The 115343-nt window shown below is 67.5% G+C and carries 99 protein-coding genes and 1 tRNA gene (2 of these 100 running past the window's edge); 37 read left to right on the forward strand and 63 right to left on the reverse strand.

All coding sequences use genetic code 11. The features are described 5' to 3' along the window. From AC5I49_RS17400 to mdlC, 6 genes are all read right to left on the reverse strand, one after another. Positions 1–837: the start of an efflux RND transporter permease subunit gene (locus AC5I49_RS17400; RefSeq protein WP_495789654.1), read on the reverse strand. Its footprint begins 2337 nt before the window's first position; the window shows 837 of its 3174 coding nt (coding positions 1–837); its start codon is at positions 835–837; the stop codon falls past the left edge of the window. Further along, the gene (locus AC5I49_RS17405) at positions 834–2045 is read right to left on the reverse strand and encodes an efflux RND transporter periplasmic adaptor subunit (protein ID WP_133072287.1); all 1212 of its coding nucleotides are present in this window, start codon (positions 2043–2045) and stop codon (positions 834–836) included. Before AC5I49_RS17405 ends, AC5I49_RS17400 begins: the two co-directional genes overlap by 4 nt. 453 nt (positions 2046–2498) lie before the next feature. Further along, the gene (locus AC5I49_RS17410; protein ID WP_141830153.1) at positions 2499–3497 is read right to left on the reverse strand and encodes a Bug family tripartite tricarboxylate transporter substrate binding protein; all 999 of its coding nucleotides are present in this window, start codon (positions 3495–3497) and stop codon (positions 2499–2501) included. Between the two features lie 70 nt (positions 3498–3567). Next, the gene (locus tag AC5I49_RS17415; protein WP_495789655.1) at positions 3568–4542 is read right to left on the reverse strand and encodes a Bug family tripartite tricarboxylate transporter substrate binding protein; all 975 of its coding nucleotides are present in this window, start codon (positions 4540–4542) and stop codon (positions 3568–3570) included. 42 nt (positions 4543–4584) lie between these two features. Beyond that, positions 4585–5523 carry a ketopantoate reductase family protein gene (locus AC5I49_RS17420; protein ID WP_495789656.1) on the reverse strand — a complete coding sequence of 313 codons (939 nt, stop codon included), beginning with the start codon at positions 5521–5523 and terminating at the stop codon, positions 4585–4587. Between the two features lie 28 nt (positions 5524–5551). Next, entirely contained in the window at positions 5552–7186 is a 1635-nt protein-coding gene (mdlC, locus tag AC5I49_RS17425) for a benzoylformate decarboxylase (protein ID WP_495789657.1), read from the reverse strand. Between the two features lie 130 nt (positions 7187–7316). Between mdlC and AC5I49_RS17430 the strand changes: the two genes are divergently transcribed. Together AC5I49_RS17430 and AC5I49_RS17435 are read left to right on the forward strand one after the other, a co-directional pair. Next, a complete protein-coding gene (locus AC5I49_RS17430) occupies positions 7317–8246 on the forward strand; it encodes a LysR family transcriptional regulator (RefSeq protein ID WP_209798861.1) in 930 nt (309 codons plus the stop codon). 175 nt (positions 8247–8421) lie between these two features. Beyond that, on the forward strand, positions 8422–9204 hold the full coding sequence (locus AC5I49_RS17435) for a 3-hydroxybutyrate dehydrogenase (protein WP_012203473.1): 783 nt from the start codon (positions 8422–8424) through the stop codon (positions 9202–9204). Between the two features lie 48 nt (positions 9205–9252). Here AC5I49_RS17435 and AC5I49_RS17440 read toward each other — a convergent pair whose 3' ends face one another. From AC5I49_RS17440 to AC5I49_RS17475, 8 genes are all read right to left on the reverse strand, one after another. Further along, the gene (locus tag AC5I49_RS17440; protein WP_495789658.1) at positions 9253–10257 is read right to left on the reverse strand and encodes a tripartite tricarboxylate transporter substrate binding protein; all 1005 of its coding nucleotides are present in this window, start codon (positions 10255–10257) and stop codon (positions 9253–9255) included. Between the two features lie 193 nt (positions 10258–10450). Then, positions 10451–11332 (reverse strand): carboxylating nicotinate-nucleotide diphosphorylase, encoded by an 882-nt coding sequence (gene nadC, locus AC5I49_RS17445; RefSeq protein WP_016447964.1) that lies wholly within the window; start codon positions 11330–11332, stop codon positions 10451–10453. A gap of 124 nt (positions 11333–11456) precedes the next feature. Further along, complete coding sequence (locus AC5I49_RS17450; RefSeq protein ID WP_013804059.1) at positions 11457–12407, reverse strand: NUDIX hydrolase; 951 nt, start codon at positions 12405–12407, stop codon at positions 11457–11459. A 198-nt stretch (positions 12408–12605) separates the two neighbouring features. Next, positions 12606–13754, reverse strand: coding sequence for a PDDEXK nuclease domain-containing protein (locus AC5I49_RS17455; protein WP_495789659.1), 1149 nt, complete (start codon positions 13752–13754; stop codon positions 12606–12608). 430 nt (positions 13755–14184) lie between these two features. Further along, a complete protein-coding gene (locus tag AC5I49_RS17460; RefSeq protein WP_495789660.1) occupies positions 14185–15072 on the reverse strand; it encodes an SMI1/KNR4 family protein in 888 nt (295 codons plus the stop codon). Positions 15073–15260: 188 nt separating this feature from the next. After that, positions 15261–15611: a CbrC family protein gene (locus tag AC5I49_RS17465; RefSeq protein WP_495789661.1), complete on the reverse strand. Its 351-nt coding sequence runs from the start codon at positions 15609–15611 to the stop codon at positions 15261–15263. Positions 15612–15768: 157 nt separating this feature from the next. Next, complete coding sequence (ychF, locus tag AC5I49_RS17470; protein WP_016447967.1) at positions 15769–16863, reverse strand: redox-regulated ATPase YchF; 1095 nt, start codon at positions 16861–16863, stop codon at positions 15769–15771. 69 nt (positions 16864–16932) lie between these two features. Beyond that, on the reverse strand, positions 16933–17799 hold the full coding sequence (locus tag AC5I49_RS17475; RefSeq protein WP_034347768.1) for an MOSC domain-containing protein: 867 nt from the start codon (positions 17797–17799) through the stop codon (positions 16933–16935). A gap of 175 nt (positions 17800–17974) precedes the next feature. Between AC5I49_RS17475 and AC5I49_RS17480 the strand changes: the two genes are divergently transcribed. From AC5I49_RS17480 to AC5I49_RS17500, 5 genes are all read left to right on the forward strand, one after another. Next, positions 17975–19120, forward strand: a complete 1146-nt coding sequence (locus tag AC5I49_RS17480; RefSeq protein ID WP_026062153.1) for an FAD-dependent monooxygenase — start codon at positions 17975–17977, stop codon at positions 19118–19120. Positions 19121–19264: 144 nt separating this feature from the next. Continuing rightward, positions 19265–19981 carry a DsbC family protein gene (locus tag AC5I49_RS17485; RefSeq protein WP_016447970.1) on the forward strand — a complete coding sequence of 239 codons (717 nt, stop codon included), beginning with the start codon at positions 19265–19267 and terminating at the stop codon, positions 19979–19981. A gap of 121 nt (positions 19982–20102) precedes the next feature. Next, complete coding sequence (locus AC5I49_RS17490; protein WP_495789662.1) at positions 20103–22025, forward strand: M61 family metallopeptidase; 1923 nt, start codon at positions 20103–20105, stop codon at positions 22023–22025. Positions 22026–22120: 95 nt separating this feature from the next. After that, complete coding sequence (locus AC5I49_RS17495; RefSeq protein ID WP_016447972.1) at positions 22121–22900, forward strand: enoyl-CoA hydratase; 780 nt, start codon at positions 22121–22123, stop codon at positions 22898–22900. Positions 22901–23029: 129 nt separating this feature from the next. Continuing rightward, positions 23030–23106: transfer RNA gene (locus tag AC5I49_RS17500), tRNA-Met, on the forward strand. Between the two features lie 106 nt (positions 23107–23212). On the opposite strand, the gene AC5I49_RS17505 is transcribed toward AC5I49_RS17500, so the two are convergent. From AC5I49_RS17505 to AC5I49_RS17525, 5 genes are all read right to left on the reverse strand, one after another. Then, entirely contained in the window at positions 23213–24415 is a 1203-nt protein-coding gene (locus AC5I49_RS17505) for a DUF1513 domain-containing protein (protein WP_495789663.1), read from the reverse strand. Further along, complete coding sequence (locus tag AC5I49_RS17510; RefSeq protein WP_126312457.1) at positions 24399–25493, reverse strand: imelysin family protein; 1095 nt, start codon at positions 25491–25493, stop codon at positions 24399–24401. The genes AC5I49_RS17505 and AC5I49_RS17510 overlap by 17 nt, the downstream gene beginning before the upstream one ends. Next, complete coding sequence (locus AC5I49_RS17515; RefSeq protein WP_133072296.1) at positions 25493–26989, reverse strand: di-heme oxidoreductase family protein; 1497 nt, start codon at positions 26987–26989, stop codon at positions 25493–25495. The genes AC5I49_RS17510 and AC5I49_RS17515 overlap by 1 nt, the downstream gene beginning before the upstream one ends. Positions 26990–27093: 104 nt before the next feature. Beyond that, positions 27094–28290, reverse strand: coding sequence for an imelysin family protein (locus AC5I49_RS17520; protein ID WP_495789664.1), 1197 nt, complete (start codon positions 28288–28290; stop codon positions 27094–27096). A gap of 249 nt (positions 28291–28539) precedes the next feature. Beyond that, entirely contained in the window at positions 28540–30708 is a 2169-nt protein-coding gene (locus AC5I49_RS17525) for a TonB-dependent siderophore receptor (RefSeq protein WP_495789665.1), read from the reverse strand. 737 nt (positions 30709–31445) lie between these two features. On the opposite strand from AC5I49_RS17525, the gene AC5I49_RS17530 reads away from it, so the two are divergent. Next, positions 31446–32603, forward strand: a complete 1158-nt coding sequence (locus AC5I49_RS17530; RefSeq protein WP_227468451.1) for an MFS transporter — start codon at positions 31446–31448, stop codon at positions 32601–32603. A gap of 81 nt (positions 32604–32684) precedes the next feature. Here the strand turns inward: AC5I49_RS17530 and AC5I49_RS17535 are convergent, their stop codons facing one another. From AC5I49_RS17535 to AC5I49_RS17545, 3 genes are all read right to left on the reverse strand, one after another. Continuing rightward, positions 32685–33095 carry a hypothetical protein gene (locus tag AC5I49_RS17535; RefSeq protein ID WP_016447979.1) on the reverse strand — a complete coding sequence of 137 codons (411 nt, stop codon included), beginning with the start codon at positions 33093–33095 and terminating at the stop codon, positions 32685–32687. Between the two features lie 93 nt (positions 33096–33188). Next, positions 33189–33467 (reverse strand): hypothetical protein, encoded by a 279-nt coding sequence (locus AC5I49_RS17540; RefSeq protein WP_495789666.1) that lies wholly within the window; start codon positions 33465–33467, stop codon positions 33189–33191. A 216-nt stretch (positions 33468–33683) separates the two neighbouring features. After that, on the reverse strand, positions 33684–34511 hold the full coding sequence (locus tag AC5I49_RS17545) for a TOBE domain-containing protein (protein WP_016447981.1): 828 nt from the start codon (positions 34509–34511) through the stop codon (positions 33684–33686). 103 nt (positions 34512–34614) lie between these two features. Here AC5I49_RS17545 and modA point away from each other — a divergent pair, with 103 nt between their 5' ends. The 9 genes from modA (at position 34615) to AC5I49_RS17590 (ending at position 44591) form a co-directional block, all read left to right on the forward strand. Further along, complete coding sequence (modA, locus tag AC5I49_RS17550; protein ID WP_338498170.1) at positions 34615–35376, forward strand: molybdate ABC transporter substrate-binding protein; 762 nt, start codon at positions 34615–34617, stop codon at positions 35374–35376. Positions 35377–35466: 90 nt separating this feature from the next. Then, a complete protein-coding gene (modB, locus tag AC5I49_RS17555; protein WP_016453156.1) occupies positions 35467–36147 on the forward strand; it encodes a molybdate ABC transporter permease subunit in 681 nt (226 codons plus the stop codon). Continuing rightward, positions 36144–37274 carry a molybdenum ABC transporter ATP-binding protein gene (gene modC, locus AC5I49_RS17560; RefSeq protein ID WP_043790419.1) on the forward strand — a complete coding sequence of 377 codons (1131 nt, stop codon included), beginning with the start codon at positions 36144–36146 and terminating at the stop codon, positions 37272–37274. Before modB ends, modC begins: the two co-directional genes overlap by 4 nt. 52 nt (positions 37275–37326) lie before the next feature. Next, positions 37327–38247 carry a formate dehydrogenase accessory sulfurtransferase FdhD gene (gene fdhD, locus AC5I49_RS17565; RefSeq protein WP_133072299.1) on the forward strand — a complete coding sequence of 307 codons (921 nt, stop codon included), beginning with the start codon at positions 37327–37329 and terminating at the stop codon, positions 38245–38247. 73 nt (positions 38248–38320) lie between these two features. Continuing rightward, positions 38321–38722: a hypothetical protein gene (locus AC5I49_RS17570; RefSeq protein WP_016447986.1), complete on the forward strand. Its 402-nt coding sequence runs from the start codon at positions 38321–38323 to the stop codon at positions 38720–38722. Positions 38723–38878: 156 nt separating this feature from the next. Beyond that, on the forward strand, positions 38879–40207 hold the full coding sequence (miaB, locus tag AC5I49_RS17575; protein WP_016447987.1) for a tRNA (N6-isopentenyl adenosine(37)-C2)-methylthiotransferase MiaB: 1329 nt from the start codon (positions 38879–38881) through the stop codon (positions 40205–40207). Between the two features lie 210 nt (positions 40208–40417). Then, positions 40418–42706, forward strand: a complete 2289-nt coding sequence (locus tag AC5I49_RS17580; protein ID WP_495789667.1) for a hypothetical protein — start codon at positions 40418–40420, stop codon at positions 42704–42706. Continuing rightward, on the forward strand, positions 42703–43920 hold the full coding sequence (locus AC5I49_RS17585; protein ID WP_495789668.1) for a hypothetical protein: 1218 nt from the start codon (positions 42703–42705) through the stop codon (positions 43918–43920). The genes AC5I49_RS17580 and AC5I49_RS17585 overlap by 4 nt, the downstream gene beginning before the upstream one ends. After that, positions 43917–44591, forward strand: a complete 675-nt coding sequence (locus AC5I49_RS17590; protein ID WP_016453151.1) for a DUF1266 domain-containing protein — start codon at positions 43917–43919, stop codon at positions 44589–44591. Before AC5I49_RS17585 ends, AC5I49_RS17590 begins: the two co-directional genes overlap by 4 nt. Before the next feature lie 22 nt (positions 44592–44613). Here AC5I49_RS17590 and AC5I49_RS17595 read toward each other — a convergent pair whose 3' ends face one another. The 3 genes from AC5I49_RS17595 to ffh form a co-directional block, all read right to left on the reverse strand. Continuing rightward, the gene (locus AC5I49_RS17595) at positions 44614–45009 is read right to left on the reverse strand and encodes a helix-turn-helix domain-containing protein (RefSeq protein ID WP_016447991.1); all 396 of its coding nucleotides are present in this window, start codon (positions 45007–45009) and stop codon (positions 44614–44616) included. Positions 45010–45095: 86 nt separating this feature from the next. After that, on the reverse strand, positions 45096–45650 hold the full coding sequence (locus tag AC5I49_RS17600; RefSeq protein ID WP_016447992.1) for a C40 family peptidase: 555 nt from the start codon (positions 45648–45650) through the stop codon (positions 45096–45098). A gap of 93 nt (positions 45651–45743) precedes the next feature. Continuing rightward, on the reverse strand, positions 45744–47138 hold the full coding sequence (gene ffh / locus AC5I49_RS17605) for a signal recognition particle protein (protein WP_016447993.1): 1395 nt from the start codon (positions 47136–47138) through the stop codon (positions 45744–45746). 267 nt (positions 47139–47405) lie between these two features. Here ffh and AC5I49_RS17610 point away from each other — a divergent pair, with 267 nt between their 5' ends. The 10 genes from AC5I49_RS17610 to AC5I49_RS17655 all read left to right on the forward strand — a co-directional run bounded on the left by AC5I49_RS17610 (position 47406) and on the right by AC5I49_RS17655 (position 63174). Then, entirely contained in the window at positions 47406–51305 is a 3900-nt protein-coding gene (locus AC5I49_RS17610) for a response regulator (protein ID WP_495789669.1), read from the forward strand. Next, positions 51298–52224, forward strand: coding sequence for a GGDEF domain-containing response regulator (locus tag AC5I49_RS17615; protein ID WP_016447995.1), 927 nt, complete (start codon positions 51298–51300; stop codon positions 52222–52224). Before AC5I49_RS17610 ends, AC5I49_RS17615 begins: the two co-directional genes overlap by 8 nt. Positions 52225–52310: 86 nt before the next feature. Further along, entirely contained in the window at positions 52311–53126 is an 816-nt protein-coding gene (locus tag AC5I49_RS17620; RefSeq protein ID WP_017407444.1) for a cytochrome C assembly family protein, read from the forward strand. Next, positions 53123–53383, forward strand: a complete 261-nt coding sequence (locus tag AC5I49_RS17625) for a PP0621 family protein (RefSeq protein ID WP_017407445.1) — start codon at positions 53123–53125, stop codon at positions 53381–53383. The genes AC5I49_RS17620 and AC5I49_RS17625 overlap by 4 nt, the downstream gene beginning before the upstream one ends. 2 nt (positions 53384–53385) lie before the next feature. After that, a complete protein-coding gene (locus AC5I49_RS17630; RefSeq protein WP_016447998.1) occupies positions 53386–55149 on the forward strand; it encodes a sensor histidine kinase in 1764 nt (587 codons plus the stop codon). Next, positions 55149–56663, forward strand: coding sequence for a sigma-54-dependent transcriptional regulator (locus tag AC5I49_RS17635; protein ID WP_016447999.1), 1515 nt, complete (start codon positions 55149–55151; stop codon positions 56661–56663). The genes AC5I49_RS17630 and AC5I49_RS17635 overlap by 1 nt, the downstream gene beginning before the upstream one ends. Next, entirely contained in the window at positions 56650–57291 is a 642-nt protein-coding gene (gene ampD, locus AC5I49_RS17640) for an N-acetylmuramoyl-L-alanine amidase (protein ID WP_495789670.1), read from the forward strand. The genes AC5I49_RS17635 and ampD overlap by 14 nt, the downstream gene beginning before the upstream one ends. 529 nt (positions 57292–57820) lie before the next feature. Next, positions 57821–60739 carry a ribonucleoside-diphosphate reductase subunit alpha gene (locus AC5I49_RS17645; protein ID WP_016448001.1) on the forward strand — a complete coding sequence of 973 codons (2919 nt, stop codon included), beginning with the start codon at positions 57821–57823 and terminating at the stop codon, positions 60737–60739. A gap of 206 nt (positions 60740–60945) precedes the next feature. Next, complete coding sequence (locus AC5I49_RS17650) at positions 60946–62040, forward strand: ribonucleotide-diphosphate reductase subunit beta (protein ID WP_016448002.1); 1095 nt, start codon at positions 60946–60948, stop codon at positions 62038–62040. A 177-nt stretch (positions 62041–62217) separates the two neighbouring features. Continuing rightward, positions 62218–63174, forward strand: coding sequence for a hypothetical protein (locus AC5I49_RS17655; RefSeq protein ID WP_070080660.1), 957 nt, complete (start codon positions 62218–62220; stop codon positions 63172–63174). 97 nt (positions 63175–63271) lie between these two features. On the opposite strand, the gene AC5I49_RS17660 is transcribed toward AC5I49_RS17655, so the two are convergent. The 7 genes from AC5I49_RS17660 to AC5I49_RS17690 form a co-directional block, all read right to left on the reverse strand. Further along, positions 63272–64174 (reverse strand): carbohydrate kinase family protein, encoded by a 903-nt coding sequence (locus tag AC5I49_RS17660; protein ID WP_061288099.1) that lies wholly within the window; start codon positions 64172–64174, stop codon positions 63272–63274. Positions 64175–64208: 34 nt separating this feature from the next. Continuing rightward, positions 64209–65561: a zinc-ribbon and DUF3426 domain-containing protein gene (locus AC5I49_RS17665; RefSeq protein WP_495789671.1), complete on the reverse strand. Its 1353-nt coding sequence runs from the start codon at positions 65559–65561 to the stop codon at positions 64209–64211. Positions 65562–65636: 75 nt separating this feature from the next. Beyond that, positions 65637–66527 carry a 50S ribosomal protein L11 methyltransferase gene (gene prmA, locus AC5I49_RS17670; protein ID WP_061288103.1) on the reverse strand — a complete coding sequence of 297 codons (891 nt, stop codon included), beginning with the start codon at positions 66525–66527 and terminating at the stop codon, positions 65637–65639. Positions 66528–66612: 85 nt separating this feature from the next. Continuing rightward, positions 66613–67977 carry an acetyl-CoA carboxylase biotin carboxylase subunit gene (gene accC, locus AC5I49_RS17675; protein ID WP_016448007.1) on the reverse strand — a complete coding sequence of 455 codons (1365 nt, stop codon included), beginning with the start codon at positions 67975–67977 and terminating at the stop codon, positions 66613–66615. 132 nt (positions 67978–68109) lie between these two features. Beyond that, a complete protein-coding gene (gene accB, locus AC5I49_RS17680) occupies positions 68110–68574 on the reverse strand; it encodes an acetyl-CoA carboxylase biotin carboxyl carrier protein (RefSeq protein ID WP_016448008.1) in 465 nt (154 codons plus the stop codon). A 145-nt stretch (positions 68575–68719) separates the two neighbouring features. Further along, entirely contained in the window at positions 68720–69220 is a 501-nt protein-coding gene (locus AC5I49_RS17685) for a TlpA family protein disulfide reductase (protein ID WP_016448009.1), read from the reverse strand. A gap of 46 nt (positions 69221–69266) precedes the next feature. Next, positions 69267–69875, reverse strand: coding sequence for a hypothetical protein (locus AC5I49_RS17690; protein ID WP_016448010.1), 609 nt, complete (start codon positions 69873–69875; stop codon positions 69267–69269). Positions 69876–70119: 244 nt separating this feature from the next. On the opposite strand from AC5I49_RS17690, the gene mpl reads away from it, so the two are divergent. Then, positions 70120–71559 (forward strand): UDP-N-acetylmuramate:L-alanyl-gamma-D-glutamyl-meso-diaminopimelate ligase, encoded by a 1440-nt coding sequence (gene mpl / locus AC5I49_RS17695; RefSeq protein WP_244387454.1) that lies wholly within the window; start codon positions 70120–70122, stop codon positions 71557–71559. Between the two features lie 83 nt (positions 71560–71642). Here the strand turns inward: mpl and AC5I49_RS17700 are convergent, their stop codons facing one another. After that, a complete protein-coding gene (locus AC5I49_RS17700; protein ID WP_016448012.1) occupies positions 71643–71960 on the reverse strand; it encodes a hypothetical protein in 318 nt (105 codons plus the stop codon). Between the two features lie 247 nt (positions 71961–72207). On the opposite strand from AC5I49_RS17700, the gene AC5I49_RS17705 reads away from it, so the two are divergent. Next, a complete protein-coding gene (locus AC5I49_RS17705; protein WP_016453140.1) occupies positions 72208–72576 on the forward strand; it encodes a YqcC family protein in 369 nt (122 codons plus the stop codon). A 57-nt stretch (positions 72577–72633) separates the two neighbouring features. Here the strand turns inward: AC5I49_RS17705 and AC5I49_RS17710 are convergent, their stop codons facing one another. The 4 genes from AC5I49_RS17710 to rodA form a co-directional block, all read right to left on the reverse strand. Further along, on the reverse strand, positions 72634–73791 hold the full coding sequence (locus tag AC5I49_RS17710) for a 3-deoxy-7-phosphoheptulonate synthase (RefSeq protein ID WP_016453139.1): 1158 nt from the start codon (positions 73789–73791) through the stop codon (positions 72634–72636). A 441-nt stretch (positions 73792–74232) separates the two neighbouring features. Continuing rightward, positions 74233–74853, reverse strand: coding sequence for a hypothetical protein (locus tag AC5I49_RS17715; RefSeq protein ID WP_495789672.1), 621 nt, complete (start codon positions 74851–74853; stop codon positions 74233–74235). A 97-nt stretch (positions 74854–74950) separates the two neighbouring features. Beyond that, positions 74951–76411: a metalloprotease TldD gene (gene tldD, locus AC5I49_RS17720; protein ID WP_392450433.1), complete on the reverse strand. Its 1461-nt coding sequence runs from the start codon at positions 76409–76411 to the stop codon at positions 74951–74953. A 352-nt stretch (positions 76412–76763) separates the two neighbouring features. Continuing rightward, complete coding sequence (gene rodA, locus AC5I49_RS17725; protein WP_016448017.1) at positions 76764–77933, reverse strand: rod shape-determining protein RodA; 1170 nt, start codon at positions 77931–77933, stop codon at positions 76764–76766. 212 nt (positions 77934–78145) lie between these two features. On the opposite strand from rodA, the gene AC5I49_RS17730 reads away from it, so the two are divergent. From AC5I49_RS17730 to ruvC, 6 genes are read left to right on the forward strand one after another with little or no spacing between them, the layout of a single operon-like run. Further along, positions 78146–78730 carry a YqiA/YcfP family alpha/beta fold hydrolase gene (locus AC5I49_RS17730; RefSeq protein ID WP_016448018.1) on the forward strand — a complete coding sequence of 195 codons (585 nt, stop codon included), beginning with the start codon at positions 78146–78148 and terminating at the stop codon, positions 78728–78730. A 55-nt stretch (positions 78731–78785) separates the two neighbouring features. Next, positions 78786–80852, forward strand: a complete 2067-nt coding sequence (locus tag AC5I49_RS17735) for a ribonuclease catalytic domain-containing protein (RefSeq protein WP_495789673.1) — start codon at positions 78786–78788, stop codon at positions 80850–80852. Between the two features lie 48 nt (positions 80853–80900). Further along, positions 80901–81764, forward strand: coding sequence for an energy transducer TonB (locus tag AC5I49_RS17740; protein WP_016448020.1), 864 nt, complete (start codon positions 80901–80903; stop codon positions 81762–81764). A gap of 41 nt (positions 81765–81805) precedes the next feature. Beyond that, a complete protein-coding gene (aroE, locus tag AC5I49_RS17745; RefSeq protein WP_495789674.1) occupies positions 81806–82666 on the forward strand; it encodes a shikimate dehydrogenase in 861 nt (286 codons plus the stop codon). A gap of 7 nt (positions 82667–82673) precedes the next feature. Then, on the forward strand, positions 82674–83390 hold the full coding sequence (gene mtgA, locus AC5I49_RS17750; protein WP_016448022.1) for a monofunctional biosynthetic peptidoglycan transglycosylase: 717 nt from the start codon (positions 82674–82676) through the stop codon (positions 83388–83390). Positions 83391–83407: 17 nt separating this feature from the next. Continuing rightward, positions 83408–83956: a crossover junction endodeoxyribonuclease RuvC gene (gene ruvC, locus AC5I49_RS17755; protein WP_016448023.1), complete on the forward strand. Its 549-nt coding sequence runs from the start codon at positions 83408–83410 to the stop codon at positions 83954–83956. On the opposite strand, the gene AC5I49_RS17760 is transcribed toward ruvC, so the two are convergent. The 26 genes from AC5I49_RS17760 to dapF form a co-directional block, all read right to left on the reverse strand. After that, on the reverse strand, positions 83953–84819 hold the full coding sequence (locus tag AC5I49_RS17760; RefSeq protein WP_495789675.1) for an alpha/beta fold hydrolase: 867 nt from the start codon (positions 84817–84819) through the stop codon (positions 83953–83955). The genes ruvC and AC5I49_RS17760 overlap by 4 nt on opposite strands. Positions 84820–84868: 49 nt before the next feature. Then, positions 84869–85045 (reverse strand): hypothetical protein, encoded by a 177-nt coding sequence (locus AC5I49_RS17765; protein WP_016448025.1) that lies wholly within the window; start codon positions 85043–85045, stop codon positions 84869–84871. Between the two features lie 13 nt (positions 85046–85058). After that, complete coding sequence (lpxC, locus tag AC5I49_RS17770) at positions 85059–85982, reverse strand: UDP-3-O-acyl-N-acetylglucosamine deacetylase (RefSeq protein ID WP_012203406.1); 924 nt, start codon at positions 85980–85982, stop codon at positions 85059–85061. Between the two features lie 93 nt (positions 85983–86075). Further along, positions 86076–87314, reverse strand: a complete 1239-nt coding sequence (gene ftsZ / locus AC5I49_RS17775) for a cell division protein FtsZ (RefSeq protein ID WP_016448027.1) — start codon at positions 87312–87314, stop codon at positions 86076–86078. 119 nt (positions 87315–87433) lie between these two features. Beyond that, entirely contained in the window at positions 87434–88663 is a 1230-nt protein-coding gene (gene ftsA / locus AC5I49_RS17780) for a cell division protein FtsA (RefSeq protein ID WP_012203404.1), read from the reverse strand. 84 nt (positions 88664–88747) lie between these two features. Continuing rightward, the gene (locus AC5I49_RS17785; RefSeq protein WP_016448028.1) at positions 88748–89548 is read right to left on the reverse strand and encodes a cell division protein FtsQ/DivIB; all 801 of its coding nucleotides are present in this window, start codon (positions 89546–89548) and stop codon (positions 88748–88750) included. After that, positions 89545–90522: a D-alanine--D-alanine ligase gene (locus tag AC5I49_RS17790; RefSeq protein WP_495789676.1), complete on the reverse strand. Its 978-nt coding sequence runs from the start codon at positions 90520–90522 to the stop codon at positions 89545–89547. The genes AC5I49_RS17785 and AC5I49_RS17790 overlap by 4 nt, the downstream gene beginning before the upstream one ends. After that, positions 90519–91952, reverse strand: coding sequence for a UDP-N-acetylmuramate--L-alanine ligase (gene murC / locus AC5I49_RS17795; protein WP_495789677.1), 1434 nt, complete (start codon positions 91950–91952; stop codon positions 90519–90521). The genes AC5I49_RS17790 and murC overlap by 4 nt, the downstream gene beginning before the upstream one ends. Next, positions 91949–93040: an undecaprenyldiphospho-muramoylpentapeptide beta-N-acetylglucosaminyltransferase gene (gene murG, locus AC5I49_RS17800; RefSeq protein WP_017404613.1), complete on the reverse strand. Its 1092-nt coding sequence runs from the start codon at positions 93038–93040 to the stop codon at positions 91949–91951. The genes murC and murG overlap by 4 nt, the downstream gene beginning before the upstream one ends. Continuing rightward, a complete protein-coding gene (gene ftsW, locus AC5I49_RS17805) occupies positions 93037–94302 on the reverse strand; it encodes a putative lipid II flippase FtsW (RefSeq protein WP_017404612.1) in 1266 nt (421 codons plus the stop codon). The genes murG and ftsW overlap by 4 nt, the downstream gene beginning before the upstream one ends. 5 nt (positions 94303–94307) lie before the next feature. After that, the gene (murD, locus tag AC5I49_RS17810) at positions 94308–96269 is read right to left on the reverse strand and encodes a UDP-N-acetylmuramoyl-L-alanine--D-glutamate ligase (protein ID WP_046983934.1); all 1962 of its coding nucleotides are present in this window, start codon (positions 96267–96269) and stop codon (positions 94308–94310) included. Positions 96270–96273: 4 nt separating this feature from the next. Further along, positions 96274–97452 (reverse strand): phospho-N-acetylmuramoyl-pentapeptide-transferase, encoded by a 1179-nt coding sequence (gene mraY / locus AC5I49_RS17815; RefSeq protein WP_016448034.1) that lies wholly within the window; start codon positions 97450–97452, stop codon positions 96274–96276. Next, positions 97443–98858: a UDP-N-acetylmuramoyl-tripeptide--D-alanyl-D-alanine ligase gene (locus AC5I49_RS17820; protein WP_047217442.1), complete on the reverse strand. Its 1416-nt coding sequence runs from the start codon at positions 98856–98858 to the stop codon at positions 97443–97445. Before AC5I49_RS17820 ends, mraY begins: the two co-directional genes overlap by 10 nt. Next, the gene (locus AC5I49_RS17825) at positions 98855–100384 is read right to left on the reverse strand and encodes a UDP-N-acetylmuramoyl-L-alanyl-D-glutamate--2,6-diaminopimelate ligase (RefSeq protein ID WP_016453129.1); all 1530 of its coding nucleotides are present in this window, start codon (positions 100382–100384) and stop codon (positions 98855–98857) included. Before AC5I49_RS17825 ends, AC5I49_RS17820 begins: the two co-directional genes overlap by 4 nt. Then, entirely contained in the window at positions 100381–102129 is a 1749-nt protein-coding gene (locus AC5I49_RS17830) for a peptidoglycan D,D-transpeptidase FtsI family protein (protein ID WP_013804112.1), read from the reverse strand. The genes AC5I49_RS17825 and AC5I49_RS17830 overlap by 4 nt, the downstream gene beginning before the upstream one ends. Further along, on the reverse strand, positions 102126–102410 hold the full coding sequence (ftsL, locus tag AC5I49_RS17835) for a cell division protein FtsL (RefSeq protein ID WP_012203393.1): 285 nt from the start codon (positions 102408–102410) through the stop codon (positions 102126–102128). The genes AC5I49_RS17830 and ftsL overlap by 4 nt, the downstream gene beginning before the upstream one ends. A 37-nt stretch (positions 102411–102447) precedes the next feature. Continuing rightward, positions 102448–103377 (reverse strand): 16S rRNA (cytosine(1402)-N(4))-methyltransferase RsmH, encoded by a 930-nt coding sequence (gene rsmH / locus AC5I49_RS17840; protein ID WP_016448037.1) that lies wholly within the window; start codon positions 103375–103377, stop codon positions 102448–102450. Between the two features lie 15 nt (positions 103378–103392). Beyond that, positions 103393–103821, reverse strand: a complete 429-nt coding sequence (mraZ, locus tag AC5I49_RS17845; protein ID WP_026062826.1) for a division/cell wall cluster transcriptional repressor MraZ — start codon at positions 103819–103821, stop codon at positions 103393–103395. Positions 103822–104191: 370 nt separating this feature from the next. Then, on the reverse strand, positions 104192–105511 hold the full coding sequence (gene hslU / locus AC5I49_RS17850; RefSeq protein ID WP_193616008.1) for an ATP-dependent protease ATPase subunit HslU: 1320 nt from the start codon (positions 105509–105511) through the stop codon (positions 104192–104194). Between the two features lie 105 nt (positions 105512–105616). Next, positions 105617–106162 (reverse strand): ATP-dependent protease subunit HslV, encoded by a 546-nt coding sequence (gene hslV / locus AC5I49_RS17855; RefSeq protein WP_016448040.1) that lies wholly within the window; start codon positions 106160–106162, stop codon positions 105617–105619. 69 nt (positions 106163–106231) lie between these two features. Continuing rightward, positions 106232–108016 carry an STAS domain-containing protein gene (locus tag AC5I49_RS17860; RefSeq protein ID WP_034366288.1) on the reverse strand — a complete coding sequence of 595 codons (1785 nt, stop codon included), beginning with the start codon at positions 108014–108016 and terminating at the stop codon, positions 106232–106234. Between the two features lie 45 nt (positions 108017–108061). Further along, positions 108062–108556, reverse strand: a complete 495-nt coding sequence (dksA, locus tag AC5I49_RS17865) for an RNA polymerase-binding protein DksA (RefSeq protein ID WP_016448042.1) — start codon at positions 108554–108556, stop codon at positions 108062–108064. Between the two features lie 530 nt (positions 108557–109086). After that, the gene (locus AC5I49_RS17870) at positions 109087–110202 is read right to left on the reverse strand and encodes a CobW family GTP-binding protein (RefSeq protein WP_464182859.1); all 1116 of its coding nucleotides are present in this window, start codon (positions 110200–110202) and stop codon (positions 109087–109089) included. Between the two features lie 134 nt (positions 110203–110336). Further along, a complete protein-coding gene (locus tag AC5I49_RS17875) occupies positions 110337–111425 on the reverse strand; it encodes a tyrosine recombinase XerC (RefSeq protein ID WP_279493346.1) in 1089 nt (362 codons plus the stop codon). Between the two features lie 14 nt (positions 111426–111439). Further along, positions 111440–112153 carry a DUF484 family protein gene (locus AC5I49_RS17880; protein ID WP_016448045.1) on the reverse strand — a complete coding sequence of 238 codons (714 nt, stop codon included), beginning with the start codon at positions 112151–112153 and terminating at the stop codon, positions 111440–111442. Then, complete coding sequence (gene dapF, locus AC5I49_RS17885) at positions 112150–113010, reverse strand: diaminopimelate epimerase (RefSeq protein WP_016448046.1); 861 nt, start codon at positions 113008–113010, stop codon at positions 112150–112152. Before dapF ends, AC5I49_RS17880 begins: the two co-directional genes overlap by 4 nt. A gap of 127 nt (positions 113011–113137) precedes the next feature. Here dapF and AC5I49_RS17890 point away from each other — a divergent pair, with 127 nt between their 5' ends. Then, on the forward strand, positions 113138–114808 hold the full coding sequence (locus AC5I49_RS17890; protein ID WP_070080665.1) for an MBL fold metallo-hydrolase: 1671 nt from the start codon (positions 113138–113140) through the stop codon (positions 114806–114808). A 53-nt stretch (positions 114809–114861) separates the two neighbouring features. Next, on the forward strand, positions 114862–115343 hold the 5' portion of the coding sequence (locus AC5I49_RS17895) for a pseudouridine synthase (protein ID WP_012203381.1). Its footprint extends 262 nt past the window's final position; the window shows 482 of its 744 coding nt (coding positions 1–482); the start codon lies at positions 114862–114864; its stop codon lies beyond the right edge, outside the window.

Here is a 115343-nt window from a genome sequence, read left to right on the forward strand (position 1 = left end):
GTCGGAGTTGCCGTCCTTGCCCAGGATGCCACGCCGCTCCACGTTGCCGTAGGTCAGCCGCCCCAGGTCCTTGACCAGCACGGGCGTGCCGCTGTCCGTGGTCTTGACGACCACGTTGCCCATGTCGTCCAGCGAGCCCAGCAGGCCCACGCCGCGCACCACATAGGAGACATCGCCCCGGTCGATGACGCTGCCGCCGCCGCTGGCGTTGTTGGCATTGATGGCCTCGATCACCTGGGACAGCGCCAGCCCGTACTGCAGCAGCCGCGCCGGGTCCAGCTCCAGCATGAACTGCGTGGTCAGGCCGCCGAAGTTGGTCACGTCCACCACGGACTGGGCCTTCTTCAGGCGCGGGATCACCACCCACTGCTGCAGCTCGGACAGCTCGCGCAGGCTGCGCACCGGGCTTTCCAGCGTGTAGCGGTAGACCTCGCCCGTGGGCGAGCTGTAGGGGTCCAGCCCGGCGCGGGCACCATAGGGCAGCGTGACCTCGTCGATGCGCTCCTTCAGGCGCTGGCGCGCCCAGTAGCCGTCCACGCCGTCCTCGAAGACCACGGTAATCAGGGACAGCGCGAACAGGCTGCGCGAGCGCAGCACGTGCATGCCGGGCGTGGCCAGCAGGGCGCGCTCCAGCGGGATGGTGATCTGCTGCTCGATCTCCTCGGCCGCAAGGCCTGGCACCTGGGTGACGATCTGCGAGGTCACGTCGGCAATGTCGGGATAGGCCTCCAGCGGCAGCTGCTTCCAGCTGAACACGCCATACAGGGCCGCGAAGCAAAAGACCAGCCAGACCACGCCGCGGCGCGAAAAGCCGATGTTGACGATGCGCTCGATCATTGCAGCAGCACTCCCCCGTTGACCACCACGCGCTCGCCGGCCGCCAGGCCCGAGAGGATCTCGGCCTGGCCGTCCTGCTGCGCGCCGACCTGCACGTCACGCGGCTCGAAGCGCCAGCCGCCCTTGTCCACGAAGACGCGCGTGCTGACCTGGCCCTGCAGCAGGGCCGCGGCCGGCACCATCACGGCCTGGCGCGCCGGGGCGTCGAAGCCCACGCGCGCAAACATGCCGGGGCGCAGCCGCCCTTCGGGGTTGTCCACGGCCACGCGCACCTTGACGCTGCGCGTGGCGGTGTCCACCAGCTCGCCCACGTACTGCACGCGGCCCTGCAGCTGCAGGTCGGGATAGGCGGCCAGCGCGATGTGGGCCTGCTGGCCCACGTCCACATGGGCCAGGTCGCGCTCGCTGACGCTGGCGCTGAGCCAGACCTTGCGCAGGTCGGCCACGGTCATGACGGAGGCATTCACATCGTTCCAGTAGCCGCCCTGCGAGCCCGCCATCTCGACCACGCGGCCGCTGATGGGCGACTTGACCACGTAGCTGCCGCGCGAGCCTTCCTGCACGGCCGCACCCAGCTGGGACAGATGATCGGAGGCGGCGCGCGCATCGGCACCTGCTGCGGCCAGCGACTGCTGCGCGGCCTCGTAGTCCTTGCGCGCGGCGATCTCGGCATCGAACAGCAGCTTCTGGCGGTCGAATTCCTGGCGCGCGTGCAGCAGCGCGGCCTGGGACTTGGCGTGCTCGGCACGCACGCTGGAGATCTCGGAGGAGTCCATGGTGATCAGCGCATCGCCGGCCTTCACCGCATCGCCCAGCTGGTGGTGCAGGCGCACCAGGCGGCCCGCCACGGGCGGCGTGATGCGGACCAGCTTTTCAGGCTCGGCCTCGATGGTGGCGGGGGCCGACAGGCGGGTCTGCAGCGGCTGCAGCGCGATCTCGGCCACCTGCAGGCGCTCGCGCAGCGGCGAGCCTTCGGGCACCACGATGAGGTTGCCTTCGCGGCGCACGGGAGCCGGCTGCGGGGCGGCGGTGGCGGGGGTTGCTGCTGCAGCCGGGGTTTCGGCCGGGCCGTTGCAGGCGGCCATGGCCACGCTGATCAGCAGCCCGCCCACAGGCCAGGCGGCCGCCAGCAAGGGATGGCGCGGGTGCAGGCCATGGGGTCGGCCATGGGGTCGGCCTGGTCGTTCAGAAGCGAGAAAGCGGGTCATCCTGAGGTCTCCGGGCGCCACGGACCCGCGCAGACCTCTCGCCCCTTCAGGCGATCACAGGCCTCCGCCCGGGTCCGGGCAGATCAAGAAATGGAAGAAGGGAAAGGCGGAAAGAGGCGGCGCGGCAGCGCCTGGCAGGATCGGGATCGGAATCAGGATCGGGGTCCATGGGGTACTCCTTTGCGTGTGGGTGGCGCAGTCCCCGTGCAGGCCGGGAGCCCTGTTTGCTGCAGTGCAATATGTGCCCGGAATTATCAAAGGCGAAAGTGCCTGCGGCCAGCCTTTGTTGGGAAGGTTGGCCTGTTCATTGGTGGATGCGGGATATACCTTCGTATAGAAGATGGCCGGCACAAGGGCCCCTCGGCCTGGCCTGGCCCGGCCCAGCCCGGCCCGGAAAGCAAAAAGCCGCCAGCGCGGAGCGGGCGGCTTGCGGGCGATGGCCTGCGGGAAAGCTCAGTCCACTTTCAGGCCGATGGCTTTCACCAGTTCGCCGAAGCGCTCGCGCTCGGTGGCGTGGTGGTCGATGAAGGCCTTGCGGCTCAGGGGCGCGGGCGTGGCTCCCAGGGTGAGGATGACGTCGTTGACGTTCTTTTGCTCCAGCGCCTTGGCCACGGCAGTGCGAACGGCCTCGATCACCGATTCGGGCGTGCCCGTGGGCGCGTAGAGGCCGAACAGCGTGTCCGCATCAAAGCCCGGCAGGCCGCTTTCGGCCAGCGTGGGCACGTTGGGGTACTGCGGCGAGCGGTGCGGGCTGCCGATGGCCAGCAGGCGCAGCTTGCCCGCCTCGACCTGCTTGAGGCCCGGGCCCGGGTCGAACCAGAACTGCAGCTGCCCGCTGAGCACGTCGCTGAGCGCCGGGCCCGCGCCCTTGTAGGGGGCGTGCACGGCATCGACGCCAGCCATGCGCTTGAACATCTCGCCAGCCAGGTGCGGCGAGCTGCCCTGGCCCGGCGAGCCGTAGGACAGCTTGCCGGGATTGGCCTTCAGGTGCTTGATGAACTCGGCCACGTTGGTGGCGGGCACGGCGGGATTGGTCTCCAGGAACACATGCACGCGCGCCACGGCAGCCACGGGCGTCAAATCCTTTTCGGGATTGAAGGCCAGCTTGCTGTAGATCATCGGATTGATGGTGATGGCCCCGCCCGAGCTGAGCAGCAGCGTGTAGCCATCCTTGGGCGCGCGCACGGTTTCGCTGATGCCGATGTTGCCGCCCGCGCCGGGCTTGTTGTCCACCACCACCGACTGGCCCAGCACCTGGGACATGGTGGGCGTGATGGCGCGCGCCAGCACATCGGCCGCACCGCCGGGCGCGAAGTTCACGACCAGGCGCACGGGACGCTCGGGCCATTTGTCGCCGGCCTTCTGCGCCAGCGCAGGGACCGAGGCCGTCGCGCCCAGCAGGGCCAGCAGGCCCAGGCGGCGCCAGCGGCTGAAGGGATTTGTCTTGTGCATGAGCTATGTCTCCTTGGGTTATGAGTTCTTGAAAACGGTGAGGGCGCCTGAAGCAGCAGCGGCGCTACGGTCAATCCAGCCGAATGCCCGCCGACTCGATGACCTGGCCCCAGCGCCGGCTTTCGCTGCGCCAGTAGTCGCGCATCTGCGCAGGCGTGCCGGGCAGCGGCTCCAGCGACAGCGCCTCGAAGCGCGCCAGCACGGCAGGCGAGCGCAGCGCCTGCTGCAGCGCCACGGACCAGGCCTGTACGGTGGCGTCGTCCGTGCCTGCGGGTGCGACCAGGCCCTGCCATGCATGGGCCTCGAAATCCTTCACGCCCTGCTCGGCCAGCGTGGGCACGCCCGGGTGGCTCTTGAGACGCTCGGCGCTGGCCACGCCGATGACGCGCAGCTTGCCGGCCGCAATGTGCTGGGCCGCCGCCGCGCTGTCGGCCAGCATGAAGGGGATCTGGCCGCCGATCACATCGATCAGGGCCGGCCCCGCGCCGCGATAGGGCACATGGGACATCTTCACGCCCAGGCGCTGGGCCAGCAGTTCGGTGGCCAGGTGGTGGGGCGTGCCCAGGCCCGGGCTGCCATAGCTGACGGGGCCTGGCTGGGCCTTCACCCACTGCGTGAACTCCTGCAGGTTGTGCACCGGCAGCTGGTTGCCGACCACGAGGAACAGCGGAAAGCGCGCCAGCAGGCCGATGGGCACGAAGTCCTTCTCGGCGTTGTAGGCCAGCTTGCGAAACAGGTGGGGGTTGGCCGCCAGCGTGGCGAAGTCGGCCGTGAAGACCAGGCTGCCCAGCTCGCGCGTGCGCGCCGCGTATTCGGCGGCGATGTTGGTGCCTGCACCGGGCTTGTTCATGACGACCACGGTGCGGCCCAGGGCCTTGCCAAAGGACTCGCCCACGCCGCGCGCCACGGCGTCCGAGCCGCCGCCTGCGGCAAAGCCCACCACCCATTCGATGGGCTTGCCGGTCTGGGCGTGTGCCGTGTCCATGCCCAGCAGGGGCGGGGCGCCTATGGCCAGTGCGGCCTTGAGTGCTTGTCTGCGCAGCATCTTGTCTCCTTCTTGTAGTGGCTCGTTTTGCCTTGAGCGCGTTCAGCGCGGTGCGACGGCGCCCGCGTTCTCCGACAGGCTGACCAGTGCATGCAGCGTGCGCGTCACGGGCACGGCAATGCCCAGGCGGTCGGCCACCTGCAGCACGGCGCCATGGATGGCGCCCGTCTCGGTGGCACGGCCGGCCAGCAGGTCCTGCAGCATCGAGGGCTGGTGGCCCCGGTGATGGTCCAGCGCATCGCGCACGGCCGCGCCCACGCGCTCGGCACTGGCAGCGACGCCATGGGCATGGGCGACGGACAGCACCTCGTCCAGCACGCGCTGCAGCAGGGCCTCGCCCTGCGGATTGGCCAGTCCGTCCACGGTCTGGCGCGTCACCGCGCACACGCCGTTGAAGGCGGCATTGAAGGCCAGCTTTTCCCAGATGGCTTCCTGCACCTGCGGGTCGATGCGGCAATGCATGCCTGCGCGGTTGAGTTCATCCGCCAGCAGGTCGAAGACCGCGCTGCGCTGGCCGTCGCAAGGCATGAAGCGGATACCGCCCTGCCCCATGGAGCTGACCTCGCCCGGCGATATCACGCGCGCAGGCCAGGTGGTCACGCCCACGGCGATGCGTTCGAGCGGCACCATTTCACGCAACACATCGGCATGGCCTATGCCGTTTTGCAGGCTCAGGAAATGCGTGTCCGGCCCGATGAGATGGGCAATGCCCTGCAGCGCGGCCCGCGTATGGGCCGACTTGGTGAAGACCAGCCACAGCGCCGGCCCCGCCGTGAGCTGCTCGGCCCGCGCTGCATGCACGCGGGCCTGCAGCAGCCCCTCATCGGTGTGGCAGCGCGCGCCATCGCGGTTCAGGGCCTGCAGCAGTTCGTCGTTCACATCGACCAGGGTCACGTCCAGGCCGACGTTGGCCAATCGTGCGGCGAACAAGGTGCCCATGGCGCCTGCGCCGAGGATGCCTATGCTTCTTGTGTTTTCCATTGCCGTGTCTCCTGCAGGGGGCTTCGCCTCAGGCGACTTCGACCTCGACCACGATGGGCTTGGGATGGGCCAGCGCGCGGGCCAGCACATCGGCCAGCTCGGCAGCGTTCTCCACATGCACGCCGTCGCAGCCCTGGCCCCGCGCCAGCGCCACGAAGTCGATGTCGGGCAGTTCCGTGCCCTCGACCTTCTCGCCCTCGCGGTAGCCGAAGACATGGGCGAAGTCCTGCAGCGCCGCATAGCGGCGGTTCTTGAGGATCACGAAGCTGATGGGCAGGCGCAGCTGGGCTGCACTCCAGAGGGCCTGGATGGCATACATGGCCGAGCCGTCGCCGATGACGGCGACCACCTTGGCCTCGGGCTTTGCCAGCGCCACGCCCACGGCGGCCGGCATGCTGTGGCCCAGGCCGCCGCTGCACATGGTGTAGAAGGTGCCCGAGTGGAAGATGGGCAGGTAGGTCTGGATGGTGGAGCGCGAGCTGGGCGCCTCTTCCACCACGATGCTGTGGCGGTCTCGCACCTGGGCCAGCGTGTGCATGGCAAAGGCCACCGACATGCGCTCGCCTGCGGCGGGCGCGGCCGGCACGGGCGCTGCGGGCCGGGGTGCGGGCGCCTGGCGCGGTGCGGGCGCGAGGCGCTGCAGCAGCTCCTCCACGCCCATGCGCACATTGCCCACGGCGGCCGTGCCCACGGGGGCCCAGGCGGCAATGGCCGGGTCCTCGATCAACTGGTAGAGCGCCGTGCCTTCGGGGATGTGCGGGCCCTCGCCTTCCACGTGGTAGGTGAAGGCGGCCGCGCCCACGGCGAAGACCACGTCATGGCCGGACAGCAGCTGCACGATGCGCTCGCGCATGGCGGGCAGGAAGCCGGCGAACAGGGGATGGTCCTCGGGGAAGCTGCAGCGCCCGCTCATGGGGGCCACGAAGACGCGGGCCTGGTGGCGCTCGGCCAGCGCGACCACGGCATCCCAGCCCTGGGCCCGGTCCACGGCCGCGCCCACGACCAGGGCCGGGGCGCGCGCGGCGTCCAGCGCCTGGCCGATGAGGTCCAGCGTGCGCGGATCGGGCCGCGTCTCGAAGCCCACATGGCGCAGCGTGACGGGCTCGGCCGGCTTGTCCCAGTCATCGGCGGGAATGGAGACCAGCACGGGGCCGCGCGGCTCCTGCATGGCGATGTAGTAGGCACGCGCCAGCGCCTGGGGCACGTCTTCGGCGCGCGCGGGCTCGCAGCTCCACTTCACATAGGGCTTGGGCAGCTCGGCGGCCTGGCTGGAGTGCAGGAAGGGGTCGAACTGCAGCAGCGAGCGCGCCTGCTGGCCCGCCGTGATAACCAGGGGCGTGCGGTTCTTGAAGGCCGTGAAGATGTTCGCCATGGCGTGGCCCACGCCCGCGGCCGAGTGCAGGTTCACGAAGCTGGCATTGCGCGTGGCCTGGGCGTGGCCGTCGGCCATGCCCACGACGACGGTTTCCTGCAGGCCCAGCACATAGGAGAAGTCTTCGGGGTAGTCGCGGAACAGCGGCAGCTCGGTCGAGCCCGGGTTGCCGAAGATGCGCGTCATGCCCAGCTCGCGCAGCATGGCGATCACGGCATGGCGCACGGTGTAGGTCGCGGTGGAGGGGGACGCCTCGGCGGGCTGGCTGCGCGGTGTGGTGGGTGCTTGCAAGATGGGGTCTCCTGGGAAATGGGCCGGCCGCCCGGTGCGTGCCGCGCGGTGGCCATGGAAGTCGGTGCCCATGGTGCAGGCGCTTATGATTTCCAGCAATTGAATAAACTATCTAAGAGATATTCACCAAATGGATATCAAGAACCTGGACCTCAACCTGCTGCGCGTCTTCGACGCCGTGTACCGCCACTGCAGCGTCAGCCGCGCGGCCGAGGAGCTGGGCATGTCCCAGCCCGCCGCCAGCCAGGCCGTGACGCGGCTGCGCCTGCTGCTGGGCAATCCGCTGTTCGAGCGCGCGCACGCAGGCGTGCGCCCCACGCCGCGTGCCGAGCGCTTGGCGCTGGCCGTGCGCCAGGCGCTGGAGGTGCTGGAAGTCGCCATGTCCGAGGCCCAGAGCTTCGAGCCGCTGCAGGCGCGCCAGCGCTTTCGCATCCACCTGAGCGACATCGGCGAGGCGCGCTTTCTGCCGCCGCTGATGCAGGCGCTGCACCAGCGCGCCCCGCATGTGCAGCTGGAGACCCTGCCCATGCCGCTGGACGGCATTGCCGATGCGCTGGACCGGGGCACGCTGGACATCGCCATCGGCTTTCTGCCGGGTGGCACGCGGACCCGGCAGACCGTGCTGCTGTCCGACCACTACGGCGTGCTGCTACGCAGCGGCCACCCCGCGCTGGCGCAGGTGCCCGAAGACGCGCCACTGGCTCTGGCCACGCTGCGCCAGCTGGATTTCGCGGCCGTGCGCTCGCATTCGGAGACGCTGCGCATCCTGCAGGCGCTGCGGCTCGATGAGCGCATCCGCCTGTCGGCCGCACATTTCATGGCCGTGCCCTCCATCGTGGGCAAGACCGACCTGGCGGTGATCATGCCGGCCGAGATCGCGGCCGGCTTTGTCGAGCGCGGCGGCTATGCGGTGCGCGATGCCGACCTGCCCGATCACCGCTTCGACGTGTCGCTGCACTGGAGCTGGCGCTTCGAGCAGGAACCGGCCAAGCGCTGGCTGCGCGAACTGGTCTGCGAGCTGTTCCAGCAGCCCCGGCACCGCGAGGCCGCCGCGCCCTGAAGGGCCCGCCGTCACGGCCATGACTTGCGGGCTGCCAACACTAGCCTGGCCTGCCGACTCAGTTTCGTCTAAGAAACCGGCGCCAGACTGGTCCCTGCGCCGACAAGGGCACGCGGCCGGCCCCGCCGAAGATGGGCACCGGCCTGTTTCATCCACTCTCCAGGAAAGACTCACCATGCAACTCAAGGACAAGGTCGCCTTCATCACCGGCTCGGCCAGCGGCATCGGCAAGGAGATCGCCACGCTGTTCGCCAGCGAGGGCGCGCGCATCGTCATTGCCGACCTCAACAAGGAGGCAGCCGACGCCACGGCGGCCGAGCTGCGCGCCACGGGAGCGCAGGCCATGGGCGTGGCCGTGGACGTGACCGACGAGGCCCAGGTCAACGCCTCGGTCGAGGAGGCCGCCCGGGCCTTCGGCGGCATCGACATCCTGGTCAGCAATGCCGGGATACAGATCGTGCATCCGGTGGAGGAATTCAGCTTTGCCGACTGGAAGAAGATGCTGGCCATCCACCTGGACGGCGCCTTCCTCACCACGCGCGCCTGCCTCAAGCACATGTATGCGCAGGGCCGGGGCGGCAGCGTGATCTACATGGGATCGGTGCACTCCAAGGAAGCCTCGCTGCTCAAGGCGCCCTATGTCACGGCCAAGCACGGCCTGATCGGGCTGGCCAAGACCGTGGCCAAGGAAGGCGCCAAGCACGGCGTGCGCGCCAATGTGATCTGCCCGGGCTTCGTGCGCACGCCGCTGGTGGACAAGCAGATTCCCGAGCAGGCCCGCACGCTGGGCATCAGCGAGGACGAGGTCATCAAGAACGTGATGCTCAAGGAAACCGTGGACGGAGAGTTCACCACCACCGAGGACGTGGCCCGCGTGGCCCTGCTGTTCGCGGGCTTCCCCAGCAATGCGCTGACCGGCCAGTCGCTGGTGGTCAGCCACGGCTGGTTCATGCAGTAAGTCGCCAATCGGCCCTTCTCTGGCCCTTCTCTGGCTCTTCTCTGGCCCTCAATCGGCCTTCAGGCCCAGCGCCCGGGTCACGGCGGCATAGCGGTCGATGTCGGCCGCGATCAGCGCCTGGAATTGGTCTGGTGTCTGCCGCGCCAGGGTGTAGCCCTGGTCGCGCAAGCCAGCGCTGACGGCGGGATCGGCCAGCGCCTGCTCCAGCGTGTCATGCAATGCCTGCACCGTGGCCCGTGGCGTGGCGGCAGGTGCCAGCAGGCCGTGCCACTGCTCCACCGCAAAGCCCGGCAGGCCGCGCTCGGCCACCGTGGGAACGCCGGCCAGCTGCGGCAGCCGCTGCGGCGCCGTGACGGCCAGGGCGCGCACGCGGCCTGCAGCGATCATGGCCGCAGCACTGCTGGCCGTGACCATGCCCGCCGTCACCTGGCCTGCCGCCACGGCCGTGATGGCCGGGCCGCAGCCCTTGTAGGGCACATGCTGCACAAAGCGCTTCGCCTCCCGGGCCAGCATCTCGCCGGCCAGGTGCTGGGGCGTGCCGTTGCCGCAGGAGGCGAACAGCAGCGGCCGTTCCTGGCGCGCCTGGGCCAGCGCGTCCTCCAGCGTCTGCAGCGCGCTGTCCGCAGGCACGACCAGCACCGAGGCGATGGAGCCTGCGTTGAACACTGCCGTGAAGTCCTTGCGCGGGTCGAAGTCCAGGCGTTCGTAGACCCCGGGGTTGATGGCGAACGAGCTGTTGGCCATCAGCAAGGTGCTGCCGTCCGCTGCGGCCTGGGCCACGGCATGGGCGCCGATGTTGCCACTGGCGCCGGGCCGGTTCTCCACCACCACGGTCTGGCCCAGGCGCTGCTGCAGCTGCTCGCCCAGGCGCCGCGCCAGCAGGTCCGTGCCGCCGCCCGGCGGAAACGTCACGACGATGGTGATGGGCCGCTCCAGGCGCGTGCCGGCCTTGCCCGGCGCCGCCAGCCACAGCCCCGATGCGCCCGCCAGCAGCGCGCAGGCCGCCAGCGTCCAGAGTCCCCGTCGCTTCAAGGTACGCCCTTCAAAAAACATGGCAACTGCTCCACTGGGCCAGGTGCAAAAAACCGGCGCAGCCCAACTCAGGGACACCGAGCAAGGGCCTAAGCCGGCCGCGCCGCCCCGCAGCCAGGGTGTCGCCGGTTGCCCGGACGCCCCCTCCCGCGCAGCGAGAGAGGGCGCCGTGCACACGGGGGAAGCCGCGCAGCGGCTCAGGGGGTGCCTCATTTCAGGTGTCGAGGCCGATGTCGAGAACCCGGGCGCTGTGCGTGATCCAGCCCACGGCGATCTGGTCCACGCCGGTCTCGGCCACGGCGCGCGCCGTCTCGGGCGTGATGCGGCCCGAGGCTTCGGTCACCGCGCGCCCGCGCGCCATGGAGACGGCCGTGCGCAGCGTGTCCAGGTCCATGTTGTCCAGCAGCACCACTTCCACGCCCAGGGACAGCGCCACCTCCAGCTGCTCCAGCGTGTCCACCTCCAGCTGGATCTGCACCATGTGGCCCACGCCCGCGCGCGCCCGGGCCAGGGCTTCGGCCACGCCGCCGGCCAGCGCGATGTGGTTGTCCTTGATCAGCACGGCATCGTCCAGGCCGAAGCGGTGGTTGCTGCCGCCGCCCACGCGCACCGCGTACTTCTGCAGCGCGCGCAGGCCCGGCATGGTCTTGCGCGTGCAGGTCACGCGTGCGCCCGTGTCGGCGATGGCCCGCGCGATCGATGCCGTGGCCGTGGCCACGCCGCTCAGGTGGCACAGGTAGTTGAGCGCCACGCGCTCGGCGGTGAGGATGGCGCGCGCGCTGCCGTGGATGCGCGCGATCTCCTGGCCGGGCGCCAGTTCGCTGCCATCGCGCAGCACCGGCTCGAAACGCGACTGCGCATCCAGCGCACGGAACGCCAGCCGCGCCATGTCCAGCCCGGCCAGCACGCCCTCCTGGCGCGCCACCAGGCGCAGTTCGGCCTGTGCGTCGGCAGGAACAATGGCATCCGTTGTCAGGTCGCCCGCGCGGCCCAGGTCCTCCAGCAGGGCCGAGCGCACCAGCGGCTCCAGCATCAGGTCGGGCAGCGGCGGCACAGGCAGGCGGGCACTGAGGGCATTGGCAATATTAATGCTCATTTTGAGTATATGTAGGTCAAAAAAATGTGGCGCGCGGCCTTGCGGGCTTGAGCGAGGAACTTATGCTAGATACGAGCATAAGTGCTGTCAAGCCATTGTCACAATCGGGCAAGTGCCGTGCAGCTCAGGGGGAACCGTCGATGCCCTTGGCCAGCGGCAGCTTGCTGCCGGAGATGGCCCGCTCCAGCAGCACATCGCTGCGAAAGCGGAACAGCTTGGCCGGCCGGCCCGCCGAGCCCACCGTGAGCTGGCCGGTCTCCTCGACCAGATCCTGCTGCTCGATCAGGCGGCGAAAGTTCTGCTTGTGCAGCCCGCGCCCGGCCAGGGCCTCCACCGTCTGCTGCAGCTGCAGCAGCGTGAACTCGGGTGGCATCAGCTCGAACACCACGGGCCGGTACTTGATCTTGGCGCGCAGCCGCGCCATGCCCGTGGCCAGGATGCGGCGGTGGTCGTGGTGCATGGCCTCGCCAGGCAGCATGGCGGCCGCGCCATGGACGCGGTGGGCCGCCTCCTGCACCAGTCCGGCCTCGTACAGCAGCTCGTAGCGCTGCAGCACCATGTCCTCGTTCCAGGGCCCGCCGTCCAGGCCGAAGGCGATGTCCGCGCGCTGGCGCCGCAGCGCACGCTGGGCGCCGCGCGCCTCGGCCATCCAGGCATGCAGGCGCGGAGCGATGTGGGAGCGTAGCAGGGCCGGCTCGCCGCCGCGCCAGTCTTCCCAGGGAAAGTAGCGGTACCAGTCCTGCCAGACGGCCTGCCCCGCGCTGCGGTCGGCAGACTCGCGCGTCAGCCCCAGGTAGCTGACCGAGATCACGCGCGCCCCGCTGGCATCGGTGCGATCGCCATCGGCAAAGGTGTAGAGCTGCTCCATGTAGCCCAGCGGGTGATGGGTCTGCTCCTCCACCCAGGCGCGCAGGCCGGCCTGCAGCGAACGGTGCCCCACCTCGAACGGCCCCGCCGGCAGCAACTGCCCGTCCGCCGTGGTCAGCACGCGCGGCGTGCCCTGGGTCACCGCCGCCAGCACGGCAACGAGTTCGGCATGGATGGGAGAGGCTGCGGGACTGGTGGGGTGGGGCACGAAGGTGAGGGAGGTCGGTTGGCGGGATGGGTGATTATGGTGGGTTGAAGGGGCGGCTTCGAGCCCGGCACAGCAGACCGCCACGGGCCATCGGACGGTCAAATTCAACCTGTTGAGCGCTGGCGTGTTTTTCTATCGCATGACTACCCGCGGCGTTCGAGCTGTCGCAGGTACTTTTCCAGCAGTTCAGCGGTGTGCTCATTCATGCCCGCCTCCCAGCTCGCGCTCGATCTGTTCGATGCTTGGCAGGCTGCTTTGCAGGGTTTCCGGCAAGGCACGGGTGAGCTCGAAACCGGAAACGCCGATGGGCTTGTCCACGCCGCGCAGCGCATACTCGGCCAGCACGTGATTGGGTTTCTGGCACAGGATCAAACCGATGGTGGGTTGGTCGGTTGCGTGTCGCAACCTGTCGTCTACAACGTTGCAGTAGAAGTTCATCTTGCCCGCGTATTCCGGCTTGAAATCGCCCCGCTTGAGGTCGATGACCACGTAGCAACGCAGCTTGAGATGGTAGAACAGCAGGTCTATGTAGAAATCGTCTCCGGAAAGGTCCAGGTGGTATTGGCGCCCCACAAAGGCGAAGCCCTGGCCCAGCTCCAGGAGAAATTTTTCCAGATGGGTGATCAGACCGGTTTCCAACTCACGCTCATGGAAACCTGATTCCAACGTCAGGAAGTCGAACAGGTAAGGGTCCTTGAGCGTTTGCTGTACCAGGTCGGAATCCGGCGGAGGCAGGCGCAAGGCGAAGTTGCTGGCAGCTCTGCCTTGTCGCAGGTGCGCGGCTGTCTCGATCTGCATCAGCAGGACACTGCGGCTCCATCCGTTTTCGATGGCTGCGCACATGTACCAATGGCGTGCGCCCGGCTCCTTGACCTTGGCGATCAGTTCGGCGTGGTGGCCCCACGGCAGGGACAGCAGAACATCAGGAGCAAACACCTGTGCGCCATCTGCCGCCACCCCCGGCGCCAGGCGGCTTTGTGCCACAGCCTGTGGCACTTTTTCGCCGGGGGCAAGTTGTGCCACGGCCTGTGGCACTTTCTCTGTGCTCCCGGCTGTGGCAGCCAGAGAGGGATACTCGCGATAAAAAGCCAGCATGCGCTTGATGTTGCGCTCGGAAAAACCTTTTTCCTCCGGCAGTTCGTTGTGCAGATCCTTGGCCAGCCGAGGGATGACTGCGGCACCCCAGCCTTCCCGTTTCTGGCGCTGGTCGATCAGTGCCCCGATATCCCAATACAGGCGGATCAATTCGGCATTGACCGCCAGCATGGCCCGCGTCTGGGCATGGCGGACACGCTGCTTGATATCGGCCAGCAGTGCCGGGTAGTCGGCGGGCAGGTGGGTGCTCATACTGCGCCCCCGCTGGTGGCCCTGAGTGCGTCCGGAGGGAATTCTTCGCGCACCTCGGTCCGGGCGTCCCATCCAGCCTTTTCCATAGCCTGCGTGATGAACTTGGTACAGATATCGCGTTCGCCAAGCGCCTGCTTATCCATAGGACGTGATTCCTTTCTTGCTGGCGTTACCTTGCTCGGGCCTGTCTTTTCACCCTGTCGGGTGACGACGGGTCATCTTACGGCGCTCGCTCCGAAACAGCCTGGGCCTCTGCCAAGCAATCCAGCACGATCGGAAGCTCAATGTCCAGGCCCCCCCGGAGCATCTGCCTTGCATTCCCGAAGAAGAGTTCGGCACGGATGGGAGGGGCTGCGGAACTGGAGGGTGGAGGCGGTCGGTTGGCGGGATGGATGGCTATGGTGGGTTGAAGGCGCCGGCCTGCCCCCGGTCAGGCGTGCGCGTTCACACGGCCGCCGAGGTGCTGGTCCACCATGGCCTTGGCCTGTCCCAGGCTGCAGCCATGCTCGCTCTGGCAGGCCCTGATGGCCGCCATCTTCTGCAGGGGATCGGCGGCAAGGGTGCGCCAGTCGATCTTTGCGGGCTCTTGCACCAGGCCGGGCTGCGTGCTGCCCTCGTCCGATGAACACACTTCCCAGCGCGCCACGACGGGAAAGGAAAGGTCCACGGCGGGCAGCCGGTCCAGTTCGGCCGCCAGTTCATCTTGTGAAATCAATGAAGCCACCTGGCGAACACGCGCCCGGGGCCCGTCGCGCCAAGGCCTGATCTCCAAGGGACGCCGGCAGAAATCCTGCAGATAGCCTCCCGACTCCTGCGTCATGAAGCGCGTGGTCTGTGCGACATCGGCCCGCAACAATTGCCAAGCCTCCGGCTCCGACAATTCATCCAGCTGATCGCTCAGGTCCGCAAAGGCCTGCAGAAATCCCGCGCAGACAAAGTCATCGAAACAGGCGTGCGAAACGCTGCTGGCCTCGTCATCGTGCAACACCAGCGCCACGCCCACGCCATGCGTGTCCAGCGGCGTCAGGCACCAGGCATCGCCGGCGCCCGACTGGGCGAATGGCAAAAAGCGCCTGCCGTTCTGCGCGGAAGGATTGAGCCAGCCCTCGATGATTTCCCGGCTGGCTTCGGCGTCTATCCATTCGAAGTCCTGCCAACTCATGAACAAGGGCGGGTCCTGCAGGCAGCGCTGGCGCCAGGTATCAGCCCAATCCGGGCCGTAGTGGGTCTTTCCCGATGCCAGAAATTCCTTCAACAGTGGCGGCAAGGCAATGCCGGTCTGGGTGGAGAGCGTTTCGTAGTCGATCATCGGGTTCATCCCACATCCATATGCAGCCTATGCTCGCCGCAACGCACGCACCGGAAAAGGCAGCCTGAAATCATGCCGTCCTTGGACATCCGCTCCAGCATCCACTGGGCATCCTTTTTGTAGATGCCTTCCATGTCGGGCAGGACTTCAGCAAGGAAAGGCTCTACGGTCTGCCTGTCGGCGTGACCCAGGAAGACTCAGGGCTCGTTGCAGTGCGTGAGCCACACGGGCTGCTGCCAGGCCCTGTAGCCGGGCGTGCGCAGCGATACTTCCAGCAGCAGCTCCCTGGCGATGGCGGGCTCCGGGTCTGCCGGATCAGGCGACACGCCTTCGATATCGGTGTATCCCACAAGTTCGCCGTCGTATGTCTCGCAAGCCTGCCCGCTGGCAATGCACCAGGGACACAGGTAGTCGGGGCTTTGCTGGCTGTAGAACGGGCCTTCGTACTTGAGGCTGCGGTTTTGTCCGCAGCAGGAACACACACCCTCTTCCTGCTCGAAGACGGCTTCGTAGGCACCGGGATGGAATCTGAAATGCGGGCGGTCCATTTCAAGGTCTCTCTTTCCCCAATGGAAAGGCGCCATTGTCCATGGCGGCTCAGCGCGTGGAAATGAAACGTTCCTGGCAAGAAAAAACCGCGCAAAGCGCGGTTTTTCCGAGAAGCGCGGGAGCTTCTTCAGCAGCCCCGCTGCAGCATGTGCCGCCTCAGACGTTGAACAGGAAGTTCATCACGTCGCCATCCTTGACGACATATTCCTTGCCTTCGGCGCGCATCTTGCCCGCGTCCTTGGCGCCCTGCTCGCCCTTGAAGGCGATGAAGTCGTCGAAGGCGATGGTCTGGGCGCGGATGAAGCCGCGCTCGAAGTCGCCGTGGATGACGCCTGCGGCCTGGGGGGCGGTGTCGCCGACCTTGATGGTCCAGGCGCGCACTTCCTTGACGCCGGCCGTGAAGTAGGTCTGCAGGCCCAGCAGGCCGAAGCCCGCGCGGATCAGGCGGTTCAGGCCCGGTTCTTCCAGGCCCAGTTCCTGCAGGAACATGTCGCGGTCTTCGTCGCTCATCTCGGCCATTTCAGCCTCGATCTTGGCGCAGATGGCCACGACGGGAGCGCCCTGCGCCTCGGCATAGGCCTTGAGGCTGTCGAGCAGCGGGTTGTTCTCGAAGCCGTCTTCGCTGACGTTGCCCACGAACATGGCGGGCTTGGCGGTGATCAGGCAGAACTGCTTGAGCAGGGGCGCGTCTTCCTTGGAGACGGGCACCGTGCGTGCGGGCTTGCCCTGGTCCAGCGCAGCCTGGATGGGGGTCAGCAGCGCCACCAGCTTGGCCGCTTCCTTGTCGTTGCCCGACTTGGCGGCCTTGCTGTAGCGGTTCAGCGCCTTCTCGACGGTGGCCAGGTCGGCCAGGCACAGCTCGGTCTGGATGACCTCGATGTCGGCGATGGGGTCCACCTTGTTGGCCACGTGGATGACGTTCGGGTCTTCGAAGCAGCGCACCACGTTGACGATGGCGTCGGTTTCGCGGATGTGGGCCAGGAACTGGTTGCCCAGGCCTTCACCCTTGGAGGCGCCGGCCACCAGGCCGGCGATGTCCACGAATTCGACGATGGCCGGGACGATGCGCTCGGGCGTGATGATGTCGGCCAGCTTCTGCAGGCGCGGATCGGGCACTTCCACCACGCCGGTGTTCGGCTCGATGGTGCAGAAGGGATAGTTCTCGGCGGCGATGCCGGCCTTCGTCAGCGCGTTGAAGAGAGTGGACTTGCCCACATTGGGCAGGCCCACGATGCCGCATTTGAGGCTCATGGCAGGGCTTTCTACAGGGATTCTGGGGACAAACCCCGTATTTTAGTCAACCGGGCATTTCCTGTCGTTTCAGGCGAACTGCCAGTCGCCGGCCACGGACTGGCCAACAGCCAGTTCAGCCCCGTCGTGCAGGCCTTCCAGCACGGCATTCATGCCGAAGGTGATGGCACCATCGACACGGTCGTCCTGGCGGTAGGCACGGATGGCATCACCCACGGCGGTGCCCTGCACGGCCGTGACGGGGTCGATGTCGGGAATGGGGCAGCGTGTGCAGGGCTTGGCCATGCGCAGCCGCAGGCCCCGGGCATCGAGCACGTCGAACCCGTCGACCCGGTCCTCGTCGTGGGCCTCGAGGCCCTCGATCACGATGTTCGGTCGGAAGCGGCGGGCATCGACGGCGGGCTGGCCGGCGGCCTGCAGGCGCTGGTTGAGCTCATCCACGGCCGCCTGGCTCAGCACCAGCAGCGGGTAGCCGTCCGCAAAGTGCACGGGCGCGGCCTCGCCGCCTGTCCAGCGCTCGCTGGTGCGGCGCGGCGCGGCCGGGTCGAAACGCACCAGGGCGCAATCCGCGCCCAGGGCCTGGGTCAGCCAGCGCGCTGCCTCCGGCCCCATGTCCCAGGCCTGGACCCCATCCGACCAGACGCGCGCCTGGCGCACCGGGCCCGTGGCCTGCAGCGGGATGCGCAGGGGCGGGAGCTGGGGGAAATGCAGGACCAGGTGGCCGGCCTCCAGCTCGGGGCGTATCCAGGCCATGCGCGGATGGTCGCGCTGGGTCAGGAATTCGCCGTTGGCATCGACCACCATCCAATGGCGGTCCCAGGCCAGGCCCGTGGCGCCGACGCCGCTGCTTTGCAGCGCGATGCCCGCGCAGGATTTGACGGGATATACCCACAACTGGGCAATGCGGCCCTGCACGTCTCTTTCTTGGTCAAACATCGGATAGCTCTTTTTGGGGAAATCTGGAGTGTGTATGCCATCCATGGCGCGAATGGCGCCATGCGATGGGCGGCAATATGCCAGATGGCGACGCAGGCTGCGGCACATCACGCCAAAGCCGGAGTTTGCGCCAGTTGGAATCCCCGGCATGGCCCGGACTCCTACAATGCCGGCCATGGCGCAAACCTTTGATGTATGTATACGCGGGGCCGGCATCGCAGGCCGGACCCTGGCTCTCCTGCTGGCCCGGGAACGGCTGCGCGTGGCCCTGGTGGTGGCCGCTCCCACCGGCAACGCGCCCGATGTGCGCGCCTACGCGCTCAATGCCAGCGCACGCGGCCTGCTGGACAGCCTGCGCTGCTGGCCGGACGACGAGCACGCCACGCCCGTGACGCAGATGGAAGTCTTTGGTGACCTGGACGGCCATGTGCTGTTCGACGCTGCCCGCCAGGACGTCGACGCCCTGACCTGGATCGTCGATGTGCCCGCGCTGGAGCAGCGCCTGGCCGAGGCCGTGCGCTACCAGCCCATGGTCGAGGTGGTGCACCAGCCCGTGGCCGCGCCGCTGACGGCCATCTGCGAAGGCCGTGCCAGCCGCACGCGCAGCGAGTTCGGCGTGGACTTCGCCGTCACGCCCTATGCACAGCACGCCATCGCCACCCGGCTGCACTGCGAGCTGCCGCACGGCCAGGTGGCGCGCCAGTGGTTCACGCCCGAAGGCATCCTGGCCCTGCTTCCGCTGGAAGGCCCCCAAGGCCACAGCGTGGCCGTGGTCTGGTCCATTGCGCGCGAGCTGGCCGATGGCTGGCTGGCCGCCGACACGCAGGATTTCACGGCGCGGCTGGAAGCCATCAGCCAGGGCGCACTGGGCCGGCTGGAGCTGAGCGCACCGCGCATGGCCTGGCCGCTGCAGCAGGCTGTGGCCGACCACTGGTGCGGCTCCATGCCTGACGGCGATGCACGTTCGGCCCGCAGCTGGGTGCTGGTGGGCGACGCGGCCCACAACGTGCACCCGCTGGCAGGCCAGGGCCTGAACCTGGGCCTGGGCGATGTGCAGGCCCTGGCCCGCGTGCTGCAGGAGCGCGGCTACTGGCGCAGCACGGGCGATCTGCGCCTGTTGCGCCGCTACGAACGCGAGCGCAAGGCCGCGCTGGCGCCCATGGGCCTGGCCATGGACGGGCTGCAGCAGCTGTTCAGCCGACCGGAGGTGCCGGTGCAGATGCTGCGCAACTGGGGCATGAAGGGCTTCGAGCGCTTCGGCCCGCTCAAGGACTGGATGGCGCGCCAGGCCATGGGCCTGGACCCGCGCAGCGGCGCCTGAGCCCGGCATGCAGGAATGCTTGCCGTTGAACCCTTTGCCGATTTGCGACTCGTACCCGTGCTCCGTGGCGCACTGCGCTGCGCACTCCCCCCTCAACCACGGCGCGGCCGGCCTGAACGCGGCCCCGCCCACCTCCGCATTGCCATGAAACTCTTCGCCTGCCTGCTGACGGCTGCCAGCCTGACCTGGAGCCTCGGTGTTCACGCCCAGGACGCCAACCTGCGCAAGACGCTGACCGAGCGCATTCCCCAGCTCGAAAAGATCGACGAAATCCGCCCCACGCCCATGTCCGGCCTGTTCGAGGTGCGCATCGGCACGGATCTGTTCTACACGGACGCCAAGGGCAACTACCTGATCCAGGGCGAGCTGATCGACACCAAGGCACGCCGCAACCTCACCGAAGACCGCATGAACCAGCTGACGGCGGTGGACTTCAAGCAGTTGCCGCTCAAGGACGCCGTGACCATCGTCCACGGCAAGGGCGAACGCAAGATGGCCGTGTTCGAGGACCCCAACTGCGGCTACTGCAAGCGCTTCGAACGCGACCTGCAGAACGTGGACAACGTCACCATCTACCTGTTCCTGTACCCCATCCTGAGCCCCGATTCGGCCGAGAAATCGCGCAACATCTGGTGCGCCAAGGACCAGGCCGGTGCATGGGCTGACCACATGCTGCGCGACAAGGTGCCGGCCGCTGCCCAATGCGACACCTCGGCCGTGCAGCGCAACCTGGCCTTCGGCCGCAAGTACAAGATCACGGGAACGCCCACCGTCATCTTCACCAACAACACCCGAGTGCCTGGCGCCATCAGCGCCCAGGAAGTCGAGAAGAACCTGGCCGCAGCCGCAGCCGCGCGCTGATCGCCACCTCGCGGGCCCTATGCCGGGCCCGCCCCTCTGATTCCCCTTGGCCGGAGCTTCCCGGCTCCAGCCCGCCGCAGCGGGCCCGGGCAGCCTCCAGGCCACACCTGCAGGAGCCCGAATGACCTCTCCCCTCGCCGCCACCGCCGCTGCCACTGCCGCAGCGGACATCCACTACCGCGTGCAGGCCCTTGATGTGGACGCGCACCTGTTCAGCGTGCAGCTGCACATCGCCCGCCCGGCCGCCGGCCAGACCCTGTCGCTGCCGGTCTGGATTCCCGGCAGCTATCTGGTGCGGGAGTTCTCCAAGAACCTCCAGGACCTGTCTGCCGAGCAGGACGGCCGTCCCGTCGCGCTGGCCCAGCAGGGCAAGAACCTCTGGCAGGCCGACTGCGCAGCCGGCGTGCCGCTGGTGCTCAGCTACCAGTTCTGCGCCTACGACAGCTCGGTGCGCACGGCCTGGCTGGACCGCCGCCGCGGCTTCTTCAACGGCACCAGCCTGTGCCTGCGCGTGCACGGGCAGGAAGACACGCCGCATACGCTGCAGCTGCTTGCATCGGACGCCACGGCATCGTGGCAGGTGGCCACCGGCCTGGACGCCGTGGACGCCGATGCGCGCGGCTGGGGCCTGTACCGCGCTGCCCACTACGACGAACTGGTGGACTGCCCCGTGGAGATGGGCAGCTTCTGGCGTGGCGACTTCGTGGCCGCGGGCGTGCCGCACAGCTTCGTCGTTGCGGGCGCCGCGCCCAGCTTCGACGGCGCGCGCCTGGTTGCCGATGCACGCAGGATCTGCGAGACCGTGCTGGCCTTCTGGCACGGTACGGGCGAGCAGGCCACGCCCGCGCCCATGCAGCGCTATGTGTTCATGCTCAACGTGGTCGATGACGGCTATGGGGGCCTGGAGCACCGCAACTCCACGGCCCTGATCTGCGGCCGGCGCGACCTGCCGCGCGTGGGCGAGCGCAAGGCCGCCGAGGGCTACACCACCTTGCTCGGCCTGATCAGCCACGAGTACTTCCACACCTGGAACGTCAAGCGCCTGCGCCCCGCAGAATTCGCACGCTACGACTACGGGCAGGAGAACTACACCGAGCTGCTGTGGTTCTTCGAAGGCTTCACCAGCTACTACGACGACCTGCTGCTGCGCCGCGCCGGCCTGATCGACAACGCCCAGTACCTCAAGCTGGTCACGCGCACCATCAACCAGGTGCTGCAGACACCGGGCCGCCGCCTGCAGTCCGTGGCCCAGGCCAGCTATGACGCCTGGGTCAAGTACTACCGCCAGGACGAGAACACGCCCAACCAGACCGTCAGCTACTACACCAAGGGCTGCCTGGTCGCGCTGGCCCTGGACCTGCAACTGCGCCGCGAAGGCCGCAGCACGCTGGACGACGTGATGCGCGCGCTGTGGCAGCGCTGCCAGGGCGGCCCCATGCGCGAGGCCGACGTGCTGGCCGTGCTGCAGGACCTGGGCGGGCGCAGCTTCGCCCCCGAGATCACGCAATGGGTGCACGGCACCGACGACCTGCCGCTGGCCGAGCTGCTGGCCACCCAGGGCGTGCAGGCCAAGGCCGAACCGGCGCAGACTGCCCAGCGGCTGGGCCTGCGCGTACAGGAAAGCCAGGGCATCACCGTCAAGACCGTGCTGCGCGGCAGCCTGGCCGAGCGCGCAGGCTTCATGGCCGGCGACGAATGGCTGGCCATCGAGCTGCCCACCGGGGCCGAGGATGCACAGCCCGCACGCTGGCGCATCACCCGCCTGGACGATGTGGCGCTGTACGCAGGCACGGCGCTGGAGGTCGTGGCCTGGGTGGCCCGCGACCGCCAGATCCTGGCCTTCACCCTGCCCTGGGGCTCGGCCATGCTGAGCGAGGCCGCCATGGTCGAGAAAACGGACAACGGCGATGCAAAAGCTGCCATCTCCAGCGCTCCACAGCTCCCGTCTCCCAGCAACCTCGCCCTGGAAATCACCGACGAAGAGGCCGTGGGACGCTGGCTGGGCGGCCGCGCCGACAGCCCGCAGGCTCCCGGCACACCGTGAAACGCGGTGCAGGCGCGCACGTGCACACACGCGCACCCGCGCCCCTGGCCGGTTATTCTTGAGCATCACGACGACAACCCCAGCAGGAGACTCCCTTGGCCTACGAAATGATTGAAGTTCGCGTCGAAGCCGACAAGGTCGGCATCATCACGCTCAACCGCCCCAAGCAGCTCAACGCGCTCAACGACCAGCTTATGAACGAGCTGGGCCAGGCCCTGCAGGCCTTTGATGCCGACGAGGCCATCGGCTGCATGATCATCACCGGCAGCGAGAAAGCCTTTGCGGCCGGCGCCGACATCGGCGCCATGGCCAAGTACAGCTTTGCCGACGCCTACAAGGGCGACTACATCACGCGCAACTGGGAGACCATCCGCAGCATCCGCAAGCCCGTGATCGCCGCCGTCAGCGGCTTTGCCCTGGGCGGCGGCTGCGAGCTGGCGATGATGTGCGACTTCATCATCGCCGCCGACAACGCGAAGTTCGGCCAGCCGGAAATCAAGCTGGGCGTCATCCCCGGCGCCGGCGGCACGCAGCGCCTGCCACGTGCCGTGGGCAAGTCCAAGGCCATGGACATGGCCCTCACGGCCCGCATGATGGACGCCACCGAGGCCGAGCGCGCCGGTCTGGTCAGCCGCGTCGTGCCCTTCGACAAGCTCATGGACGAAGCCCTGGGCGCCGCCATCATCATCAGCGGCTTCTCGCAGATCGCCGTCATGGCGGCCAAGGAATCGGTGAACCGCGCCTTCGAGGGCTCGCTGGCCGACGGCGTCATGTTCGAGCGCCGCCTGTTCCACGCGCTGTTCGCCACCCAGGACCAGAAGGAAGGAATGGACGCCTTCGTCAACAAGCGCCCCGCAAACTTCAAACATCTCTGAACCTGCTGAAAGACACGCTACAATGCGCGTCTTCCGGTAAGGCACTGCAGGCCTCTCGCAAAGAAATTTCGAGAAATTTGCACAACTTCCCGGATCGACCAAAAATTCTGCATATAATTTAGGTCTTACGGCGCTTTAGCTCAGTCGGTTAGAGCGATGGAATCATAATCCACAGGTCCGCGGTTCGAGTCCGTGAAGCGCCACCAAACAAAGAAAAGGGTCTACGTGCAAGCGTAGACCCTTTTTTCTTGCCCGACGAACAGAGCGCTGGCACGCCGGGAGCGCACCCTGCTCGGCGCCCTCCCCCGGCTGCTAGCTGCGGCTCTTCAGCTCAATCCAGTGGTTGTCCAGCGCCATTCCAGGCACCGCCACCGTGCGCAACACCTGGCCGCGTTGTCGCAGCTGGGCCTGGCGCGCACCGCCCATCCACAGCGCGGGCTCGGCAGGCAGGGGCCGGCCGTTGGCATCGAGCGAGACGCTTGCGTTGGCCACGCAGTACACGCCTGGCATGGCATCGCCACGCAGCCAGCGTCCGCTGGCCTGGCCGTTGCCGGGCACCTGCCACCAGGTGACGGTGTTCACGCGCGGGCAACTGACGGCGAAGAGCTGGCCGTCGCAACCGATGTCGCCGCCATAGCCGGCCAGGGGATCGCGCCCTTCGGGCAGGGGCACGGCATGCAAACGGTGGCCATCGAACAGGGCCAGCACGGGCGCGGCGGCGCGCGCTTCGGTGTCGCGGTGCTCGGCCTGCAGCGCAATGCCCAGCCAGCGGCGCGCGGGCGCGTGGGCGACCTGCGGGCCCCAGGCCAGGTGGCGCAGGCTCAGGCGGCTGTCGTCCAGCTTCCAAAGGCCGGCACGGGCGCCGCCTTCTGCCGGCAGCAGCCGTGCGATGGACGAGTCCATGTGGTCCAGCTGCAGCTTGCGCCGGCCGGTCTCGGACTGCGTGGGAATGCCGCCGTTGGCGACCATGAGCGTGCCGTCGGCGTCCAGCAGCAGCTGGTGCGGGTCCATGCCGCCCGTGCGCCATTCGGCGATCTTCTCCAAGGTGATGGCATCGCGCACGCCGATCAGGCCCTGGGCATCTTCCAGGTCGGTCTCGGTGGTGTAGAGATGGCGGCCATCGGCGCTTTCGATGACATGGCCGTTGAAGAAGCGGTCGGGCTCTATCCACTGCCATTGCGCATCCTCGGCGGCCTGTCCGGGCTTCAGGCGCACCAGCCAGTCGCCGGGGCGGCGGCTGGCGAAGACCACGGAGCCGTCGCGCAGCGCGGCCATGCCATGGGCGCGCGTGGGCACATCCAGGGCCTGCAGCACCTGCAGCGGCCTGTCCACCTGCGCACTGGCCTGCACGATGCCGACACGCATCTGCTCGCCCTGCATCCAGGCCGCAGCCAGCGACCGTGCCGGTCCAGACGGCCTGGCCGCATGGGAGGTTGCCAGCGGCATGGCAGCCAGCAGACCCAGGCCCTGCAGCCAGCGGCGGCGATTCAGCGCCTGCTCAATCCCCGTCGGCATCCGAGAACCCGATGTTGACTTCCAGCGCAGGCGCCACCTCGCCTTCCATGAGGCGCTTGAGGCGCGAAAGCGGCTTGGTCGCGGCATCGACGGCCTTGGCACTCGGCTCGGTCAGGGCACGCATGCCGGCATCGGCCTCGTTGACGGCCTTGAGCCAGCGGTCGGCCAGCGGGTTGAGGCCACGGCCGCGCAGGTAGGACTCGATGGGCACGATGTCCACGCCGGGCCGGGGCACCTTGCGGTCCACGCTCACGGCCAGCGTGCGCAGGCCCTGCCAGTGCGCGCGCCAGACCTCGACGGTGCTGCCGCTGGCCAGGTGCTCCCAGGCGGGGGGCTTGCTGCCTGCACTGCCCGCACTGCGCAAGGGCTTTTCCATGTCCGCCCAGCGCAGGCGCTCCAGGCCGCCCACCCACTGGTTGATGAACTCGGCCATGGCTTCGGTGGTGGCATCGCCATCCTCGGACCAATCCTGGGTCGCGAGCTTGGCAAAGCCATTGCTGAGGATGCCCATCTCGGCGCCGATTTCCTCGGCCACCAGGGTGGCATAGGCGCAAGCCGGCGTCTGCGGCTCTACGGGCTGGGTCCACAGCAGGTTCTCGAGCGCCGGGTATCCCTTGGCGGGTGCACCGATGCGCTCCATGGCAGCCAGATCGGCGGGGGCCGACTGTATGGCCTTCTTGAGCAGAGCCGGGCGCATGGGGCGGAAGTCCACCAGACGCGCCGAGCGGCGCTCCACCAGCGGCCCCAGGGCCACGGCCGAGAAGCTGCTCCACTGCCGCGACGATTGCACATAGGCCTGGCGCGCCGTCTGCAGCGTGGCGGCAGCCGATCCCGCAGGTGCCGCAGGTGCCGTGCAGTGCGCGCGCAGCGCCTGGCTCAGCGCCTGGGCGGATGCCTGCGCGGCCTTGGCCTGGGGCGAGAACCATTGGCCATACAGCCCCTGCACGGCATGGGCCGTGTTGTAGAAGGGGATGGCCATGTTGGCCTCCACTTCCTGGGCCTGGGCCGGGGTGGTGGCCAGCAGCGCCAGCGCGGCGGCACAAAGGATTTGGCGAGGGGTCATGCGCATGTCTTGCATCAGAGGGACTCCACAAATTTGACCAGGGCTTCACGGTCTTCGGCGCTGAACTGGCGCACCTGTTCGCGCGCGGCTTCGGCCTCGCCGCCGTGCCAGAGGATGGCTTCCAGCACGCCGCGCGCACGGCCGTCGTGCAGCAGGCGCTGGTGGTTGTTGACATCGGGCAGCAGGCCTATGCCCCACAGCGGCGGCGTGCGCCACTGGCGGCCTGAGGCCTTGAAGTCGGGCCGGCCGTCGGCCAGCGCATCGCCCATGTCGTGCAGCAGCAGGTCGGTGTAGGGCGCAATGGTCTGGCCCGACAACCCCTTGCTGCTGAGTGCCGGCGACAGCGCCGGGAACAGCGCCCCGCCCGTCTTGTACGAAGGCCGGTGGCACTGCGCACATTGGGCTTGGTGGAACAGTGCCTCGCCACGGCGCACGGCAGGGTCGCTGGCGTTGCGCCGTGCAGGCGGCGCCAGCGTGGCCTGGTAGAAGATCACGTCGTCCAGCACGCGGTCCTCGATCTCCACGCCTTCGGCGCCGTTGCCGTTGGGCGCGGCCAGGCAGTCCTTTTGCGCGGGCGTGCAGGTCTGGTGCGGGAAACGCTTCGATGTGATGCCGATATCGCCCAGGAAGGCCGAAGCCGTCTGGTGGGCAATGGAGGCCACGTTGGCCTTCCAGCCGAAGCGGCCCAGCATCATGCGTTCGCCGTAGGCATCCCAGACATAGTTGGGCTGGCCCTTGATGGGACCGCCCAGGGCCGCCTGGGCGGCAGCGTTGGCCAGGATCTCGGACTCCGGGATGTGCTCCAGCAGGCCCAGGCCGATGACCTGGGGCGCAATGCGCGGGCTGGTCATCAGGTTGGCAGCGAGGGGGCCGTAGTTGAGCGCAGCCAGCTCGTAGACCGGCTTTTCCAGCGTGTAGGCCGTGCCGTCGGCAAAGCGGCCATGCACCTGTTCATAGCGGATGCGAAGCTGGCCCTCGCCCTTGACGCCCAGCACGCCCTCGGTGTTGAACTGGTCGCCATAGACCGGGTCCGGCACCGGGCTGCCGTGCGGGCCTTCGCCCGGAATGGACAGCCGCATGAGCAGGCCCGCGAACGGCTGGGGCTTGAGCGGGTTGTGGAAGTCGGGCGGCTGGGCACGGCCATCCTGCACATGGCAGCCGCCGCAGGAGCGCGCCAGGAAGTGCGGGCCCAGGCCATCGCGCGCCGTGGTGGAGGCCGGCGCCTGCACCCAGTTGCGCTTGAAGAAGGAGTTGCCGATGACGAAGCGCGTGCGCTCGGCATCGTCCAGGTTGGCGGCAGGCAGCGAGAAGGCGTTGCGGCCCGTGGCGTGGACCGTGGTCTGGCCACCCGGGGGCAGCGGCTCGCCCGGTGCCGCGAACAGCAGTTGCGCCGCAGGCGTGGACGCGGGCATCGGCTCTGGCGGCGCGGCAGCCTTGGACTCCTGCTGTTGCGCCGAGCAACCCAGCAGACTCAGGCAGGCTGCGGCCAGCAGCAATGGGGAAAATTTCATGGTGAGGGCGACCCTGCAAATGCCATGGCCGCCGAACCCTTTCGGGGGCGGCGGCCTTGGCGCATGGGCGTGAGAGGGGTTGGACGCTTGGGGTGAATGTTCTTTTAGTTGGCCTTGGGGTCCACCAGGTTGAGCTGGGTGATGCCGACGGCATTGGCCGCCTCCACCAGGTCCTTGCTCTGCTGGACCAGGCTATCGATGGTGGCCTGGATCTTGGCGCGCGAGGCCGAGTCGCGCGCGCCCTGGATGGCCTGGTCGAACGGCGCGGGAATGGCCTGGGCCGCCTGCACCGACTGCGTGATCTGGCGCGTGGTCCTGTCGGCCAGCGCGCTGTCCTTGGAGGCCACCCAGTCCCTGATGCCCGGGCCTTGCAGCTCGCTGCCGTCCAGGCGCTTGTAGCTGCCCTGCCAGACGTTGAGGATGCCCTGGGCATTGGTCACGGCATCGCGATGCGTGTTGTCCGAGAAGCAGGAGTGCTCGTCTTCCTGGTCGCGGCTGGCCAGGGCCACTTCCAGGCGCTCGCCGGCCAGCTCGCCGCGCGACAGCGAACCCAGGCCCACGAAGATGCGGCGCAGCGCGTCGTCGGGCTTTTTCTCGAACTGGGCGCGGAAATTCTTGGCCGAGCCGGGCTTCCACTGGTCGGCCACCGACTGCAGATCCTCGATCAGCAACTCGGTCACCACCTTCAGGTACTCACGGCGGCGGTCGGCATTGGATTTCTTGCCATCGACGAAGTCGGTGTACGGACGCGCGCCCGGTCCCTTGTCATTCAGGTCCTGGCCCCAGAGCATGAACTCGATGGCGTGCCAGCCGGTGGAAACGTTCTCCTCGCCGTCATGCTCGTTGAGTTCGGCCAGGCGCTTCTTGGTGATGGCTTCCTTGCGGTTGTTGATGATGCCGGCATTGGGGTTGCCTTCCACATAGTCCACATAGGACTCGTCCATGGGCCAGGCGTTGATCTGGCCTTCGGGTCCTTCATCGTTGTCGATGGGACCGGCGTAGAAGCGGAAGGCCTCGGTCTGGCCGTAGTACTCGCGTGCATCCAGCCAGGCCTTGCGCGCATCGTTCAGGCCCTGTTCGCTGGGTGATGCGAGAAAGGCCCCGATGGCTTTCTGCATGGTCTTGGCCGAGCTGATGGAATCCGAGTAATTGGCGTGCACCAGGGTGCCGTAATGCTTGACCACCTCTGCAACGGAGAGGTTCTTCTTCACGGGCTGTTGAACGGTGCCGGCGGCTGCGGCCTGGCTCATCGGGGCGGCCGCGCCCAAAGCGAGGGCGGCTGCAATCAGGATGGGATGCATGGCAGAAAGGATCGGAGGTTGGAGAACTCGGAATGCCAAACTGTAATGAGAATTGTTTTTATTGGCAAAACCTGCGAGATATCGCCGCACTGCACCGCAAGGTCATAGACGGACCCGGGCGGCCAACGGGCAGTGAACGGACGGCAATGGGAGCGCTTGCGGCGCACGGGCCGCAGCGGGCGCCAGCCTAGCACGGCGCCCTTGGCGCCAGGGCCAAAGACCCCGCGCTGGCGCAGCGCGGGCCCGGCCTCAGAACTTGTAGTTCAGGCTGACATTCACCGAGCGTGGCTCGCCCCAGGTGTAGGTGCTGTAGTAGCTGAAGATGGTGTAGTACTTCTTGTCCAGCAGGTTGCGCACGTTGACGGTGGCCGACAGCTGTTTGCTGAACTCGTAGCGCGCCATCATGTCCAGCAGCCAGTAGCCCTTGACGGTGTGAACGGCCGTGCCGCCCGATGGCGTGGAGATGTCGCCCCAGGTCTTGTCCTGCCAGCGCGCGCCGCCGCCCACCGTCAGGCCGGAAAGCGGGCCGTCCAGCCTGTAGCTGGTGTGCAGGCTGAACTGGTTGGAGGGCGTGAGCGTGGCCACGCGCTTGCCTTGGTCGCGCGAAATGGCATGCGAGAAACCGGCCTGCAGTTGCCAGGCGGGCGTGATCTGGCCGGATATCTCCGCCTCGAAGCCGCGCGTCCTGACGCCATCGACGGCCCGGTAGGCCGGGGCGCCGCCGGGCGTCAGGCCGCCGGTCTCGATACCGAAGTTGTCTTGCTGAAGCTGGAACAGCGCCGCCGATGCATTGAGGCGGCCGTCCATGAAGGCCGCCTTGACGCCGACCTCGGCGTTGTTGCCGCGCAGCGGGTCCAGCGCCTTGCCGCTCTCGTTTTGCTTGGACTGCGGGCTGAAGATGCTGGTGTAGCTGGCGTAGACCGAATAGTTGCCATTGAGGTCGTAGATCGCGCCCACATAGGGCACGAAAACGCCGGTCTCGCGCTGACCCTGCACCTGGTTGCGATAGTTGGACCAGCGCCCGCCCGTGATCAGCTTGAGGTCGGCCGCCAGGTTCCAGCGCGCCGCCGTGTACAAGCCCTGCTCCTTGGTCACTTCGCTGTTCACGTAGTCGGGTGAGGCGCCCCACACCGGCAGGCGCGAATCGCCATTCCAGTGGTAGTAGTCATTGACCGTGGACACATAGTCGGCGGGCAGCTGCCAGTAGCCATCGTTCTTCCAGTGGCGCCTCGCTACGCTGGCGCCCAGCACCAGTTCGTGCTCGCGCCCGCCCAGCGAGAAGGGCCCGCTGGCGTAGGCATCGAGCGCATTGCTGGTGGTGCGGCCTATGTACTGGCCGCGCCACAGCGACACGCCGGAGCCGTCGGCCGGGTTGGGGAAGCCCGCAGCCGCCGCGCCCAGGTTGGCGTTGTAGCCGTTGATCTGGTGGTTGAACTGCGCCTTGGCCACCCAGCCGTTGCTGAAGCTGTGCTCCAGCGTGGCAAAGGCCGTGCGCGTGTACTGGTCCCAGCGGCTCCAGCGCGTGCCGTTGTTGTGCGAGCGAGGCATGTCATTGAATTGGCCATCGGCATTGAGCAGCGGAATGCCGCCCCAGGTGGAGTTGACCGGACGGTTGTTCTGCGCATCGCCGCCCAGCGTCAGCAAAGTGCGTGGCGTCAGGTCCATTTCCACAATGCCGTAGAGCGTCGCGGTCTTGCGCGAATAGCGGTCCATGAACGAGTCCTTGTCCTGGTAGGCGGCCACGCCACGCGCGCGCACGCTGCCGCTTGCATTGAGTGCGCCGCCCACATCCACCTCGGTGCGGTAGTTGCTCCAACTGCCCGCAGAGATGGACGCATGCCCGCGGAAATCGCGCGTGGGCTTCTTGCGGATCAGGTTGATGGTCGCGCCCGGAGTGCCGCTGCCCGTGAGCAGGCCGGTTGCGCCCTTGAGCACCTCGACGCGGTCATAGATCGCCATGTCGCTGAGGGTGTTGCCGGCCGAGTACGCGGAGTCGCGCATCATCGGAATGCCGTCGTACTGGAAGTTCTGGATGGCGAAGCCGCGGGCGTAGTACTCGGTGCGCTCGCTGTCATAGGTGACGATGCTGATGCCGGGCGTGTGCTCCATCACCTGGTCGATGGATGTGAGGTTGAAGTCATCCATCTTCTGGCGTGTGACCACGCTGATGGACTGCGGCGTCTCGCGCGGCGTCAGCACCATGCGCGTGGCTGTGGCAATGGTGCCCGGCGTATAGGAGCCCGAGCCTTCGGTCACCTCGCCCAACTGGTTGGAGATCACGTTGACCGTGGGCAGCGTGGCCGGGTTCTGCGTGTCCGGCAATGCCTGAGCCTGAGCGGACAGGGCGCCGATGGCAAGGGAGATGGCCAGCGCAAGAGGCGCAGGGCGATGGCCGGGTTGAAGGCGATGCAGTGGCATGAAATGCTCCGGGAGAACAGCAATACGGCAATAAAAAAACTTCCTCGCCATGCCCTCCGATGGGTCGAAGGGTATGAAGAGAAAGCGAATGCGATTTGTTCTCATTATCGTTTCTTCAATTGTCTGGGCCATCGGCAGCACAGGGGCTGCTGCATCCGCGCAACACCCGAATCCGTCCCGCGCCCGCCGGGCAGTACCAGCCGTCCATGCCGTAGAAGCTGTCTGGCAAGACTGCCCTACTTGCCTTGTCCGGCCACTTCCCTTACCATTGCGCCCGCCCGCATGGGAGCGCCCTTTTCACCGGGCCTGCCCGCAGCCTCCAAGCCCTGATCGCCCAGCCGATTTCAGGGCTTTCGCTTTTTGCAGAAGCGGTCTTTTGGCGCTGCACCTTGCGCTCTGTCTTTGCGCGCAGCCCCTGCCATGCCCCGGCATGCCGGCCGCCCAGCTTGTTTTCCCACCAGGACTCCCGTGCCCATCGCCTTCCCAGGATGCAGCACACGCGCAGCGTGCCCGCACGCCGGCTCAGCCGGCGGCGCAGGCGTTTTGCGTGGTGCCGCACCCCAGCGAGAGCGCGCGCCGTCCTGGCTTTCAAGGATCTTCACGTGACCACCACTTCCTCCGGGGCGCTCGCAGCCAATGCTGCCGGCGCCAGCACAGACACGCATGCCGGCGCCCATGCCACCCAGGTCAATGGCTACAGCTGGAAGGCCCTGGCCGGCTCGGCCGTCGGCTATGCCATGGACGGCTTCGACCTGCTGATCCTGGGCTTCATGCTGTCGGCCATCTCGGCCGACCTGCACCTCACGCCGGGCCAGGCCGGCTCGCTGGTGACCTGGACGCTGATCGGTGCCGTGTTCGGCGGCATCTTCTTCGGCCTGCTCAGCGACCGCTACGGGCGCATCCGCGTGCTGACCTGGACCATCATGCTGTTCGCAGTCTTCACGGGCCTGTGCGCCTTCGCGCAGGGCTACTGGGATCTGCTGGCCTACCGCACGATTGCGGGCATCGGCCTGGGCGGCGAGTTCGGCATCGGCATGGCACTGGCCGCCGAGGCCTGGCCTGCCCGCCACCGCGCGCGCGTCTCGTCCTACGTGGCCCTGGGCTGGCAGATGGGCGTGCTGGGCGCGGCGCTGCTGACGCCGCTGCTGCTGCCCCTCATAGGCTGGCGCGGCATGTTCCTGGTGGGCGTGATCCCGGCCGTGGTGGCCTGGGTGATCCGCAACAAGCTGCACGAGCCCGAGGTCTTCGTGAAGCGCCAGCAGTCCGCCACGCCCTCGGCCCGCGTGCCGGTGCTGCAAAGCCTGAAGCTGCTGGTGAAGGACCGCGCCACGGCCAAGGTCAGCCTGGGTGTGATCGTGCTGACCTCGGTCCAGAACTTCGGCTACTACGGCATCATGATCTGGATGCCCAGCTTCCTGTCCAAGCAACTGGGCTTCAGCCTGACCAAGTCTTCGATCTGGACTGCCGTGACCGTGGTGGGAATGATGGTCGGCATCTGGGTCTTCGGCCAGCTGGCCGACCGCATCGGCCGCAAGCCCAGCTTCCTGATCTTCCAGCTGGGCTCGGTCATCATGGTCGTGCTCTATTCACAGCTGTCCGACCCTGCGGCCATGCTCTGGGCGGGGGCCCTCATGGGCCTGTTCGTCAATGGAATGATGGGCGGCTACGGCGCCGTGATGAGCGAGGCCTATCCCACCGAGGCGCGCGCCACCGCGCAGAACGTGCTGTTCAACATCGGCCGCGCCGTGGGCGGACTGGGCCCGGTGGTGATCGGTGCGCTGGCCATGAGCTATTCGTTCCAGGTGGCCATCGCCCTGCTGGCAGCCATCTATGTGCTGGACATGCTGGCCACGGCCTTTCTGATCCCCGAACTCAAGGGGCGCGAGCTGTCCTGAGCGGTGCGGGCAACGGCCCTGCCATGCAAAGAGCTGCCGATGGCAGCTCTTTTTTTGTCCCGGGACCGGCCGGCCAGGGGCTCAGCCGCCCTCGCTGCATTCCAGGTTTTCGATGCGGTCTGCCGCCTCTCGGATGTCTTCCTGGAACATCTGGTCGCCCAGCATCACGGAAACCTGGCCCTCGAAGCCGCGCAGCTTGACCAGCGCTGCCTCGTAGCCGCCGCTGCCCATGCGCTTGAGCCCGCACAGCGCATAGAGCTTGGCCACGGGCGAGCTTCGCGGATCGTCGATCACCGACAGCAGGACGGCATTGGCCTCGGGCCGCCTGAGCATGGCCTCCAGATGCTGCTCCGCTGGCGAAATCTCGCCGGCAAGGCCGACCAGTCCCAGGTTGAACTGCGAGGCATCCAGCGGCGCCGGGTCCAGCGGACGGGCCAGGGCCGGGGCAGACAGGAACAGGCAGATCAGGGCGGCGGACAGGGTGGTCTTCATGGCAGGGGCAAGGCCGTGTGAGGCCTGGGAGGCAGTCGCAAAGGCTCTTCGACGCAAAGCATTGCGGCAGGTTCCCCTTCGGCGCCATCGCGATCATCGACCGCCAAACAGCCAGCCTGCGACCAGCGTGCCGCCATAGAACAGGAGCAGGGTGACCGGCACCAGGTGCCAGCCCCAGAATCTGAACCACCAGTGATTGAACAGGGTCACCACGGCGCTGATGACGATGCAGATGGCCAGCGCACCCAGCCGCTGCTCCAGACTGTCCGCCACGTCCTTGGACGCGAAGAAGATGAACGCCGCGACGGACGAACACAGCAAGGCGGTGTAGAACGCCACTTTCTCTTGCCTGCGCAATTTCAGGATGCTCATGAGGGCCAGGGAGGTTTCGATGGATCGGTCGCCGGGAAAGCCTGCGCCACCGGAGCGCGCAGGTTGCGCTGCGGCACAATTTTTCGTATCCCGCCCGGGATGCGCCATAAGACCCGTCCGAATCTGCAGCCACTGCAGCGCACGCGCAACGCGCTGCGGCCTTCTCGACGCCCAATCGGCCCAATCAGCTCAATCGACCCTGTCAGGTCAGTCGTGTCAGTCGGCCACGGCCAGCACCACGGCGGACTCCGGCACCGACAGCCAGACCTTGCGTCCTGTGCGCAGCGTCCAGGGCTCGCCTTGCGCCTGCTGCGCCGCATACCCCACGCCGCTGCCGCCCCAGGGCAGCCTGGCCACCACTTCGCGCGGTCCGTCCCCCTCGGCACGGGCCAGGCGTTGCACCTTGGCAGGCCAGGCATTGGCCAGGCCCTGCGCACCGGCCAGCGGCGCCACTGGCAGCACCTGGACGGCAGTGGCCTTGCACAACGCCATCACGGGCAGGCCAGGGGCCAGGCCCAGCAACTGGGCGCTTTCGGCGGTGATGCGTGCGGCAATGCCTGGTGCATCGCCACCGCCATCGGGCAGCATCCAGACGCGGACCTGGGCACCCTGCGCCTGCAGTGCACCGACCCGGCAAGGCCACAGATTGCGCATGCTGGTGCGCAGGCCCAGCCCCAGTCCGGGAGCCGCCGAGGAAACGCCGGCCGGCCCGCCAAAGCGCTGCAGCACCTGTGCACGGGCCTGCTCCAGCGCATCGGCCATGGCCAGCAGGGACTGCCCGGCTGCGGTGATGCGCGCGCCGCCGCCGCCGGCGCCGCCGACCGAGCGCTCCACCAGGGCACAGCCCGCGAGATTGGTCAGCACATCCAGCGCCTGCCATGCCGCCTTGTAGCTGACGCCGGCCTCGCGCGCCGCTTGTGAAATCGAATGCCCTGCTGCGATATGGCGCAGGATGGCGAGGCGGCGGTCAGCCAGGTCATGGCCCAGCGCGGGCGCCAGATCGGAGGGTGAAGCAGGAGCATCGGCAGTCATGCGCGACATCATGCCCGCCAAGCGTTATTTCCCGCCAAGCAAAACGCCTGCACCCTGCATGCGCATTTTCAGGTCGCTACACTGCGCTATTCACCAACGGAATAGCGAGAGACCCATGAACGTGAACCAGCCCCTGCGTGCCACCGCCTTTGCCGCCCTTGCCCTGTTGGGCGGTGTCGCTGCGCAGGCTGCCGAAGTGTCGGTGGCCGTTGCCGCCAACTTCACGGCGCCCATGCAGAAGATCGCCGCCGAGTTCGAGAAGGACACCGGGCACAAGGCCCTGCTGTCCTTCGGCGCCACGGGCAAGTTCTATGCGCAGATCGTCAACGGCGCGCCCTTCCAGATCCTGCTGGCCGCCGACGACACCACGCCCGGAAAGATCGTCAAGGAAGGCCGTGGCCTGCCCGACTCGCGCTTCACCTACGCCATCGGCCAGCTCGTGCTGTGGAGCCCCAAGCCCGGCTATGTGGACGACAAGGGCGAGGTCCTCAAGACCGGCGACTACAGGCACATCGCCGTGGCCAACCCCAAGCTCGCGCCCTACGGCACGGCCGCCATGGAAGTGCTGGACAAGCTGGGCATCACGGCCCAGGTGCAGCCGCGCATCGTCATGGGCGAGAACATCGCCCAGACCTACCAGTTCGCGGCCACGGGCAATGCCCAGCTGGGCTTCGTGGCCCTGTCGCAGGTGATGGAAAACGGCAAGCTGCGCGAAGGCTCGGCCTGGCAGGTGCCCGCCGCCATGCACGAGCCCATCCGCCAGGACGCCATCGTGCTCAACAGCGGCAAGGACAACGAAGCCGCCACCGAGCTGATGAAGTACCTGCGTGCTGATAAAGCGCGTGCCATCATTCGCTCCTACGGCTACGGGCTCTAGGCTCCCCCTGAGGCGCTGACGCGCCTTCCCCCCTCCCGCTGCGCGGTAGGGGGACGACACCAGCGCTGCGAACCACTGAATTCTTCCAGCATGATTCTTACCGCCGACGACTACGCCGCCATACGTCTGACGCTGAAACTTGCCAGCGTGACCACGGTGCTGCTGCTGGCGCTGTGCACGCCGCTGGCCTGGTGGCTGGCCCATACGCGCTCGCGCTGGCGCGGCCCGATTGGCGCCGTGGTGGCGCTGCCCCTGGTGCTGCCACCCACGGTGATCGGCTTCTACCTGCTGGTGACCATGGGGCCCAATGGCCCCGTGGGCCAGTTGACGCAGGCGCTGGGGCTGGGCACCCTGCCCTTCACCTTTGCAGGCCTGGTCATCGGGTCCCTGGTGTATTCCCTGCCGTTCACGGTGCAGCCGCTGCAGCGCGCCTTCGAGTCGCTGGGCACGCGCCCCATGGAGGCCGCGGCCAGCCTGGGCGCGGGGCCGCTGGACCGCTTCTTCACCGTGGCGCTGCCGTTGGCGCGGCCGGGCTTCATCACCGCAGCCGTGCTGACCTTCGCGCACACCGTGGGCGAGTTCGGCGTGGTGCTGATGCTGGGCGGCAATATCCCCGGCGTGACGCGCGTGGTCTCGGTGCAGATCTACGACCACGTGGAGGCCATGGAGTACGCCCACGCCCACTGGCTGGCCGGCGGCATGGTGGTGTTCTCCTTCCTGGTGCTGCTGGCCCTGCACCTGTTGCAGCCGCGCGAGGAGCGCCGCGCATGATGACTGACTTCTCTCCCGTTGCTTCGGCCGGCGCCCCGCCCGCCGCGAGCCCTTCGCAAATCCTTGCTGCGCTGGCGCTGGAACGTGCCGACTTCCGCCTCGATGTGCTGCTGCAGCTGCCCGGGCGCGGCGTCACCGCCCTGTTCGGCCCCTCGGGCTGCGGCAAGACCACCTGCCTGCGCGCGCTGGCAGGGCTGGAGCGCGCACGGGGCCGTGTCGCCGTCAATGGCGAGGTCTGGCAGGACGATGCGGCCAGCCAGTGGCTGCCCACGCACCGCCGCGCCCTGGGCTATGTGTTCCAGGAAGCCAGCCTGTTCCCGCACCTGAGCGTGCAGCGCAATATCGACTACGGCATGCGGCGCACGCCCGCCGAGCGGCGCAAGGTGTCCCAGGAGCAGGCCGTGTCCCTGCTGGGCATAGGCCATTTGATGGACCGCATGCCCTCCACCCTGTCGGGCGGCGAGCGCCAGCGCGTGGCCATTGCGCGCGCCCTGGCCACCAGCCCCCGCGTGCTGCTCATGGACGAACCGCTGGCCGCGCTGGACGCCCAGCGCAAGGCCGAGGTCCTGCCCTACCTGGACCAGCTGCGCCGTGAACTCGACATTCCCGTGGTCTATGTCAGCCACTCCATCGACGAGGTAGCGCGCCTGGCCCAGCACCTGGTGCTGCTCAAGGCAGGCGGCATCGTCGCGGCCGGCGCCACCAGCGAACTGCTGGCACGGCTGGACCTGCCGCTGAGCATGGGCGACACGGCAGCGGCCATGCTCAGTGCGCAGATCCGGCAGCACGATCCGGATGCCCACCTGAGCACGCTGTCCTTCGACGGCGGGCGCCTTCGCCTTGTCATGGCCCGCCCGCGCCCCATCGGCGAGAGCGTGCAGCTGCGCGTGCAGGCGCGCGATGTGAGCCTGAGCCTGCAGCACCCGCAAGACAGCAGCATCCTCAACATCCTGGCGGCCACCGTGCAGGATCTGCGCGAGGACGGCCCGGGCCAGGTCATGGTCTCGCTGCAGCTGGGCCCGTCCCGCCTGCTGGCGCGCATCACCCTGCATTCCGCCCGGCAGCTGGGCATTGCGCCGGGCATGCATGTCTTCGCCCAGATCAAGGGCATGGCATTGCTGGACTGAAGCTGCGCGGCGGCACCGATATCATGCGCAGGCCGCCTGCGCGGCCCACGCCATGAACGCCACCACCGAACACGCTCCCGCACCCGCCCCGGACTCGGGCCCGGCAGATGCTGCCTGCGCCACCGCGCCCGCCATTGCCGCACTGCGCACGCATGCGGTGGTGCGCCACCGGATCGCCGATGGCGGCGCCGTCAGCATCCAGGCCGAGCCGCAGGTGCTGGCCAGCGAAGTCCCCATCGCCCTGGTGTTCAATGGCATCTCTCACGCCGTGATGATGGGCACGCCCTCGGACCTGGAAGACTTTGCGCTGGGCTTTGCGCTTACCGAAGGCATTCTGGACAACGCTGCCGACTGCTACGGCATCGAGGTGCGCACCGTGGCTGCACAGGCCGCAGGCCTGCCGGCCGGCATGGACGGCATCGAGGTGCAGCTGGACGTGGCTTCGCGCTGCTTCGCCCGCCTCAAGGACCGGCGCCGCAGCATGAGCGGGCGCACGGGCTGCGGTGTCTGCGGCGTGGACAGCTTCGCGGCGCTGGACCTGTCCTTCGACCCGCTGCCCGCGCACGACTGGATCGCCCGTGTCGATGCCACCACGGTGTGCGCTGCCATCGATGCCCTGCCGCCGCTGCAGCGGCTCAACGCCGAAGCCGGCGCCGTGCATGCCGCAGGCTGGGCAGGGCTGGACGGGCAACTGACGGATGTGCTCGAGGACGTGGGCCGCCACAACGCGCTGGACAAGCTGGTCGGCCGCCTCTCGCGCACCGGCCGCCTGGGCGAGGCCGGTTTTGTCGTGCTCTCCAGCCGGGGCAGCCATGAGCTGGTGCGCAAATGCGCCAAGGTCGGCATCGCCGCCCTGGCCACCATCTCCGCCCCCACGGCCATGGGCGTGCAGATGGCCGAGCTGACCGGCCTGCGCTTCTGGGGCCTGTGCCGGCCGCCCAAGGCCGTGCTGTATGCGCCGGGCCGCGCCTGACCCAATGCCCGAGTGCCGCGCCCGCGCAGCGGCAAGTTCGTAGAATCGCGAGTTCAGCCCCTGGATGTACACCATGAACCGCTGCAAGCCCCATTTCTCCGCCGTCCGCCGCCTGTGCGCCGGCGCCCTGCTCGCCGGCCTGGCCTGCGCCAGCCTGGGCGCGGCCGCGCAGGGCCTGCCCTCCAACGAGACACGCAATTTCCCGCCGCAGGCCCAGTTCGGCGAGCTGGTCGTGACCGCGCAGTTTCCCGTGGTCGAAATCGACGGCAAGACCATTCGCACCAGCCCGGGCTTTCGCCTGTTCAGCCCCGAGCGCACGCTGGTGCAGGCCATCAACTACCAGGGCAGCAAGCTCGTGGTGGGCTATGTGATCGAGCCGCAGACGCAGTGGCTGCACCAGGCCTGGATCCTGACCAAGGCCGAGGCCGACAAGCACTACAAGCCCAAGTCGATGCTGCACCGCTTCTTCAACTGAGGCCGGCGCACACCGCACGCGCACGATGGATGCGGCCCGCAGCTTGCGGGGCGCAGCGGCTCGGGCCAGGGAGCACAGCGCCCGCCCTGGCCCGGCCATCTTCTTTTTTTGCGGACCGCCGCTTGCAGTGCGGCGGCTGCCTGACGGAACCCCACCATGTCCAAGAAAGTCTTTATCAAAACCTTCGGCTGCCAGATGAACGAGTACGACTCGGACAAGATGGCCGATGTGCTGGGCGCAGCCCAGGGCTACGAGTCCACCGACGACCCGGAGCAGGCCGACCTGATCCTGTTCAACACCTGCTCGGTGCGCGAGAAGGCACAGGAGAAGGTGTTCAGCGACCTGGGCCGCTACAAGCACCTGAAGGAACGCGGCGTGCTCATCGGCGTGGGCGGCTGCGTGGCCAGCCAGGAGGGCGAGGAAATCATCAAGCGCGCGCCCTATGTGGACGTGGTCTTCGGCCCGCAGACCCTGCACCGCCTGCCCGAGCTGCTCAATGCACGCGCCGCCAGGCACAAGCCCCAGGTCGATATCAGCTTTCCCGAGATCGAGAAATTCGACCACCTGCCACCGGCGCGCGTGGAAGGCTCCTCGGCCTTTGTCTCCATCATGGAAGGCTGCTCCAAGTACTGCAGCTACTGCGTCGTGCCCTATACGCGCGGCGAGGAAGTCAGCCGCCCGTTCGAGGACGTGCTGGTCGAGGTCGCGGGCCTGGCCGACCAGGGCGTGAAGGAGGTCACGCTGCTGGGCCAGAACGTCAACGCCTACCTGGGCAAGATGGGTGACACGGCCGAGATCGCCGACTTTGCCCTGCTGCTGGAATACGTGTCCGAGATCCCCGGCATCGAGCGCATCCGCTACACCACCAGCCATCCCAACGAATTCACGCCGCGCCTGATCGAGGCCTACGCTCGGCTGCCCAAGCTGGTCAGCCACCTGCACCTGCCCGTGCAGCACGGCAGCGACAAGATACTCATGGCCATGAAGCGCGGCTACACGGCCATGGAATACAAGAGCACCATCCGCAAGCTGCGTGCCATCCGGCCCGAGATGGCCATGAGCAGCGACTTCATCGTGGGCTTCCCCGGCGAGACCGAGGAAGACTTCCAGAAGATGATGAAGCTCATCCACGACGTGCGCTTCGACAACAGCTTCAGCTTCATCTTCAGCCCCCGCCCCGGCACGCCGGCCGCCAACCTGCACGACGACACGCCCCACGAGGTCAAGCTGCGCCGCCTGCAGGAGCTGCAGGCCGTGATCAACAACAACATCAAGGACATCAGCGACGAGCGCGTGGGCACGGTGCAGCGCCTGCTGGTGGAAGGACTGTCCAAGCGCGATGGCAGCGAACTCATGGGCCGCACCGAGTGCAACCGCGTGGTCAACTTCCCGGGCAACGAACGCCTGATCGGCCAGATGATCGATGTGAAGATCACCGAGGCACGCACCTTCACGCTGCGCGGCGAGGTCGTGGTGCGCCACTGATCCCAACCCGATCCCTGCGGCCCCGGTGGCCCAGCGACCTCTTGCGTAACGAAAGCCCGGCAATGCCGGGCTTTTTGCATGTAACAGGACGTGAAAACAGCCCGGCCACACTGGCCTGGCGCGGGCCGGCCCGCTAGCATCGCGGGTTGCCGCCTTGAGGTCTGTCGGCCTGCATGGCTTTTCCAGCTTCGCTTGCTTGCTATCGATTCCATGAACACCTCCCAGCCCGCCAACGCCCAGGCCATCCTTGAGGGCGAAGCCCTGCATGCCTTCATGGACCAGGCGCACGACCTGCTGCAACAGGAAGATGAAACCAGCCCCATCGCCCCGGCCGAACGCCAGGCGGCCGTCATGGAGCTGCTCTCGCAGCAGCGCTTCGCGCCGGCCACGGTGAGCGAGCTGGAGCGTCTGCACGATCTCTGGCTCGACCTGGAACGGCCCGAGACCGCCAACGCCCTGCTGCGCGAGCACCGCGATGCCACGCTGCAGCACCTGCAGGGTGACAACCACCTGCTGGCCACGGCCAGCCTGGCGCTCAGCGACATCCAGAGCCGGCTGCGCTTTGACCGCGAAGGCGGCGTGGCCCTGCTCGCGCATGCCGCCGATCTCATGGGCCGGCTGCCGCACACCGGCGAGCCCTATCGCTACTGGAATGGCTGGCACTACCTGGCCCGCGAGGCCCAGGCCTGGGAACTGGCCGAGCAAGGCGTGGACCTGCAGCGCAACCACGAGCGCAGCGACCCCGACGGCGAGGCATCCCCCGCGCGCCGCGACGCGCGTGCCAGCCTGCGCAAGGCCGAGCTGGCCCGCCTGCGCGGCGACGTGCCGGCCACCGTGCGCCATGTGCAGGCCGCCACGGCGCAGTTGGCCCTGGCAGACGCCGACCAGAACGTGGACTTCGACGACTGGCTGCACCTTGCGCGCGAAGTGCTGCCGCTGGCCCCGCAAAGCGTTCCGGCCGTGCTGATGGCGGCGCAGCAGCACCTGGCCCGCACGGAAAGCCCCGCCGCATCGCAGGCGGTGCGCGCGCACCGCAAGGTCCATGAGGCACGGCTGCAGGCCATGGCCTGCCATGCCATGGGCCAGCCAGAGGCCGCGCTGCAGCTGGCCGAGCTGGGCCGCTTCGGCCTGGTGGACGACTCCGACGACGCCTTCAGCGGCCTGGTGCTGCAATGGCTGCAAGAGGCGGGCCGCCTGGCCGATGCGGCGGACTTGGCGCTGGAGAGCGTGCTGCACAGCCGCCCCGGATCGGCCCGCCAGGGCTATGAGCTGGCACTGCGCATGGTGGACAGCGACACCGCCCACGCCCCCGCCTGGGCGCTGATCCTGGCCTGGGCCGGCCTGGACTCCGACATGCAGGAGATCCTGGAAGACAGCCCGGCTGCTGCGCGCAGCGCCGACGACTACCTGGCCCTGGCGCGTGCCCAGGCGCCCGGCCATCCGCTGCTGGACATGATCGACGGCTGGCGCCTGGCCAGGAACCACCAATGGGAACAGGCCCTGCCGCTGCTCGAGCGCGGCGTGGGCGAGCAGCCCCGGCACGCCAACTCCGAGCTGCTGCCCATGCTCTGGGCCGCGCGCTTCGCCGTGCTGCCCGCCGCGCAGGCGCTGCAGCGCCCCTTTGCGCAGGGCCATGGCGCCCACTGGTGCTATGCAGCGGGCGTGACCCTGGACGACGAGGACGACCTGGCCGCCCTCATGGGCGAAGGCCGTCAGGTGCCGGACGACGAGGTGCGCGAGCCGCTGGTGCAGCGCTACTACGAAGAGGGCCTGGCCCGCTTCGAAGCCTTCTGGGCCAGCGGCCAGGGCAGGTACAAGGACGCGCACCTGCACGTCTACTCCATGCTCTGCAACAACCTTGCCATCAAGTACCGCTCGCAGCAGCGCTATGAAGAGGCTGCAGCCCTGCACCACAAGGGACTGTCCAGCAGCCCCTTCGCCGAGCACCATGACGGCCTGCTGTGGTGTGCCATCCGCCGTGACGACCGACCCGGCATCGTCACGGCGGCCGAGCAGCTGTGGCACTTCACCCAGGACTACGGCTACAGCCGCCACTGCCCCACCGACTACTTCCCCAGCGTGGCGCTGGCGCTCTACCAGCTCGGCCGCGCGGGCGAGATCGGCATCTGGCTGGAACGCCTGGACCAGTGGTTCGAGGAACTGGACGCAGACGAGCAGCGCGAACAGCGGCGCGACTACCTGGCGGCCCTGATGTCCCTGCTCGACTTCTTCTCCGAAAGCCATGGCGACGTGGTGCGCCCCCGCCTGGAGGCCCTGCTGCCCGAAGTGCGCGCCCTGGGCGAGTGCTACACGCTGCGCCGCCTGGCCTGCGCCATGGAAAGCTGCGGCCCCATCGATCAGGCCGTGGCCCTGCACCGCGAGGCCATCGCCAAGCTCACCCCCGATGACAGCGAGGCCGAGCACAAGATGGCCAGGGACGGCCTCCAGCGCTGCCTCAAGCTGCACTCGGACAGCAAGCCCTGGTGGAAGCTGTGGTGAACCCGGGAGCCGCCACGGCAGCCAGCGCCTACCGCCCGCGCGACGTGGTCAATGCGCCGGACATCAAGCAGCGCATCCGCGAGCGCAGCGCGGCGCGCGGCGACAGTCAGGAGATCGCGGCCTGGCTGGCCAACCACTTCTACCGCCACGTGATCGGCAACCTCGACGCCGATCCGCCGGCCGTTCAGCCCATCTCCACGCAGGCCGAACTGCTGCGCCTGCACCGGCGCACCGAGCCTGCCGCCTGGGCGCTGGAGCGCCTGCGCGCGCATGCGGCCCGCCAGCCACCGCCACATGAAAGCCCTGCGGCCGGCGCCAGCGCACCGCTGTGGTGGGTGGAGCCTGACAGCGCCCCGCTGCTGGCGCTGGAAAGCCGGCTGCTGGAGTTCCTGTCCACCCGGCGCGGCACGGCGCTTGAGGGCAAGCTGCAGCGCATCAACTGCCCGCAGGCCCTGGCGCGCTGGACGCTGGAGCACCTGGCCTTCGCCAGAAAAAGCGAAAGCGGCTGGGCCGAGCACCGGCCCGGCGCCGTGCGTCCGCTGCTGCGGGGCCAGCTGGGTGTCTTCGTCGAATTCGATGCCCAAAGCCCGGACCTGCGCGCCGAAATGGCCTATGAAAGCCAGATGATGCGGCACTGCCTGGGCCAGTTCAGCGCGCGCGGCGCGCTGCGCGGCGGCTACGGCGAGCACTACGCCGAAGCCTGCGAGCAGGGCCGGCTGCGCCTGTTCAGCTACCGCACGGGCACGGCCCAGCCGCGCATCACCGTCAGCGCCCAGGTGCTTGACGGCGGGCGGCTGTGCATCGACCAGATCAAGGGCAAGCAGAACCGCCCGCCGATTGCGCGCTACCTGGCCGACGTGCTGGCCCTGCTCAACCACCTCGATGCCGATGGCGAGGCGCCAGCGGATGCCCTTGCCATGGGCATCGTGCGCCGTCCGGCGCATCTGCTGGCCTCGGGCCACACCGGCGCCTGGTGCGCGGCCAGCGAGCTGCACACCGAAGCCGAGCAATTGTGGCTGCTCCAGGCCCACCCGGCGCTGCTGGAGCAGCTGGATATCCGGTCGCCCCTGATGCAATGGCTGGTCGCGGCACGCCGCGACACCGTGCCCGTGCCCGCCTTCGAGCGCATGCCGCGCAGCGCGGCCCTGCAGCAGTCGCTGGAGCTGGCGCGGCGCCGGGCAGGATCGCCGGGCAGGACAGGAAATCCGCGATGAACGCCTTCACTCTTGTTGTGCTGTCTGCATTGGTCTGGTGGGCAGTGCGCGCCGGCCTGCGCCGCAGGCGTGCGGCGCGCCAGCGCGGCGACTTCAGCAGCTACCGCAGCGGCGATGCGGCGCTGGACTGGGCCCTGGCCCTGGCCCATCCCATGGCCTTTCACGCCATCCAGGGCGGCTTTGCAGACCGGCAGCTCCATGGTGCCGACGACGCCCTGACCACCCAGCTGCGCCCCATGGTGCTGCACCACCTGGGCCTGCGCACCGACCTGGACGATGCCCAGATCGCACGCCAGTTGCCCGACGGCCTGCGCCAGCGCTGGTTCACGCTGGACCTGCAGCGCCTGCAGGCCGGTGACGATCCCCATGCCGCCATGGCCTTTGCCTGCGCGCGCGTGGCCTTCCACGTGCGATGTGCCTGGCTGCTGGGCTGGCTGGACGAGGCCCTGCACCAGCAGATCCTTCACCTGAACGCATGCCGCGCGCGGGATTGCTTTGACAGCTGGCAGGCCTTCGGCCAGGCCTATGCGCGGGGCCGCAGCCAATGGCTGGCCCGTGGCCGGGCCGACGTGCTGGGCCGCAGCGTGACGCCCGAGGAGGTGCAGCAATGGGTGGCCGATCCGCGCCATCCCTGGCATGCCATGCCCTGGCAGCCGCAGGCGGTGCGGTGACGGCTGCCCGGTAGCCCGGCCCTCAGCCTTCGCCGTGCACCTTGGCGAAGGTCAGGATCACCTCCCGCACCACCTGGCGTTGCGGCGCGGGCAGCCTCAGAAAGGCGTCGAAGGTTTCGCGTTCAAGATAGCCCACGCCCGGTTCCTGGCATTCGTGCTGAGGCGGCAGTGACCGCTGGGCAGGGTCGCCAAAGCGCAGCACTTCGGGCTCGATCCTGAGCAGCTCCGCCAGCAGCACCAGCTTGTCCTGCTCGGGCACGGCCTCGCCGTTGAGCCAGCGCGCAACCGCCTGGAACGAAATCGGCCGACCCCAGTAACTGGAATTGAACAGATTCAGCAGCACGCTGGGCCGCGGCTCCAGACCCGCAGCCTCGATGGCCTGGCGCAGGCGCTGTGCGAATTCGAGCTTGTTATCCATTCCGAAACCCTGGATTTCTATGGAGCTCTCATTGGACCATCGATTCAAGAGCCGGCGCCAAGCCCGGCGCCTTGCCTGGCAGGCGCTCAGGCGAAGATGCTGCGCGCTTCGGTGAAGCGCCTGGCGAAATAGGGATTGTCCATGCGCACGCGCTGCACCGTGCCGCCGCTGGACGGCGCATGCACGAACTGGCCGTTGCCCACAAAGATGCCCATGTGCGAATAGCGCGAGCCCAGGGTGTTGAAGAACACGAAGTCGCCGCGCTGCAGGCTGCGGCTGCCCACGGGATTGCTGAACTGCGCCCACTGGGCCGTGGTGCGCGGCAGGCGGCTTTCGGTAATGCCGCCCACGGCCCACTGGATCAGGCCGCTGCAGTCGAAACCGCCGTCGGGCGAATTGCCGCCGTAGGTATACGGCGTGTTGACCACGAGCATGGTGCGCGCCAGCAGGGCCTCGCGCAACTCGCCATCCAGGTTCAGGGCCTGCGGCGAAGGAGCAGGCCCGGGACCCGCGCCCTTGCGGGGAGCAGACGAGCAGCCGGCCAGCAGCGCAGCCGCCGCCAGCAGGCCCCAGTCACGGCGAGACAGCCGCGATGCAGTCACGCGGGAAGCCGCAAGGGAAGTCGAAACGCCAGCCTTCATGGCGCCGCATGTTCTCACAAAGCCCCGCAGCGGCCAAAGAAAAGCCGCAGGCTGTGCTGCGGCTTGACTGTCCATCGGCGGGGCCCGGCCCGCTCAGAACGGCAGCTTGGGCATGCCGCCGCCACCGCCCATCATTCCCTTCATGGCCTTCATGCCGCCCATGCGCTTCATCATCTTCATGAGGCCGCCGCCCTTCATCTTCTTCATCATCTCCTGCATCTGCTCGAACTCCTTGAGCAGGCGGTTGACTTCCTGGACCTGCACGCCCGCGCCGTCGGCAATGCGCTTCTTGCGCGTGGCCTTGATGATCTCGGGCTTCTTGCGCTCCTTGGCGGTCATCGAACAGATGATGCCTTCCTTGCGGCGGATCTCGCGCTCGGCCTTGTCCATGTCCACCTGGCCGGCCTTGGCGGTGAGCTGTGCCGGCAGCTTGTCCATGAGGTTGGACAGGCCGCCCATCTGCTTCATCTGCTGGATCTGGGCCAGGAAGTCGTTGAGGTCGAAGCCGTCACCGCTCTTGACCTTCTCGGCCAGCTTCTGGGCTGCCTCCATGTCCACGCCCTTGGTGACCTGCTCGACCAGGGCCACGATGTCGCCCATGCCCAGCACGCGCTGCGCGTGGCGGTCGGCGTCGAAGACTTCCAGGCCGTCGATCTTCTCGGACACGCCGGCGAACTTGATGGGCGCGCCCGTGATCTGGCGCACCGACAGCGCCGCGCCGCCGCGCGAGTCACCATCGAGCTTGGTGAGCACGATGCCGGTCAGGGGCAGGGCCTCCTTGAAGGCCTTGGCCGTGTTGATCGCATCCTGGCCCTGCATGGCATCGACGACGAACAGGGTCTCGACCGGCTTGAGCGTGGCGTGCAGATCCTTGATCTCAGCCATCAGCAGCTCGTCGATGGCCAGGCGGCCGGCCGTATCGACCAGCAGCACGTCAAAGAAGTGGCGCTTGGCGTAGTCCAGCGCGGCCACGGCAATGTCGTGGGGCTTCTGGTCTGGCGTGGAGGGGAACCACTCGGCGCCAGCCTGGCCGGTCACGGTCTTGAGCTGCTCGATGGCGGCCGGGCGGTACACGTCGCCCGACACGGTCAGCACCTTTTTCTTGCGCTTTTCAATCAAGTGCTTGGCCAGCTTGGCCGTGGTCGTGGTCTTGCCGGCGCCCTGCAGGCCGGCCATGAGGATGACGGCAGGCGGCTGGGCGTTGAGATTGATGTCGGCCACGCCCTCGCCCATGGTGGCGGCCAGTTCCTTGTTGACGATGGACACCAGCAGCTGGCCGGGCTGCAGGGAGCCCAGCACCTCCTGGCCCAGCGCCTTTTCCTTGACGCGCGCAACGAAGTCGCGCACCACGGGCAGGGCCACGTCGGCCTCGAGCAGGGCCATGCGCACTTCGCGCAGCATGTCCTGTACGTTGGATTCGGTGATGCGGGCCTGGCCGCGCATCTCCTTGACGAGTCGCGAAAGTTTGTCGGTCAGAGCGGAGGCCATAAGCGGGGAGGAACTGGAGTCGTCGGAAAGGAAAAGGTGTGCTGCAGCGAGCCAGCCGGGGCCAGGTTGCCGAATGGGGCCAGGCGGGGCCGGGTCGCGGCACGGACCCTGCAGATCCCGACGATTCTACCCGCTGCCCCTGCAGGGGTAAGTACCGGCCTTCCCTGCCGCGCAGCGGGCACCGGCCGGCAGTAACATCCACACTGTTTCCATAGATTATGGCTATCGCCCTGTGCAGTGCCGGCTTGCTACCGCCTAGGAGTCTTCATGCCCGATACGCCGTATGGCCAGTTCCTGGACCGTGTGCCCGACGGTTTTCTTCTGTTTGACGAGCAGGGCTGCCTGCTCGATGCCAATGCCCATGCCTGCGCCAGCCTGGGCCATCACAAGGCCGCCATGCTGGGGCTGGGCATCATGGACGTGTGGCCCGACGCGGACGGACTGCGGCGCGGTCCCTGGCAGGACATGGCCGTGGACAGCCAGGCCCATCTCTGCGGCCGACTGATCCGCCGCGACGGCGCCAGCTTCCCCGCCGAGCTCCATATCTATTGCCAGTCGCTGTCGGGCAGGCGGCTTTTCTTCACCACCTGGCACGAGCTCAGCGAGCGCACCGGCCAGGACGAGCCGATCGGCCAGCCCGATGCGCAGCTGCAGCCGCTCCTGCGAAAAAGCACCGGGCCGTGGCAGGATTCGACGCGCCTGCTGGAAGCCGTGATGCACGAAACGCCCGACCTGGTCTTCGCCAAGGACCGGCAGGGCCGCTACACCTTCGTCAACCCCGCCGCCGCGCGCTTTTCCGGGCGCACGCCCGAAGACATCGTGGGCAAGACCGACCAGGAACTGTTCCCCGACAGCAGCTTCACCCACAGCGACCGCCGGGTGCTGGACAGCGACGCCCCCGTGGTGTCGGAGGATCATTTGCTGGTCAACGGGCAGCGCCGCCTCTTCCAGTCCACCAAAATTCCTTACCGCAATGACGAGGGCCGGACCGTGGGCGTGCTGGGCATTGCGCGCGACATCACCCTCATGCGCCAGACCGAGTCCCAGCTGCAAAAAAGCTACGACGTGCTGCGCCAGGCCGAACAGCTGGCGCGCCTGGGCAGCTGGACATGGGAGCTGGACACCGAGCACTTCCAGGCCTCGGAGATGATGTATGTGATGAACGGCCTGGACCCCCAGGGTCCGCCGCTGACGCGCCATGCCCTGCGCGCCATGCTCGGACCGCAGGATCTTGCCCGGCTCACCGCTGCCGTGCAGCTGTGCATCGGCACCGGCCAGTCCTACAGCCTCGATGTCGTGCACCACTGCCCGGACGGACGGAGGTTCGCGGCCCGCCTCATGGGCCGCGCCCTGCGCGACGAGCAAGGCCGCATCGTCGCGCTCAGCGGCACGCTGCAGGACCTGTCCGAACGCGAGGACGCACGCATGCGCCTCGAAGCCCTGGCCGACAACCTGCCCAGCGGCGCCATCTACCGTCTGGAAGGCGGCCTGGCGCAACTGCGGCTCAGCTACATCAGTGCCGGCATAGAGAACCTGATCGGCGTGCCGGCCCACGCCATCATGGCCGACCGTCAGGCCTACCTGAATGCCATCCATCCCGAGGACCTGCCGCACTACCAGCAGATGCTGCAGTGCTCGGTCGATACGCTGCGGGTCTTCGACTGCCGCTTTCGCGTGATCAGGCCCGATGGAGAGATCCGCTGGCTGCGCTGCCGATCGGCCCCCCGGAGCAGCCACGAGGGCATGGTCTGGGACGGCATCATGCTGGACATCACCCGCGAGCGCGAGGCCGAGCAGGCGCTGCAGCAGGCCAAGGAGGCCGCAGAAGCGGCCGAACGGGCCAAGTCGGATTTCCTGGCCATCATGAGCCACGAAATCCGCACCCCCATGAACACCGTCATCGGCATGACGCGCCTGGTTCAGCAGACCGCGCTGACATCACGCCAGCGCGGCTACCTGGAGAAGGTGGAGCGCTCGGCCAGCGCCCTGCTGGCCGTGATCAACGACGTCCTCGACTTTTCCAAGATAGAGGCGGGCATGCTGGCGCTGGAGGAAGTGGATTTCGCCCTTGACGATGTGCTGGAGACCGTCTCGGCCTCCACGGCGCTGCGCGCAGAGGAAAAGGGGCTGGAAGTGGTCTATGCGCTGGACCCGCACCTGCCGCCCCGGTTGCGCGGCGACCCGCTGCGCCTGGGCCAGGTGCTGACCAACCTGGTCGGCAATGCCATCAAGTTCACCGAGCATGGCGAGGTAGTGATCTCCCTGCATCTGGAGCCGCCGCTGGCGTGCGCGCCGGTGGAGGCCGGCGCGCACGCCACGGCAGCGCCCCTGCACCACCTGTGCGTGAACGTGCGCGACACCGGCATAGGCCTGGATGCATCGCGGGCCGAACGGCTGTTCCAGCCTTTCACCCAGGCCGACATCCAGACCACGCGCCGCCACGGCGGCACCGGCCTGGGCCTGGCCATCTGCCACAGGCTGGTGCAGCTCATGGGCGGCGAGATCAGCGTCTGCAGCCAGCCCGGCCAGGGCAGCAACTTCCGCTTCACGGCCAAGGTCCGGCCTGCCACGGATGCGCCGCTGGACGGCCACGACAACCTGGGCAGCACCGGCGTTCTCATCGTCGATGACAACGCCAGCGCGCGCGAGGCCCTGGCCGCCATGGTGCGCAAACTGGGCATGCGCTGCGATACGGCGGCGGACGGCATGCAGGCGCTGCACATGCTGCAAGAGGCCGCACGCCAGGAATCCCCCTACGGCCTGGCCCTGCTGGACTGGCGCATGCCCGGCATGGACGGGCTGGACCTGGCACGCCGCATGCGCGAGCAGCAGGACCTGGCCAAGACCCCGGCTGCGCTCATGGTCACGGCCTTCGGGCGCGACGAAGTGCAGCTGCAGGCCGCGCAGTTGGGCCCGCGGGGCCTGCTGATCAAGCCCTTGACCGCATCGGCACTGCGCTCATGCATCCGGGAGGCACTGCGGGACCCCGAATCGCCCCCGCCGGAAAGCCCGGCGGCCGGCCCCTCGCCACAGCAGCGCTACCCGGGCCTGCCTGGGCGCAGGGTGCTGGTGGTGGATGACAACGTACTCAACCGCGAGGTGGCCACCGAGCTGCTGGAGCAGGCCGGCATATCGGTACAGACTGCGCAGGACGGTCTGCAGGCGCTGCAGCTGCTGGACACCCAGCCTTTCGATGCCGTGCTCATGGACGTGCACATGCCCGGCATGGACGGCCTCAGTGTCACGCGCACCATCCGCACGCGCAGCGCGCTGCGGCATCTTCCGGTGATCGCGCTGACTGCGCAGGCCTATGTCGAGGAGCGCGCCCGGATCGAGGCCGCAGGCATGAATGCCCATCTGACCAAACCCGTTGACGATGTGCTGCTGTACGAGACACTGCAGCGCTGCCTGCGCGCGGGCCCTCCTCCAACGGCAGCGCTTGCGCCGGCCGCGCCCTTGCAGCCGACGCCGTCAAGCCCTGCCCAGGCCTGGGATCCGGCACGGCTGCGGCAACGCCTTGCCGGCCAATCGCCGCGCATGCTCCACGCCATCGAAGGCTTTGCCCAGGACTTTGCCGATGCGCCGCAACGGCTGCGCGATGCCGTGCGCAGCGGCCATTGGGACACCGTGGCAACGCTGGTGCACACCTTCAAGGGCAGTCTGGGCTACCTGGGCGCGGACCTGCTGGAGCAATGGTCGGCCATGGCCGAGACCGGTGCGCAAGCCTGCCTGTCAGGCGACGGCAATGGCGGCAACGCCCGGCCCGGCGGCGATCTGCAATCCCTGGTCCAGGCGCTGGCCGATGGACTGCAGGGCCTGCTGGCGGAAATCGCCCGGCGGTCCGGGCAGACGGCCGTAGTGGCCGTGGCGTCCGCGGCCGCCGTGACCACTGCCGCGCCCCCCCCGCAGCGGCAGCCGATGACCGCGGAAGAAGTCTCGTCCACCCTGGCTCGGCTGCGGCTGCAGATTGCCGACAGCGACTATGCCGCCATGGCCGAACTGGATCGGCTGCGGCCCCTGGTCGACGGGCGCCATGCGTCCGTGCTGCAGCGCATCCAGCGCTGCACCGAGTCCCTGGAAACCGAGGCGGCGCTGCAGGCGCTCGAACAGCTGGCGCGGAGCATGGCCGTGAACCGGACGGTTCTACAGGGAGCTGCAGATGTTTGAAGCCTTGACCGGGCCGGAACTGCCCACGGTCCTCATCGTTGACGACGAACGGCTGAACCGCAGCATGCTGGCCGAGCTGCTGAGCCCCCACTACCGTGTGCTGCTGGCCAAGGACGGCCCGGGTGCGCTGGTGATCGCCCAGCGCGAAGCCCACCGGCTGCAGCTGATCCTGCTGGACCTGGCCATGCCCGGCATGAACGGCTACGAGGTGCTGGGTGCGTTGCGCGCCCAGGAGCGCACCGCCCATATCGCCGTCATCTTCATCACCGGCCAGAGCAATGCCCAGGCCGAGGAATACGGCCTGCGCCTGGGCGCGGCCGACTATGTCTCCAAGCCCATACGTCCCGCCGTGGTCGAGGTGCGCGTGCGCAACCAGATACGCCTGGCCCTGCAGCGCCAGGCCCTGGAGCGCCTGGCCATGGTGGACGGACTGACAGGGCTGGCCAACCGCCGCCACTTCGACGACATGCTGGAGCGCTCCCACCGCCGCAGCCTGCGCACGGGCGAGTCCGTGGGCCTGGCTCTCATTGATATAGACCACTTCAAGCAATACAACGACTGCTATGGCCATGTGCAGGGGGACGAGGCGCTCAAGGCAGTGGCCGCCACGCTGCAGCGCCATGCGCGCCGGCCCTACGACCTGGCAGCGCGCTTTGGCGGCGAGGAATTCGCGCTCATCCTCCCCGGCGAAAGCGACGCCCAGGTCATGGCCGAGAATTTCCGCCAGGAAGTGCTGCGCCTGTCCATCGCCCACGCCGCCTCTCCCACGGCGCCGCTGCTCACCGTCAGTTGCGGCGTACTCACCGTGCGGCAGCCGTCTGCCGCGCCTTTGGAAACCTGGCTGCAGAAGGTGGACGGCCTGCTCTACCAGGCCAAGGCCCTGGGGCGCAATCGCATCGAGGCAGCCATCGAGCCCTGAAGAAAATGCGCTCCGAACCACGGCACGGCGCCCGGATTCTGAGCCTGCACAACCGGCGGCAGGAAAGCCACAGCTATCATAGAAAGATGCTCTCCGTCCCCCTGATTTCCGCCAACGCATCGCCCCTGGGCTGGATGCTGGCGCTTGCCGCAGCCGTGGCCTATGCCGTGCCGGCCGCCGGTGCCCGACGCATCAGCCATGCTGGCGCCCGCGCCGCATTGCGCCTGGCCTGGGTGCTCCACGCCCTGGCCCTGGCCTGGGGCCTGCTCGGGGAACAGCCGCACTTCGGGTTCGCGCCAGCACTGTCCATGACGGCCTGGCTGGTGCTCACCGTCTATGGGGTCGAACAGCAGTTGTTCCCCAAGATGCGCGCGCAATTGGCGCTGTCAGCGCTGGGCACGGCCGCCGTGCTCCTGGCCGCGCTGTTTCCGGGAACGCCCCTGCATGTCAACGCCTCGCCCTGGCTGCCGCTGCACCTGGCGCTGGGCATTGCCTCCTACGGACTGTTCGCCGCCGCCGTGGTCCATGCCTCGCTGATGACACGCGCCGAGCAGCACATGCGGCTGGGCGGCGGCGGGCATGACAGCGGCCTGCCCCTTCTCACGCTGGAGCGCCTGACCTTCCGCTTCGTGTCCGCAGGCTTTGTGCTGCTCACGGCCACGCTGGCCGCAGGCTGGCTGTTCGGCGAACAGCTCTACGGCAAGGCCTGGGTCTGGAACCACAAGTCGGTGTTCTCGCTGCTGTCGTGGCTGACCTTTGCCGTGCTGCTGATCGGCCGTGCGCGCTTTGGCTGGCGTGGCCGCAGCGCCGTGCGCGTGCTCTACGCAGGCGCCGCGCTGCTGCTGCTGGCCTATGCGGGATCACGCTTCGTGATGGAAGTGCTGCTGGAGCGCGCCGCATGAAGTACCTGCTGGTCCTGATCGTCATCGTCATTGCCGTCGGCGTCTGGCGCAGCCAGCGCCGCACCGAGGCCCGTGAGCGGCGCCAGGCGGCTGCGCCGCGCAACCCGGCCAACCCGGCCAACGCGCCGCTGGCGGCTCCACAGGACATGGTCGAATGCGCGCACTGCGGCCTGCACCTGCCGCGCAGCGAAGCCATCGAGGCCGCAGGCCGCAGCTATTGCAGCGCCGAGCACCGGGCCCTGGCGCAACGGCGCTGAGCATGCAGGACGCCGCCCGCTCCCCGCCGCCCACCATCGACGAGGCCACGGCGCAGTCGCCGCACGACGCCAACGCCCCCTTCGTCCGGCTGTGGCAGGGATTTCTGACGGGCCGCGTTCTCATCGCCACTGCGCTGCTGCTGCTGCAGCTGGCGCTGCTCAGCGTGCAGCCCGGCGGCAATCCCCTGGTCTGGCTGGTCTGCCTGGGCTACCTGGGGCTGACGCTGCTGGTGCGGCTGACCGCACGCGAGCAGCCGCCCTCTGCCCGCGCCGGCGTGCACTGGCTGCCCGTGATCGGCGTGGACATCGCGGCCATCTGCCTGCTGCAGGTGTTGCAGACAGGCCCGCTCAACTACTCGGCCCTGCTGGCCATCCCCATCCTGATTTCGGCCGTGCTGGGCAATCTGACGCTGGCGCTGGCCACCACGGCCAGCGTCACGCTGCTGACCCTGGGCTGGGTCGCATGGCAGGACCTGGCGGGCCGCATAGAAAGTACCCAGGCCTACTACCAGGCCAGCTTTGCCTGCGCAGGCTATTTCGCCGTGGCCTATCTGACGCACGAGCTGGCGCGCCGCGTGCGGCGCGAGCGGCACCTGGCACAGCACAGCAGCCGCAAGGCCCAGGCCCAGGAGCAGGTCAATGCCCTGGTGATCCGCCACCTGGGCGAAGGCGTGCTGGTGGTTGATCCCCAATTCCGCGTGCAGCAGGCCAACCCGGCCGCGCTGCACCTGCTGGGACTGGCCGACGCGCATGCCCTGCCCTTCGCCCTCAAGGAGCACGCCGGCTGGCAGCGGCTGCAGGATGCCGTGGCCCAGAGCTTTGCCCAGAACCTGCCGATATCGGCCGCCATCCATCTGCAGTCCATCGGCCAGGAAGGCATGACGGGACTGCATCTGCGCACCTGGCTGACCGAGGTCGCCACCCCGTCCGACGCCACCGATGCCGCCGAGCCCGCGCTGCTGCAGCAGCTGTGCGTGGTCTTTCTGCACGACCTGCGCGAATTGGAGGCGCGGCTGCGCACGGAAAAGCTGGCCTCCATGGGCCGCATGTCCGCCGCCGTGGCCCATGAGATCCGCAATCCGCTGGCTGCCATCACCCAGGCCAACGCCCTGCTGGCAGAAGATCTGGCGCAGAACCCGGCCCAGCAGCAGCTGTGCCGCATCGTGGGCCAGAACGCCGAGCGGCTGGCGCGCACCGTCGAGGACGTGCTCAACATCGCGCGGGCCCAGCAGCACATTGGCGAGGCCCACGCCGGCCTGCTGGACCTGGACCAGCATGTGGCCCAGGCCTGCCAGGAGTGGCAGGCCCAGGGCCAGCCTGCGCGCAGCATCCAGCTGCTGCTGGACGCGCGCGCAAGGACCGTGGTGTTCGACGGCGAGCACCTGCGCCGCATCCTGGTGAACCTGCTGGACAACGCCCAGCGCTACCGCAGCAACGCCCAGCAGCCGCATACGCTGCAGGTGCTGACCGGCGCGCCGGCCGCAGGCCAGATCTGGCTGCAGGTCTGGAGCGACGGCGCCGCACTGGAGCCCACGGTGCAGCGCCATCTGTTCGAGCCCTTCTTCTCGTCGGAAAGCCGCTCCAGCGGCCTGGGCCTGTACATCTGCCGCGAGCTGTGCCAGCGCTACGATGCAGGCATCAGCTACCAGCGGCTGTCGCGGCCCGCGCCGCACGGCCCTGTCGAGGGCAATGCCTTCAGCATCGTGTTCCGCGCCGGCGCCGCATCGGCTCTGCCGGCCTCCCTGTTTGACCAGATTGTGGTGTGATGCCCTTGAACTCCCTGCCCGCTGCCGCATCGATTCTTGTCGTGGACGACGAGCCGGATCTGCGCACCCTCTATGAACTGACCCTGCTGCGCGAAGGCTACCGCGTGGAAACCGCCGCCAGCGTGGGCGAGGCGCGCGAACAGCTGCAGACCCAGCGCTTCGACGTGGTCATCACCGACATGCGCCTGCCCGACGGCATGGGAATGGAGCTGCTGCAGGACCTGCGCAACCAGCAGCGGCGAGAACGCTGCGTGGTCATGACCGCCTACGGCTCGGCCGAAAATGCCGTCGAAGCCCTGCGCTCGGGCGCCTTCGACTATCTGACCAAGCCCGTGGACCTCAAGCAGTTCCGCCTGGTCGTGGCCTCGGCCGCCCAGGGCGTGGGCGGCGTGCCGCCCCCCGGCGTGATGCCGGCGCGCAGCCCCTCGGCGGCGTCGGCCGCAAGCCCCGTGCTCAGCGGCGGCGGGGCGCTCGACGCCATGGTTGGGGAGTCGCCCGCCATGCAGGCCGTCAAGCAGCGCATTGCCAAGGTGGCGCGCGGCATGGCGCCGGTGCTGGTGCACGGCGAGTCGGGCACGGGCAAGGAGCTGGTGGCGCGCGCCCTGCACGCCTGCAGCCAGCGCGCCCACGGCCCCATGGTGGCCGTGAACTGCGGCGCCATCCCCGAAAACCTGCTGGAGGCCGAGTTCTTCGGCGCCCGCAAGGGCTCCTATACCGGAGCCACCCAGGACCGCGACGGCTATTTCCAGGCGGCACGCGGCGGCACCCTGTTCCTCGACGAAATCGGCGACCTGCCGCTGCCCATGCAGGCCAAGCTGCTGCGCGCCATCCAGGAACGCCGCGTGCGCCCCCTGGGCTCGGCGCAGGAGGAAGCGGCCGACGTGCGCATCGTCAGCGCCACCCACCGCGACCTGGCCGCCGACGTGCAGGCAGGACGTTTTCGCCAGGACCTGTACTACCGCCTCAACGTCATCGAAGTCCTTCTTCCGCCGCTGCGCGAGCGCCGCGAGGACCTGCCCGCGCTGTGCCGTGCATTGCTGGCACGGCTGTCGCAGGAGTCGGGCCTGCCCATGCCCGAGATCGACGAGCGTTCCCTGGAGCAGATCGCCCGCCTGCCCCTGCCCGGCAATGTGCGTGAACTGGAGAACCTGCTGCACCGCGCCATCACGCTGGGCGAGGAAGGGCCGCTGCGCATAGACCCCGAGATGCAGCTGCCCTGCGGCACTCCGCCGGCTCCACCCGCATCGGCGCAGACCCAGGCGCACGACGGCGCCGCACCGCCGCCGGAGCCTGCCGACATGGAGCTGCCCCGCGACCTGCAGGCCTGGCTGGACGAGCGCGAGCGCGGCATCCTGGTGCAGGCGCTGCAGGAAAACGGCTTCAACCGCACGGCCACGGCCGCACGCCTGGGGCTGAGCCTGCGCCAGATCCGCTACCGCATCGACCGGCTGAACATCGCCCTGCCCGGCGACGCCAGCGCCGAGGCGGACGGAGGCGGCCATGGCGAAGCCTGATCCGCAGGCACCAGCCACCACGACCATGGGCCCGGCCTGGACCTGGCAAGGCGGCTGGCTGCAACAGGCACGCCACCTGCCCTCGCCCAACTTCGGCGAGCGCCCGGCCCAGGCCCTGGTCGATCTGGTCGTCGTGCACTCCATCAGCCTGCCCCCCGGCGAGTACGGCACGGGGGCGGTCCAGCAACTGTTCACCAACCAGCTCGACTGGGACGCCCATCCTTACTACCAGGGCATACGCGGCCTGGAGGTGTCGGCCCATTTCTTCGTCACGCGCCTGGGCGAGGTCTGGCAATTTGTGGACTGTGACGCGCGCGCCTGGCATGCGGGCGCCTCCAGCTGGCGCGGCAAGGATCGCTGCAACGACGACTCCATCGGCATAGAGCTGGAGGGCCTGGAGGGACTGCCGTTCGAGTCGGCGCAATATGCGGCCCTGGAGAACCTGTGCGAAGCCATCGCCGCACGCTACCCCGTCGCCCATCTCGCAGGCCATGAGCACATTGCGCCCGGCCGCAAACGCGATCCCGGCCCCGGCTTCGACTGGCCCCGGCTGCGCGGGCTGCTGTCCCGTCACCAGGCCACGGCGAACTGGCAGCTGCCGCCCCGCGCCGGCCAGCCCTCCACGTAAGCACACACCCTCCTACCGGACTGCGCCAGGCCTTGCACGCAGGCCGGCTTGTCCACAGGCCCAGGAAAAGTGCGCTGTCAATCCAGAAAGCAACCCATGTGGCGCGCAGGCGCACGCCGGGCCGGCCTGATCTTTTTTTACAAATTCACGCATGTGTCGCAGCCCCACTGTTCATGGGGCTTTCGGCGGTCCGACCGGCGCAGCGGCAAGGCTGTAGCGGCTTGCGACAGGCCATCGCCCGCCAGCCACCGCGCAGCGGTGATCTGCTGCTATGGGCTTGCATGCTGGGCACTGTTTTGGCGCAGCGCAAACAGCGGTTTTCCGGCCGTGAGTACCCCGTGTACATGAGACGGCGATACACTACAGGTAGTGCCTGAGAGCACGCCGGACACCATATCTAGTGTTCACAAGCTGTGCACACCCTGTGAAAACGGTGTGCACATCCGGCCATCGATTCCATCTCCCAGCAAGCCTGCCCCCAGTGCAGGTCCGCGTCCGTTCTATCCACAAACACCCGTTGAGGAAACTCATGCAAGAAGCACTGAATTCTTTGGCTCCCGCTGCGCACGGTGATGCTGCCAATCCTTCCTCCGCCCATCACCTGTCCGTGCAGGACGGCTACCAGATCATCCGCCGCAGCGGCGACGTGGTGCCCTTCACCCCGCAAAAGATCGCCGTCGCGCTGACCAAGGCCTTCCTGGCCGTGCGCGGCGCCCAGGGCGCTGCCTCCGCCAGCGTGCGCGAGACCGTGGACGAGCTCACCCAGGCCGTGGTGCGCGCCCTGCTGCGCTCGCGTCCGGGCGGCGGCACCTTCCATATTGAAGACGTGCAGGACCAGGTCGAGCTGGGCCTGATGCGCGGCGGCCACCACGACGTGGCGCGCGCCTACGTGCTGTACCGCGACCGCCGCAACCAGGAGCGTGCCGAGCAGAAGAAGGCCGCCGAGGCCGCTGCCGCCGCTGCGGCCGCGCCCGCCCCCGTGCTGCATGTGACCGACAACGGCCAGCGCGTTCCTCTGGACCAGGCCCGCCTGCTGGCCCTGATCGAGGCCTCCTGCCGCAACCTCAATGCCGACATCCAGGCCGCGCCCATCGTTGCCGAGACGCTGCGCAACCTGTACGACGGCGTGCCGATCGAAGAAGTCTTCAAGGCCTCCATCCTGGCCGCGCGCACGCTGATCGAAAAGGACCCCGACTACACCTACGTCACCGCCCGCCTGCTGCTGCACACCATCGTGCGCGAGGTCATGGGCCATGACGTGCAGCCTGCCGACATCCAGTCGGCCTACGCCGCCTACTTCCCCGGCTTCATCCAGAAGGGCGTGGACAACGAGCTGCTCAACCCCGAGCTGCTGAACTACGACCTGCCCCGCCTGGCTGCCGCCCTCAAGGCCGAACGCGACCAGCAGTTCGACTACCTGGGCCTGCAGACCCTGTACGACCGCTACTTCCTGCACGTGCGCAAGACGCGCATCGAGCTGCCCCAGTCCTTCTTCATGCGCGTGGCCATGGGCCTGGCGCTGCAGGAAGAGGACCGCAACGCGCGCGCCATCGAGTTCTACGAACTGCTGTCTTCCTTCGACTTCATGAGCAGCACGCCCACGCTGTTCAACAGCGGCACGCTGCGCTCGCAGCTGTCTTCGTGCTACCTGACCACGGTGCCCGACGATCTGGACGGCATCTATGAGTCGATCAAGGAAAACGCCCTGCTGTCCAAGTTCGCCGGCGGCCTGGGCAACGACTGGACGCGCGTGCGCGCCCTGGGTTCGCGCATCAAAGGCACGAACGGCGAGTCGCAGGGCGTGGTGCCCTTCCTCAAGGTGGTCAACGACACGGCCGTGGCCGTGAACCAGGGCGGCAAGCGCAAGGGCGCCGTCTGCACGTACCTGGAGACCTGGCACCTGGACATCGAGGAATTCCTCGAGCTGCGCAAGAACACGGGCGACGACCGCCGCCGCACGCACGACATGAACACGGCGAACTGGATTCCCGACCTGTTCATGAAGCGCGTCATGGAAAAGGGCCAGTGGACCCTGTTCTCGCCCTCCGATGTCGGCGACCTGCACGACCTCTTCGGCGCAGCCTTCGAGCGCGCCTACACGGCCTACGAAACCAAGGCCGACACCGGCGAGCTCAAGCTGTTCAAGCGCATCCCGGCCGTGGACCTGTGGCGCAAGATGCTGTCCATGCTGTTCGAGACCGGCCACCCCTGGGTCACCTTCAAGGACCCCTGCAACGTGCGCTCGCCCCAGCAGCACGCCGGCGTGGTGCACTCGTCCAACCTGTGCACCGAGATCACGCTGAACACCAGCGACACCGAGACCGCCGTCTGCAACCTGGGCTCGGTCAACCTGGCGCGCCACATCACCAACGGCGCCATCGACCACGGCAAGCTGCGCAAGACCATCACCACGGCCATGCGCATGCTGGACAACGTGATCGACATCAACTACTACGCCGTGCAGAAGGCCAAGGACTCCAACCTGCGCCATCGCCCCGTGGGCCTGGGCCTGATGGGCTTCCAGGATGCGCTCTATGAAATGCGCATCGCCTACGCCAGCGACGCGGCCGTCGAGTTCGCCGACCAGTCGATGGAAGCCATCTGCTACTACGCCTACTGGGCCTCCACCGAACTGGCCAGGGAACGCGGCCAGTACTCCAGCTACAAGGGCTCGCTGTGGGACCAGGGCATCCTGCCGCTGGACACGCTGAACCTGCTGGAGAAGGCCCGCGGCGGCTACGTGGAAGTGGACCGTTCCTCGCGCCTGGACTGGGATGCGCTGCGCGCCAAGATCGGCCAGCACGGCATGCGCAACTCCAACTGCGTGGCCATCGCGCCCACGGCGACCATCTCCAACATCGTCGGCGTCGATGCCTCCATCGAGCCTTCGTTCGGCAACCTGTCGGTCAAGTCCAACCTGTCCGGCGAGTTCACCGTCATCAACCAGTACCTGGTGCGCGACCTGAAGCGCCTGGGCCTGTGGGACGACGTGATGGTCATGGATCTCAAGCATTTCGACGGCTCGCTGCGCCCCATCGACCGCGTGCCCCAGGACGTCAAGAACCTGTACGCCACCGCCTTCGAGGTCGAGCCCACCTGGCTGGTCGAGGCCGCTGCACGCCGCCAGAAGTGGATCGACCAGGCCCAGAGCCTGAACATCTACATGGCCGGCGCCTCGGGCAAGAAGCTGGACGACACCTACAAGCTGGCCTGGCTGCGTGGCCTGAAGACCACCTACTACCTGCGCACCACCAGCGCCACCAACATCGAGAAGTCCACGGTGCAAAGCCGCGTGCTCAACGCAGTGCCCACGGCTGCCGCCCAGCCCGCTGCCGTGAGCACCTCCAGCGCCCTGGAAGCCGCGGCAGCCGCCGCACGCGCCCAGGCCCCGGCGACGGACATCAAGTTCTGCGCCATCGACGATCCCGGCTGCGAAGCCTGCCAGTAAGCCGCGCAGCGCGGGGCCTCGCCACGGCGCAGGCCCCGCGCCCTGCCCGCCAGCCAGCGCCATGCGCAGGATCTTCGCCATGGACCTTGGGCCTGCTCAACATGCCAGGCCACCCATGGTCCTACATTGACCGGAGCAGAAAGAGAGGCCTCTTTCGCACCGAATGAACTGAACATATGCCTCAGGGCATGCCGGAGAAAATTGCAATGCTGACCTTTGACGACGACGCCACCCTCTCGAACACGCCGACCGGCGCAGGAGCTGCCCCCGCCACCGGCACACACCAGCGCGTCAACGCCGCCGACAAGCGAATCATCAACGCCAAGACCGACGTCAACCAGCTGGTGCCCTTCAAGTACAAGTGGGCCTGGGAAAAGTACCTGGCCACCTGCGCCAACCACTGGATGCCGCAGGAAGTGAACATGAACCGCGACATCGCCCTGTGGAAGGACCCCAACGGCCTGACCGAGGACGAGCGCCGCATCGTCAAGCGCAACCTGGGCTTCTTCGTGACGGCCGACTCGCTGGCTGCCAACAACATCGTGCTGGGCACCTACCGCCACATCACCGCACCCGAGTGCCGCCAGTTCCTGCTGCGCCAGGCCTTCGAGGAAGCCATCCACACCCACGCCTACCAGTACATCGTGGAGTCGCTGGGCCTGGATGAAGGCGAGATCTTCAACGCCTATCTCGAGGTTCCCTCCATCCGCGACAAGGACGAATTCCTGATCCCCTTCATCGAGGCGATCATGGACCCCAGCTTCAAGACCGGCACCTTCGAGACCGACCAGACGCTGCTGAAGTCGCTCATCGTTTTCGCCTGCCTGATGGAGGGCCTGTTCTTCTACGTGGGCTTCACGCAGATCCTGGCCCTGGGCCGTCAGAACAAGATGACCGGCGCTGCCGAGCAGTACCAGTACATCCTGCGCGACGAGTCCATGCACTGCAACTTCGGCATCGACCTGATCAACCAGCTCAAGCTCGAAAATCCGCAGCTGTGGACACCCGAATTCAAGGAAGAAATCACGGCGCTTTTCGTCAAGGCCGTCGAGCTGGAATACCGCTACGCAGAGGACACCATGCCGCGCGGCGTGCTGGGCATGAACGCATCGATGTTCAAGGGCTACCTGCGCTACATCGCCAACCGCCGCGCCACGCAGATCGGCCTGGAGGCCCTGTTCCCCAACGAGGAAAACCCGTTCCCCTGGATGAGCGAGATGATCGATTTGAAGAAGGAACGTAACTTCTTTGAGACACGCGTCATCGAGTATCAAACCGGAGGCGCACTTTCCTGGGATTAATCGCTTCTCTGCAGGCACAATGCGAACCATGACGCGCTTCACGCTTTTGCAATACCGATGGTGTTGCGGCGTGGGGCGTCTCCGTGTTCATTGCGATGCGTCACTCCACATCGCATTGAATCGCTTCGGAGCCCCGTACCCCGAAGTGTTTTGTGCAAATCAACGAAGGAGAAGATGATGGCAACTGCGAAGAAGACGGCCTCTACCAAGGCCCCCACCGACAAGAAGACCACCGCCAAAAAGGCGGCCGCCCCCAAGGCTGAAGCCGTGAAGAAAGCCACGGCCACTGCCAAGGCAGCGCCCGCCAAGAAGGCTGCGGCTCCTGCTGCAAAGAAGGCTGCCGCTCCCGCCAAGAAGGCTGCTGCTCCTGCTGCCAAGAAGGCTGCTGCGCCTGCTGCGAAGAAGGCCGCTGCTCCCGCCAAGAAGGCTGCAGCTCCTGCTGCCAAGAAGGCCGCCGCTCCTGCCAAGAAGGCTGCTGCGCCTGCTGCAAAGAAGGCCGCTGCTCCCGCCAAGAAGGCTGCTGCTCCTGCTGCAAAGAAGGCCGCTGCTCCCGCCAAGAAGGCTGCTGCTCCTGCTGCCAAGAAGGCCGCCGCTCCTGCCAAGAAGGCTGCTGCGCCTGCTGCAAAGAAGGCCGCTGCTCCCGCCAAGAAGGCTGCTGCTCCTGCTGCAAAGAAGGCCGCTGCTCCCGCCAAGAAGGCTGCTGCTCCTGCTGCCAAGAAGGCCGCTGCTCCCGCCAAGAAGGCTGCTGCGCCTGCTGCCAAGAAGGCCGCTGCTCCCGCCAAGAAGGCTGCTGCTCCTGCTGCAAAGAAGGCTGCCGCGCCTGCCAAGAAGGCTGCTGCTCCTGCCGCCAAGAAGGCCGCAGCTCCCGCCAAGAAGGCTGCAGCTCCTGCGGCCAAGAAGCCCGCCGCTGCACCGGCTGCCAAGCCCGCAGCAGCACCCGCCAAGGCTGCAGCAGCTCCTGCCGCTCCCGCCAAGAAGGCTGCAGCGCCGAAGAAGGCCGCTGCTCCCAAGAAGGCCGCAGCAGCTCCCGCCGCTGCCGCGCCTGCAGCTCCCGCTGCCGCACCCGCGCCCATCGCGCAAACCCGCCTGGCACCCCAAGCCGCATGGCCCTTCCCCACAGGCAGCAAGCCCTGAGACTTCTCCGGTCTCAAAGCAAAAAGCCCGGCTCTTTCGAGTCGGGCTTTTTTCATTGCGACGATGGCGGCTGTACCGCCACCCGGCGATCACCGCATCAGGGCTTGGCGAAGTCCAGCACGTAGTTCTGCGGGCCGCGGCTGGCAATCTTGAGCGCACCCAGGCGGTTGCCCAGTTCTGCACAACGCACCAGATCCCAGCCACGCTCCAGGCCGAACAGCAGGGCGCCACGCCACGCGTCGCCACAGCCCGTGGGGTCGACCACGGCAGCGGGCTGCACAGGCGCCACCGGGGTCCTGGTGCCTTGCACCCAGACCTCGCAGCCTTGCGCGCCCAGCGTCACCACCAGGCCCTGCACCTGCCCTGAAATCTGCTCCAGGCTCCAGCCCGTGCGCTCGCTGAGCATGCGGGCTTCATAGTCGTTCACGGCCACCCAGTCGGCCTGCTCGATGAAGCGGCGCAGATCCTGCCCGTCGAACATGGGCAGGCCCTGGCCCGGATCGAAGACAAAGGGAATGCCTGCAGCCTTGAACTGCTGGGCATGCTCGATCATGGCCTCGCGGCCATCGGGAGCGATGATGCCCACGCGCACCTGCTCCCTGAGTTCGGGCGTGATGCGGTTGCCGTGGGCCTGCATCATGGCGCCCGGGTGGAAGGCCGTGATCTGGTTGTTGTCGCGGTCGGTCATGATCATGCACTGGGCCGTGTGCGTGTCCTGCAACTGGCCGATGTGCGCCGTGTGCACGCCCAGCTCCTGCAGGCGCTGCACATATTCGGCACCGTCACTGCCCACCATGGCCATGGGCCAGGCATCGCCCCCCAGCAGCCTCAGCGCATAGGCGATGTTGCCCGCGCACCCGCCGAAATCGCGGCGCAGCGTGGGCACCAGGAAGGACACATTGAGGATGTGCAACTGGTCAGGCAGGATCTGGTCGGCAAACCTTCCGTCGAAGGTCATGATGTTGTCGAACGCAAGCGATCCGCAGATGAGAGCGGCCATGGTGTGTCTCGGCTTTCTTGAAGAGTCAGGGGAATCAGGGATAAAAAACCAGGGCGCGGTAACCGGCAACGGCGGACTCCAGGCCCTGCACTTCGACCGGGGCGGTCACGCTCCATTCGCCATGGCCCTCGATCTGCGCGGGGGCACCGAACTGGTCGAGCCGGATCACGCGCCGCAGCAGCAGCTTGTCCTGCGCATCGGTGAGCGTGAGTTCGACAGCGGGCATGGCCACGGCGAAGCCGGAACGGTTCTCCAGGCTCAGGCTCCATTGGTACTGGCCGTTGCGCGGCAGCTGCCGAAAACCCGAACTGCCGATCACCACATCGCCGATCTGTCGGCGCGGCTGCAGCTCGCAGCCCGCCATGGCGCACAGGGTCTGCAGCGTGGGCGCCAGCGAAGGATGCTGCACGGCCAGCGCATCGCGCTGGCCCCACATCACCTGGCCTGCCAAAGCGCCCGCGCCCAGCAGGCAGCCCAGCACAAGGGCCACGCGTACGGCAGGCCGGCGCCAGAAGGCCTTGCGCCGCGCCTGACGCACAAAGCCGGGCTCGGCTTCGGGCAGCGCAGGCTGGTCGTCGCTGCCACCCTCGCCGTCGCTGTCGGGCCAGCGGGAGAACTCCGGCGAAGGCACGGATACCTGCGCCTGCCGCTCCGATTCACGGACCAGGCCCGTCGGGACGGACAGCGAAGGCGCATCGGCTTTCTGGGACGGCACGGCACCATCCACCTTGTGCGGCGATGGCGCGGAAACAGGCTTGTGTTCAGGCTCGGGCTGGGGTTCAGGCTCGGGTTCGGGCTCCAGGCCGGGCGGGGACGCCACCGCCGGCCCATGCCGCGCGTCAAGCTGGGGCTGCGCCGCTGGTGCAGCCACGGACGCCGCCAGGATCTCGTCCACCAGCGACGCGCCAGGCAGCTCGCGGCCCGGATCGTCGGCGGCAGAAGCCGAAGGGGTCTGCGCAGGCGGTGCCGTGGACGTGGACGTGGACGTGGACGCGGGCGCCTGCGGAGCCGCAGCTTCGGCAGGCGGCACGGCAGGCGAAGGCTCGACCCTGGCAGCAGGCGCCGTGCTTGCACCAGTTGCCGTGGCTGCAGCCGGTGCCGGAGCACCCCGCCCCGGCAGCCCCACGGGCGCCGTCGGCAGCCACATGGACTCCCGGAATTCGCGGATGTCATCGTCCTCGAATTCCGGCCCATCGAGCGATGCCCCGCCCGCCACGGGATTGCCGGCGGCATGCGCAGGCGTGGCCGGCAGGGGCTGCAGATCCTCGGAGGCATCGAACACTTCATGGCAGACGCCGCAGCGCACCCACCCCTGCGAAATTCGCAGCTGGTCGGCCACCACTTTGAAGCGGGTTCCACAGGCAGGACAGCGGGTGACTTGGCTCATCAGCGATCGATTGTAGGCAGCTGCTCGCGGCACGCGCCATGAAGGCGGCAGCCGCGCAGGGACTCGTGGCGCAAATCAGGCCGCGCGGCGCGCGGTCATCAGGATCCAGCCATCTTCGCTGTCGGCGACTTCGAGTGCCAGGTACGGCGCGTAGGCCTGCTTGAGTTCGTCGGCCTGGCGCTCCAGGATGCCGGCCAGCACCAGGTTTCCACCCTCCGCCACGCGGGCGCACAGCAGCGGCGCCAGCACCTTGAGCGGCGTGGCCAGGATGTTGGCCAGCACGGTGCTGTATTCACCCGTCACGGCATCGGGCAGGCCGGCCTTCAACTGCACGGCGTTGGCATCGGCGTTGTAGCGCGTGGACTCCACGGCAGCCGGGTCGATGTCCACCGCGTCGATGTCGGTGGCACCGAACTTGGCCGCACCGATGGCCAGGATGCCGGAGCCGCAGCCGTAGTCCAGCGTGCGCCCCAGGCTGCCCTCGGGCTGGCGTGCGATCCAGCGCAGGCACATGCGCGTGGTCGGGTGCGTACCCGTGCCGAAGGCCAGGCCCGGGTCCAGGCGGATGCTCACGCGCGCCTGCGGCGGCAGTTCGTGCCAGGTGGGAACAATCCAGAATTCGGGGGTGATGTCCACGGGGGCGAACTGCGACTGCGTCAGGCGCACCCAGTCCTGCTCGGGCACCTGCTTGACGGCGATGATGCTGCAGCCCTCGAAGAAGTCCTGGGGCAGCAGCAGATCACGTGCCTCTTCGGCCGCTTGCTGCGTGGGGAACAGCGCCACCAGGCGGCTGCGCTGCCAGCCGTCCTTGGGTGGCGGCATGCCGGGCTCGCCGAACAGGGCCTGCTCGGCCTCGGTCTGCGCGTCGGCGTCCTCGACCGATACGCTCAGGGCGTCCAGCGCATCCAGTGCATCGCTGATGGTTTCGACCCGGTCTTCCGGGCACAGCAGACTCAACTCGAACATGGGCCCATCCTTTTCTAAGCAATCAATGAAAAATGCCGGCCGCCGTCGCCGGGGGCCAGCATGCATGGTCGATCGGGTGACCCGCTCAACGCTTGTTGGCGTTGCGGTGCGCCAGCCACTCTTCCAGATAGTGGATGTTGGTGCCGCCTTCCATGAACTTGGCGTCCACCATCAGGTCCTGGTGCAGCGGGATGTTGGTCTTGATGCCTTCGACCACGGTCTCCAGCAGCGCAGTGCGCATGCGTGCCAGCGCCTGCTCGCGCGTGTCGCCGTGAACGATGATCTTGCCGATCATGGAGTCGTAGTTCGGCGGCACGAAGTAGTTGTTGTAGACGTGCGAGTCCACGCGCACGCCCGGGCCACCGGGCGCATGCCACATGGTGATGCGGCCTGGCGAAGGCATGAAGTTGTAGGGGTCCTCGGCATTCACGCGGCATTCGATCGCATGGCCCTTGAGCTGGGCATTGATCTGGCGCTGCGTGAAAGGCAGCTTCTCGCCTGCGGCCACCATGATCTGGGTACGAACGATGTCCACGCCCGTGATCAGTTCCGTCACCGGATGCTCCACCTGCACGCGCGTGTTCATCTCGATGAAGTAGAACTCGCCGTTTTCGTAGAGGAACTCGAAGGTGCCTGCGCCACGGTAGCCCAGCTTCTTGCAGGCTGCAGCGCAGCGCTCGCCGATCTTCTCGACCAGGCGACGGGGAATGCCGGGAGCCGGCGCTTCCTCGATGACCTTCTGGTGGCGGCGCTGCATGGAGCAGTCGCGCTCGCCCAGGTAGACGGCATTGCGATGGTTGTCGGCCAGGATCTGGATTTCCACATGGCGCGGGTTCTGCAGGAACTTCTCCATGTAGACGGCCGGATTGCCGAAGGCCGCACCGGCCTCGGCCTTGGTCATCTGCACGGCATTGATCAGCGCCGCCTCGGTATGCACCACGCGCATGCCACGGCCACCGCCGCCGCCTGCGGCCTTGATGATCACCGGATAGCCCACGGCCTTGGCGATGCGGCGGATCTGCACCGGATCGTCGGGCAGTTCGCCGTCCGAGCCCGGCACGCAGGGCACGCCCGCCTTGATCATGGCCTGCTTGGCCGAGACCTTGTCACCCATGGTGCGGATGTTGTCGGGCGTGGGGCCGATGAAGGTGAAGCCGCTCTTTTCCACGCGCTCGGCAAAGTCGGCGTTCTCGCTGAGAAAGCCGTAGCCAGGGTGGATCGCCTCGGCGTCGGTCACCTCGGCGGCCGAGATGATGGCCGGCATGTTGAGGTAGCTCAGCGGCGAAGGAGCGGGGCCGATGCACACGGCCTCGTCGGCCAGCTTGACGTACTTTGCGTCACGGTCGGCCTCGGAATACACCATCACCGCCTTGATGCCCAGTTCACGGCAGGCGCGCTGGATGCGCAGGGCGATCTCGCCCCGGTTGGCAACCAAAATTTTCTTAAACATGAAGGTCCTCGCGGCTTGGTGCCTGCGGCGGTACGCAGGCCGAAGCCGTCAGTTGAGCCAATTGCTCTGTCGCGCCGCGGCATGCGTTCGCGCCAGGGCGTCGTGCCGCTTGCGGCATCGCTCGCCTGCAGGTTACTCGATCACGAACAGGGGCTGGCCGTACTCGACGGCCTGGCCGTTTTCACCCAGGATGCGGGTAATGGTGCCGCTCTTGTCGGCCTCGATCTCGTTGAGAATCTTCATCGCTTCGATGATGCAGATGGTCTCGCCTTCCTTGACCTGGTTGCCCACTTCCACGAAAGGCTTGCCGCCAGGGCTGGATGCGCGGTAGAAGGTGCCGACCATGGGCGACTTCACCACGTGTCCCGCGACGGCTGCCTCGGCAGGGGCTGCCACGGGCGCTGCTGCGGGAGCGGCTACAGGTGCTGCCACGGGCGCAGCCATCGGAGCCTGCATGGGCGCAGCCACGTAGTGCTGCACCACGGCGCCTTCGCTCTTGACGATCCGGACCTTGCCCTCTGCTTCGGTGATCTCCAGTTCCGACACGTTCGATTCGGACACCAGATCAATGAGGGTCTTGAGTTTTCGCAAATCCATGGGAGCTCCAGCGGCTAACAACTAAATAGGGCGCGAATTTACTCCAATTTCGCCCTTCTGCGTGCTTTGAGGCATATTTTTCATCAACGTCGCCATGGAATTCGGGGGATTTCCTGAGCCTGCACAGGCTCGGTCGCTGCGGAAGTCAGCCTTTTGCGCTCCAGGAAGCCAGATCTTCGGTAGTAAGCTCACCTATTTTACGTTGCCGCACCAGGCCATCCTCGCCGAGCAGCACGGTGAAGGGCAGTCCGCCCTGCAGATTGCCGAGCGAGCGGGTCAGGCCCAGACCGCCTTCCACCGCCAGCGCCACGGGGAAACGCAGGGGTGTGCGGCCCAGAAAGCGCTGCACTGCCTCGGGCTTGTCCACGGCCAGGCCAATGACCTGAATGCCATGCTGGTCTTGGCGTGCCGAGAAGGCATCCAGCATGGGCAGTTCGCGCACGCACGGCGGGCACCAGGTGGCCCAGAAATTGACCAGCACCGGCTTGCCACGCCAGCGCGACAGCGTCATGGCCGAGCCATCCGGCGTGATGAAACGCTGCTGCCACAGCTGCTCTTCGGCGCTGGACTCCATGGCATGGGGCTGAAATCGCCACCAGGCCAATCCGGCGCCACCCAGTCCCGCAGCGGCGGCAACGCCGCCCATCAGCCAGCAGCGGCGGGAAGATGTGTTTTGACCTGCATCCACGGAATCAGCCACGGTCGGCCTCCCCTTCGTCCTGGTTCAACAGCTTGCGCAATGCCTCTGCGCTGCCACGCGGGCTGCGCCCCTGTCCATCGGGCTTGAGCGCGCCGCGCAGATCGTCAAGATCATGGACCAGCAGGTGCACACCCACATCCTCGTTCAGCGGGCGGCAGAAGGCATGGATGCTCAGCGCCTCCACGCTTTGGCCGGTGAATCCCGTCACGGTGCTGGGTTCGTAGTTCACATGCTGGTTGATCAGTGCGATCTCTGCCGATTTGGGGTCGTCGCAGAACAGTTGCAGATAAATATCGGACAGGCGCGTGGCCGTGCCGCGCCAGACGGCGCCGGCCAGGTGGGGACGGAACTCGGCCAGGCGATCCATCCATTGCAGAGCCAGCTCGCGCAGGGCCTGCAGTTCCTGGGGCTGGGTGTCGGCACAGAACAGGGCGATGTATTCGCGCACAGCCTCTTCCACCAGGTCATTGCCCGGCAGCGCAGTGCGCGAGGGCAGTCCCAGCTGGCGCACAGCGCGGTGCTTGGCAGGCCCCCATTCCAGACCTTCCTCGACCACGAGGCGGGCCGCAGTCTGGGCAATTTCGGCAGTGGCTTGGTCCATGGCTTTACGATCCGCTGTATCCCTACATATATATAAGAGGCCTTCCCTGCGGATGGCCCCGGGCCATTGTGACCCAAGCCGCAGCAACGCCGGCCGCTGACGGGCTTTGCATGTTCCCGCCAGCGCCTTGCACCGGCGATTTCGCAACCTTGTGTTTCCGGGACCCGGTGCCTGCTGGGCCGCAAGCTCCTGTTTTTGCAGGCCAGCCATCCCGGACATGGCGGCAACCGTAGAATGCCCGGCCATGCACATACATATTCTGGGCATCTGCGGCACCTTCATGGGCGGACTGGCCGCGCTGGCGCGCGAGGCTGGGCACCGCGTCACAGGCTGCGACGCCGGCGTCTACCCGCCGATGAGCGATCAGCTGCGTGCACTGGGCATCGAGCTGATCGAGGGCTACGGCGCCGACCAGATGACCCTGCAACCCGACATGTATGTCGTAGGCAACGTGGTCAGCCGCGCGCGCCTGCCCGACGGCAGCCCCAAGTTCCCGCTGATGGAGGCAATCCTCGAAAGCGGCGCTCCCTACACCAGCGGGCCGCAATGGCTTTGCGAACATGTGCTGCACCATCCGTCCTGCCCGCGCCATGTGCTGGCCGTGGCCGGCACGCATGGCAAGACGACCACGACGTCGATGCTGGCCTGGATTCTCGAATGCGCAGGCCTGGCCCCGGGCTTTCTGGTCGGCGGCGTGCCGCTGGACTTCGGCGTCTCGGCCCGCCTGGGTGCATCCAGGCGCCCGACGCCAGGCGAGAGCCCGGCCGGCGCGGAGCCCGTCTTCGTCATCGAGGCCGATGAATACGACACGGCCTTCTTCGACAAGCGCAGCAAGTTCGTGCACTACCGCCCGCGCACGGCCGTGCTCAACAACCTGGAGTTCGATCACGCCGACATCTTCGAGGATCTCGGTGCCATCGAACGCCAGTTCCACCATCTGGTGCGCACCGTCCCCGCTTCGGGCCGGCTTGTTGTCAACGGCATCGAGGAAAGCATCACCCGCGTGCTGCACCAGGGCTGCTGGAGCGAGGTTTCCAGCTTCGGGGCGGTGGTCAGCGACTTCAGCGCAGAGGGCGATCCGAGCGCCTTCGACGTGCTGCACCGTGGCCGCAAGGTGGCCCGCCTGGAATGGGCGCTGACCGGGGAACACAACCAGCTCAACGCGCTGGCCGCCATTGCGGCAGCCGAGCACGTGGGCGTGACGCCGGCACAGGCCTGCGAGGCGCTGGCGCGCTTTCAGAACGTCAAGCGACGCATGGAGCTGCGCGGCATGGCGGGCGGCGTATCCGTCTACGACGACTTCGCCCACCACCCCACGGCCATACGCACCACGCTGGACGGCCTGCGCCGCAAACTCGGCAGCCAGGCACGCATCCTTGCGGTGTTCGAGCCGCGCAGCAACACCATGAAGCTGGGCACCATGAAGTCGCAACTGCCCTGGTCCCTGGAAAGCGCCGATCTGGTGTTCTGCCACACGGCCGGCCTGGACTGGGACGCCGCCGAGGCGCTGCATCCCCTGGGCGTGGGCCCTGGCCGCAAGGCGCAGGTGGCAGGCGACATGGACACGCTGATCGGACAGATCCTCGCAGCCGCCCGGCCGGGCGACCATGTGGTGTGCATGAGCAACGGCGGCTTCGGCGGCATACACCCCAAGCTGCTGGCCGCCCTGCAGGCCGCAGGCTGAACAAAGAGCAAGCAAGCCCCACCCCAATGAAAGAAGCCCGGGACATGCCCGGGCTTCTTTCATGTGCCTTCGCCTGTCAGCCGTCAGTAGCTGATGGACATGGCGGGCACGTCGACACGGATCAGCGGCTTGGACAGCACGGCCTGGGCTGCAACGGCATAGCTGTTGCGCCACTGCTCGTCGTCGAACAGCCCGGCACGCGAACGCGCCGCGCGCGCCACCACCACCAGCTTGTCGGCCAGCAGTACCTTGCCGCTGGCACGCAGGGGTTCGCAGTCCATGGAGATGAACTGCTGGTCCAGCCAATGCCGTCCTTCATCGGAACTCATGGGGGTGAGCCCGTTGGTGTCCGTGCGGTACTCTTTTCCGGCATCCAACACCACAATCACTTCGCTGCGCATGGAACTCCTCTCGTCATTACTGGATACAACCCCGTGCCTGCTCGCGCGGACAGGGCCGTTACTCATACCGCGAGCTTAACCGCAAGCGCCTTTTCCACACCCCGGGCAAGCTGACATGGCGCAAGCGCCGCAGCCTGGGGCTGGCACTGCCAGCAGCAGGTGTTTCATGGCGGCACGGCGCCCGCTTCAAGGTGCAAACGTACAATCGCCTGCAGATTGGACCCCGAATCTTCATCAACCGCATCGCATGACGACCGACACCACACACCAGAAACTGCTTGACCAGCTGCAGCAGCTCGAAGATGAGCTGCGCGGCCAGAGCCTCTGGTCGGCCGTGGCGCCAAGCCCCGAGGCCATGGCGTCGACCATGCCCTTCATGTACGACACGCTCAAGCTGCAGCAATGGCTGCAGTGGGTTTTCCTGCCCCGGCTGCGTGCCGTGATCGAGGCCGGCGGCCAGCTGCCCTGCCAAAGCCACGTTCATCCGCTGGCCGAACATGAGTGGAGCCAGCCCGTGGAATTCGACAAGCGCCAGTTGCTGGCCCTGCTGCAGGGCATAGACGACACGCTGAACCAGTGCGGTCTGACTCCGCCGGACGCCACATCGTCTCACTGACCACGGAGCGGCCAGGCACGAAAAACGGGGCGCAGACGCCCCGTTTTCTTTTGCGCCTCAGGCAGCCACCAAGGCTGCTGCCGCCTCGGTCTGCTTGACGCGGCGCTGCAGCACGGCGTCGGACAGCTCGGCCAGCGTGGCCAGGGAATCATCCCAGCCCAGGCAGGCGTCGGTAATGCTCTGGCCGTAGGTCAGGGCAGCCACTTCGTCCTTGCCGGGCGTGAACTTCTGGGCGCCGCCCACGAGATGGCCTTCGATCATCACGCCGAACACGCTGCGCGAGCCGCCGCTGATCTGTCCGGCGATGTCGCGGGCCACGTCCTTCTGGCGCTCATGCTGCTTGGAGCTGTTGGCGTGACTGCAGTCGACCATCAGCGTGGGCGTCAGGCCCGCCTTTTCGAGGTCCTCGCAGGCAGCGGCCACGTTGGCGGCGTCGTAGTTGGGAGTCTTGCCGCCGCGCAGGATGACGTGGCAATCCTGGTTGCCCGCCGTGTTCACGATGGCAACCTGGCCATTCTTGTGCACCGACAGGAAGTGGTGGCCACGGCTGGCCGACTGGATGGCGTCGGTGGCGATGCGGATGTTGCCGTCCGTGCCGTTCTTGAAGCCGATGGGCGCCGAGATGCCCGAGGCCAGTTCACGGTGGACCTGGCTTTCCGTGGTGCGCGCACCGATGGCGCCCCAGCTGATCAGATCGGCGATGTACTGGGGAGAGATCACGTCCAGGAACTCGCTGGCGGCCGGCACGCCCAGGCGGTTGATGTCGATCAGCAGTTGCCGCGCAATGCGCAGGCCCTCGTCGATGCGGTAGCTCTGGTCCAGGTAGGGATCGTTGATCAGCCCCTTCCAGCCCACGGTGGTGCGCGGCTTTTCGAAGTACACGCGCATCACGATCTCCAGCGTGTCCTTGTACTGCTCGCGTATGGGCGCCAGGCGGCGCGCGTACTCGATGGCGGCCGCCGGATCGTGGATGGAGCAGGGGCCGACGATGACCAGCAGGCGGTCATCCTCGCCAGCCATGATGTTGTGGATGGTGCGGCGGGTATCGCCGATCAGGGTTTCGACGGCCGTACCGCGGATGGGGAAGAAGCGAATGAGGTGCTCGGGAGGGGGCAACACGGTGATGTCCTTGATACGTGCGTCGTCGGTTTGGCCAGTCTTTTGGGAACCGCCGCGATACCAGGAATCGGCGAGGGAAGCTTGATGAGCAGTCATTGCTTGCTTTCTTGAGGAAAGATGGATCGTGGAAAACGGAGCGAAGAATCGGGAGGGGAAAAACAAAAAACCGCCGGGCTCTGCAGCTTCGGCGGTTCTGAGGGAGGTTTGTTCGGGTGCGCGCGCTTACCTCTCTTCCGCCGGGGAGGAGAACCAAAAGTAAAAGTAGAAGGAGGTACGGGCTTGCATGGGAACTGAATGTAGCACAGTCATTTTTCGCAGTGCAACATGGCCATGGCAGCACGGGGGGCGCACTTCACAGTGCCACAGAGAGAAATCTCAAAATCATCCACGCACTTAAACTGCTTTTTTAACCATTCAACGCAAAAATATTTCGTCATCACGGATAAAAACACGATGGCATGCAGTTTTCTTGCATTCACCTTTGAAAACGTGCAAACTCCAGAAAATGACGCTTCCGCGCATCGCGGCAGGCCCGCCTCAACGCCGCAGCAAGGAGTCGCGCAGCCTGCGCAGTGCTCGGCGCAGGGCGCCCCAGGGACGCCAGCGACGCGTCCGGTACCAAGGCTGCATTGCGGCGGCATCGAACCCGCCGGCCACAGCGGCGGATTCCGCAAACATGTCTATCAACAGGCATGCATCTCCCAGCAGGCGCCAGCCCAGACGCTCGCAGCGGCGGAAATGCTCGGGCTCCTGGGCATCGCCCATCAGCACGGACTGCTGCCAGGCGTGCACGACCTCCCTGAATCCCTTGAGCAGGCGCTGGTAGGCGGGAAATTCGTAGAGGGCGTGCCATACCGCCCCCAGCGTGGTGAGGAAGTGCTGGTGGTCCAGCACGGCCAGGTCGAGTTGCTGTATGGCTTCTTCCACGGCAGGGCGTGCACTGCCCGCATAGCGCACGCGCACGGCCTCGTCCAGCGCAACGGCCAGCAAGGCCAGTTGCTGGTGCATGGGCTGCAGGTCGCCCACGATCAACTCGTTCAGCCAGACGCGGTTCAGCCGCGACTCGCCGGCCCAGGTGCGCCAGTGTTCCGGCAGGCTGCGCAGGGGATGGGCAGAAGTCTGCAGGCCTGGCCGGGAAGGAAAGGAAAGCTGGGTCATGGAATCGGCGCCGGGCGGCGCCCACGGAGCGCGGCGGGCCGCGTCAGGCAGGACAGAGGACCCGCCCCCTGCCATGCAGGGCGCGGGCATGCGACGGTCAGGCCGTGCCGCCCACCGTCAGGCCGTCGATGCGCAGCGTAGGCTGACCCACGCCCACGGGCACGCTCTGGCCTTCCTTGCCGCAGGTGCCCACACCGCTGTCCAGGCGCATGTCGTTGCCGATCATGGTGATGTGCTTGAGCGATTCCGGGCCGCTGCCCACGATGGTCGCGCCCTTGACGGGGTACTGGATCTTGCCGTTCTCGACCCAATAGGCCTCGCTGGCAGAGAACACGAACTTGCCGCTGGTGATGTCGACCTGACCGCCGCCGAAGTTGGTGGCGTACAGGCCCTTCTTGATCGAGGCCACGATTTCCTGCGGATCCTTGTCGCCACCTAGCATGTAGGTGTTGGTCATGCGCGGCATGGGGATGTGGGCATAGCTTTCGCGGCGGCCGTTGCCCGTGGGCTTGACGCCCATCAGGCGGGCGTTCATCGCGTCCTGGATGTAGCCCTTGAGGATGCCGTCCTCGATCAGCACATTGCTCTGGCTGGTGCAGCCCTCGTCATCGACGTTGAGCGAACCGCGGCGATCGGCCAGCGTGCCGTCGTCCAGCACGGTGACGCCCTTGGCCGCCACGCGCTGGCCGATGCGGCCGCTGAAGGCGCTGGCGCCCTTGCGGTTGAAGTCGCCTTCCAGGCCGTGGCCCACGGCTTCGTGCAGCAGCACGCCGGGCCAGCCGGGGCCAAGCACAACGGTCATTTCGCCTGCCGGCGCGGGGCGCGACTGCAGGTTGGTGAGGGCCGCGCTCACGGCTTCGTCCACATATTGCGCGATCTGCTCATCGCTGAAATAGGCCAGGCCAAAACGGCCACCGCCGCCGGCCGAACCCACTTCGCGCCGACCCTTTTGCTCGGCGATCACGGTGACGGAAAGACGCACCAGCGGCCGCACGTCGGCCGCCAGCGTGCCATCGGCGCGGGCGACCAGCACCACGTCGTACTCGCTGGCCAGGCCGGCCATGACCTGGACGACACGCGGGTCCTTGGCGCGGGCCAGGGTTTCGACCTTGCCCAGCAGCTCGACCTTGGCCGTGCTGTCCAGCGTGGCAATGGGATCCAGCCCCGGATACAGCGAGCGGCTTTGCGCGATCTTGGAGGCGTTGGCGCGCACGCGCTTGCTCTGGGCCGCGCCCGAGATGGAGCGCACGGTGCGTGCCGCATCCAGCAGGGAGGCTTCGGAAATATCGTCGGAATAGGCAAAGGCCGTCTTCTCGCCGCTGACCGCCCGCACGCCCACACCCTGGTCGATGCTGAAGCTGCCGGTCTTGACGATGCCCTCTTCCAGGCTCCAGCCTTCGGCGCGGGTGTACTGGAAGTAGAGGTCGGCGTCGTCGACCTGGTGGCTGCGGATCTCGGCCAGTGCGCGCGCGAGATGGGTTTCATCGAGCCCGAAGGGCTCAAGCAGCAACTGGCGCGCTGTGGCCAGGCGTTCAATGGTGGGTTCGCGGGAGATCATTCGCCCATTGTAGAGAGCCGGCCATGCCCTCGCCGTGCAACGGGAGCAGCCAACGGTTCATGGGCCTGCAAAAAAGAACGGAATGCCGCCCCACCAGGCTGAGCGGCATTCCGTAGGCATGCATCCGCGTGGATGGCGAACATGCTGGCCCATGTCCGCGCTTGCTTTGTAGCGCGCCTCGGCGTCCGTGGCAAGTGCACGGTCATCCCGCAGACGTTATGGAAACAGGAGCATGCCAGTCTCATGCAGGCTTGGCTTGCTCGCCAAATCACGGAAAGAAACGGAGCTTTCCGGCAGCAGGCATCCAGACTATTTGACATTTGCAGGCGCCTTGGGCGCCGCAAACTGGTGTTCAGAGCGGGCCGCCGCCCTCGCCCGGCAGTTGCCGCTGCGAACGCGCCACCGACATCAGCACCCCCAGCGCCAGCCCCAGCGTGACCATGGCCGTGCCGCCGTAGCTGATGAAGGGAAGCGGCACGCCGACCACGGGCAGGATGCCGCTGACCATGCCCATGTTCACGAAGGCATAGGTGAAGAAGATCATGGCCACGGCCGCCGCCATGAGCCGCGCGAACAGCGTGTTGGCCTGGATGGCGATGGCCAGCCCGCGCCAGACCAGCAGCAGGAAGGAGACGATGATGAACAGGTTGCCGACCAGGCCGAACTCCTCGGAATAGGCGGCGAAGATGAAGTCGGTCGTGCGCTCGGGAATGAACTCCAGGTGGGTTTGCGTGCCTGCCATGAATCCCTTGCCCCAGACGCCACCGGAGCCGATGGCGATCATGCCCTGGATGATGTGGAACCCCTTGCCCAGGGGGTCGCGCGTGGGGTCCAGCAGGGTGCAGACACGGGTCTGCTGGTATTCATGCAGCACGGGCCAGCGCACGCCGTCGGCGCACAGCTGGGGTTCGTACCAGACGATGAGGGTGATGCCGATCACACCGGCCAGCACGGGCGGAACGATGAGTTTCCAGGGCAGGCCCGCGAAGAAGATCACCGACAGGCCGGCCGCCATCACCAGCAGCGAGGTCCCCAGGTCGGGCTGCTTCATGATCAGCCCGACAGGCACCATGAGCAGCACCATGGCGATCACGAAGTCCGTGCCGCGCAGCTGGCCCTCGCGGCGCTGGAACCACCAGGCCAGCATCAGCGGCGTGGCGATCTTCAGAAGCTCGCTGGGCTGGATCACCACACCCACGTTGACCCAGCGCTGAGCCCCCTTCTTGGTGATGCCGAACAGCGCCACCGCCACCAGCAGCGCCACGCCCAGCATGTACAGCGGCACGGCCACCTTCATGAGCTGCTGCGGGGGAATCTGGGCCACGACAAAGAGGATGGCCGCCGCGATCAGCATGTTGCGCCCGTGGTCGGTGAAGCGCGTGCCGTGGTCGAAGCCCGAGGAGTACATGGCGATCAGCCCCGCCGACGCCAGCATGCCCACGAACAGCAGCAACCAGAAGTCAAAGCCCCGCAGCAGCGGGGCAACACGTTGCCAGAGGGAGGGCTTGTCGAATTCGGTCACGGGGATGGTCGGTCGCGGGCACGGGCCGCCATTATCCCGTGGCGCATGCGGCCTAGCCCGGCGCAGGGTTGCCCACGGAGGCGGTTGTCATCCAGCTGTCGGCCCGGGCCTTCCCTGCTGGGCGCCACCCGCCGCAGCGGCCACAATGGGCCATGAGCCGTCCGGGCCGCATCCGGCGCCCGGCCCCAGCAACGCAAAGGAGAGCGCCCGCCATGACCACCACCCATTTGCTGTATCTGCACGGCTTTCGCTCCTCACCCCAATCCACCAAGGCCCGGCGCATGGCCGAACATGTGGCCACGCGCCATCCCCATGTGCGCTGGTGGAGCCCGCAATTGCCGCCATCCCCGCGCGAGGCGGCCGCCCTGATTGCCGACGGTATAGGCAGCTGGCCGCGAGAGACCATGGCCGTTATCGGCTCCTCGCTGGGCGGCTACTACGCCAGCTGGGTGGCCCAGCTGGCGCGCTGCCGCAGCGTGATGATCAACCCGGCCGTGAACCCGGCGCGCGATCTTGAAAAGTACATTGGCGAGCAGACGTCCTGGCACAACCCCGAGGAACGCTTTTTCTTTCGCCGCGAGTACATGGAAGAGCTGCGCGCGCTGGACACGCGCTCCATGACACCGGCCGCGCCCGAGATGCTGCTGGCGGCCGAGGGCGACGAAGTTCTGGACTGGCGCGAGATGAGCGCGCGCTACCCGCATGCGCTGCAGATCATCCAGGAAGGCGGCGATCACGCGCTGAGCAACTTCGAGGAGTACCTGCCCCAGCTCGACGAGTTCCTGAATCTGGCCTGATGCCGCACACGCCTGCGCGGCAGCTGCCAGCCGCAGCGTGGGAGAATATCGGGCTATGCACGCATTGTTTGAAGAAGCCGGCAAGTTCCTGGCCGGCCGCATCCTCTCCGAAGCCGACACCTCCGCCCAGGTGGAACTGGACTCGGGCAAACGGGTCAAGGTCAAGTCCGCCAACATCCTGCTCAAGTTCGACAAGCCGGCGCCTGCCGAGCTGATCGCCCAGGGCCAGGCAATGGCCGCCGAGATTGATCTGGACCTGGCCTGGGAATTCGCCCCCGAGGAGGAATTCGGCTTCGCCGACCTGGCACGCGACTATTTCTCGGACAATGCCACGCTGGCCCAGCAGGCCGGCGCGCTGTTTCGCATCTACGAGGCGCCGCACTACTTTCGCCGCGCCGGCAAGGGCCGCTTCAAGAAGGCGCCGGCCGAAATCCTGCAGCAGGCGCTGGCCGGCATAGAGAAGAAAAAGCAGATCCAGGCCCAGATCACGGCCTGGGCCGAGCAGCTGGGCGCTGGCGAATGCCCCGGCCCCATCCGCGAACAGCTCTACAAGATCCTGTTCCGCCCCGACAAGAACGCCGCCGAATACAAGGCCGTGGTCGAGGCCAGCCGCGCCACGCGCCTGGCACCGCTGGATCTGCTGCACAGGGCCGGCGCCATTGAATCGGCCTACGAATTCCACTGGAAGCGCTTCCTCTTCGACCACTTCCCCAAGGGCACGCAGTTCCCGGCCCTGCAGGCACCCCAGCCACCGGCCGACCTGCCGCTGGCCGAGGTCCAGGCGTTTTCCATCGATGACTCGGCCACCACCGAAATCGACGATGCGCTGTCGGTGCGCGGCCTGGGCACGGGCACGGTCACCGTGGGTATCCACATTGCCGCGCCCGGTCTGGCCATCGTGCCGGGCACGCCGCTGGACCAGCTCGGCCGCTCGCGCCTGTCCACCGTCTACATGCCCGGCTACAAGATCACCATGCTGCCCGACGAGGTGGTGCAGATCTACACGCTGGACGAAGGCCGCGCCAACCCCGCCGTGTCGCTGTACGTCACCGTGGACGAGGCCACGCTGGAGACCACGGCCAGCGAGACGCGCCTGGAGCGCGTGCCCGTGCAGGTCAACTTCCGCCATGACAAGCTGGACCACATCGTCACCGAGCAGTGGCTGGCCGACCCCTCCTTCGAGGTCGAGGGCACGCCCGAAGTGCTGCAGGGCAAGCGCGCCGAACTGACGTTCCTGCAGCGCTGGGCCAAGCACCTGAAGGCCGGGCGCGAACTGGTGCGGGGCAAGCCCGAGAACTTCAACCGTCCCGACTACAACTTCCGCCTGGTGGGCAACGGCAGCGCCGAGCCCCGCGGCAACGAGCAGGTCGAGATCACCGTGCGCAAGCGCGGCGCACCGCTGGACCTGATCGTGGCAGAGGCCGCCATCGTGGCCAACAGCACCTGGGGCGGCTGGATGGCCGATCTGGGCGTGCCCGGCATCTACCGCAGCCAGGCCAGCCTGGCCCCCGGCATCAAGGTGCGCATGTCCACCAAGGCGCTCCCCCACGCGGGCATCGGCGTCAAGAGCTATGCCTGGGCCACCTCGCCGCTGCGCCGCTATGTGGACCTGGTCAACCAGTGGCAGATCATTGCCTGCGCGCGCCACGGCAAGACCGCCGCACTGGCCGCGCCGTTCAAGCCCAAGGATGCCGAGCTGTTCGGCATCATCAGCAGCTTTGACGGCGCCTACAGCGCCTACAACGGTTACCAGGCAGGCATGGAGCGCTTCTGGACGCTCAAGTACCTGCAGCAGAACGCCATCACCGAGCTGACGGCCACTGTCATCAAGGAAGGCATGGGCGGCGGCCTGCTGGTGCGCGCCGACGACCTGCCGCTGGTCTTCCCCGTGCTGGGCGTCACCGGCCTGCCGCGCGGTGCCCATGTGCGCGTGCGCCTGGGCGAGATCGACGAGATCGCGCTCGATGTCTCGGGCACGCTGATCGAGCGCCTGGACAGCGACGCCGCCGCTGCCGACGATGGAGCGGAGGACGACGAGGAGGCCGTGGCCGGCCCCATCGCCATCGCCGTGGACATGAACGAGACCGACGGCACGCCCGCGGCCGATCCTGCCCAGCCCTGATCTGCTCGCGCCCCTGCCTCGCATCCAAGCCACTGCCTTAGATCTGACGTGAAACTGCCTACCGCCTTCCGTTCCCTGAGTACGCTGCAGTTGGCACTGGGTGTCTCCATTGCCCTGCATGCCGGGTTGCTCTCGTTCCGGTTCATCGATCCGGAACGCTTCGACCGCGTGTTCCAGGACACGCCGCTGGAAGTCATCCTGGTCAATGCCCGCGCCAACGAGCAGCCCGACAAGGCGCAGGCCATCGCGCAGACCTCGCTGGCCGGCGGCGGCGAAGCCGACAAGGGCCGGGCCTCCAGCCCCATGCCCTACTCGGCGCTCACCGCCGTGGGCGACGACTTCGAGGAACGCCAGCGCCAGATCGACTCCATGCAGGAGCAGCAGACCGTCTTGCTGACGCAGTTGCGCAAGCAGGTCGCGGCCCTGCCGCCGCTGGACCCGCGCGAGGCGGCAAAGCAGACCAAGGAGCAGCAGGCCCAGCAGGAAAAGCGCCAGCAGCTGGTCAAGCTGCTGGCCGAGATCGAAAAACGCATCAACGAAGAAAACGCCCGCCCCAAGAAGCGCTATATCAGCCCGTCCACGCGCGAGGCCGTCTACGCCATCTACTACGACGGCCTGCGCCGCAAGGTCGAGGACAAGGGCACGGAGAACTTTCCCGAGCAGGCCGGCAAGAAGCTCTATGGCGAGCTGGTCATGATCCTCACCGTCAACCACGACGGCCGCGTGCTGTCCACCGAGATCGTGCAGGGCTCGGGCAACCGCCTGCTGGACACCCGCGCCGAAGCCATCGCGCGTGCGGCCGGCCCCTTCGGCCACTTCGGCCCCGCCATGCGCGCCAAGGCCGACCAGATCGCCGTGGTCTCGCGCTTCAAGTTCACGCGTGAGCAGACGCTGCAGACCACGGTCCAGTAGCCCAGTAGCGCCCCGCCCTCTTCGCACTCCATTTTTTCGACATGACTTCCGTTGCCGCCACCTCCTCCGACCGCTACTGCGTCATGGGCAACCCCGTCGCGCACAGCCGTTCGCCCTGGATCCATGCCCGCTTTGCCGAACTGTGCGGGCAGGACCTGCGCTACGAGCGCCAGCATGTGGAGCTGGATGGCTTTGCCGAGGCCGTGCGCGGCTTCTTCGCGGCAGGCGGACGCGGCTGCAATGTCACCGTACCCTTCAAGCTGGAAGCCGCACAGCTGGCCACCACCTCCAGCGAGCGCGTGCAACTGGCCGGCGCCGCCAACACCCTGGTGCTGGCGGCGGACGGCATCCATGCCGACAACACCGACGGCCTGGGCCTGGTGGCCGACATCGTGCGCAATGCGGGCGTGCCGCTGGCCGGGCGCGACCTGCTGCTGCTGGGCGCGGGTGGCGCCGCAGCCGGCGCACTGGGCTCGCTGCTTGCCGAGCGCCCGCGCCGCATCGCCGTGGTCAACCGCACCTTCGAGCGCGCCCAGGCCCTGGTGCAGCGCCATGCCGCCATTGCCGCGCAACATGGCGTGGAACTGGTGGCGCTGGAGCAGCAGGCCGTGGATGAGGATTTCGACGTGGTCATCAACGCCACCGCCAGCAGCCTGGCCGGTGCCGAGGTGCCCGTGCCGGCCCGCGTGCTGCGCCCTGGCAGCCTGGCCTACGACATGATGTACGGCCCCGCGGCCCAGGGCTTCATGCAGTGGGCCGAACAGCACGGCGCCACGGCCCGCGACGGGCTGGGCATGCTGGTGGAGCAGGCGGCCGAATCGTTTGCGCTGTGGCGCGGCGTGCGCCCGCCCTCGGCCCAGGTGCTGAACGAGCTGCGCGCCCATATTGCTCAAGGCGGCTGAGCGCTTCATGAAATCCCTGGCACGCGCCCTGCTGCTGGTGCTGTGCGCCGGCCTGCTGCTGCAGCTGTTCTTCGTGCTGCGCATTGCACTGATGGTGGTGGTCGATCCCGAGTCCACAGCCTTCCAGCGCTCCGAAGCCTGGCAGATGCTGCGCAGCTCCGAAGGCCTGCACTGGAGCCAGCAATGGCTGCCCTATGACCGCATCGCGCCCACGCTCAAGCGCGCCGTCATTGCCTCCGAAGACGACAGTTTCACCGAACACCACGGGGTGCAATGGGAAGCCATCGAGAAAGCCTGGCAGCGCAACCAGCGCGCCGAAGCCCGGGCCATGAAGGCCGACAACGGCAAAGCGCCCAAGATCTATGGCGGCTCCACCATCACGCAGCAGCTGGCCAAGAACCTGCTGCTGTCGGGCGAACGCAGCCTGCTGCGCAAGGGGCAGGAACTGGTGCTGACCCAGCTGCTGGAACTGATGCTGAGCAAGCAGCGCATCCTGGAGATCTACCTCAACAGCGTGGAATGGGGCCAGGGCGTGTTCGGCGCCGAGGCGGCCGCTCGCCACTACTTTCGCAAGAGCGCCTCCCAGCTCAGCGCCGCCGAGGCCGCGCGCCTGGCCGTGATGCTGCCCCAGCCCAAGCGCTTCGAGAAGCTGCCCAACTCCGGCTATCTGCTGCAGCGCACGCGCACGGTCATGCAGAGAATGCCCAGCGCCGTCGTCCCCTGAACAGCTACATTCACCCCATGCGCATCCTTGGAATCGACCCCGGTCTGCAGACCACGGGATTCGGCGTGATCGACGTCGACGGCCACCGCCTGGCCTACGTGGCCAGCGGCACCATCCGCACCACGGGCATCGCGCTCGGCGACCTGCCGGGCCGGCTCAAGCTGCTGTTCGACGGCATCTCGGAAGTCGCCAGCCGCTACCAGCCCGACACCTCGGCCGTGGAAATCGTCTTCGTCAACGTCAACCCCCAGTCCACGCTGCTGCTGGGCCAAGCGCGCGGCGCCGCGCTCACGGCCCTGGTCAATGCGGGCCTGCCGGTGGCCGAGTACACGGCACTGCAGATGAAGAAGGCCATGACCGGCCATGGCCGCGCGGCCAAGAGCCAGATCCAGGAAATGGTGCGCCGCCTGCTGCAACTGCCCGGCCTGCCCGGCACCGATGCCGCCGACGCCCTGGGCCTGGCCATCACCCACGCCCATGCAGGCGCCGCCATGACGAAGATGGCCGAGGTCACGCAGCTGCAGCGCCGCCAGCATGCGGTCTACAAAGGTGGGCGCGTCTACTAGGACACCAGTGCTTGGCCACCCTGCTCGGCCCTGAGCCTGATCCATTGCGCGATCCGGGGGAACACATCGGATTGCGCATTGCCGGCCATCAGCAACCTGCTGTGGCTGTAGTCTTCGACAAAACCGGCGGCCTTGCCACACAGCACGAACTCCACATCCGTCCCGCCGAAGGCGCTTGCCAGCGCTTCGCACCCCTGCCAGGGTGCAATCAGGCGGTCTCCAGCACCCGCCAGCGCCAGAACGGGAATACGCACCTGGGAGAGTGCCTGCAGGTAGTTCATGCCGTCATGTCCCACAAATCGGCGCTGGAGATTCCACTGACACCACTGGCGCATCAGTTGGCCGCTTTCCGCCTCGGGCCCCACCATGCGGTTGGCTGCCAGCCAGTTCCGGCGGCCTATCCACGCCAGGTAACCCCGGATCCTGGCCCAGGCCAGCGGTGTGGCGGCAGCATGGGTGGCCTGGGCGGCCAGCAGCACGACACCGGCCAGATGGTCCCGGGCCACATCGGGATTGCGAGCGGCCCAGATGGCTGCCGCAATGCCGCCCCCGCTGTGGCCTATCAGGGTCAAAGGCCGGCTCTGCTCCTCGCTGCGGATGGCCTCGATGGCACTGGCGATGTCATGCCTAGCCACGGCTTCCAGATCATGGCCATGCCCGCAGGCCGGGTTCCGTCCATGGCCGCGCCAGTCGAAGAGCCAAGTGCCGAATCCCTGCGCCGCCAGATACGCGCCGAGCCGGTCGCAGGATGCGGTGCCGGAGAAGGTGCCGTGCGTGATGGCCACGACAGGCCCCTGGACGCAGCCGCTGCGCACCAGCACAAGGGTGTGGCCGTCGCCGGCCCGGATCCGAATTTCCTTCATGGCGGCCCGGCAGTCTCCGCAATGGCGGCAGCGCAGCCCATTCAGGACCTCAGACGATGCGTCCAAAGAACAGCACGGCGAAGAAGGTCACGCCGGCAATCACGGTCCACTTGAGGATGATGAAGCCCCAGCGCTTGTAGCGGGGCTGGCCCGTGCCCAGGTAGAACGCAAAGGACACGGCTGATGCCAGCAGCAGCACGGTGGCCAGCCAGCGGAAGATCAGCATGGCGGCGCCCGCCTCACCAGGCCCGCGCGGGCTGGGCGAAGCCCTTGGGCGCCTGGCGCTCGCTGTCGAAGCTGACCAGTTCCCAGGCGTCGGGCTGGGCCAGCAGGGCACGCAGCAGCTGGTTGTTCATGCCGTGGCCCGAGCGGAAGGCGCTGTAGGCGGCCAGCAGGGGCCTGCCGATCAGGTACAGGTCGCCGATGGCGTCCAGGATCTTGTGCTTGGCGAACTCGTCGTCATAGCGCAGGCCGTCGCTGTTGAGCACCTTGTAGTCGTCCATGACGATGGCGTTGTCCATGCCGCCGCCCAGCGCCAGGCCGTGGCTGCGCAGCATTTCCACGTCCTTGGTGAAGCCGAAGGTGCGCGCGCGTGCGATGTCGCGCGTGTAGTTGTCCTCGCCCATGTCGAACTCCACGCACTGGCCGGTGGAGTCCACGGCAGGATGGGCGAAGTCGATCTCGAAGCGCAGCTTGAAGCCGTGGTACGGGTCGAAGCGTGCCCACTTGAGGTTCTGGCCCTCGCCCTCGCGCACCTCGACGGGGCGGATGACGCGGATGAAGCGCTTGGGCGCCTTCTGCAGCTCGATGCCCGCGCTTTGCAGCAGGAATACGAAGGAGGCGGAGGAGCCGTCGAGGATGGGCACTTCCTCGGCGGTGATGTCTATGTAGATGTTGTCGAGCCCGAGGCCGGCGATGGCCGACATCAGGTGCTCCACGGTATGCACCTTGGCGCCGCCCGTGCCGATGGTCGAGGCCATGCGCGTGTCGGTGACGGCTTCGGCGGATATCGGGATGTCCACGGGCTCCGGCAGGTCCACGCGACGGAACACGATGCCGGTGTCGGGCTGCGCGGGACGCAGCGTCAATTCGACGCGCTGGCCGCTGTGCAGACCCACGCCCACGGCACGGGTGATCGTCTTGATGGTGCGTTGTTGGAGCATCCGACTATTTTAAAGTGCAGCAGCCGTGCGCAGGGCATGGCCCTGGCACGGCATTCGCTATCACAACCATGCAGCGACCGTATCGGCCGCTGCTCAGTCAGCCTGCTTGCGCAGGAAGGCCGGGATTTCCAGATCGTCCATGCCGCCGGAGGCCAGGGCATCGACGCGGGCAGCGGCCTGCGTGCGGTTGGTGCGCCAGACGCTGGGCACCGACATGTTGTTGGCATAGTCGGCGCCGCCAGCGGCACCGCCGACCAGGCCGCCGGCTGCCGTTGCGGCACCCATGGAGGCCGAGGGCAGCTGGTAGCTCATGTTGTCGGTACCGGTGCGCAGACCGCCCTGCACCACCTGCATGTTCTGGCGGCGTGCGCTGGGGCGCGACAGGCCGGTGGCCACCACGGTGACGCGGATCTCGTCACCCAGGCTGTCGTCGTAGGCAGCGCCGTAGATCACATGCGCATCGGGCGAGGCGTAGGCATTGATGGTGCTCATGGCCAGGCGCGACTCGGACAGCTTGAGGCTGCCCTTGGCGGCCGTGACCAGCACCAGCACGCCCTTGGCGCCCGACAGGTCGATGCCCTCCAGCAGCGGGCAGGCCACGGCCTGCTCGGCAGCGATGCGCGCGCGGTCGGGGCCGGCGGCCTTGGCCGTGCCCATCATGGCCTTGCCGGGTTCGCCCATGACGGTGCGCACGTCTTCGAAGTCGACGTTCACATGGCCGTACTCGTTGATGATTTCGGCAATGCCGCCCACGGCGTTCTTGAGAACGTCGTTGGCATGGGCAAAGGCCTCGTCCTGCGAGATGTCGTCGCCCAGCACGTCCAGCAGCTTCTCGTTGAGCACGACGATCAGCGAATCGACGTTGGCTTCGAGTTCGCTCAGGCCGCTGTCGGCGTTGGCCATACGTCGGCCGCCTTCCCACTCGAAGGGCTTGGTGACCACGCCCACGGTGAGGATGCCCATTTCCTTGGCCACGCGCGCGATCACGGGCGCAGCGCCCGTGCCCGTGCCGCCGCCCATGCCGGCTGTGATGAACAGCATGTGCGCGCCTTCGATGGCAGTGCGGATGTCGTCCTCGGCCAGCTCGGCGGCTTCGCGGCCCTTGTCGGGCTTGCTGCCCGCACCCAGGCCGCTGCCACCGAGTTGGATGGTGCGGTGGGCGCTGCTGCGCAGCAGCGCCTGCGCGTCGGTGTTGGCGCAGACGAACTCCACGCCCTGCACGTTGCGCGCAATCATGTGCTCGACGGCATTGCCGCCGCCGCCGCCAACGCCGATCACCTTGATCTGCGTACCCTGGTTGAATTCTTCAACTTCAATCATGTCGATGGGCATGTTGGTTCTCCTGTAGCTCTCTGTAAGTGGTCACCACCGTCTGGGGAAAATTCTGTCTTCTGTCCGGTATTCGGAAGCCGGTGGGCGGGCCGGTAATGCGCAGTCGATGAAAGCACATATCAAAAGTTCCCCACGATGAAGTCTTTGAAACGGCCAAAAGCGGTCTTCATCGACCCACTCTTTTGTGCCACCTTGAAACCGCGCAGGCGAGCCAGGCGGGCCTCTTCGAGCAATCCCATCACGGTGGCGGCGCGGGGTTGAGCCACCATGTCAGCCAATGCGCTCGAATACTTGGGGATGCCGCGGCGCACGGGCTTGAGGAAGATGTCCTCGCCCAGTTCCACCATGCCCGGCATGACGGCGCTGCCGCCGGTCAGCACGATGCCCGAGGACAGCACTTCCTCGTAGCCTGAATCGCGCACCACCTGCTGCACCAAAGAAAAGATCTCTTCCACGCGCGGCTCGATCACGCCGGCCAGCGCCTGCTTGCTGATCATGCGCGGGCTGCGGTCGCCCAGGCCCGGCACTTCGACCTGGGCGTCGGGGTCGGCCAGCAGCTGCTTGGCATAGCCGCTTTCGACCTTGATGTCCTCGGCGTCCTTGGTGGGCGTGCGCAGCGCCATGGCGATGTCGCTGGTGATCAGGTCGCCCGCGATGGGAATCACGGCCGTGTGCCGGATGGCGCCGCCCGTGAAGATGGCCACGTCGGTGGCGCCCGCGCCGATATCGACCACGGCCACGCCCAGCTCGCGCTCGTCATCGGTGAGCACGGCCTGGCTCGATGCCAGCGGGTTGAGCAGCAGCTGCTCGACCTCCAGGCCGCAGCGGCGCACGCACTTGATGATGTTCTCGGCCGCGCTCTGCGCGCCCGTGACGATGTGGATCTTGGCCTCCAGGCGGATGCCGCTCATGCCGATGGGCTCGCGCACTTCCTGGCCGTCGATCACGAATTCCTGCGGCTCGACCAGCAGCAGCCGCTGGTCCGAGGAGATGTTGATGGCCTTGGCCGTCTCCATCACCCGCGCCACGTCGGTGGCCGTGACTTCCTTGTCCTTGATGGCCACCATGCCGCTGGAGTTCAGGCCGCGGATGTGGCTGCCGGTGATGCCGGTGCACACGCGCTGGATCTTGCAGTCGGCCATCAGCTCGGCCTCCTTCAGCGCCTGCTGGATGCTCTGCACCGTGGCGTCGATGTTGACCACCACGCCCCGCTTGAGTCCGTTGCTCGGGGCCACGCCGAGGCCGGCGAGCTTGAGTTCGCCGTTGTACAGGACCTCGGCGACCACGACCATGACCTTGGCCGTGCCGATGTCCAGTCCGACGATCACATCTTTGTATTCTCTTGCCATATCAGCATCCGCCCCCGGTTGGTTCTGTCCTGTCGCTGTGTCGCTGCTTGGTGTGCATGTACATAGGTCTGTCCTCCCTCGTCTTCAGCGTCGGGGACGCACTGCAGCCGGCGCCTTGGCCGTGCCGGTGGTCACACCGCGCAGCCTCAGCGCATATCCGTCTTCGTAGCGCAGGTCGGCCGACTCGATGGCGTCGGCCTTGCGCTTGTATTGGGTCGTGATCTGGGGCAGCGTGCGCACGAAGCGCTGCACGCGCTGCAGCACGGCCTCCACGCTGCCGCCACCCAGTTCGATCTGTGCGTCGTTGGCCAGCCTGAGCTGCCAGCTGCCGCGCGCATTGAGCGTCAGCCCGTCGATCTCCACATCCAGCGGCCCCAGCGCCGGCACCAGCAGCCGGTACATCTGCAGCATCTGCGGGGCGCTGTCCTCGGGGCCCTGCAGGCGCGGCAGGCCGTCGCGGTCCAGCTCGCCCAGGTTGGCCTCGAAGACCTCGCCGAAGCTGTTGACCAGGCCGGTGCCCGAATCAGGCCCCCAGAAGGCCTCGGCCACATGCTCGTGCAGGATGACGCGCAGGCTGTTGGGATAGTCGCGGCGCACCTGCGCCTCCCGCACCCAGGGCACCTGCTCGAACGCCGCCTTGGCGGCCTTGAGATCCACGGTGAAGAAGTTGCCCGTGAGCACCGGCGCCACATTGGCGCGCAGCGTCACCGCGTTGTTGTGCACCAGCTCGCCCTCGACCACGATGCGGCCGATATTGAAGGCCGGATGGCGCAGCGCCCACCAGCTCACCGCTGCCAGCCCCAGCGCAGCCACGCCCACGAACAGGACCGTGGCGGTCACGTTCATGAGCTTGACGTCGAAGGGGGCCGGCAGGGAGTAGCTCATGCGTGCTCCTGCTCCGGTTGCGCGTCCAGCGCGGCGTTGGCCAGGATGCCCAGGCACAGGTTTTCGTAGCTCACGCCGATGGCGCGGGCCGACATGGGCACCAGCGAGTGGCCCGTCATGCCCGGCGAGGTGTTGATCTCCAGCAGGAAGGGCTTGCGGTCGCTGCCGCGGATCATGATGTCGGCGCGCGACCAGCCGCGGCAGCCCAGCGTGCGGAAGGCCCGCACGACGATGCGCCGGATCTCGGCCTCTTCCTCGGCAGGCAGGCCGCTGGGGCAGTGGTACTGGGTGTCGTCGGTGAAGTACTTGTTCTGGTAGTCGTAGTTGCCTTCGGGCGCGACGATGCGGATCACGGGCAGGGCGTGGGCGCCCTCGCCGGTTCCAAGCACGGGGCAGGTGGTCTCGTCGCCTTCGATGAACTCTTCGCAGAGCACTTCGGGGTCGTACCGGGAGGCCAGCACATAGGCCTGCTCGCATTCCTCGGCTGTCCAGACCTTGGTCAGGCCGATGGTCGAGCCCTCGCGCGAGGGCTTGACTATCATGGGCGCGCCCAGCGCCTGCAGCGCGGCGCGGGTGTCGTCGGCGCTGGCGACCAGCCGCCAGTCGGGTGTGGGCAGACCCTCGAAGCGCCAGATGCGCTTGGTCATGATCTTGTCCATGGCGATGCTGGAGGCCATCACGCCGGGGCCCGTGTACGGGATGCCCAGCAGCTCCAGCGCGCCCTGCACCGTGCCGTCCTCACCGTAGCGGCCATGCAGCGCGATGAAGCAGCGGTCGAAACCGTCCTTCTTCAACTCGCCCAGGTCCCGCTCGGCGGGGTCGAAGGCATGGGCATCCACGCCCTGCGACAGCAGGGCCTTGAGCACGCCCGTGCCCGACATCAGCGAGACCTCGCGCTCGGCCGAGCGGCCGCCCAACAGCACGGCCACCTTGCCCAGGGCCTTGACATCGATCTGGGTGCCGAAGCTGCTCATTGCGCAGCTCCCTGCTGCGCCTGCAGCTCTTGTTTCTGAAGCATTTCAACCAACTTTCCGGGCACGGCGCCAATCGAGCCGGCCCCCATGCACAACAGCACGTCGCCATCGCGGGCGTGGGCGGCCAGGGCCGCCGGCAGCTCGGCAACGTCTTCCACAAAGACCGGCTCGACCCGGCCGGCCACGCGCAGGGCGCGCGCCAACGAGCGGCCATCGGCCGCCACCACCGGCGCCTCGCCGGCCGCATAGACCTCGGTCAGCAGCACGGCATCGGCCAGGCCGATGACCTTGACGAAATCCTCGAAGCAATCGCGCGTGCGGCTGTAGCGGTGCGACTGGAAGGCCAGCACCAGGCGGCGGCCCGGGAAGGCGCCGCGCGCAGCAGCCAGCGTGGCCGCCATCTCGACAGGGTGGTGCCCGTAGTCGTCGATGACGGTGAAGATGCCACCGTCCGCTGCAGGGAGTTCGCCATAGCGCTGGAAGCGCCGGCCCACGCCCTTGAAACTTTCGAAGGCGCGCAGCAGCGCCTCGTCGGCAATCTCCAGCTCCATGGCGACGGCCACGGCCGACAGCGCGTTGAGCACGTTGTGCTCGCCCGGCAGGCTCAGCACCACGTCCAGGTCGGGATAGCTTTGGCCGTTGCTGCGGCGCACCGTGAAATGCATGCGGCCGGCCTCGGCGCGCACGTTGAGGGCGCGCACCTGGGCGTCCTCGGCAAAGCCGTAGGTGGTCACGGGGCGGGCCACCTGGGACAGGATCTCGCGCACGGCCGGGCTGTCCACGCAGACGATGGCGCGGCCGTAGAAAGGCATGCGGTGCAGGAAGTCGACGAAGGCGCCCTTGAGCCGGCCGAAGTCATGGCCGTAGGTTTCCATGTGGTCGGCGTCGATGTTGGTGACGACGGCCATCACGGGCAGCAGGTTCAGGAAGGAGGCGTCGGACTCGTCCGCCTCGACCACGATGTAGTCGCCCTGGCCCAGCTTGGCGTTGGCGCCCGCGCTGTTGAGCTTGCCGCCGATGACGAAGGTCGGGTCCAGCCCGGCCTCGGCCAGCACGCTGGTCACAAGGCTGGTGGTCGTGGTCTTGCCGTGGGCTCCTGCGATGGCGATGCCCTGCTTGAAGCGCATCAGCTCGGCCAGCATGAGCGCACGCGGCACGACGGGGATCTTGTGCGTGCGCGCCGCGACCACCTCGGGGTTGTCGGACTGCACGGCGGTGGAGGTGACGACGGCGTCAGCCCCTTCGATGTTCGCGGCCGCATGGCCGACGTGGGTGGCAATGCCCAGGCCTGCGAGCCGGCGCAGCGTGGCACTGTCGGACAGGTCCGAGCCCGAGACGGCGTAACCCAGGTTGTGCAGCACCTCGGCGATGCCGCTCATTCCGGCGCCGCCGATGCCGACGAAATGGATGTGATGAATGGCGTGCTTCATGCGGCCAGTTCCTCACAGGCGGCGACCACCTCGGCGGTGGCTTCGGTCTTTTGCATTTTCTTGGCTTTTCCAGCGCGCTCCAGCAGCGTCGCACGCTGCATATTTTGTAGCATTTCGGCCAGGGTTTGGGCAGTCAGTGCGCTTTGTTGCATCAACCATCCACCACCGGCATCGACCAGGAAACGCGCGTTCGCGGTCTGGTGGTCGTCCACGGCGGCCGGGAAAGGCACATAGATGGCGGCTGCGCCCACGGCCGCGATCTCGGTGACCGTGCTGGCACCGGCGCGGCAGACGATGACATCGGCCTCGGCAAAGGCGCGCGCCGTATCGTCGATGAAGGGCGTCAGCTCGGCCTGCACGCCTGCCGCCGCGTAGTTGGCGCGCAGGGCGTCGATCTGTGCGGCGCCGCTTTGGTGGAGCACGACGGGGCGCACATCGGCCGGTATCAGGGCCAGCGCCTGCGGCACGATCTCGTTGAGCGCCTTGGCGCCCAGGCTGCCGCCCACCACCAGCAGGCGCAGCGGTCCGCTGCGGCCCGCAAAGCGCTGCTCGGGCGCGGGCTGCTCGGTGAAGGCCTGGCGCAAGGGGTTGCCGACCCAGCGGCCCTTGGGGAACACGTTGGGGAAGGCGGTGAAGATGCGGTGGGAGACGCTGGCCAGCACCTTGTTGGCCATGCCGGCCACGGAGTTCTGCTCATGCAGCACCAGGGGCTTGCCGGCCAGCACGGCCATCATGCCGCCAGGAAAGCTGATGTAGCCGCCCAGGCCCACGACCACGTCGGGCTTGACGCGGCGCACCACGGCCAGCGCCTGCCAGAAGGCACGCAGCAGGCGCATGGGCAAAAAGGCCAGGGTCATGATGCCCTTGCCGCGCACGCCCGAGAACTCGATGGTCTCCAGCGGGAAGCCCTGGGCCGGCACGATGCGGGACTCCATGGAGCCGGGGGCGCCCAGCCAGCGCACGTTCCAGCCGCGCTCGCGCAGCGCCTGGGCCACGGCCAGGCCCGGGAAGATATGGCCGCCCGTGCCGCCGGCCATGATCAGGGCCGTGCGCTGGCGTTGCGTGCCTTGAGAGGTGGACTGCGTCATGCATGCCCTCCCTTCATCAGCAACTTGTTCTCGTAGTCCACCCTTAACACCACCGCTATCGCTATCAGATTCATGAGGATGGCCGACCCGCCGAAGCTCATCAGGGGCAGCGTCAGTCCCTTGGTCGGCAGCGCGCCCAGGTTCACGCCCATGTTGATGAAGGCCTGGAAGCCCATCCAGATCGCAATGCCCTCGGCCACCAGGCCGGAGAACACCCGGTCCAGCGCAATGGCCTGCCGGCCGATGAGCATGATGCGGCGCGTGAGCCACAGGAAGGTGACGGCGATCAGGAGCACGCCGACCAGGCCGAATTCCTCGCCGATCACGGCCAGCAGAAAGTCGGTGTGCGCCTCGGGCAGCCAGTGCAGCTTTTCGACGCTGCGGCCCAGGCCCACGCCGAAGATCTCGCCGCGCCCGATGGCGATCAACGCATGCGACAGCTGGTAGCCCTTGCCCAGGGCATGCTTTTCATCCCAGGGATTGAGGTAGGCAAAGATGCGCTCGCGCCGCCATTCGGAGGTGGCGATGATGAGCACGAAGGCCAGCACCACCAGGGCCGCGATCAGGAAGAACATGCGCGCGTTCACGCCGCCCAGGAACAGGATGCCCATGGCGATCACCACGATCACCATGAAGGCGCCCATGTCGGGCTCGGCCAGCAGCAGCACCCCGACCAGCACCACGGCCAGCCCCATGGGCAGCACGGCGCGGAAGAAGCGCTCCTTGACCTCCATCTTGCGCACCATGTAGTCGGCCGCATAGATGAGCACGGCGAACTTGGCCAGCTCGGACGGCTGGAAGTTCATGATGCCCAGGGACAGCCAGCGCCGCGCGCCGTTGACCACAGTGCCCACGTGCGGGATCAGCACGGCCACCAGCAGGACCAGGGACACCAGGAAGAGCTTGCGCGCCATGCGCTCCCAGGTGGCCATGGACACCTGGAAGGCCAGCAGCGCGCCGACGAAGGCCATGCCTATGGACATGGCATGGCGCATCAGGAAATGGGTGGGCGCGATCTTGCCGAAGCGCGGATTGTCCGGCATGGCGATCGATGCCGAATACACCATGACCAGGCTCCAGGCCAGCAGGCCTATGACCACCCAGATCAGGGCCTGGTCCAGGCCGAGCACGCTGGCCGGCGTCTGCGTGGGCCGGTGGTACTGGGGACCGCCCAGGCGCACGGGCAGCACGTCGATGGCCTTTTCCTGCGCGCCTCCGAACCAGGAGCGCATGCGGCCCAGGGCCTGGTTCATGGCGTTCATCGCGCTCATGCAGCACCTCCGAGTTCATGGCCGGCATCCAGCGCCAGCGCGCGCACGGCATCGACGAACTGGTGGGCCCGGTCCTCGTAGTTGCGGAACATGTCCAGGCTGGCGCAGGCGGGCGACAGCAGCACGGCGTCGCCTTCATGGGCGCGCGAGGCGGCCAGCTCCACGGCATCGGCCATGGTGGTGGCATCGACCAGGGGCACGCCGCAGTCCTGCAGCGCAGCGCGGATGCGGCCCGCGTCGCGGCCGATCAGCACGGCGGCGCGCACGTGGCGCGACACGGGTGCGGCCAGCGGAGAGAAATCCTGGCCCTTGCCGTCACCGCCCAGGATGACCACGATGCGGTGGTCAGGCCCCAGGCCCGACAGCGCGGCCACGGTGGCGCCCACGTTCGTGCCCTTGCTGTCGTCGTAGTACTCCACGCCGTTGACGCGGCCGATGGGCTGGACGCGGTGCGGCTCGCCCCGGTACTCGCGCAGGCCGTAGAGCAGGGGCGCCAGCGTGCAGCCGCCCGCGCTGGCCAGGGCCAGGGCGGACAGGGCATTGATGGCGTTGTGCCGGCCGCGGATGCGCAGCGCGTCGGCGGGCATCAGGCGCTGGATGTACAGGTCTTCGGCGTTCTTGCCCTTGGCGGTTTCGTCGGCCTCATGGGCGCGCACCAGCCACGTCATGCCGCTGACCACTTCCAGACCGAAGTCGCCGGGGCGGCGCGGCATGTCGCCGCCGAAGGTGATGTGGGCGCGCTGCTGGGGCTTTTGGCGCTTGCCCGGCGGCACCACGGGTGCCGGCAGCATGCGCATGACCTCGGGGTCCTCGCGGTTGAGCACCATGATGCCGCTGCTGCCGAAGATACAGGCCTTGGCATCGGCATAGGCGCGCAGGCTGCCGTGCCAGTCCAGGTGGTCCTGGGTGATATTGAGGACGGCGGCGGCCGTGGGCTCGAACATCTGCACGCCGTCGAGCTGGAAGCTGGACAGCTCCAGCACCCAGGCCTGGGGCAGCGTTTCGGCATCGATGGCCTGGGTCAGCGTGTCCAGCAGCGTGGGGCCGATATTGCCCGCCACCGCCACGCGCAGGCCGGCATGCTCCAGCAGTTGGCCGGTCAGCGAGGTGACCGTGGTCTTGCCATTGGTTCCGGTAATGCCCAGCACGGTGGGACGGTAGCCATGGGCTGCGGCCAGGGCCTTGAGCGCCATGGCGAAGAGATCGAGTTCGCCGCCCACGGGCAGGCCCTGGGCCCGGGCCGTGTCGACCACGGGCGCCACGGCGGCCGGGCTCAGGCCGGGCGAGCGGTAGACCAGGCCCAGGCTCTGGCCGTCCACCAGCTGGGCCGTGAAATCTCCGGGCACGAAGCGCGCCTGGGGCAGTTCGGCGGACAGCTGTTGCAGCTGGGGCGGCGCCTGGCGCGTATCGGCCACGATGACTTCGGCGCCGCAGCGCACGCACCAGCGCGCCATGGCCAGGCCCGAGGCGCCCAGGCCCAGGATGAGCACGCGCTGGCCCTGCAGGTGCTGGGCCTGCTCGCCGGGCCAGCCGGCAGCCACGGGTGGCAGTACCTGTTCGGCTTCAACCGCCTCTTCGGTGGCGACCGGGGTGACCTCGGCGTCGGAGGAATCCGAGATGCTGGGGTCGGCAAAGATCTGGGCCACGAAGGCAGCGGCATCCCTGGCTGCCGTCAGCGTGGAGATGTCGGGTACAGGCTCGGTCATCGCCGCAGGGGCCGGGGCTGCCTCAAGCCCAAGCGCCTGCGAAGGCTCCGCAGCCAGCGGCTGCTCTGCGCCTTCCAGAGCCGCAGCCGGCGAATCGTCCAGGACCGGATCCGCGACCGGCTCGTCCGCCCGCTCGCCGGCAGACTCCGAGGCAAAGTCGGCCCCCTTGGCCAGTTCGGCATGCAGCGCCGGGACAGCGGGCTCGCCAGCCGGCAGCGCAGGAGGTTCGGTCTTGAAGTCTTCGGTGTTCATGGACTCACCTCAGCTTCAGCGTGGACAGGCCCAGCAGGCACAGCAGCATGGTGATGATCCAGAAGCGGATCACGACCTGGGTTTCCTTCCAGCCGCTCTTCTCGAAATGGTGGTGCAGTGGCGCCATCTTGAGCAGGCGACGGCCTTCGCCATAGCGCTTCTTGGTGAACTTGAACCAGGTGACCTGCAGCATCACCGACAGCGCCTCGACCACGAAGATGCCGCCCATGATGGCCAGCACGATTTCCTGGCGAACGATCACGGCGATGGTGCCCAGCGAAGCGCCCAGCGCCAGCGCGCCCACGTCGCCCATGAAGACCTGGGCCGGATGGGCGTTGAACCACAGAAAGGCCAGACCCGCTCCGGCCATGGCCGCGCAATACACCAGCAGCTCGCCCGAGCCCGGGATGTGCGGGAACAGCAGGTACTTGGCGTAGCCGGCGTTGCCGGTCACATAGGCAAAGATGCCCAGGGCCGAGCCCACCATGATCACGGGCATGATGGCCAGGCCGTCCAGGCCATCGGTCAGGTTCACTGCATTGCTGGCGCCCACGATGACCAGGTAGGTCATGACCACGAAGCCGAGCACGCCCAGCGGGTAGCTGACTTCCTTGAAGAAGGGAACAAGCAGGCCGGCCTTGGGGGGCAGGTCCAGCGAAAAGCCCGACTGCACCCAGGTCACGAACAGCTCGAAGACCTGGGCATTGGTGTTCTCCGAAATGCAGAACACCAGGTAGAGCGCGGCCAGCAGTCCGATGACGGACTGCCAGAAATATTTCTCGCCCGAGCGCATGCCCTCGGGGTCCTTGTTGACCACCTTGCGCCAGTCATCGACCCAGCCGATGGTGCCGAAGCCCAGAGTGACCAGCAGCACGATCCAGACGAAGCGGTTGGACAGGTCGAACCACAGCAGCGTGGACACGGCGATGGACAGCAGGATCAGCGCCCCGCCCATGGTGGGCGTGCCGCTCTTGGCCAGATGGGTTTCCATGCCGTAGCCGCGCACGGGCTGGCCGATCTTGAGCGAGGTCAGCATGCGGATCAGGCGCGGTCCGGCCAGCAGGCCGATGACCAGGGCCGTGAGCGCGGCCATCACGGCGCGCATCGTGAGGTACTGGAAGACGCGCAGAAAGCCGAACTCGGGGGACAGGCCCTGCAGCCATTGGGACAGCATCAGCAGCATGCGGCCTCCTTCTTGCAACCGTCATCCTTGCCGGCCGCCTCGACCGCCTGAACCACCTGCTCCATCTTCATGAACCTCGAACCCTTGACCAGAATGCTACCCACCTCGGGCAGCGCGGCACAGGCTGCCTGTTGCAGCGAGGCCATGTCTTCGAAATGCCGGGCACCTGCACCGAATGCGGTGGCGGCGGATGTGCTTTGCGCGCCCAGCGTGAACAGCCGGGCAATGCCCAGGCTGCGCGCCAGCGCGCCCGCCTCGGCATGGAATTGCGGCCCCTGGTCGCCGACCTCGCCCATGTCGCCCAGCACCAGCAGCTGGGGAGCGGGCAGTTCGCGCAGCACCTCGATGGCCGCGGCCACCGAATCGGGATTGGCGTTGTAGCTGTCGTCGATCACGGTGACCGGGCGGCCTTGCACCGAAACGCTCAGCGCGCGCGAGCGGCCCTGCACGGGCTCGAACACGCTCAGGCCGCGTGCGATGTCGGCCAGCGGCACGCCGGCAGCCTGGGCGCAGGCCGCTGCGGCCAGCGCGTTGCGCACGTTGTGGCGGCCGGCGATGTGCAGGCGCACCGGCGCCTCGCCCTCGGGCGTGGCCAGGGTGAACTGCCAGGCATCGCCCAGCCACAGCGCGTCACGCGCGTGGATATGGGCGCCGTCGCCAGACTCGCCGAACAGCAGGCATTGGCGGGCGCCCGCCAGCTCACGCCACAGCGGCGTGTAGGTGTCGCCTGCGGGGAACACGGCCACGCCGTCGGCGGGCAGGGCCAGCAGCACGCTGCCGTTTTCGCGCGCCACGGCCTCGACCGTGTGCATGAATTCCTGGTGCTCGCGCTGGGCGTTGTTGACCAGGGCCACCGTGGGTTGGCCGATGGCGGCCAGCTCGGCAATCTCGCCGGGATGGTTCATGCCCATCTCCAGCACGGCCACGCGGTGCTGGCCGGTCATGCGCATCAGGCTCAGCGGCAGGCCGATGGAGTTGTTGAAGTTGCCGCGCGTGGCCAGCGCCGCCTCGCCCGCATGGGCACGCAGGATGGAGGCCACCATCTGCGTGACCGTGGTCTTGCCGTTGCTGCCGGTGACGGCGATCAGCGGCAGCGCAAAGCGCGCGCGCCAGGCCGTGGCCAGCGCGCCCAGGGCGGCCAGCGAATCGGGAACTTCGATGCCGGACAGGCCTGCAGCCTCCAGGCCGCCATGGGCCAGGGCTGCGGCGGCACCGGCCTCGCGGGCCTGGACCAGGAACTGGTTGGCATCGAAACGCTCGCCCTTCAAGGCGACGAACAGATCCCCGGCCTGCAGCGTGCGGGTGTCGGTGTGCACGCGCGTGAGCACGGTCTGGCCGTTGCCGACCAGCCGTGCCTGGGGGATATGCGACTGGATCAGCTCCAGCGCTTGTTGCAAGGTCATCATGACCGCTTCTTTCCTTCACGGGCCGCCAGCGCCTTGCGCGCCTCGGCCATGTCGGAGAACGGATGGCGCTGGCCTGCCGTCTCCTGGTAGTCCTCATGTCCCTTGCCGGCGATCAGCACCACGTCGCGTTCGCTGGCGTGCGCGATCGCCTGGGCGATGGCCGCCGCGCGATCGGCCTGGGACTGCAGGTTCTCGCCCGGCTGCATGCCGGCCAGGATCTGGTCGATGATGCGGTCGGGCACTTCGCTGCGCGGGTTGTCGCTGGTGACCAGCACGCAGTCGGCATTCTTCTGGGCGGCCTGCCCCATGAGCGGCCGCTTGGTGGCATCGCGGTCTCCACCGCAGCCGAACACGCACCACAGCCGGCCCTGGCGCTGCTCGGCGGCCGGGCGCAAGGCGCGCAGGGCCTTGTCCAGCGCGTCAGGCGTGTGGGCGTAGTCCACGGCCACCAGCGGCTGGCCGGGCTGGACGATCTGCTGCATGCGGCCGGGCACGGGCTCCAGGTGGGCGCAGGCAGCGACGGCCTGGTCCAGGCTCAGGCCCAGGCAGCGCAGCGCTGCCAGCACACCCAGCAGGTTGGATACGTTGTACTGGCCCACCATGCGCGTGTGCATGCGCAGGCTGTGGCCGGCCTCGATCACGGTGAAGCTCAGGCCCTCGGCGCCCAGCGCGATGTCCTTGGCCTGCAGGCGCGCCGCGCCTTCGATGGAAATGCTCCAGACATCGAGCGCGGCAGAGGATGGGCGCGACTGCAGCGTGGCCCACAGGCGCGCGCCGTGCGCGTCGTCCACATTGACGACGGCGGCCTGCAGGCCGGGCCAGTCGAACAGCGCGGCCTTGGCATCCCAGTAGGCCTGCATGCTGCCGTGGTAGTCGAGATGGTCCTGCGTGAAATTGGTGAACATCGCCACGCGGATGCGCGTGCCGTCCAGCCGGTGCTCGACGATGCCGATGGACGAGGCCTCGATGGCGCAGGCCGCCAGGCCCGCATCGGCGTACTCGCGGAATGCGCGCTGCAGCCGCACCGGGTCGGGCGTGGTCATGCCCGTGGATTCCAGGGCGGGCGGGATGCCCACGCCCAGCGTGCCCACCAGGGCGCAGCCGCTGCGTTCCTGCAGCTTCACCTGGGCCAGCGCATGCGCCAGCCACCAGGCCGTGGTGGTCTTTCCGTTGGTGCCGGTGACGGCCAGCACGTCGATCCGGGCGCTGGGATGCTGGAACCACTGGTCGGCGATCAGGCCCGTGGCGGCCTTGAGGCCAGGCAAGGCCGCGATGTGCTCGCCGGAAAAACCGAAGGGCTCGACGCCCTGCGCTTCGACCAGGCAGGCCACGGCGCCGCGCTCCAGGGCCGAGGCCACATGGGCGCGGCCATCGGTGGCCGCGCCGGGCCAGGCAATGAAGGCGTCGCCGGGCCGGACCTTGCGGCTGTCGGTCTGCAGCGTGCCGCTGCCTTGCAGGCGGGCGGCCAGCCATTGGACAGCCTCGGTGGCCGACGACAGCATCAGCAGGGCTTGGGAGGAACTCATAGCGAGGGCTCCTCCACGGGATTGGCGACGATCAAGGGCTTGACTTCCATATCGGGCTGCACGCCCATCAGGCGCAGCGTCTGCTGCACCACTTCGCTGAACACGGGTGCCGCCACGGTGCCGCCGTAGATGGTGCCGGCACTGGGCTCGTCCACCATCACGGCGACGATGATGCGCGGGTTCTCGATGGGCGCCATGCCCGTGAACCAGGCGCGGTACTTGCCGGCGGCATAGCCCTTGCCCTGCTGCTTGCGGGCCGTGCCCGACTTGCCGCCCACCGAGTAGCCGATGGTCTGGGCGCGCTGGCCCGTGCCGCCGGGGCCGGCCGCCAGGGCCAGCATCTTGCGCACCTCGTTGGCCGTGCGCGGAGAGAACACGGGCACGCCCACGGGCGGCTCGTCGGTCTTGACCATGGTGGCCGGGATCACGCGCCCGCCGTTGGCAAAGACGGTGTAGCTGCGCGTCATCTGCAGCAGGCTGGCGGACAGGCCGTAGCCATAGCCCATGGTGGCCTGCTCCACCGGCCTCCAGGTCTTGTAGGGACGCAGGCGACCGCTGGCGGCGCCGGGAAAGGAGATCTGCGGCTTCTGGCCGAAGCCCACGGCCGAGAAGGTTTCCCACATTTCCTTGGCCGGCATCTGCAGCGCGATCTTGGTCGTGCCCACGTTGCTGGACTTCTGGATCACGCCGGCCACGGTGAGCAGGCCGTAGTTGTGGGTGTCGGAAATCGTCGAGCCCGTGACGTTGACGCGGCCCGGCGTGGTGTCGATGGGCGTTTCCGGCTTGAAGCGGCCCGACTCCAGCGCCAGGCCGATGGTGATGGGCTTCATGGTCGAGCCGGGCTCGAAGGTGTCGGTGATGGCGCGGTTGCGCAGCTGCTCGCCCGTCAGGTTCTTGCGCTTGTCGGGCACGTAGCTGGGGTAGTTGGCCAGGGCCAGCAATTCGCCGGTGTGCGCATCCATGACCACCACGCTGCCCGCCTTGGCCTTGTGCGCGATGACCTGCTCCTTGAGCTTCTGGTAGGCGAAGTACTGGACCTTGCTGTCCACGGACAGCTGGATGTCGCGGCCGTCCTGAGGCGGCACTTCCTCGCCCACGCCCTCGACCACGCGGCCCAGGCGGTCCTTGATCACGCGGCGCGAGCCGGGCTTGCCACCCAGCTCCTTGTCGAAGGCCAGCTCCATGCCTTCCTGGCCATGGTCTTCCACATTGGTGAAGCCCACGATGTGGGCGGCCGATTCGCCTTCCGGGTACTGGCGCTTGTATTCCTTGCGCTGGTAGATGCCCTTGATGTTGAGGGCATGGATCTGCTGGCCCACGTCCCAGTCGAGCTGGCGCTTGATCCAGACGAAGGTCTTGTCCTCGTCGGCCAGCTTTTCCATCAGCGCGGGCAGCGGCATCTCCATGAGCGCGGCCAGCTGCTTGAGCTTGGCCTTGACCTCGGGGTCGTCCTGCTCGACATCTTCGGGAATGGCCCAGATGCTGGCGGCGGGAACGCTGGAGGCCAGGATCAGTCCATTGCGGTCCAGCAGGCGGCCGCGGTTGGCCGGCAGCTCCAACGTGCGCGCAAAGCGCACCTGGCCCTGGCGCTGGAAGAAGTCGTTGCCGAACACCTGCACATAGGCCGCGCGTGCACCCAGGCCGACAAAGCCCAGGCCCAGCATGGCCACGATCATCTTGCTGCGCCACAGGGGTGTCTTGGACGCCAGCAAGGGGCTGGAGGTGTAGAGCACGCTGCGCGTCATGGAGCCACTCCCGTGCGCGCATCGTCATTGACGTACTGGGCGATGGCCGGCGTCGCCGGCTTCATCTGCAGGCGCTCGCGCGCCATGACCTCGATGCGCTGCGGCGTGGCCTGGGCGCGCTTTTCCACCTGCAGGCGCTGCTGCTCGGTGGCCAGGCGGCGCGATTCGGCCACGGCGCGGTCCAGTTCGGTGAACAGCCGGCGCGACTCGTACTGGTTGTGCACCAGGAAGATGGCGCTGGCCATCACCGCCAGCAGCAGCACGAGGTTCAGGCGCAGCATGCCACGCCCTCCTCTTGCGCCAGACGGTGCGTGCGCTTCATGCAGGCACCTCGGTGCGGCGGGCCACGCGCATCACGGCCGAGCGCGAACGCGCATTGGCGGCGACCTCGGCCTCGCTGGGCTTGATGCGGCCCAGGGCTTCAAGGCGCATGGGTGTGGGCGCGGCAAAGGGTGCGCGCCGGTCATAGACTTCCTTGGAATGCCTGGCAATGAACTGCTTGACGATGCGGTCTTCCAGCGAGTGGAAGCTGATCACCACCAGGCGCCCGCCCGGCGCGAGCACGCGCAGGCTGGCCTCTAGCGCCTGTTCGAGTTCTTCAAGCTCGGCATTGATGAAAATCCGAAGAGCCTGGAATGTGCGTGTCGCTGGGTTCTGCCCAGCCTCGCGGGTCCGGACCGCGCCAGCCACGAGCTCGGCAAGCTCCGCGGTATTGCGAAGGGGCCCCTGGCTTTCGCGCCGAGCAACAATCGCCTTTGCAATGGGGCCAGCAAACCGTTCTTCGCCGTAGTCACGTATCACCTCCGCAATCTGCTGGGCATCGGCTTCCGCCAGCCAGTCCGCCACGCTCTGACCGCGCGTGGTGTCCATGCGCATGTCCAGCGGACCCTCGAAGCGGAAGCTGAAGCCACGCTCGGGGTTGTCGATCTGGGGAGAGCTCACCCCCAGGTCCATCAGCACGCCCTGCACGCTGCCGGCCGGCAACTCGCCCAGGTGGCGAAACCCTTCGTGCCGAATCGAAAAACGCGCATCGGTGATGCGCGCTGCCTCTTCGATCGCGTCCGGGTCCTTGTCGAACGCCAGCAAGGTCCCGCCCGGCCCTAGCCGCTGGAGGATGCGCCGGGAATGCCCGCCTCGCCCGAACGTCGCGTCCACCCATTGCCCGGCAACGGGCTGCGCGGCGCCGTCCAGCAGCGCATCGACGGCCTCGTCGAGCAAAACGGTGATGTGTTGCAACGGCTGATTCAAGAGAACGCCTCTTTCCTAGAAAGCAAAATCCTGGAAGGCCGCAGGCATCTCTTCCTGCATGGCCTTCGCTTCATGTGCCTCATAAGTGGCCTTGTCCCACAGCTCGAAATGGTTGCCCATGCCCAGCAGCACGACCTCCTTGGTCAGACCCACGGCGTCGCGCAACTCGGGCGACACCAGCACACGGCCGGTGGCATCCATGTCCACGTCCATGGCGTTGCCCAGGAAGATGCGCTTCCACCACTGCGCCGACATGGGCAGCTGCGCGATCCGCTCGCGGAACTGCAGCCACTCCGTGCGCGGGAACAGCATCAGGCAACCATGGGGGTGTTTGGTGAGGGTGACCTGGCCCTGCGCCATGGCCAGGAGGGCGTCACGATGCCGGGTCGGCACAGACAGCCGCCCCTTGCCATCGAGATTCAGCGAGGACGCCCCTTGAAACACGGTCAGTCACCCCGGTCGGTTGGAGCCATCGCGTCCCGGAAATCGGGGCACAAAGGCAACTTTCACCACTTAATTGCACTTTTTTGCACTGTAGCAGCAATTTGGTGTTTCACAACCCGGGAATGGACAATTATTTGCAATGAAATCAACAACTTAGAGATCGAATGCAATGTGAGTGATGACAAAAAACCGAGACTTTACAAGCACTTAGGGGAGTGATTGCAAGTGAACTCTCAATCCCAGCAGGCAATTGCAACGATTCAATTCGCTGGCGACGGGGTGCAACTCGGGCCGGCCTCCTACAAAAAGTGACTGCCCGGCAATGCGGGCAGTCACTTCGATGGCGGCTGCTCGGCCGCCGGGGCAGGCTTCAGAGGATGAAGCGAGACAGGTCTTCGTCCTGGCTCAGGGACTGCAGGCGCTGGTCCACGTAGGCCGCGTCGATGGTGACGGTCTGCCCCGAAAGCTTGGCCGCATCGAAGCTGACCTCGTCCAGCAGCCGCTCGAGCACGGTGGACAGGCGGCGCGCGCCGATGTTCTCGGTGCGCTCGTTGACCTCGAAGGCGATGCCGGCCAGCCGGGTGATGCCTTCGGGCGTGAACTCCAGCGTGACGCCTTCGGTGGCCAGTAGCGCCTGGTACTGCTTGACCAGGGAGGCATGGGTCTGGGTGAGGATGGCTTCGAAGTCCTGGACCGACAGCGACTCCAGCTCCACGCGGATCGGGAAGCGGCCCTGCAGCTCGGGGATGAGGTCGCTGGGCTTGGACAGGTGAAAGGCGCCCGAGGCGATGAACAGGATGTGGTCGGTCTTGACCACGCCGTACTTGGTGGAGACGCTGGTGCCCTCGACCAGGGGCAGCAGGTCGCGCTGCACGCCCTGGCGCGAAATGTCGGAGCCGCTGCTTTCCTGGCGCGTGGCGACCTTGTCGATCTCGTCGATGAAGACGATGCCGTTTTGCTCGGCATTGGCAATGGCGCGCGTGCGCACGTCTTCCTCGTTGACGAGCTTGGCCGCTTCCTCGTCGGTCAGCAGCTTCATGGCCTCGGCAATGCGCAGCTTGCGCGTCTTGCGCTTTTCCTGGCCCATGTGGCTGAACATGCCGCGCAGCTGCTCGGCCATCTCCTCCATGCCCTGCGGGCCCATGATCTGCACCTGAGGCGGCGCGTCGGCCACGTCGATATCGATTTCCTTGTCGTCGAGCTGGCCTTCGCGCAGCTTCTTGCGAAAGACCTGGCGGGCCGTGCTGTCGGCAGCCACCTCGCCGCTGCGGGCCTGGGGCACGAGCACGTCGAGGATGCGGTCCTCTGCAGCGTCTTCGGCGCGCAGGCGCAGCTTCTTCATGTCGGCCTCGCGCGTCTGCTTGACGGCGACCTCGGCCAGATCGCGGATGATGGCATCCACGTCCTTGCCCACGTAGCCCACTTCGGTGAACTTGGTGGCCTCGACCTTGATGAAGGGCGCATCGGCCAGCCGCGCCAGGCGGCGCGCGATCTCGGTCTTGCCCACGCCGGTGGGGCCGATCATGAGGATGTTCTTGGGCGTGATTTCCTGGCGCAGGCCGTCGGCCACGTTCTGGCGGCGCCAGCGGTTGCGCAAAGCGATGGCCACGGCGCGCTTGGCACCGGTCTGGCCGACGATGTGGCGGTCCAGTTCGGAGACGATCTCCTGGGGGGTCATGGCAGAGGACATGGTGTGTATTCGAAGCATTGCGCCGCCAGCCCCGCTTCCGTTACCTGGCCGCTGGCGGCTATCCGTTTCAATGGCCGGGCGAGAACCGCCCGCGCCGCGAGGGTCTCAGAGCGTCTCGACCGTGTGATGCATGTTGGTGTAGATGCACAGCTCGCCGGCAATCGCCAGCGACTTGCGCACGATCTCCTCGGCCGACAGCTCGGTGTTGGTCAGCAGCGCCTTGGCCGCCGAGTGCGCGTAGGCGCCACCCGATCCGATGGCCACGATGCCCTGCTCGGGCTCCAGCACATCGCCGTTGCCGGTGATGATCAGCGAGGCCGATGCATCGGCCACGGCCAGCATGGCCTCCAGCCGGCGCAGCACGCGGTCGGTGCGCCAGTCCTTGGTCAGCTCGATGGCCGCGCGCGTCAGATGGCCCTGGTGCTTTTCCAGCTTGGCCTCGAAGCGCTCGAACAGCGTGAAGGCGTCGGCCGTGGCGCCGGCAAAGCCGGCCAGCACCTTGCCGTGGTAGAGCTTGCGCACCTTGCGCGCCGTACCCTTGACGACGATGTTGCCCAATGTGACCTGGCCATCGCCACCGATGGCGACCTGCACGCCTTCGGGGGTCTGCCGGCGCACGCTGATGATGGTGGTGCCGTGATACTGTTCCATAGCGGTGCCAGATGAGGGCGGCTCCCGTCTTCTCAAGAGCCCCTCCAAAGAATGCCGCCGCTCGGCAGGTCAGTCCCGTCTTGGCGTTACCTGCGCATGCTCCTGGATGCCGATCACATTGAAGAATACGGCCACCAGCTGGTGCAGCTGGCCGAACTGCAGCACATGGCCCAGCGACTGCATGTGGGCCGCCCAGTTGAGCACGGAGCCGGCCGCCGCAAAGTCCATGCGCACCAGCTGGGTGCAGTCGATGAACACCGGCTCGCCCAGGCTGGCGCCTTCCTGCACCGGGTCCAGCCAGGTGGAGGCATCGCCTTCGATGGTGCCGGACAGCGCAAATCGCACGGTATCCGCCGGGGCGGCAGCGCCCGGCTGCACAGGGGCTTGTGCACCGCCGGACTCGACGGCTTGCGTCAGGCACTGGCAGACCGGGTCCACCCATGCAGGTGGCGAGACTTCGTAGGTCACGCAGTAGTCCAGGGCCACCAGCTCGAAATCATCCTGCCGGTTCATCAGGCGCAGCACGGCCATGCGCAGGCGCCACCACAGCGTATCTACAGCGGAGTCGCCCGACGGAGCCAGCGCGCCCAGCAGCGCCTGCAGCCGGTCCGCGTTGAGCAGCACGAATACGCCCTGGGAATCGGCCCATTGCTGCAGCAGCGCCTCCAAGGCGGTGGCTGCCGCCTCGTCGATGTGGGTCACGGCAGCCCAGTCCAGGGTCCAGGGACCGGCGGCCTTGGCCTGGGAGGCCTTCAGCGCCGTGACGGCGCTGGGCGTGACCTGGGCGGGAGCGCTCCAGCGCCAGCCGCGCCCTGCCGCTGCGCCGGGAAGGGGCGCCATCGCGGCGGTGCGCTGCTGCGGCATCGCGAACCACTGGGGAGCGGAGCGGCCGAAGCGCGCCGCGAATTCAATGCCGGCCTTGTCGAACTGCAGCGGGCGATCGGCCGCGCGGTACAGGTCCAGCAAGGCCAGCCAGACCGGCAGCTGCGCAGGCACATCGCGCCGCTCGATCAGCTCCAGCATGCCCTGCTCGGCGCCGTCCACGTCGCCATTGGCAAAGAGGATGGCCGGCTCTTCGAGGTCGGGATCGTGCTCGAACACCACGAAGGATGGCGGCACCATGTCCATGGGCTGCGGGGCAGAGACCTCGGTGGCCGCGAAGGCGGGCAGGAAATCGGTCGCCCCCTCCAATGGCCGCAGGGGGCGGGCCATGGGCATGGAATCCATGAGGGGAGCCGTGGAGACGGACGGCACCTGCGGCGCAGGTGCCAGGCTCATGGGCAAGGTGGTGGCAAAGGCCGCCACATCGCCGGCCGAGGCGATGGCCGCAGGCACCACGTCGCTGAGCATGGGGATCTGGCCCGGCGGCGGCTGCTTGCGAAACGACGCCGGCGCGGGGTTGCCGCCAGCGGGCAGCGCCATGGGAATGGTGGTGGCGTCGGCCGCCTGCTTGCCCCGCCACCATTGCTGGGACATCTGGGCCTCGATCTCGTCGATCTTCTTGAGCGTGACGGCGCGCTCGCCGGAGGATTTGGAGCTCAGCAGGCTGCTGAGGAATTGCGAGCCCTGCGCAGCCGGTCCGGGCACGCCGACACCGACAGATGCGCTGCCCGGCCGGGAGGCCTGTTGCAACTCGGCCTGGCGCAGGCGGCGCAGCTGGTCGAACTCGCGCTTGCGCACGAAATCGTTGCGGCGCTTGCGCTCGATCATTTCCTTGAGCGCCTGCTTGCTGTACTGGCTCTCCTGGTCAGCGTCGAGGCCGTCGAGATCGGACCAATTGACCGTCGGGTGGCGCACAAAGCGCACCACCTTGGACAACAACCCTCCCGATTTGCTGCTCTCTTCTTTTGCCATGGCGAATCAGATTAGCACCACCGTTCCGAAGGCCGTTGCCGCAACTCAATCTCCGTACATCTTCTGCTTGAGCTCGCGTCGCTGCTGGGCCTCCAGCGACAGCGTGGCCGTGGGACGGGCCAGCAGGCGGCCCACGCCGATGGGCTCGCCGGTTTCGTCGCAGTAGCCGTAGTCGCCTGCGTCGATGCGTGCAATGGATTGCTCGATCTTCTTGAGCAGCTTGCGCTCGCGGTCGCGGGTGCGCAGTTCCAGCGCGTGCTCTTCCTCGATGGTGGCGCGGTCGGCCGGATCGGGAACCACCACGGTGTCCTCGCGCAGGTTTTCTGCCGTCTCGCCCGCGTTGGTGTGCATGTCGTGCTTGAGAGTGAGCAGCTTCAGGCGGAAGAACGCCATCTGCTTCTCATTCATGTAGTCGTCATCGGACATGGCCAGCACTTCGGCATCCGTCAGCTCCTCCGCCGACTTGGTCTTCCAGGCATTGGCCAGCTTGGGGTCTCGTTTCGTCGATCCCGACGAAGGCGTTTGCGTAGTGGTAGGCATAGTGTTGGTTTCGCTAACTTAGTCCGAGCCGGGGGCATCGGACGGGGCCATGGATGGTACTGTCAATCGAGGCGCCCGGGTCGAATGCCATGTAGGACAGCCGATCGCCGCAGTTGCGGAACCTGCCGGCTTCCCCTTGCGGCGGGGTGCGGCAATCCAGGCCGTGCGGCGGCCGTGCGTGCAAAGAGCCCTTTTCCAGCCAGCGCGGGAGGCCAGGTCGACGACGCCGACCGCAGTGCGGACCGCGGCCTTCTGGCTTGCAGCCGGGGCCTGGGCGGCCACTGACGGCTTCTTGCTGGATTCGGCGCTCACTTGCTGTCTCCTCACGGTATGGGCGACCCCTGCGGGGCAGTCCATTGGGCTTGGGGGCTCTCTTCAGGGGCGCGATTGTATCGATGCTCTACAGGAGCGCAAGCCGTTGCACATACCCCACATGAAAGCAGAGGAACCGCCTGCAGATGCGGGCGGCTCCTGCGTCAATCAGATGTCAGCAAAAACCATGTGATTCCTCACAAAAGTTCACAGACGGCTCAGACCAGGCACTGCTCCAGGCCCTGCAGGAAGATGTCCTGGGGCAGGTCGATGCCGATGAAGACCATCTTGCTCTGGCGCTTTTCGTCTTCGGCCCATTGCGGTCCCAGGTCGCTGCCCATGAGCTGGTGCACCCCCTGGAAGATGACCTTGCGCTCCGTGCCCTGCATGTTCAGCACGCCCTTGTAGCGCAGCATGCGCGGGCCATAGATGTTGACGATGGCGCCCAGGAAGTCCTCCAGGCGGGCAGGGTCGAACGCGCGGTCGGCACGGTAGACGAAGCTCTTGACGTCGTCATCGTGGTGATGGTGGTGAGGATGATTGCAGTGTTCGCCGTGCTCGTGATCATGGGCGTGGCTGTGGGCGTGGTCGTGCCCGCAGCTCTCGTCATGCTCGTGGTCATGGCTGCAGTGCTCGCCATGCTCGTGCTTGTGATCATGGCCGTGGTCGTGATCGTCTTCCTTGAGGAAGTCGGGATCGATGTCCAACTTGGCATTGAGGTTGAAGCCACGCAGGTCGAAGACTTCGTTCAGGGGCACTTCGCCGAAATGCACGGCGCGGATGGGCGCGCGCGGGTTCATGTGCTTGAGGCGGTGGATGAGCGCGTTCTTCTCGTCCTCGCTGACCAGATCGGTCTTGGACAGGAAGAGCTGGTCGGCAAAGCCGACCTGGCGGCGCGCTTCCTGGCGGTCGTCCAGCTGCTGGTTGGCGTGCTTGGCGTCGACCAGGGTCAGGATGGAGTCGATGAGATAGGTCTCGGCGATCTCGTCGTCCATGAAGAAGGTCTGGGCGACGGGACCGGGATCGGCCAGGCCCGTGGTCTCGATCACGATGCGGTCGAACTCCACCAGGCCCTTTCGGCGCTTGGAGGCCAGCAGCTGCAGGGTCTCGCGCAGGTCTTCGCGGATGGTGCAGCAGATGCAGCCGTTGCTCATCTGCAGGATCTGCTCTTTGGACTCCGTCTTGAGAATGTCGGTGTCGATGTTTTCTTCGCCGAACTCGTTCTCGATCACGGCGATCTTCATGCCGTGGGACTCGCTGAGCACGCGCTTGAGCAGCGTGGTCTTGCCCGAGCCCAGGAAGCCGGTAAGGATGGTGACGGGAATCAGTGCCATGGGATTGCTTTCAGAAAATTCAGCAAAGGGAAGCGGCAAGGCCCGTCCACCATGGACGGGCCTTGTCGAAAAGACGTTCCGAATAAGTTTAGCGAGCCTGTCAAGTGCTGTTTTGCCAGAGGGCTTGGCCTTTTTTATTCGAGGTTGTCCTTTTCAGGGGTTTCGCCGATTTCGCCGACTTGCCTGCTGTCGCCGCTCTTGCGGCGCGCGCGCGGGTGGGCGCTCTCGTAGGCCTGGGCCAGATGCTGGAAATCCAGGCGCGTGTAAATCTGCGTGGTCGAGATGCTGGCGTGGCCCAGCAGCTCCTGCACGGCGCGCAGATCGCCGCTGGACTGCAGCATGTGGCTGGCGAACGAATGCCGCAGCACATGGGGATGGACACCGGCCGACAGGCCGGCCTGCTGCCCGCGCTGGCGCAGCCGCGCCCAGACCGACTGCGCGCCCAGGCGCTCGCCGCGCCGGCCGATGAAAAGGGCGGGTTCGTGCTGCGCAGCCTGTGCGGCCGCCCCCGCAAGACCCGTTTCCCGAAGGGCCAGCCAGCGCTGCAGCGCCTGCAGCGCGGCCGCTCCCACGGGCACGGTGCGGCGCTTGCCGCCCTTGCCCTGCACGTGGGCGTCGGCGGACTGCAGGTCTATCCAGCCACGGCCCTGGCGCTGCGTGTCCTGGCCGGGCGCCACGTCCAACCCCACCAGTTCGCCCACGCGCAGGCCGCAGCTGTACAGCAATTCGGTGATGGCGGCGTCGCGCGCCTCGATCCAGGGGTCGGCATCGGCGTTGCTGAAGGCGACCAGCTGCACGGCGTCATCCACGCCCAATGCCTTGGGCAGGGGTTTGGGTGCCTTGGGGCCGCGCACGCCCTCCACAGGATTGAAAGGCACCAGCGACTGCTGGGCCGCCCAGCGGAAGAAGCTGCGCCAGCCGGACAGGATGAGCGCAATGCCGCGCGGGCTGCGGCCCCGGGAATGCATCCGGGCCACGAAGCGGCGGATGTGGGCGGGCTGCAGCGCCAGCAGTTCCTGGCCGGCGTCGCGGGCCATGGCGCACAGCCGGGCCATGTCCAGCGCATAGAGCTCGCAGGTGCGGTCGGCCAGGCGCTTTTGCACGCGCACATGCTCCAGATAGGCATGGACGGCGGAGGGGAGCAGCGCCAGGTCCTCTGCCTCCAGATCCTCTGCCGGAAGGCCGCCTTCCGGGAGCCCGTCCCTGTCCGATGCCCCCGGCATGGGCTTTCAGCCGATCAGCCGCGCGCCAGGGTCAGCGCCACGGGCCGCATGCGCGAGAGGGCCGCGCTGGCCAGGGCCGCGATGCGCGAGAGGAATTCCGTGCCCATGGTGGCCTCGAAGCGCAGCGGATCGGGCGAGCCCAGGACCAGCATGCCGAAGGCATGGGCCGGGTTGCCGGGGTCGCCATCGTGCAGGGTGAGCAGGGCCAGGGACTGGGCCGCGTCGGGATCGACCAGCCAGCCGCCGGGCTCGAAGCCCATGTTGGGGCCGCAAAACGGCATGGTCAGCGAGGCAGCGAAGGACTTGGCATCGTCGCTGACGCCCATGGTGTAGATGCTGCTGGTCTGCGCGCCGGAGACGTTCCACAGGCGCAGGGCCACCTGGGGCACCTCGAAGACATGCTGCAGGCTGGCCGTCAGCGCATGGGGCAGTTCGCGCAGGTCCTGGACCTTGGCCAGGGCGCAGCTCCAGGCGTGCAGCTTGTCGGCGATGGAGGCGTTCTCGCTGCTGTGCCGCATCATGTCCATGATGCGGTGCTCCAGGCCCTTGATCTTCTCGCGCAGCATCTCGGCCTGGCGTTCCTGCAGGCTTACGGTGCGCGGGCTGTGGCTGCTGACCAGCTGCACGCGCGCGAGCATCTCGGCGTGGCGCTCGAAGAATTCCGGATGGTTCAGCAGGTAGTCGGCAATCGTCTCTTCGGTGACGGCGATATCGGTAGTGCTGTTCATGGCTGGTCGGGAACCTCGATCTGTCCTTCAAAAACAAACTCTGCGGGGCCGGTCATGCGCACTGCGCCGCCGTCCCACTCGATGGTCAGCCGGCCGCCGCGGGTGTGCACATCGACGCGCGCGTCGAGCAGCCCCCAGCGGATGCCGGCCACCACGGCCGCGCAGGCGCCCGTGCCGCAGGCCAGCGTCTCGCCGGCACCGCGCTCGTACACACGCAGCCGGATCTGGCCGCGATCGACGATCTGCATGAATCCCGCATTGACGCGCTGGGGAAAGCGCGCATGGCGCTCGATCAGCGGGCCCCAGGTGGCCACGGGCGCATGGTCCACATCGTCGACCAGCTGCACCGCATGCGGGTTGCCCATGGAAACGGGGGCGATCCAGACCGTGGCTTCGTCGCCCAGCTGCAGGGGCCATTGCTGCGCCGCACCCAGCGGGCGGGGAACCAGGCCTGCACCATCGAAGGGCACCAGGGCGGGCTCCAGCACGGGCTGGCCCATGTCCACGGTGACGCGGCCATCGGCATGCAGCTCGGGGGCGATGAGGCCGGCCAGCGTCTGCACGCGGATGACGGACTTGTCCGTCAGTCCCTTGTCGTGCACATAGCGGGCAAAGCAGCGCGCGCCGTTGCCGCACTGCTCGACCTCGCCGCCGTCGGCGTTGTGGATCACGTATTCGAAGTCGATGCCTTCGGCGGGCGAGGGCCGCACCGTGAGGATCTGGTCGGCGCCCACGCCGAATTGGCGGTGGGCCAGAAAGCGGTACTGGGCTGCGCTCAGGCCCAGCGGGCCGGCGGTTTCGTCAAGGACCACGAAATCGTTGCCAGCGCCCTGCATCTTGGTAAAGCGGATCTGCATCCCGCGATTATCCCCTGCACGGCAGCCTCATGGCGCAATCCGGGGCATGCCCTGGTGCAGACCGCCATCCAGCCGCCTGCGTCTCCGGCGCAACAGCACGATGCAGGTCCATCCGCATAATGCCCCCATGACCCGCCCCAGCCAGCTCCTGCACCCCCAGCGCCAGCCCGTAGACACGCTCAAGGCCTCCACCGTTTTGCTGATGCGCGACCGCGCCGATGGCAGCGGACTGGAAGTGCTCATGACAAGGCGCTCGCCCAAGGCCAGCTTCGTGCCCAGCGCCTATGTCTTCCCGGGCGGCGGCATCGAGGCCCAGGACTCTGCCGACGCCGCCCATGCCTGCGCCAGCACCCGCCCCGCCCAGGCCGGCGATGGCCTGCGCGTCACCCAGGCCATCGCCGGCCTGCGCGAGACTTTCGAGGAGCTCGGCATTTTGCTGGCCCACGATGCCCAGGGCCGACCGGTATCGGCCGCCGAGCTGGCCACGCTGGACCGCAATGCTCCCCTGGTTCCCCAGTGCGAGGCACGCGGCCTGCGCCTGGCCGTGGATGCGCTGTGGTACCTGGCCCACTGGACGGCCGACCGCGACCTGCCCCGGCGCTTCGATGTGCCCTTCTTCGTGGCGCGCATGCCCGAAGGCCAGGAGCCTGACGCCGACGGATCGGAACAGTTCGAGCCCATCTGGGTGAGCCCCCAGCAAGCGCTGGAGCGCCACCGCGCCGGCAGCTTTCCCATGATCTTTCCCACCATCCGCACGCTGGACCGGCTCAGCCGCTTCGCGGGCACCGATGCCGTGTTCGCCGCCCTGCAAGGCGAGCGGCCGCTGTGGCAGTGCTGCCCGCGCACCGGCTTTCTCGATGGCAAGGAAGCCCGCCACATGGAGGACGAGGCCCCCTTCGGCGAGCTGGAAATGGTCTGCCCGGACGGCCAGATCCTGCACACGCTGGACTGGCAGAGCGAGCGCGCCGTGCCCTTGCGCAAGAACCTGCTGCGCCTGACGGCCCCCAACCCCGGCGTGATGACCGGCCCCGGCACCAACAGCTATCTGGTGGGCGATGCCGCCACGGGCTACATCTGCATCGATCCCGGCCCGGCCGACGCCGCGCATGTGCAGCGCCTGTTCGAGGCGGCCGGCGGCGACATACGCCACATCCTGTGCACCCACTCCCATGCCGACCATTCGCCGGGCGCTGCCCTGCTGCAGGCGCTGGCGGTGCAGGCCGGCAAGCCACGCCCGGCCATCGGCGGCCTGCCTTCGGCACCCACGGCCCGGCCAGCCAGCCGCTTCACGCCAGACCACGTGCTGGCAGATGGCCAGCGCATCGCCGTGCAGGATGCGCAAGGCACCGTCACCCACACGCTGCAGGCCGTGTTCACGCCGGGCCATGCGGCCAACCACGTGTGCTTTCTGCTGGAGGAAGATGCCCTGCTGTTCAGCGGCGACCACATCCTCAACGGCAGCACCACCATCATCGATCCGCCCGACGGCAACATGCGCGAGTACATCGATTCGCTGGACAGGCTGGACGCGCTGTGCGCCGCGCACGATGCGCGCTTCATCCTGCCGGCCCATGGCTATGTGCTGGGCTTTGCGCGCCAGGCGATCGCCAAGCTGAAGGCCCACCGGCTGGCACGCGAGGCCAAGGTGCTGGCCGCCATGCAAAGACAGCCCGACGGCAGCGTGCAGGACTGGGTGCGCCTGGCCTATGACGACGCCCCGCCCCAGCTGTGGCCGATTGCCGAGCGCTCGCTGCTGGCGCATGTGGAGCGCATCCGTGCGCTGTGCGGGCGGCAATGACCGGCAATGACCGACGACGCGCGCGGGGCCTGGTATCTGGTTAAGCTGCGCGCATGTCTGAATCTGAAAGCGTTCGCCTGGCCAAGCGCCTGGCCGAACAGGAACAATGCTCGCGCCGCGAGGCCGAGCTGCATATCACCGCCGGCAACGTCCAGGTGGACGGCAAGGTCGTGCAACTGCCCGAGACGCGCGTGCGCCCCGAGCAGCAGGTCACGCTGCGCAGCGGCGCCCAGCCCGAGGCCGTGCCGCCCGTCACCCTGCTGATGAACAAGCCTGCGGGCTACACCCAGGGCCGGCCCTATGGCCGGGTGCGCAGCGCCCACTCCCTGCTGGGCGAAGCCAGCATGGCCCAGGTGGACACGCCCATGCCGCTGCTGGTGCTGGCCCAGCACTTCAAGAACCTGGAATCCTTCCTGCCCCTGCCGCTGCCTGCCAGCGGCCTCATCGTCTACACCCAGGACAAGCGCGTGGCGCGCAAGCTGGGCGAGGAAGGCATGTGGCTGGAGCAGGAATGCATCGTCGGCGTCGAGGGCCA

Source organism: Delftia sp. (assembly GCF_059499305.1).

Excerpts from the sequence above, each read along its gene's own strand:
- AC5I49_RS17405 (WP_133072287.1), bottom strand. The coding sequence starts at position 2,045 with ATGACCCGCTTTCTCGCTTCTGAACGACCAGGCCGACCCCATGGCCGA.
- AC5I49_RS17410 (WP_141830153.1), bottom strand. The coding sequence starts at position 3,497 with ATGCACAAGACAAATCCCTTCAGCCGCTGGCGCCGCCTGGGCCTGCTG.
- AC5I49_RS17415 (WP_495789655.1), bottom strand. The coding sequence starts at position 4,542 with ATGCTGCGCAGACAAGCACTCAAGGCCGCACTGGCCATAGGCGCCCCG.
- AC5I49_RS17420 (WP_495789656.1), bottom strand. The coding sequence starts at position 5,523 with ATGGAAAACACAAGAAGCATAGGCATCCTCGGCGCAGGCGCCATGGGC.
- AC5I49_RS17430 (WP_209798861.1), top strand. The coding sequence starts at position 7,317 with ATGGATATCAAGAACCTGGACCTCAACCTGCTGCGCGTCTTCGACGCC.
- AC5I49_RS17435 (WP_012203473.1), top strand. The coding sequence starts at position 8,422 with ATGCAACTCAAGGACAAGGTCGCCTTCATCACCGGCTCGGCCAGCGGC.
- AC5I49_RS17440 (WP_495789658.1), bottom strand. The coding sequence starts at position 10,257 with ATGTTTTTTGAAGGGCGTACCTTGAAGCGACGGGGACTCTGGACGCTG.
- nadC (WP_016447964.1), bottom strand. The coding sequence starts at position 11,332 with ATGAGCATTAATATTGCCAATGCCCTCAGTGCCCGCCTGCCTGTGCCG.
- AC5I49_RS17455 (WP_495789659.1), bottom strand. The coding sequence starts at position 13,754 with ATGAGCACCCACCTGCCCGCCGACTACCCGGCACTGCTGGCCGATATC.
- AC5I49_RS17460 (WP_495789660.1), bottom strand. The coding sequence starts at position 15,072 with ATGAACCCGATGATCGACTACGAAACGCTCTCCACCCAGACCGGCATT.
- AC5I49_RS17465 (WP_495789661.1), bottom strand. The coding sequence starts at position 15,611 with ATGGACCGCCCGCATTTCAGATTCCATCCCGGTGCCTACGAAGCCGTC.
- ychF (WP_016447967.1), bottom strand. The coding sequence starts at position 16,863 with ATGAGCCTCAAATGCGGCATCGTGGGCCTGCCCAATGTGGGCAAGTCC.
- AC5I49_RS17475 (WP_034347768.1), bottom strand. The coding sequence starts at position 17,799 with ATGTTTGACCAAGAAAGAGACGTGCAGGGCCGCATTGCCCAGTTGTGG.
- AC5I49_RS17480 (WP_026062153.1), top strand. The coding sequence starts at position 17,975 with ATGGCGCAAACCTTTGATGTATGTATACGCGGGGCCGGCATCGCAGGC.
- AC5I49_RS17485 (WP_016447970.1), top strand. The coding sequence starts at position 19,265 with ATGAAACTCTTCGCCTGCCTGCTGACGGCTGCCAGCCTGACCTGGAGC.
- AC5I49_RS17490 (WP_495789662.1), top strand. The coding sequence starts at position 20,103 with ATGACCTCTCCCCTCGCCGCCACCGCCGCTGCCACTGCCGCAGCGGAC.
- AC5I49_RS17505 (WP_495789663.1), bottom strand. The coding sequence starts at position 24,415 with ATGCCGACGGGGATTGAGCAGGCGCTGAATCGCCGCCGCTGGCTGCAG.
- AC5I49_RS17510 (WP_126312457.1), bottom strand. The coding sequence starts at position 25,493 with ATGCAAGACATGCGCATGACCCCTCGCCAAATCCTTTGTGCCGCCGCG.
- AC5I49_RS17515 (WP_133072296.1), bottom strand. The coding sequence starts at position 26,989 with ATGAAATTTTCCCCATTGCTGCTGGCCGCAGCCTGCCTGAGTCTGCTG.
- AC5I49_RS17520 (WP_495789664.1), bottom strand. The coding sequence starts at position 28,290 with ATGCATCCCATCCTGATTGCAGCCGCCCTCGCTTTGGGCGCGGCCGCC.
- AC5I49_RS17525 (WP_495789665.1), bottom strand. The coding sequence starts at position 30,708 with ATGCCACTGCATCGCCTTCAACCCGGCCATCGCCCTGCGCCTCTTGCG.
- AC5I49_RS17530 (WP_227468451.1), top strand. The coding sequence starts at position 31,446 with ATGGACGGCTTCGACCTGCTGATCCTGGGCTTCATGCTGTCGGCCATC.
- AC5I49_RS17535 (WP_016447979.1), bottom strand. The coding sequence starts at position 33,095 with ATGAAGACCACCCTGTCCGCCGCCCTGATCTGCCTGTTCCTGTCTGCC.
- AC5I49_RS17540 (WP_495789666.1), bottom strand. The coding sequence starts at position 33,467 with ATGAGCATCCTGAAATTGCGCAGGCAAGAGAAAGTGGCGTTCTACACC.
- AC5I49_RS17545 (WP_016447981.1), bottom strand. The coding sequence starts at position 34,511 with ATGATGTCGCGCATGACTGCCGATGCTCCTGCTTCACCCTCCGATCTG.
- modA (WP_338498170.1), top strand. The coding sequence starts at position 34,615 with ATGAACGTGAACCAGCCCCTGCGTGCCACCGCCTTTGCCGCCCTTGCC.
- modB (WP_016453156.1), top strand. The coding sequence starts at position 35,467 with ATGATTCTTACCGCCGACGACTACGCCGCCATACGTCTGACGCTGAAA.
- modC (WP_043790419.1), top strand. The coding sequence starts at position 36,144 with ATGATGACTGACTTCTCTCCCGTTGCTTCGGCCGGCGCCCCGCCCGCC.
- fdhD (WP_133072299.1), top strand. The coding sequence starts at position 37,327 with ATGAACGCCACCACCGAACACGCTCCCGCACCCGCCCCGGACTCGGGC.
- AC5I49_RS17570 (WP_016447986.1), top strand. The coding sequence starts at position 38,321 with ATGAACCGCTGCAAGCCCCATTTCTCCGCCGTCCGCCGCCTGTGCGCC.
- miaB (WP_016447987.1), top strand. The coding sequence starts at position 38,879 with ATGTCCAAGAAAGTCTTTATCAAAACCTTCGGCTGCCAGATGAACGAG.
- AC5I49_RS17580 (WP_495789667.1), top strand. The coding sequence starts at position 40,418 with ATGAACACCTCCCAGCCCGCCAACGCCCAGGCCATCCTTGAGGGCGAA.
- AC5I49_RS17590 (WP_016453151.1), top strand. The coding sequence starts at position 43,917 with ATGAACGCCTTCACTCTTGTTGTGCTGTCTGCATTGGTCTGGTGGGCA.
- AC5I49_RS17595 (WP_016447991.1), bottom strand. The coding sequence starts at position 45,009 with ATGGATAACAAGCTCGAATTCGCACAGCGCCTGCGCCAGGCCATCGAG.
- AC5I49_RS17600 (WP_016447992.1), bottom strand. The coding sequence starts at position 45,650 with ATGAAGGCTGGCGTTTCGACTTCCCTTGCGGCTTCCCGCGTGACTGCA.
- ffh (WP_016447993.1), bottom strand. The coding sequence starts at position 47,138 with ATGGCCTCCGCTCTGACCGACAAACTTTCGCGACTCGTCAAGGAGATG.
- AC5I49_RS17610 (WP_495789669.1), top strand. The coding sequence starts at position 47,406 with ATGCCCGATACGCCGTATGGCCAGTTCCTGGACCGTGTGCCCGACGGT.
- AC5I49_RS17615 (WP_016447995.1), top strand. The coding sequence starts at position 51,298 with ATGTTTGAAGCCTTGACCGGGCCGGAACTGCCCACGGTCCTCATCGTT.
- AC5I49_RS17620 (WP_017407444.1), top strand. The coding sequence starts at position 52,311 with ATGCTCTCCGTCCCCCTGATTTCCGCCAACGCATCGCCCCTGGGCTGG.
- AC5I49_RS17625 (WP_017407445.1), top strand. The coding sequence starts at position 53,123 with ATGAAGTACCTGCTGGTCCTGATCGTCATCGTCATTGCCGTCGGCGTC.
- AC5I49_RS17630 (WP_016447998.1), top strand. The coding sequence starts at position 53,386 with ATGCAGGACGCCGCCCGCTCCCCGCCGCCCACCATCGACGAGGCCACG.
- AC5I49_RS17635 (WP_016447999.1), top strand. The coding sequence starts at position 55,149 with ATGCCCTTGAACTCCCTGCCCGCTGCCGCATCGATTCTTGTCGTGGAC.
- ampD (WP_495789670.1), top strand. The coding sequence starts at position 56,650 with ATGGCGAAGCCTGATCCGCAGGCACCAGCCACCACGACCATGGGCCCG.
- AC5I49_RS17645 (WP_016448001.1), top strand. The coding sequence starts at position 57,821 with ATGCAAGAAGCACTGAATTCTTTGGCTCCCGCTGCGCACGGTGATGCT.
- AC5I49_RS17650 (WP_016448002.1), top strand. The coding sequence starts at position 60,946 with ATGCTGACCTTTGACGACGACGCCACCCTCTCGAACACGCCGACCGGC.
- AC5I49_RS17655 (WP_070080660.1), top strand. The coding sequence starts at position 62,218 with ATGGCAACTGCGAAGAAGACGGCCTCTACCAAGGCCCCCACCGACAAG.
- AC5I49_RS17660 (WP_061288099.1), bottom strand. The coding sequence starts at position 64,174 with ATGGCCGCTCTCATCTGCGGATCGCTTGCGTTCGACAACATCATGACC.
- AC5I49_RS17665 (WP_495789671.1), bottom strand. The coding sequence starts at position 65,561 with ATGAGCCAAGTCACCCGCTGTCCTGCCTGTGGAACCCGCTTCAAAGTG.
- prmA (WP_061288103.1), bottom strand. The coding sequence starts at position 66,527 with ATGTTCGAGTTGAGTCTGCTGTGCCCGGAAGACCGGGTCGAAACCATC.
- accC (WP_016448007.1), bottom strand. The coding sequence starts at position 67,977 with ATGTTTAAGAAAATTTTGGTTGCCAACCGGGGCGAGATCGCCCTGCGC.
- accB (WP_016448008.1), bottom strand. The coding sequence starts at position 68,574 with ATGGATTTGCGAAAACTCAAGACCCTCATTGATCTGGTGTCCGAATCG.
- AC5I49_RS17685 (WP_016448009.1), bottom strand. The coding sequence starts at position 69,220 with ATGGGCGGCGTTGCCGCCGCTGCGGGACTGGGTGGCGCCGGATTGGCC.
- AC5I49_RS17690 (WP_016448010.1), bottom strand. The coding sequence starts at position 69,875 with ATGGACCAAGCCACTGCCGAAATTGCCCAGACTGCGGCCCGCCTCGTG.
- mpl (WP_244387454.1), top strand. The coding sequence starts at position 70,120 with ATGCACATACATATTCTGGGCATCTGCGGCACCTTCATGGGCGGACTG.
- AC5I49_RS17700 (WP_016448012.1), bottom strand. The coding sequence starts at position 71,960 with ATGCGCAGCGAAGTGATTGTGGTGTTGGATGCCGGAAAAGAGTACCGC.
- AC5I49_RS17705 (WP_016453140.1), top strand. The coding sequence starts at position 72,208 with ATGACGACCGACACCACACACCAGAAACTGCTTGACCAGCTGCAGCAG.
- AC5I49_RS17710 (WP_016453139.1), bottom strand. The coding sequence starts at position 73,791 with ATGACTGCTCATCAAGCTTCCCTCGCCGATTCCTGGTATCGCGGCGGT.
- AC5I49_RS17715 (WP_495789672.1), bottom strand. The coding sequence starts at position 74,853 with ATGACCCAGCTTTCCTTTCCTTCCCGGCCAGGCCTGCAGACTTCTGCC.
- tldD (WP_392450433.1), bottom strand. The coding sequence starts at position 76,411 with ATGATCTCCCGCGAACCCACCATTGAACGCCTGGCCACAGCGCGCCAG.
- AC5I49_RS17730 (WP_016448018.1), top strand. The coding sequence starts at position 78,146 with ATGACCACCACCCATTTGCTGTATCTGCACGGCTTTCGCTCCTCACCC.
- AC5I49_RS17735 (WP_495789673.1), top strand. The coding sequence starts at position 78,786 with ATGCACGCATTGTTTGAAGAAGCCGGCAAGTTCCTGGCCGGCCGCATC.
- aroE (WP_495789674.1), top strand. The coding sequence starts at position 81,806 with ATGACTTCCGTTGCCGCCACCTCCTCCGACCGCTACTGCGTCATGGGC.
- mtgA (WP_016448022.1), top strand. The coding sequence starts at position 82,674 with ATGAAATCCCTGGCACGCGCCCTGCTGCTGGTGCTGTGCGCCGGCCTG.
- ruvC (WP_016448023.1), top strand. The coding sequence starts at position 83,408 with ATGCGCATCCTTGGAATCGACCCCGGTCTGCAGACCACGGGATTCGGC.
- AC5I49_RS17760 (WP_495789675.1), bottom strand. The coding sequence starts at position 84,819 with ATGAAGGAAATTCGGATCCGGGCCGGCGACGGCCACACCCTTGTGCTG.
- AC5I49_RS17765 (WP_016448025.1), bottom strand. The coding sequence starts at position 85,045 with ATGCTGATCTTCCGCTGGCTGGCCACCGTGCTGCTGCTGGCATCAGCC.
- lpxC (WP_012203406.1), bottom strand. The coding sequence starts at position 85,982 with ATGCTCCAACAACGCACCATCAAGACGATCACCCGTGCCGTGGGCGTG.
- ftsZ (WP_016448027.1), bottom strand. The coding sequence starts at position 87,314 with ATGCCCATCGACATGATTGAAGTTGAAGAATTCAACCAGGGTACGCAG.
- ftsA (WP_012203404.1), bottom strand. The coding sequence starts at position 88,663 with ATGGCAAGAGAATACAAAGATGTGATCGTCGGACTGGACATCGGCACG.
- AC5I49_RS17785 (WP_016448028.1), bottom strand. The coding sequence starts at position 89,548 with ATGAGCTACTCCCTGCCGGCCCCCTTCGACGTCAAGCTCATGAACGTG.
- AC5I49_RS17790 (WP_495789676.1), bottom strand. The coding sequence starts at position 90,522 with ATGAGCAGCTTCGGCACCCAGATCGATGTCAAGGCCCTGGGCAAGGTG.
- murC (WP_495789677.1), bottom strand. The coding sequence starts at position 91,952 with ATGAAGCACGCCATTCATCACATCCATTTCGTCGGCATCGGCGGCGCC.
- murG (WP_017404613.1), bottom strand. The coding sequence starts at position 93,040 with ATGACGCAGTCCACCTCTCAAGGCACGCAACGCCAGCGCACGGCCCTG.
- ftsW (WP_017404612.1), bottom strand. The coding sequence starts at position 94,302 with ATGAACGCCATGAACCAGGCCCTGGGCCGCATGCGCTCCTGGTTCGGA.
- murD (WP_046983934.1), bottom strand. The coding sequence starts at position 96,269 with ATGAACACCGAAGACTTCAAGACCGAACCTCCTGCGCTGCCGGCTGGC.
- mraY (WP_016448034.1), bottom strand. The coding sequence starts at position 97,452 with ATGCTGCTGATGCTGTCCCAATGGCTGCAGGGCCTGTCCCCCGAGTTC.
- AC5I49_RS17820 (WP_047217442.1), bottom strand. The coding sequence starts at position 98,858 with ATGATGACCTTGCAACAAGCGCTGGAGCTGATCCAGTCGCATATCCCC.
- AC5I49_RS17825 (WP_016453129.1), bottom strand. The coding sequence starts at position 100,384 with ATGAGTTCCTCCCAAGCCCTGCTGATGCTGTCGTCGGCCACCGAGGCT.
- AC5I49_RS17830 (WP_013804112.1), bottom strand. The coding sequence starts at position 102,129 with ATGACGCGCAGCGTGCTCTACACCTCCAGCCCCTTGCTGGCGTCCAAG.
- ftsL (WP_012203393.1), bottom strand. The coding sequence starts at position 102,410 with ATGCTGCGCCTGAACCTCGTGCTGCTGCTGGCGGTGATGGCCAGCGCC.
- hslU (WP_193616008.1), bottom strand. The coding sequence starts at position 105,511 with ATGTCCTCTGCCATGACCCCCCAGGAGATCGTCTCCGAACTGGACCGC.
- hslV (WP_016448040.1), bottom strand. The coding sequence starts at position 106,162 with ATGGAACAGTATCACGGCACCACCATCATCAGCGTGCGCCGGCAGACC.
- AC5I49_RS17860 (WP_034366288.1), bottom strand. The coding sequence starts at position 108,016 with ATGGCAAAAGAAGAGAGCAGCAAATCGGGAGGGTTGTTGTCCAAGGTG.
- dksA (WP_016448042.1), bottom strand. The coding sequence starts at position 108,556 with ATGCCTACCACTACGCAAACGCCTTCGTCGGGATCGACGAAACGAGAC.
- AC5I49_RS17870 (WP_464182859.1), bottom strand. The coding sequence starts at position 110,202 with ATGGCACTGATTCCCGTCACCATCCTTACCGGCTTCCTGGGCTCGGGC.
- AC5I49_RS17875 (WP_279493346.1), bottom strand. The coding sequence starts at position 111,425 with ATGCCGGGGGCATCGGACAGGGACGGGCTCCCGGAAGGCGGCCTTCCG.
- AC5I49_RS17880 (WP_016448045.1), bottom strand. The coding sequence starts at position 112,153 with ATGAACAGCACTACCGATATCGCCGTCACCGAAGAGACGATTGCCGAC.
- dapF (WP_016448046.1), bottom strand. The coding sequence starts at position 113,010 with ATGCAGATCCGCTTTACCAAGATGCAGGGCGCTGGCAACGATTTCGTG.
- AC5I49_RS17890 (WP_070080665.1), top strand. The coding sequence starts at position 113,138 with ATGACCCGCCCCAGCCAGCTCCTGCACCCCCAGCGCCAGCCCGTAGAC.